Raw genomic sequence first — 115,343 nt, forward strand, 5'->3', positions numbered from 1 at the left:
AAAATACTACCCCGACAAATGATAAAAAATGGAGCACGTACTAATGAACTTGAAGCACTCATTAAAAAGTCTCAAAAAGATGGCAACATCATCATTAATCTAGTAATTAAAGTTTCGGTTTTAAGTTCTGCAATATCTTTAATGCTTAATTTTTGATACTTTTCAAATAAAGTGTTTCTTAAATGGTTTGAACTAAGCTCGCCAGCATAAGTAGTAATTAGCACGCTACCAATTGATGTAATCAACCAAAAACAATCATTAAAATAACAATAATAATTAGTTTGGTAATTGCCTGGGCTTGCGTATTTGAAGGGAATAAATTAACCTTGTTAAATAGCACTATGTAATAAGTTTGACTAGCTTCATTTGAGCTAGGAGCAATCAATGAAAGAAACTGACTAAGCAAAATTGGCAAAAACATCGTAATAACAACGTTAATTAAAATCAAAATAATACCTATTAAAAATAGAGTTTTTTACTTTTTTTGGCAAGAGTTTAAATACCTTTATCATAATAAACCTCCTTTGGTATTTATTTGATTTATTTTGCTTTTAGATAGCATAATTAACCTTATACATTAATAATTTTTAAATTATAACACTTTAAAATTAAAGATTCAATAATTCTAAATTTTAGAGCAGAAAGCAAAAAGTTACGCACCTTTTGCACGCAACTTAAAGCTAGCTATTTGTTAAATTTAGCTATAACAAATAAAATTCCACCAATGATTAATGAAGCTAGATACGAAACTAAAACAATAGTATTTTCAACACTTCAGGAATGACCTACAATCATTGGGAATAGGTAAATAACAATTAAGCTAATAAGCAAAATCATCACTAAATAATAGATGATTTTTTCATATCAAGGAATTGTAATTACCTTATTTTTGCGTTCTAAAATTAGCGCTGTGATGAAAGTGAGCACATATTGAACTAAAAATGAAATCGTTCCTATCTCGATAACTGAAAGGAAGAAGTTTTTAAGATTTAAAAACTCAGGAAGAGCCCAAAACACTATTAATGAAAAAATAGTAAGTCCAAGCGAAAAATAAATAGCATTGCGATATTCACCACGTGAATTAGTTTTGATTAAGAATTTAGGCAAATATCCATCTTCTGCAAGCGGAATTAATTGCCTTGAATTAACTAAGACAGTTGAAATTTTTGATGAAATTTGATTAAAAATAGTCCCAATTACAAAAATAACAAGTCCAGTAATTGATCAGGTTTTAAGGAAAATATTACTAAATTGCCCATTTAAAACGCTTGAGTTTATCCCTAAAAGTACTAAGTAAAATACCAAGTAAAACCCAACAATAAATCCGAAAGATAAAAAGAGCACTTTTTTAATTTTATTAGTTTGCGCATCCTTAGTCATTGCAGCAATACTTTCAAAACCACCAAAAGCATACATAAATGAAATTACTGAGCTTGAAATTAAATAAGCATATTCACTTTTAGGTTTATCAATTAACCCGCTAAAATTGGTTGAGTAACTTGGGTTTTTAAAAGCTAAATAAACTGACAGTAGAAGTGCTAAAAAGATAATGGTTCATTTAATAATTGCTGAAAGATAGATAACTTTTGTGCTTAATTTGAGGCCCAAATGTGGAAATAAACATAAGCAAAATATAAAATAAAAATGAAATTCCTCTAACAATTGAAATTACCATTTGATTATCAGTAACTACCGAAATTGCAGTAGCTAAAAATAATGGTCCAGCTGCTGAAAGAATTGGCCCTTGGCATAAATTGACTTCAACCAACTCAAAAAGCAAATAATTTCTTAGCTTTAGAATCCCCTATCTTTTGGCATAGTAATATGATCCGCCATATTCTTCGCTATATACTGCTGCTAATCTTGAAAAAACTAGAACAATTCCTAAGGTAATAAATGAAGTTAATAAAATAGTTAATAAACCTAGAGCTTTTAAATTAGTAATAGTCAAAATGGTGCTAACAAAACCAAATCCCACTATGAAGTTAATTGTGAAGAAAATGAAGTTTTTCTCACTGAAAGCTTTTATGCTTGATTGTGTGTTCATGGATATAATTTTAATGCAAAAAGTTTAAAAAAGAAATGAAAAGTAAGCTTTTTTGTTATTTTTGGTTTATAAACTTTTTTCACCTAGCTATTAAAAAGCCTAATTTTTATAAATGCTAATGCCTAAATAAGATATAAAAAAATCGTTTCTAAAACTTTTAATTTTACTTAAGAAAATGTCGATAATTTAAGTATGTTTTTTAGCAGTGGATTCAAAACTTTTTAAGAGCAAAATTGTTGGATAAAATGATTATCGATTTTTTACATTTTGGTAAAATTCAATCTATGAAAAATATGGTAAGACGTAATATTCATTTAGCAATTAAATGGATATTGATTAATTTTTGCGATATTCACTACCCTGCGCTTGAAAAATTTGTAGAAGAATATTGCGAAAATATCTATGATTGTGCCTCCCAGTTGAATAATTAATTATTCAATTTAAAATAAAGGAGGAAAATAATATGCAAAGTGTTAAAACAAACACAAAAAAGAATAATTATGTTATTGAATTAGTTGAAGTTACCAAAGAATTTGGTAATAAGACTGTTTTAGATGAAGTTAATTTAAACATTAATCGTGGAGAGTTTGTAACTCTTCTTGGACCTAGTGGTAGTGGTAAAACTACTATCTTAAGATTACTTGGTGGTTTTGAATGAGCTACCCGTGGTGAAATTAAATTTAATGGACTGGATATTAAAGATCTTGCTCCATACAAAAGAAACGTTTCTACAATTTTCAAGATTATGCCCTTTTCCCTCACTTAAATGTTGAAGGAAACATTATGTATGGACTTAAATTAAAAAGAGTTCCAAAAGATAAAGACAAAATTAGTCAAAAAACAATCGATAGATACCAAAAGAAACTTGTGCAATGAGAAGCTAAAGCAGCTGCTAAAATTTCTAAATTACAAGAAAAACAAGACCAATACGAAAAAGAGCTTGAAGCCTTAAATGAAGAGACAAAAGAATACAAAAAACGTCTTACTTGACTTGATGATTCAGATTTGAATATTCATATTGAGAAAATTATGTAAGCGAAAAATCAAAAGCTTTTGAAAACCGTCACTTTAAACGTAAATTAACTAACGAAGAAACACAAGAAGCTATTAACAAAATCATTGAAATTGTTGGTCTTAAAGGAAATGAAAAAAGAAGCATCAACGAACTTTCAGGAGGGATGAAGCAGCGTGTTGCTCTTGCTCGTAGCTTAGTTATTGAGCCTGAAATTTACTTTTAGACGAGCCGCTTAGTGCTCTTGATGCTAAAATCCGTAAAAAAATGCAAATTCTTCTTAGAACCGTGCAACAAGAACTTGGTCTTACATTTATTTTTGTTACTCACGACCAAAACGAAGCTTTAGAACTTTCAGATCGCATTGCTGTTATGCGTGATGGAAAAATTGAGCAATATGATACACCTAAAAACATTTATGATTTCCCAGTTAATATTTGAGTTGCTAAATTCATTGGTGATTCAAACATTTTTGATGCTAAATTCTTAGAAAATGGAAATGTAAAACTTCTTGGTAAAGAATTTAAAACAGTTCATGAAGGTGATGAATTTGCAAAAGGTCAAATTGTTGATGCATTAATTAGACCTGAAGATATCGATATTATTGCAGAGCCTAAATCAACTGAAGGAAAAATTAAAGGTACAGTTTCAGATATTTCATATCGTGGAAGCTACTACTATATTAAAGTAGATATTTCTGAAACTCAATCAATTTTCGTAGAAACTGCGAAAAAATTTGAAGAAGGTGAAACTGTATACTTAAGCTGAACAATCGATTCAATTCATTTAATGAAAAAAGACGCTAAGTGAGATTATTCTAACGATGCTTTCCAAAATTAAACAATTAAACTTTAATCGTCGTTTAGCTTTAGCCATTCCTTATTTTTTAATCGCAATTCTTTTAATTGTTTTGCCAATTATTTTAATTTTTACTAACGCTGTTGTTGGGCATGAAGAAGGGTTTGACAACTGAATTTTAGTAAAAGAATCAAACACTTGAAACATCATTGGACGGAGCTTAAAAATTGGAGTCATTTCTTCATTTTTATGTCTTATTATTGCTCTTCCATATTCATATTTTATTTCAACATCTAAATCTAAAATTTTCCGGATTTACGCACTTAGCTTAATTATTAGTCCAATGGCAATTTTCACTATTGCGAAAATTTACGCTATTAAAGGATTATTTTTAGCTATGGTAGCTGACCCTAAATCATTAAATGCTGAATGATTTATTATTTTAGGGCTTACTTTCTTAAATATCCCACTTATGGTTATGCCGCTTTATACAGTGTTTAAAGATATGCCTAAAAACATTGTTGAAGCTAGTTATGACCTTGGGTATAACTCATTCCAAACAATGTACAAAGTGATCATTCCATATGCAACTAAAGCAATTTTAAGTGGTATTGGTATGATTTTCCTAGCTAGTGCTACTACCTTTGTTATTAGTAAAAAATTACTTCCAGACGGGTCACAAAAACAATTAATAGGGGACTTAATTAACTCAAAAATTAACCCAGGTAATAAATTTGACTTAAGTTCAGGTAGTGCCTTAGTTGTTGTTGTTAGTGCTATTTTCATTGGAATTTACTCACTTACATTAATTGCTCCAAAAGTAATTTTCTTCTTCAAGAAAGGAGCACACTATGAGTAAAATTGTTGAAATTTTAAAAAGAAGCTACATTTACATCATTTTAACTTTAGTGTATGTACCTTTAATTTTTGGTTTTGTATTTTCATTTAACCAACAAACTAAAAAAGGTGAATTCAACACCACTTGAACAGTAGGGACTACTGATAACTGAGCTAATTTATTTAAAGATGGACGTGATTTAGCTCTTGTAAATACTATCTTACTTGCATTAATTGTTAGTTTTTTAGTTATTTCACTTTCACTTATCACTGTTTATGCACTTTATAGACAAAAAAATAAATTAGTGCGTTCTTCAGTTATTTCTAGTTCAAATATTCCATTAATTAACCCAGATAACATCACCGCTATTGGTCTTGTGCTTGTATTTGGAATTTTCTTTGGAATCATCTCAACAGATAGCGAAGGGTTTGGGAGATTAATTATTGGACATACAGTTATGGCTCTTCCATACGGAATTTCACTTATGCTACCTAGAAGTGAGAAATTTAATAACAACCTTTTTGAAGCAAGCCAAGATTTAGGGTATTCAAAAATTGCTTCATGATTTAAAACATATTTTATTTACATGATTCCTTCAATTATTATGGTTGCTATTGTAAGTACATTCTTAAGTTTTGACGATTTCATTATCGCTAGAACTGTATCAAATACATCAACACTTGGAACTAAACTTTATGAAGGTTCATTCCAAGCTTGAGGACTTGTTTTTGGTTCAATTGTGTTATTTATGACAATTATTGGAAACATTATTTATACAGTTGCTAAAAGCAAAAGTCAAAAATAATGTTTAATAAATTTAAAAAATATCGCAACATTTTAATAGCAACCACAACAGTAGCCGCAGTTACTGCTGGTGTTTCTGTTACTTTACACCAAAAACTCAAAAAACCTTTTTTACCTAGTTTTTACAACTTTAAAGCGTATATGTCAGAAGAAAACAAAGGGATTATTTCTAAAACTTTTGACTATAAGCAATTTTCAGAAATTAACGAATTTTACAATGCTATTTTAAATAATAAAGCAGCAGCTGGAATTGGAACCGACTTTTTAGCTACTCAATTAATTCGCAAACACTTAATTGCTAAAATTGATTATTCAGTGCTTTTTGATATGCCGATTCTTAAAGATAACTATGAACTTACCAAACAAATGGTGAAATTAACTTTAAGAAAAGACATTTGAGACCATCTTGAACAATACGATAAGTACTTAGAAAAAGATGAATTTGGAAGAGATTTAAATGCTCATTTATGAGAGTATTTCTATCCTTATTTTTCACAAGATGCAGTTCTTGCTTACAACACAAACAAAGTAACTCCAAGTGATAAAGAGCATCTAAATGAAGAAGGTGAAATTGATTTTGAATCATATCACAACGTTTATGGTGATGATTTATATCACATGGTAAATTTACTTAAAATAATTAGCGAAAATGGTTACAAAAACTGAATCATTACTGACGCAATAAGAGATAACCTTTTATATGGTTCATCATACTGACTAATTCCAGATGAAAAAAGACGTACTTCAGAGCATTTTACTGGTGAAGTTGAAAATAATACCTACTCACAACTTATTGATTCATTTATTTCCTTAATTAAAGATGGAACTGGATTTGATGTTAAAAACAGTGAGCACATTACTTTTGAAGGAGATGGGCTTCAAATTGTAAATAACTTAATTAACCACCAAAGACCTGATATTAATGCAGCTATTATGTATAATGGTGATGCTATAGACTCATATTATGGTGAAGATAACTTCCCTGGTGAGGTTGGAGAAGGTGAAATTAGAGTGGTTAAACCTAAATTTAATATTCTTTTAATTGATGGACTTGTTCTTTCGAGTAAAAACACCCAAAAACAAAACTTTGAGTATCTAAATGTATTTAAAAATTCATTTTATGATAAATTACCTTCAATTAAATCGCTTTATGAGCAATTTAAAGAACAAGGAATTAATATTTTTGATAGCTCAATCCTTCAAAAAACTTTTTATGAAAAAGCTTTATTAGATATTTGAAGCAACCTTAAAGCTTCAGAATTTGAGGAAATTTTCACCAATGAAGAAAGTCAAACTTTAGTAAACAAACTTAGCCAAATCCTTAGCTGAAGCAACTTAGATAATCAAGAAATTATTCAGCATTTTAAAGAGAGCAATCAGTTACATAAAGCCTTTTTAGATGGTGAAAGCTCTGAAGATGCTGATCTTGAAGATTGAACTACTTTTTATCCTCAAGTAATTCGAAAATACTTACAAGATAATGGTATTGATAGGTTGCTTGAACAAATTGTAAGTGTTCAAAACAAAGAAAAATCACTTCAATTATTTGATGATGCAATTAATGCTTCTCAAGATCAAGCATACAAACTTACTTTAAAATACTTATCAAAAGGATTTGAAGAAGATTTTGAAGACTTAGAAGAAGCTTTAAAAGAAAAAGAAGCTCTTTTAGCATATTTTGCTAGAAAAATTGCTTTAATCAACTTTGCAAATGAAACAATTGAAGCTAAAATTGCTGAAAAATATCTTTCTTTAGATAATTTTCACTTTATTAACTATAACCCTACTCAAGAAATTGATTATGACTTTGTGCTTAGAAATTACTTTGCAACACCAATTAACGGGTATGATGCTAAAGTTATTTCAATTTACGAAATTGTTGAAAGTAAAAACAATATTCATAAAGGTATCTTGCCAGTAGATGAAAAACTTCAAAGTTTAATTACAACTACATATTTCCAAAGAACTAAATCTTAGATAACTTAAAATGCTTTATGAAGCTTAATAACTAAACAAATAACCTTTGTTTTGGTGCTCTAAAAATTACCTTATTAATTATTAGCACTTATTAAATGAAGTGTTTTTAAAGTAAAGTTAAAAAACACTTGAAAAATAGTCACATTCATAAAGCAAATCCGCTGGTTCATCCTAAAAAATAGGATGAACTTTTATTTTATCTCGAACAAATTTTGCTTAAGCAATCCTGAGTTTCCAAGTTGAGCCTATTTTTTAGGCTCATTTTTTTATACATATATCAAAGATATATGAGCTAAAGAAAAAAATATTTTTTTACTTACATTACATACATAAAATGATATAATAAGAGCATGAGTTACAGTTTATGCAAGAAAAAACAAAATGGAAAATATTATTTAGTTTTAGCTATTTCTAAAGGTTTTAAAAAAGGTTATGGAAATCAGATTGGTCTAGGATACTGAGAAGATATCAAAGAAAAGTATGGATTATCTTCAATTGAAGATATGAAAGAAATAGCAAAAAAAGTAGATACATCTTTAGATAAAGCTGTTGCAAAAGAAGAATTTTTTAAATTATTAAAACCCACTTCTGTAAAAACAAGTATCCAAAATATTGGAGTTGATTTAATTTATAAAGTTATTAAAGAATTAAATTTATTTTCAGCATTACCAAAAAGTAAACATAAATCGTTAGAAGAGGTTTTGGAATTTTTCATAGCAACTAGAATTATCCTTCCAAGAAGCTATATGTCACAATATAAAAATAAAAGTGATTTTATAAATGATATTAATGTTAAAAAATCATCAATATATAACTATCTTGATGTTATTTTCGAAAATAAGAATTCTGTTTTAGTCAATTTATTTCAAAAAATAAATGAATTTACAAATCGTAACAATAAAGTTTTTCACTTCGATAACACAACAGTTTATTTTGAAAGCTTTACAAGAGAAGGAATAAGAAAAAACGGTTTTTCAAAAGACGGAAAACACAATGAAGATCAAGTAGTCATAGCAATGGCTGTAGACGAAAACGGAATACCAATACACTATAAAGTTTTCCCAGGTAACACGGCTGATGGTAAAACAATGTTATCCTTCGTTTTAGAACTTCAATCAATCTATAAAATAAAGGATATTACAATAGTTGCAGATCGTGGAATAAATAACAACGCAAACTTACGTTTCCTAGAACAAAAAGGAATTAAATATATATTCCAAAAAAGATTAGATACATTAAGTATTGGGATGAAAAAATTCATTCTTGAAGACAAACATTATGTTTTTAGAGATGAAATGTTTTGAAAAGAACAAATTGTTGAATCTGTTTGAAATAAAAATAGATTTAATGGTAAATACAGAAAATGATGTGTGTTTTTCAGTCCTGGGAAAAAGACTTTAGATAAATTAAAAAGAAATAATTTTATTGATAAATTGAATAAGAAAACTGTAAATGGAGAACTGCCACTTAGTTCTTTAGTTCCAGAATATAAAAAGAAATATATGGACATTGATGGCAAAACAGTGGGTAAATTAAATTGAGAGAAAATTAAGAAAAAAGAATCTGAAGATGGTTTTTACATTATTGAAACCAATATTCTAGATTTAACACCAGAAAAAGCTAATGAAATTTACAGAAAACAATGAAAAGTAGAAGAAAATTTCAGAACATTAAAATCTTCTTTACAAGTTAGACCTGTTTTTGTTCATAATGAACAGCATATACTTGCACATCTTTTATTATGTTTCATTGCTCTTGTTGTTTTAAAATACTGTCTTTATAAATTAAAGAAATATTATGAAATCAATGGAGAAATACAAAAAGTGACGTTAGATTTATTTGTGGATTCATTAAGAATGATGACTATAACAAAAAAAGAAGTAAATGGAAAAGTGGTACAAGAAATAATTAATGATTTGGATGAAAACCACAAAGAAAATATAAAAATTTATAAAGATTTCATCGCATGTATGAGTTAATTCTATGTGTGTAATTTTAAATGTAAAAAAACGAATACACCTTATTTATAGCTGTATTCGTTTTTTATAGTGTCTCAACTTGGAAACTCAGGAAAAATAGTCACATTCATAAAGCAAATCCGCTGGTTCATCCTAAAAAATAGGATGAACTTTTATTTTATCTCGAACAAATTTTGCTTAAGCAATCCTGAGTTTCCAAGTTGAGCCTATTTTTTAGGCTCATTTTTTTATACATATATCAAAGATATATGACCTAAAGAAAAAAATGTTTTTTTACTTACATTACATACATAAAATGATATAATAAGAGCATGAGTTACAGTTTATGCAAGAAAAAACAAAATGGAAAATATTATTTAGTTTTAGCTATTTCTAAAGGTTTTAAAAAAGGTTATGGAAATCAGATTGGTCTAGGATACTGAGAAGATATCAAAGAAAAGTATGGATTATCTTCAATTGAAGATATGAAAGAAATAGCAAAAAAAGTAGATACATCTTTAGATAAAGCTGTTGCAAAAGAAGAATTTTTTAAATTATTAAAACCCACTTCTGTAAAAACAAGTATCCAAAATATTGGAGTTGATTTAATTTATAAAGTTATTAAAGAATTAAATTTATTTTCAGCATTACCAAAAAGTAAACATAAATCGTTAGAAGAGGTTTTGGAATTTTTCATAGCAACTAGAATTATCCTTCCAAGAAGCTATATGTCACAATATAAAAATAAAAGTGATTTTATAAATGATATTAATGTTAAAAAATCATCAATATATAACTATCTTGATGTTATTTTCGAAAATAAGAATTCTGTTTTAGTCAATTTATTTCAAAAAATAAATGAATTTACAAATCGTAACAATAAAGTTTTTCACTTCGATAACACAACAGTTTATTTTGAAAGCTTTACAAGAGAAGGAATAAGAAAAAACGGTTTTTCAAAAGACGGAAAACACAATGAAGATCAAGTAGTCATAGCAATGGCTGTAGATGAAAACGGAATACCAATACACTATAAAGTTTTTCCAGGTAAAACAGCTGATGGTAAAACAATGTTATCCTTCGTTTTAGAACTTCAATCAATCTATAAAATAAAGGATATTACAATAGTTGCAGATCGTGGAATAAATAACAACGCAAACTTACGTTTCCTAGAACAAAAAGGAATTAAATATATATTTCAAAAAAGATTAGATACATTAAGTATTGGGATGAAAAAATTCATTCTTGAAGACAAATATTATGTTTTTAGAGATGAAATGTTTTGAAAAGAACAAATTGTTGAATCTATTTGAAATAAAAATAGATTTAACGGTAAATACAGAAAATGATGTGTGTTTTTCAGTCCTGGAAAAAATACTTTAGATAAATTAAGAAGAAATAATTTTATTGATAAATTGAATAAGAAAACTGTAAATGGAGAACTACCACTTAGTTCTTTAGTTCCAGAATATAAAAAGAAATACATGGACATTGATGGCAAAACAGTGGGTAAATTAAATTGAGAGAAAATTAAGAAAAAAGAATCTGAAGATGGTTTTTACATTATTGAAACCAATATTCTAGATTTAACACCAGAAAAAGCTAATGAAATTTACAGAAAACAATGAAAAGTAGAAGAAAATTTCAGAACATTAAAATCTTCTTTACAAGTTAGACCTGTTTTTGTTCATAATGAACAGCATATACTTGCGCATCTTTTGTTATGTTTCATTGCTCTTGTTGTTTTAAAATACTGTCTTTACAAATTAAAGAAATATTATGAAATCAATGGAGAAGTACAAAAAGTGACGTTAGATTTATTTGTGGATTCATTAAGAATGATGACTATAACAAAAAAAGAAGTAAATGGAAAAGTGGTACAAGAAATAATTAATGATTTGGATGAAAACCATAAAGAAAATATAAAAATTTATAAAGATTTTATCGCATGTATGAGTTAATTCTATGTGTGTAATTTTAAATATAAAAAACGAATACACCTTATTTATAGATGTATTCGTTTTTTATAGTGTATCAACTTGGAAACTCAGGAAGTGTTTTTAAAGTAAAGTTAAAAAACACTTGAAAAATAGTCACATTCATAAAGCAAATCCGCTGGTTCATCCTAAAAAATAGGATGAACTTTTATTTTATCTCGAACAAATTTTGCTTAAGCAATTATTGCAAAAAGCACTATTTTTCTTTATAATTCTTATTATGAATCAGAAAAAAGCACATAAGATAGGTTTCTTTGCCTCGCTTGCAATTAGTGTTTCAAGTGTTATTGGGATTGGGATCTTCTTTAAAAACATTAGTATTTTTAAAAATCAAGCAATTGAAAATTCAAACGATTTTAGTTTGTATAGTTTTTTAGTTGTTTGAATTTTAGGCGCGCTAATTTCGCTTTTAACTGCTTATTGTTTTCTGCAAGTGTCTAAATCAGGTCATTCTAAAAGTGGTTTATCCGGTTGAATTGCTAATTTATCCACTCCAAAGCAAGGGTATATTGCAAAGCTTTATCAATCATTTTTATACTATGGACTTTTAAGCACAATTTTACCTATTTTTTCAACTGAAATGATTTTTAATGCAATTGCTTCAATTAAAGGAATTAATGTAACTAGCATCCATTTTGGTTATGTTGTATTAACTAGTTTATTTGTTGCGATTTTCTTAATTGGGCTTAATTTTTTGAAATTAAAAGCTTCGGTGCGATTGCAACAATTTTCATTTTTCTTCAAAATAATTCCTTTAATTATTGCAATTATCATAGCGTTTATTGGTAGTCATAACTCACCAAATGTAGATACGGGAACTTTAAACGATGGAGCAAATGGAGTTGCAAGCACCAAGCAGTTTAGTTTTAGTGGACTTGCGCTTTCGCTTCCAATAGTGCTTTTTGCTTTTGATGCTTTTTTAATGATTGGAAATCTTGCTGATGATATGAAAAAACCCAAGCAAATTCCAATTGTATCTATTTTAACTATTATAATTTCAGGTGTTATTTACTTTTTTATTTCACTCGGAGTTGCTTTAACTGGTTATGCAAACGTAGTTGATATTTTTAAAAGTATTTTTAAGGATCCTTCGCAAAAAGACACCAAACAAGTAATTGAAATCATTATTTACTTTATGCTTGGTTTTAGTGGCTTTTTTGTATGTAATTCAATCTATTTAGGAACATTAAGGGGTTTTCAAGCTCTTGTAGAAGAAAGAAGCGTTATTGGACATAAATTCTTTACTAAGCTTGAGTTAACAAAGCAAGGACTTGGCGGATTTAGTTTATATTTGATTGTTTTTGCTATTTATTTTGCGTTTCTAACTGTTCCCTCAGTTGTTTTAAATTCAGATTCATTAATTGATACTTTTTCAAATATACCAATTAACATTTTCTTTTTAGTTTATGCTTACACAATCTTTTTGGCGCTAAAAAGAAATATCCAAACCAAAGAACCAGCTATTAGATTTTTCAAAACAATTTCAGTGCTTTGCATCATTAGCATTGTTGTTATAATGGGATTTGATATAATTTATCGTGATATTTATCTCGCTTTTATTGTTGGTGGTAAAAGTAATAGCGGACTTTTTTATAGCTCTAGTTCATGAAAATACATTTATGATGGAATTTCATATTGAGGATTTTTATTAATTACATCTTCTTTTGTGTTTCTCAATTACAAATTTAATTACCATAAGGTTCATTTAACTCCACAATCATAAAACACATTTTGAAAGAAACTATAACAATTTTTAACATTTAATCCTGAGTTTCCAAGTTGAGCCTATTTTTTAGGCTCATTTTTTTATACATATATCAAAGATATATGAGCTAAAGAAAAAAATATTTTTTTACTTACATTACATACATAAAATGATATAATAAGAGCATGAGTTACAGTTTATGCAAGAAAAAACAAAATGGAAAATATTATTTAGTTTTAGCTATTTCTAAAGGTTTTAAAAAAGGTTATGGAAATCAGATTGGTCTAGGATACTGAGAAGATATCAAAGAAAAGTATGGATTATCTTCAATTGAAGATATGAAAGAAATAGCAAAAAAAGTAGATACATCTTTAGATAAAGCTGTTGCAAAAGAAGAATTTTTTAAATTATTAAAACCCACTTCTGTAAAAACAAGTATCCAAAATATTGGAGTTGATTTAATTTATAAAGTTATTAAAGAATTAAATTTATTTTCAGCATTACCAAAAAGTAAACATAAATCGTTAGAAGAGGTTTTGGAATTTTTCATAGCAACTAGAATTATCCTTCCAAGAAGCTATATGTCACAATATAAAAATAAAAGTGATTTTATAAATGATATTAATGTTAAAAAATCATCAATATATAACTATCTTGATGTTATTTTCGAAAATAAGAATTCTGTTTTAGTCAATTTATTTCAAAAAATAAATGAATTTACAAATCGTAACAATAAAGTTTTTCACTTCGATAACACAACAGTTTATTTTGAAAGCTTTACAAGAGAAGGAATAAGAAAAAACGGTTTTTCAAAAGACGGAAAACACAATGAAGATCAAGTAGTCATAGCAATGGCTGTAGATGAAAACGGAATACCAATACACTATAAAGTTTTTCCAGGTAACACAGCTGATGGTAAAACAATGTTATCCTTCGTTTTAGAACTTCAATCAATCTATAAAATAAAGGATATTACAATAGTTGCAGATCGTGGAATAAATAACAACGCAAACTTACGTTTCCTAGAACAAAAAGGAATTAAATATATATTTCAAAAAAGATTAGATACATTAAGTATTGGGATGAAAAAATTCATTCTTGAAGACAAACATTATGTTTTTAGAGATGAAATGTTTTGAAAAGAACAAATTGTTGAATCTATTTGAAATAAAAATAGATTTAACGGTAAATACAGAAAATGATGTGTGTTTTTCAGTCCTGGAAAAAAGACTTTAGATAAATTAAGAAGAAATAATTTTATTGATAAATTGAATAAGAAAACTGTAAATGGAGAACTACCACTTAGTTCTTTAGTTCCAGAATATAAAAAGAAATACATGGACATTGATGGCAAAACAGTGGGTAAATTAAATTGAGAGAAAATTAAGAAAAAAGAATCTGAAGATGGTTTTTACATTATTGAAACCAATATTCTAGATTTAACACCAGAAAAAGCTAATGAAATTTACAGAAAACAATGAAAAGTAGAAGAAAATTTCAGAACATTAAAATCTTCTTTACAAGTTAGACCTGTTTTTGTTCATAATGAACAGCATATACTTGCGCATCTTTTGTTATGTTTCATTGCTCTTGTTGTTTTAAAATACTGTCTTTACAAATTAAAGAAATATTATGAAATCAATGGAGAAGTACAAAAAGTGACGTTAGATTTATTTGTGGATTCATTAAGAATGATGACTATAACAAAAAAAGAAGTAAATGGAAAAGTGGAACAAGAAATAATTAATGATTTGGATGAAAACCATAAAGAAAATATAAAAATTTATAAAGATTTTATCGCATGTATGAGTTAATTCTATGTGTGTAATTTTAAATATAAAAAACGAATACACCTTATTTATAGATGTATTCGTTTTTTATAGTGTATCAACTTGGAAACTCAGGACTTTTTTATAGCTCTAGTTCATGAAAATACATTTATGATGGAATTTCATATTGAGGATTTTTATTAATTACATCTTCTTTTGTGTTTCTCAATTACAAATTTAATTACCATAAGGTTCATTTAACTCCACAATCATAAAACACATTTTGAAAGAAACTATAACAATTTTTAACATTTAATAGAGCATTTTAAACATTTTTTTGACAGTTTAGCAAAAGTATCAAAAAGAGTGTTGAAAAAGTTGTATTATTTTAATATAAAAAAATTTGTAGGAGAAAAAATGGTGGTGAAATGAACCCTTCAAAGGGCTATAATTGAGGTTTCTCTTTTGGAAGAAAAACAAGATAATTTAAGAAAACAAATTAGTTCTTTTGTTATCCCTGTTCCTTTCAATTCAAAAGATACTCCAAATCCAGTTATGAGAAAAAAACAAAAGAAAGTGCTTGATCAATTTTTAGTTGTCTCACGCAATATTCTTGAAATTAAAAAAGCAATTAACAAAGCAAATCAAAAACACGGAATCATTGATATGATTCAACAAAATAAAATTTTGCGCGACAATTCTAATTTCTTAAGATTTGTACTAAGATCAGAAAAGATAAATGTAGAACATATGGGGATTATTTCTTATCAAACACTTATTCAGGAAGAAATTGAAAAAGTTCTTCGTGATAATGATGAGAAAATCGCAAATAACACTAAAGCAATTGAATTGAAAAATTCAAAAGTTAATATCACAATTAACATTAAATAGATTATTTTAGTCGTTATGGCTATTTTCTGAATGTTCCAATTTTTAATATCACTTATTACGTTTACAGTTTATTTATAAGACTATACAACGACTGATTTTACAATTTACATTTAACACTTTATAAACTGCATAATATTCGTTTTTAGTAGGAAAATAGCAAAAACTGCATTTGCGGAGTTATATTTAGGCTTTTGATAACTAAAACAACACCTTAATAAGGTGTTGTTTTTATTTACATATTTGATAATACTGGGTTAATTTATCAATGAAATATTTATCATTAATAGGAATTTGTTCTTTTGATAAAGCTCAAGTCACAATAAAGAAGTAAGCAATGAATTTTTGATTAATGTAAACTTGTTTTTGATCTGATTTTAAGTTGTAAAAGTTTAAAAATGCTTCTTCTTGCTCATCAGATAAATCAGTAGCCGCTACAAAAAGAGCTAAATCAAAAAGTCTATTCCCCATTGAAGCATACTCTCAATCTACAAAATAGAGTTTTTCATCCGTTTTTAGAATATTTGAAAAATATAAATCATTATGAATTGGATAATTATTTTGATTATCACTAGCAAAAATTTGCTTTACAAGATTAAAAGAATTAGTAATTAACTTACTACTTCTACCTCATTTTTCAATAAAACTCAGGAATGATTCAAGTCTTTTTATCATAAAGTTATCTTGAAATTTTACTGAGGAAGAGTGCAAATGTTTTAAGTTAGCAGCTATTTTCTCTAAATTTTCATTTGTAGGAGCAAACTTTTGATTTTCAATAAATTCTCAATAGACAAATTTATCATCTTGTTTAATGAATTTTGGTACAAAATCAAATTGATTAAGTAATTTGTAATCAATGTTATGATTAAATCCGTTTAGGATTTTTTCTTGGCAGAAAATTTCGCCGTCTTTATAAGAAATATTGGTATATCCTTTTTTTATTAATTCCATCTTTAATCCTTAAAATTTACTAATGCTTGTTTCTAAATATTCAAGTGCAGGTTTTACTATTTTAAAATGTTTTAAGTATTTAAGCTTAAAGAAAAACTTGATAAATACTTGTGTAGTTGATAGATTTTGAACCATCAAAAAAGTATCTTCATCTGATTTGAATTCAAAAATATTAATATTTTTTTGAAAGTTAACAACTTGCTTGAGACTAATGTAGGTTCTTTTATCAAATCCTAAAAGTTCATTTCTTAAAATAATTAATTTTTTCATATATTTATTTATATGACTTTCAAATTTAATGCCTTTTATAAGATGTTTAATTGGCAGCTTTCTATATTTAAATAAAAATGTATAGCCAACGTTTTTATTTGTCATAACGATAAATTTAAGCAATTGCTGCAATTGTTCAAATTGAAGAGTGTGAGAAATTTCTTTTCGATTTAAAAATTTCAAACTATCTAAAATAAAGAAATCTACTCCGTTATATAAATTAATATTTCGAATGAATTTATCAGTTTCTGAGTTTAAATGCACTATTTTATAGTCAAAAACGTCTAATTTCATTCTGCAAATTTGTGTTCAAGTGTCATTATTTTCAACTAATCCAAAGTCAATTCTTTGAGTAATTTTAATTTTTGAAATAATGTCAATTAACTTTTTAGCAAGGTCGCTTTTTTCTTTATTTTTAACTATTTTATATGAAGATTGAATTAAGTTTGTAATTACAAATTCGTTTATTTCAAAGGTTTTTTTGTACTTATTAATAACATTAATAAATTGATTAGTTAAATTCTTTTCATCATTGTCATTTTCCAAGTTAATTGTCTTAGTTAAATAATTATTATTTGAAATGCTAAAGGTATTGGTGTTAAAAAACACCTTTCCTTTTTGTTCTGGGCTATCTTCATCTTTAATTTCAATATTGAAGTTGTAAAATACTTTACTAAGTGAAACTACATTGCTATAATCAATTGTCAAAGCAACTTCTACACCTATTTTTTTGAGCAATTGGCATAATTTTTTAATATTACTAATCTTAATTTCAACAAAATATTTATCAGAATTATCCCCAAAAAATACTTCATTTAAAAGTGAAAATAAATCGGGAATAACCACTTTTACTTTTATGTAATCAATACTTTTTATATATTCATATAGTGAAGAAAGATATTGATTGAATTCTTCTAAAGAAGTGTTACTAACGGTGTTAGAATCCATTGAAATTAGATAAATTGCATCTTTAGAATTTCTTAAAATCTTTGCAGAAAACTTATTAAAAAGACTCATTTTTGCTCCTAGTTAATATCTTGCAAAGTTTTTGATAAGAAAACTTTCAAAGATTTCATTATTTTGATCAGTAAATGTTTTTAAGTGCTTATCTAATATATCTAAATCCTTAAGTATTTTTTTAATTTCAATAATTGAGTATTTATTTAAAAATGCGAAAGCTTTTTTAACTCTATATTCATGAACGTTAAGTTCTTTACTAATTTGAGCAGCACTTAAATTTAGCTTCTTTAAATTATAAACTTGGTGCGCCAAAATGAAAATAGAAGATATTTGTGCAATAACTAAAGGTAAAACATCTCCTTCTTTCATTTTTTCACGATATTTACTATAGATGAACTTAAAGTTTTTAGTTTCAATTGCATTTGAGATGCCAAAAGGATCATTTAAAATGTAATCTGAAACACTTTTATCAATGAAATTACGTGAAATAACTCCTTTAAATGAAATTAATTTATCACATTCTTGCATAATAATGTTTAAATCATCAGGCATTTTACTTAAAAAATAAGCTACATCTTCTCTGTTAATTTTTACCTTATTTTCATTTAAATATGTATAAACTTGTGATGTTAAATCTTTTTGTGCGATCTTTTCACACTTTATTTGCTTTGTATTTGAAAGTAGAAAATCACTAAAAAGGTTTTTAGTAATTTTATCTGATCTATGAACAAAAACAATTTGATTAATATCTTCATTAGATAAAGCACTAATTAAACTTTGAAATTTTTGCTCATCTTTTTTATTGATTTTTTCACTTAAACCATTAAAATTTTCAACAATTATTAATCTAGCAGGTGAAAAGAGAGATTTAAATGAAATAGTTTCAGTAAGTTCTGAAACATCTACATTTTCTTCGAATTTAATAATGTCATTTTCACTAAATTTTTCTTTTATTTCATTGACATTTTGCTTTATTAAAAAACTTTCAGTCCCATATATTAAAAACATATTTTAATTATATAAAATTGTTTTAACTTTTTTAGTTTTAAAAAGAAAGCATTGATAAGCAAAAGTTAAGAGAGCAAGCAGAATTTGGTTAATTCAATTTATTTCTATTTTTCATACAATTGTGAAAAACAGCAGATTATTAACAATAAGTTTTAAAGAATTTGCAATGAAAAACGCCAGGGGTCATATTGGTCAAAAAATAAATAGTGAAATGATGAAAAACTCATAAAATAGGTTAAAAAAGAGTGAATATAAAAAGGAAAATACATTAAATTGAGAGCTAAAAAATACAACTAATAAAATTGATAGGATTCATATTTTAAAATACTCAAAAATAATAGATTTTTTTAGCTGCGGCTTTTGCATTCCGTAAAGTGAAAAACAAAGAAGATACGATAATCAAAATCCATTATTTAAAACTTGAGTTGGGTTGATAAAAGAAGTAATTAAGAAAGTAAAAAAGAGAATTTTAAATTTATTTATTTGCTCTTTTTCTGGTGTTATTAGTTTATAAATTCAATAAATCAAAAGAAATATAAATGCTCTGTTTGAAGATGGTGATTTATTGATAATAAGATAATAAAGCATCATTAAAGTTATAGAAATAATGCTTTTAGGATCGATCTTTCTAAAGATTTTATTTAAAGAGTTGAAAATAATATTAAAGTGAAGTCCACTAATTACAACTAGATGAATAATCCCTAATTTCTTTACATCGAAGATAAAATTATTTTTCTTTTGAGATATAAATCCAAAGACAATTGGAAAAACTATTTCTTCATATACATCACTTTTAGATATGTAAAAATTGTAAATTTTGAATTTTCAATTCCACAAGTTATTTTCTTGGATTTGATCAAATTTTATTTGATAATAAATTGCCTTAGCTCATAAATTCATATCTTTTGTTTTAAAAAGCGTTCCACTAACATCGTAATGACTAAGTAATTTAAGATCATTTTTTTCAATAAAAAACTTTCTTCCATATCAGTTTTGTAAAACACTTCCTTTTGAATAAAAAGAAATGCATTCTAAGTTCGAATTTACCGTATTTTTAGAACTAAAAAACGTTAGTCAGATTCCAAATCCTAATATAAAAATAGCTCAAATAACAATTATTATTCAAGTTTTGCTTAGTTTTTCTTTATTTAAAATAAAAGTTAATATAACTGAAAGAATGCCACTGAAAATAAATAAAAGATTAAAGGTAAACACAAATAAGCAAAAACTACAAAGTGCATAAAAAAGCAATAAATACACTATTCCAGGATTAAGAAACTTTTTAATTTTTCAATTGTTTTTAAACCAATTCCTTGTATTTGCAAAATTTCATTTCATGATGATACAACCTCGTGTTTTAATCTGTAATTAAAAATCGTAGTAGCGTATTTTTTAGATATATCTGCAATTTGTAAGTCTGCAATGCTTTTAATATCACTTCATCTAAGCTTGTAATTGCGAAACGGAACATATATTTCTGTATTTTGTGGTGCAAACTTTTTAAGATCAAAATTATCAATATTAGAATTTTCAGTTATTCCTGCTTTAAAAAACAATTCTTGATAACTTTGTGGTTTGTCAAAGTACAAAACTCCTTTATTTAAAACTGCTCCAGAGATAATGTAGCGATAGTGACTAGTGTCTTTTTGCTTTATATTCGGAGTATTAATTCATTTTGGTATGAAGCAAATGATTAAAAAGGCAATTATTAAAATTGCAATGAAAATTAAAATTTTGTAATTTAACTTTTTCTTCATCTGCAATTAATATAAAAAAATAGTGCAAAAGAACTCAAAATGAACTTTCACACTATTTTTTAAAACGTTCTAGAGAATCATTAAAAATATCATCAATTTCTTCTTCATCTGCTAAGTCTTCATCGAACGAATATTCATTATAACTATAATATTGCTTATTTTGATTTTGCTCTCAAAAAGCAATTTCATATAAACCACCATTATTGTGTACTGAATAGTAAATACCTTCGCTATCAAGTAAATTTTCTAAGCTAGTTTTTAATGCTCCAGTACCTTTACCAGTTATAAAATGAATTTTTTGAACTTTTTCAAGCTTAAATTCATAAATAACATTAGAAACTACTTTAATTAAGTCTTCAACTTCTAAGCCATGTAGATCAATAACTTTCATTAAACAACCTCAATTCCAGCATTTTTCATTAATTCTAAGGCGTTATTATGCATTTTTTCTCGATTGTGAGTTGGAGAATCAAATGTATCTACAAGATCGCTATAAACAATGATTTTGATATCATCACCAAGTTTATTAAAAAATGTTTTAAGGGTTAAGCAAAATTGTAAAATGCAAATATCAGTGCAGCAACCAACTACTTCAATAGCATCATATTTTTGTAATTTTTTGACTGGAAAATCTCAAAAACCATTAGTAGTAGTTTTATAAACAATATTTTGTTCTAAAACAAATTCTTGAAGCTGATTGTCAATTTCACTTTCGTAAGTTCCTTTTAAGCAGTGAATTGGATAAACTTGCATTTCTAAATCATATTCAGAATGGGCATCACAAACAAAGAAAATGTCTTTATTATCTGGTTTTTTGGCAAGAAAATTAGCAATTTTCGGTGTTAAATTTTCGATGTTTGGATCATATAAAGCACCCTGATGGGTAAAACCATTAATCATATCAATTACTATCGTTGCCTTTTTAATCATTTTGTTCCTTTTGACAATTTGGACAGTAACTAGTTCCTCTTCCGTTTGGTTTAAAATCTAATTTCACCTTGATAATAGCAGTCTTTTTGCATCTTGAGCAAAGCTGATCTGCTTTTCCATATACTTTAAGCAACTCTTGATATGAACCGCTTGTCCCATTAACTGAAGCATAAGTTCTAACGCTACTTCCACCCAATTTTAAGGAAGTGTCCATAATTTCATGAGCATTAGTAAGCAACTCTTTTAACTTCTCAAGTGAGATAGTGTTGCATTTTTGCATTGGATAAATTTTTGAAGCAAAAAGAGCTTCATCAGCATAAATATTACCAATTCCAAGCACTAGGCTTTGATCGAGCAAGATTGACTTGATGCTTTTATTACGTTTTTGAAGTTTTCTATGCAATTCTTCAACATCTACTTCTCCTGGTAATTTAGCTAAATTTTTAATTTCTTCAAGCGGTCTTTGATCTTCTTTTGGAATAATTTCAAATGATCCAAACATTCTTGTGTCGTTGTAAGCAAGAACTGAATTATCATCTAAGAAAAAGTAAATATAATCATGCTTGTAGTATCGATTTTCAATCACTTTTAAATCTCGAACGTAGTATTTCCCTTCCATTCTTAAATGCGAAATCATTCTTGAATTATCATCAAAAGAAAATACAATAAACTTACCAATATTGTCAATATTGGTAATTTTTTTACCTGTAAGAAACTTCTTAAATTCTTCTTCAGTAGCGTTTTTAATAAATTTATCTTTAACTACTTCTACTTTAATAATTTTTTTATTTTCAATAAGATTTTGTAGTGATTTTCTCACTACTGTAACTTCTGGAAATTCTGGCATAGAATAAATTATAATAAAATGTTTATAAACTAAAATTTATTTTCTTTTTTATTCATTTTATTGGTATAGTTTATAATTTTTTAAGAGGTAAAAAATGGATAACTACGGTAAAAAAATTAAAGAAAATATAAAGGAATGAAAGGCTAATTTATTAGACTTAACCCTTAGAAATAAAGCTTTAAATTTTAAAGGTAATAAACAAGGAATTGAGTTTAAATATGAAGATTTAAATTTAATTTTAGACGTGCTTTTTGATGATAAAAAGCTTAAATTAAATCCAACTCGAAAACAAGAAAAAAATTGAATTGAAACTTTTGATAATCTTCTTGAAATGGATAACAGTCAATCTACTGCAGGTAGCAAAGGAACTACAATTGATGTTGATTTAACAAAAAGCGATTTAAATGTAACTTTTTCTTCAATGTATAGAAAGCAAGAGCTTTTTAACACTGAATACTCAATTGATATTTCATATTTAACAGTTGGTATGCTTTCGTGAAAGCCAGATCAAGAAGATGATAGACTTCTTGATTCTCCACTTGTTTTTATCCCTGTTAAATTTGATAAAAACAAAAACAAAGATTGCTTTGTATCGCTTAAAGATAGTGATTTAATGCTTAATGATAGTTTAATTCAAAAAATCCTTTTTGAAAAAGGAGTAGATTTAAGCTATGAATTTGATTCTGAAGAATCAATTAATGAAAGAATTGAAAAGTACTTTGCTTTTGTGCAAGAAAAACTTCCTAGTTATACTATTAAAAGAGAACTTTGAATTAGTTTGTTCCAATTCTCAAACATTTTCATTTATAAAGACTTAGAAACAAATGAAGAAAAATTAATTCAAGATCAGCTTGTTGCTTCACTTTTTGATGATGAAAAACTTGATATGTCACCAGTTGAAGTTTCAAAAGAAGAATTAGACCTTAAAATTGGTGAAGATGGATATTACCATCTTCTTGAAAGTGATAGCTCACAAGAAAAAGCTATTCACATTGCGTTAAAAGGTAAAAGTTTCGTGCTTCAAGGTCCTCCAGGAACTGGTAAAAGTCAAATTATTGTTAACATTTTAACTGAGTTTATTTCTCGTGGTAAATCTGTGCTTTTTGTAGCTGAGAAAAAAGCTGCTCTTGATGTTGTATACAACAAATTAGAAGAATTAAACTTAGCTAACTGAGTTGCAAGGCTTCATTCAATTGAAAAAACAAATAAAAAAGAATTCTTGCAACAATTAAGTGACAACCTTACATTAAGAGAAAAAAATCAAAAAGTAGTTTCGGAAAGATATACAGATAAACAAAAAGAAAATTACAAAGAAAACCTTAAAAAGCTTAATTCTTACTTTAAGAAAATTAGTTACCTTCTTTGAGAAGAAAAAACTTTATATGACATTTTAAATTGCTACATTTTATTAAAAGAAACTCCAATAATTGAATGACCTTGAAATTATGACTTTTCTCTTCTTGAAAATGCTAGCTATCAAAAAATTCTCGAGCAATTAAATCACCTTGAAAAGCTTGTGAAAATTGGTTACGACTACACTATTTTTAACAACTTAAAAATCACAGAGCTCCTTCCAGTTGAACAAATTAAATTTAAAAACTTAATATCCGAGTTTCTTGAAGTAACTAAAACTTACCCAGAGACATACTTAGAAAAATTGCTTAACACTTTCTTATTTGAGCAAAAAATTTATCATAAAAATCCAAATTACTTGCAAATTAATAACCCAAATAACTTAGCATTTTTAAAAACTATTTCTGAAAATATAAAAATCTTTATTGATAATCAAGATATTTTAGAAAAATTCAGCGATCCTTCAAGTTTATTGAAATTTAACTTAGAAGAATTTAACTATTTTTATGAAAATAAAGGGTTTAAAAAATGATTCTGCTTTGGAAAACTGGGTCAAACTAAGAAAAAAATAATTTCGCTTTTAAAAGATAAAAAAGAATTCAAAATTATTGCTGAAAAAGCTCATAAAGCGATTAATTCATTTAATAAATTTATTACCTTGCACAATGAATGAGGAATGGATCAATTTGTCTTTTTCCAAAATAATGTAGATGCTTTAATTAATAAATTAGATAACTATTTATCTAATTCAATGGACTTAAATGGAACTAGAGACGAAAAACTTTTCAACTTATTATTAGAGCTTCAAAATTACTTTATTTATGAATCACCAATTAATGTTTCTACATTTATGTCCAAAATTAGTGCCCAATTTAACAATATTGACAACATTGATACATATATTGAATACAACCAATTACGTAAAGAAATTACTCAAAGTGAAATTGATCAATTCGTTAAACGTGTTCATATTACTAATTTAAATCATAGCTCGCTTATTGATTTATTTAACAAGTCAATTTACCATTTAATCCTTAAAAATGAGTTCTATAAATTAAATAATGAAATTCCAGATTTAAATTACATTCAAAATCAATTTAGAGAAAATTTTGAAAGAATTAAAGAACTTGCTTCTGAATTAATTAACGATAATTTACTTCAAAAATTACCTTCTAGTGGTTCAATTTACGAAAATAACGTTGAATTCCAGTTCCTTAAAAAGGAAATTAATAAAAAAACTAGACATTCTTCAATCAAGCAAATGTTTGAGAAGATGCCAAATTTAATTTACAACTTAAAACCAATTTTAATGATGTCACCACTTTCTGTTGCTGCTTTTTTCAAAAACAATGACAAAAAATTTGATTTAGTTATTTTCGATGAGGCATCTCAAATTAAAGTAGAAACTGCTATTTCTTCAATTTTAAGAGGTAAACAAGCTATTTTAGTTGGCGATCGTGAGCAACTTCCACCTACTAACTTCTTTAATAAATCGATGGATAATGCTGAAAATGAAGAAGATGAAGAACAAGAATTAGAACACGAAAGCTCAAGTAGAGATTATGAGTCAATTTTAGACTTTGTTTCTACCAAATGATTTGATCTTTCACTTGAATGACACTACCGTTCTAAATTTGATGAATTAATTCTTCCTTCAAATAAAGAAATTTATCAAGATAAGCTTATTGCTTTCCCAAATAATACCTTGCCTCAAAAATACCAAGGAATTACGCTTGTAAAAATCGATGATGGAATTTATACAAATTCTAAAAATGAAAAAGAAGCTCAAAAAGTTATCGAAGTTTTAGATGATCTTTTAAGAAGTAATCCTAATGCAAATTCAGTTGGAATTATTGCTTTTAATAGTCAGCAACAATCCCTTATTGAGAAAAAAATTAATGTTTATTTAAATGAAAACCCTGCATTTTTAGATAGATTAGTATTTAACGCTAAGGAAAAACTATTTGTTAAAAACATCGAAAATGTTCAAGGAGACGAAAGAGACTTTATTATCATCAGCTCCGTAATTGGTCCAAACGAAAGAGGAACTGTAGCAAGAAATATTGGTGCAGTTAGCTTAAAAGGTGGTTATAGAAGGTTAAATGTTTGCTTTACCAGAGCAAAGGTTGGGTCAATTTTAATTACTTCTGTTAACCCTGAAGATATTGATGTTTCAAATGCTTCCAACCCAAGAGGATGATTATTCTTCAAAGATTACTTAAATTTTGCTAAAAACAAACACATTCAAAATGATTTTTCTTCATTAGATGAAAAAAGCAAAGAATTTAAAATTTCATTTGTAAAAGAACTTAGTGAACTTATTAATTCTTGAGGATTTGAAACCAAAATTAAAGTAGGTATTTCAAACTTCAAAGTTGATATCGGGGTATTTAGTAAAAAAGATCCTAATAAATTTATTTGCGCTATCGAATGTGACGGAGATAGCTATAAATACTCAAAATCAACTAAAGATAGGGAGTATGTACGTAAGAAAGTTTTAGAATCAAAAGGATGAAATGTTTACCGTATTTGAGCATCTAATTGATTTAGAAACAAAAAAGACGAAACTAAAAAACTTCATGATGCAATTTTAAGATTCGAAAATAATCAACCTGCTCCCGAAGTGCAATACCAAGTTTCAAAAGAAGAAAAATTCGAACCAAAAATTGCAAAATATCAAACTAAAATTGAAAATAATAATATTGACATTTTTCCTAAAATGCTCACAAATAAAGAAATTATTGATCGTTTAGTCCTTGAAAATGGAAAAAATATTTTATATCAAACGTTTAATGCTAATTTAGTTGATAAATTAGTTGAGTACCTTCAACCAGTAAAAAGCAGCACCATTTCAAACATTTTAAATTACAAAAAAACTTCTGTTGATCGTTATTTAAATGATAAATATAATGCTCGCAAAATTAATCGTGATTATGAAGATTTCTTCTTCTTTGATTTTAACAGCATTTTCTTTAAAGATCGTAGATATAACATTGATTGAGCTAAATTTACTATTGCACAGATTTCTTACTTAGAAGTAGCTCAAATGCTTTATAAATTAATTAAAGACATTACTTTAGTTGATCATAATCGTTTATTTAAGCTTTACCTTGAATTTCTAGGGTTTAAAAATGCCGGCGAAAAGATTAAAGCTAAATTTGATGAAGCTATTGAATTACTTATTAAAACTCGCAAAATTGAAAAAGTTCATCAAGATGATGTTGTAATGTACAAAATACCTTAATTAGAAAGAGCTTGCACATTTAGTGCAAGTTTTTTCGCTTAATTAGTGTGCATTGTAGGCGCAAAAGCAAAAAGAAAACGCAGAAAAATAATTTCTGCGTGATATTAATAAGCATTGATTTTGTTTTTAGCTATGTATCTGTTATATAAGTATGTCATTGGGAAAATTAATGAACCTAAAATTATAGAGTAAATAGGTATAACTATTAGCCCTTTAATAATAATTGGGAGCATTATTGTGACATATCTATCTCAAAGATTGATAAGAGGATCTTTTAATCAAAATTGTTTGTATTGAATGTAAGCATATGGACCTCATAATCATCTTCCAATAACGACTACAATTGTTACTATAATAAAAGCAATAGCAAAGTAAGAAAGTCTAGGTTTATTTTTTCAAATTGAGTATATTGAAACAAAAATTGTTCCAATTACAATCACAATTGCTAATGCTATTAAAATATATAAAGTAGTGACATCAATTGTTTTAAATGAGAAAATACTACTAATTTTTAGTGGACTTCCACCTTTTTTGGCAATTTGTTTGAAAACTACTGTAATAATTGCACTAAATGAAGCGATAACAAAGATATTTCCAAGTATTAATGCGTGTTTTTTATTAATTCTAACTAAATCAAAGAATAAAGAACTTACAATAACAATTAATACTGGAACAATTGCATAAACTCAGTGTCATGACGCAATCCCAGCTCCTTGAAACATAAGTGAAATAAAATCACCTATAAAAGCTAAGAAAGCTCCTTTGAAATATCTAAAGAAAAAGGCAAAAATTATGTAAAAAATGTATTCAAAATTAAGGCCAATTTTCCCTAAATATGTGTAATGAGTAATTACGGAAACGATTAAAAAAATACCAAGCAGTATACCACTTAATGCAATTTCAAAAGTATTCAATCTTAATAAATTACTATTTAAAATTCTTTTAATAAATGATGTTTTGTTTGGTAAATTTTTTTCACTTGTTTCTTCTATATCTTTTATTTCGCTTCGGCTGTTCCTCGATGTTTCGTCTTTATCATCGTTTTCTAAATCAGCTTCAGCTTCTTTTTCGTTAACCGAATCGCCTTCAGGTGCATGATCTGCAACTGTTGGAATTAAATAGATAACGTGATAAATAATACTTAAAAGAAAAACAGGGCTTGTAAGATATCCGAAAATAAAGCTTTTTTTGTATTGTGCATTACTTTCGACCTTACTTAAGTACATTCTCAATTTGTATGTTGTAAAAATACTTAAACCAACTGAAAATAAATAAAGAACCACCATTGATGTAATTAATGAACCTAATGTTGCATAATGGTGTCAAGTTAATTCTTTCCCTCCTTCAAAAAATGAAACTCATACCAAGTAAATTGGTAATGCGAAAATCATAGATGTAAATGCAAATCCAATCATAGCGAAGAGTCTAAAATAACTTCACTTTTTAATGTGTTTGCTTGTATATTTTTGTTGATTTTTCATAGTTAAATTATAAACTATTTGCTTTTATTCAATAGTATATAAATTTAGCAAATTAACTAGAAAAAACAGCTGTTTTTACCTTGTTATATTCAGGATTTAAACTGATTTTGTATATATCAATATTTTGACCAAAAGTATTGAGAATCTTGGTCAAGGTTTTTAAAATTTTAATTTCGTTATATTCGGATAAATTTTTTCCAATTTTTTCACCCTGAAAATCTGATGAGTTATCTTTTAGAATTTTCTCATCAATAATAAAGAACTTATCAATTGCAAGTTTATAGAAAAGAAGTGATGAATCAGTATAAAGATCCAAAATGTGCTCTTTGCTAAATTTTTTACAATTTGAATTTTTATAAGCAAGACCTATCACAATTTCGTCATCAATCTTGCTAAGGGGTAAAATTAGCTCGAATTTTTTATCAATAACATTTTCAATTGAGCTTTTTAATTCTTGATTTGGTGTTAATAAATTAAATAAAATTTTGTTTTTTGTTATTTTTTCTTCCATTTTGACCTCACTATTAATATAAATAAATTAATTTTTTCTTAAAAAAGTGAACTTTTTTTATTAAAAAAACCAAAATAGTTTAAAATAACTTCACTATGAGAAAAAACAATTTATTAACAACATCTGCTAAAGATGCTGCTAAAGTTCTTAAAAAAGGTAATGTGTTCATGCTTGCAATCGGGCTTTTACTTGGAACAGTATTTAATGCTGTTGTAGCCTCATTTGCAAACGACATTTTAATGAATGCAATCAAAACACATTTCATGCCTAATGCAACATTAGACACTTGAGAAGTTTCAGGAATGCTTTTAGGAAAATTCCTTGGAACATTAATCCAATTTGCTATTGTTACAATTTTCTTATTTGTAGTGCTTGTTGGATACTTCATGATTTCTAATGCTTACAAGGCACACAAAGCTAAAAATCAACCAGTTGTTGAACCAGCTCCTGCTGTTCCAACAACAGAACAACTTATCTTAGAAGAACTTAAAAACCTTAATAAAAACCTTGAAAATAAGTAAAAAATAACAAAAATTCATCTTAAAAGGGGGTGAATTTTTCTTTTAAATAGCGATGGTAAAATGCTTATTTAAAATCGATTTAATTGTATAATTAAAATACTTTATAAGGTTTATGAAAAAAGGGATAAAAATGTTAAAAATAATTAATCACCCACTCATTGATATCAAATTAACTAAAATGAGAGATAAAAACACTAATCACGTAGATTTTAGACAGAATCTTAAAGAAATTGGTTCACTAATGGTGTATGAAATTATGCGTGATTACCAAAGTAAAAAAGTCAAAGTTACCACGCCACTTGAACAAGAATTTAGTGGATTTGACTTTGATTCAGAAATTGTGATTGTCCCAATTTTAAGAGCTGGTTTAGGTATGGTTGATGGACTTTTAGAACTTATTCCACAAGCTAGAGTGGGGCACATTGGTTTATACCGTGATGAAACTACTTTAAAACCAGTTGAATATTTTTACAAAATGCCTAATGTTTCAAAAGATTCAAAAATTATTGTGGTCGACCCTATGCTCGCTACAGGTAATTCAGCAGCTGATGCAATTGCTTCACTCCAAAAAAATGGATTTAATGACATCGATTTAGTTTGTCTTGTTGGGGTAAGAGAAGGCGTTGACAATATTGAAAATAAATTTGGAAAAGATTTTAGAATTTTTCTTGCTTCACTTGATGAAAAATTAAATAGTCATGGTTACATTGAACCTGGTTTAGGGGATGCAGGTGACCGTATTTTTGGAACAAAATAATGACTAATACAAATCAAAAAAATGTTTCAAATATAATTGCAAAAATTACATATGCAGCTATAACTTTAGCAATTGCATTGATTTTTAATTTTATAAGCTCATATTTAAATATTTTTAATTTTCTTCAGATCAATTTAACACTAATCCCTATTTTCATTGCTTCATATATTCTTTCATGAAGATGGGCACTTCTTGTTTCAGCAATTAGATTTTTAATTTCACCTTTACTTTTCAATTATTCAAATATGCTTGCAGTTGAATACCTAGGAAATTTGATCATTTTTTTGAGTCATACGTTTTTTATAAGTTTTTATTATTTATGCTATAAGTTAATTTGCAAAAGAAAGTGAGATCCACATCTTAAATTTCTACTTTCATCTCTTTTTTCAGTTCCATTAACAATTATTTTGCTTACTTTCTTAAATACATACATATTTAACGTTATATACTTTTTCATGCTTGGATTTTTAGATAAACTTAGCCTTACTGATTTAATTAGAGATTATCCAATGAAATTTAAAGCATTCTTTTTTAACATTAGTACCTACCAAGCGGGTTCTTGAAGCCTTTATAGTGCTTTTAACATTATCAACTTATCCATTAATGTTTTTGTAATCTCACTTTTTGTGCTACTAGATCGGAAAACAAAAATTTTCTCAAACATTAAATACAGAATACATGAATTACAATATTAGGAGATTTCATATGTCAAAAGATTTTGATTTTCAACAAATAGATAAAAAATGACAAGAAAATTGATCTAATTCAAATTACTTTGAACCTAAAAATGATTACTCATTGCCTAAAAAATACATTTTAAGTATGTTCCCTTATCCAAGCGGAAGAATTCATATGGGTCATGTAAGAAACTACTCAATTGGTGATGCTATTGCTAGATATTACCGCCGAAGAGGATTTAATGTTTTCCACCCATTTGGTTGAGATGCATTTGGACTTCCAGCTGAAAATGCAGCAATTAAAAACCAAATTCACCCTGGTGAATGAACTTACAAAAATATTGAGAGCATGGATCAAGAAATTAAAAAATTAGGTCTTTCGTTTGCTTGAAATTACGAACTTATTACAGCTGATTCAAGTTACACTAAATGAGAGCAATTTATTTTCATCAAAATGTGAGAAAAAGGCTTAATTTACAAGAAAAAAAGCTCTTTAAATTTCTGTGAATTTGATAATACTGTTTTAGCTAATGAACAAGTAATTGATAATAAATGTTGAAGATGTGATAATGAAATTGTTCAAAAAGAAATGGACACTTACTACCTTAAAATCACTGATTATGCTAATGAATTAGTTCAAGATTTAGAAATTTTAAAAAATCACTGACCAAATCAAGTTTTAACAATGCAAAAAAACTGAATTGGAATGAAAAATTATTTTGTACTTGATTTTAATTTAGAACTCAGTCATTCTATAAAATTTGAATTAAATGTTCTTGAAAGTAATTTTGAAAACATTCAAAATGCTGCAATGATTGCTATTAGCACTAAGCACCCACTTGTAGAACATCTTAGGGATAAAAATCTTTTAACTGAAGAGCAAATTCAAACAATTGAAAAAATTAATATCAATGTTAATGCAAAAGATTTTTCAGAAAAATTATGCGTAGACCTTAAATTGGAAGCTTTTAATGTTAAGTTAGAAAAAAACCTTCCAATTTACATAACTGATTTTGCAAGTAATAACCCTAACAAATTAGCTATGCTTGTTTCTCTTAAAAACAAATCTCATGCTGCATTTGTTGAAAAAAATCAAATCAAAGTTAATACAGATTTCTTTCACTATGTTGAACCAAGAGATTTTAACAATGAGACACATTATAATTTAAGAGACTGAGGTATTTCGCGTCAAAGATATTGAGGAACGCCAATTCCACTTATTAAGTGTGATACTTGTGGTATTGTACCTGAAGAAATTAAATCGCTTCCAGTTCTTTTACCTAAAGATGTTACTTTTGATGGAAAAGGAAATCCACTTGATAAATCTGAGCAATGAAAAAAAGTTGCTTGTCCTAAATGTAAAAAAGAAGCTACAAGAGAAACTGATACACTTGATACCTTCTTTGAATCAAGTTGATACTTTTTAAGATACACTACACCAACTTCAATGCGTGATGATGTTCTTTTTGATAAAAAAGCGCTTAAATACTGAGGTAGAGTTGATGAATATATCGGTGGAATTGAGCATGCTATTTTACACCTTCTTTACTCTCGTTTCTTTACTAAAGCTCTTAGGGATTTAGGTCTTTGTGATATTAGCGAACCATTTGAAAACCTTCTTACTCAAGGAATGGTGCTTAAAGATGGTGCTAAAATGTCAAAATCAAAAGGAAATGTAGTAGAACCAAGTGAAATGATTGCTAAATTTGGAGCAGATACAACTAGATTATTTATCCTTTTTGCAGCCCCTCCTCAAAAAGAGCTTGAATGAAGTGATTCAGGAGTTAATGGTTGCTTTAAATTCATTTCAAGACTTTACAGTAAAACAGATTTAATTTTAAAAGACTTTAAAGTCAAAGAACACAGCTTTGAAAATCTTAGTTCTGAAGAAAAAAATGCACGTTATAAACTTTATTTAGGAATGAAAAAATCAATCGATACTTTTGAAGATCGAAGAAATGAATATGCTTTTAACACTATTATTTCATGAGCTATGGAAACTTTAAATGCTTATGAAAATATTGATAATCCAGTGTTAATTAGCGAGATGTTCTATGTACTTTTAAACATCCTTGAACCATTTATCCCGCATTTTGCTTGAGAAATTTCTAATAAATACTTTAACTTAGAAAACTTAACAGATTTTAGCATTGATCAAAAAGCCTTAGAGCTTGATGAAGTTAAATACGGAGTTAGTGTTAATGGTAAATTTAGAGCTGAAATTTCAGTAAGTAAAAACGCTACTAAAGAGCAAGTTCTTGAAATTGCTAAAAAAGAAGTTGCAAAATGACTTCAAGATAGCACAATTGTCAAAGAAATTTTTGTTCCAAACAAATTGATAAATATTGTTATTAAATAATAAAAGAAAGGAATTTTATGACAAAGAAAAATGAACAAATATTAAATGAAGGAATTTTAGCTGATTTTGTTACAGTAAAAAGTAAATTTGTTGCGTTTCCTTCAGGAATACACCAAGTATTTGTTGAAGATGATGAAGTAAATGATATGGAGCTAATACTTAAATCATTTAAAGAAAAAGAAAACTATAGATTATTATTAGGTTATGAAGAAGAATCAGATTTTAGAATAGATGAATTAGAAAATATTAATATTAACACCAAAGCTTTATTAATTAAACCACTCGAAATTAAAAAAGTTAAAAATAGTAACTTATACAAAATGGTATACCGTATCATTAGTAGTGTAAATATTACTCATCTTAGCGAAATGGTGTTTGAATTACCTAAAAAACTTTTTAAAGACTTAGTTAAAAAATGAGATATGGAGCGTCTTCTTGCTTTTGATATTGACCAAGATGAAGAAAACAATGTAGCTCTTGCTTTCAAAGATACTTGACTTGATTTAATCATTGAAGATTCAAAACCTCTTTTTGAATCATTTGATTTAGATAGCTTTTTAACTATCGTAACTCAAGTTTTAACAACTACAAATCGAAACTTTGAGTTTTCAGGGGTTGGAAAAGATATTTTAAATATTTTCCAAGAAAACCTTGAAACTAAAAAACCTTATACATACCATGAAATTAACAACTTAATTAGAAAATACATTCAAGAAATTGATATATTTGTTGAAAGTAAGCAAAATAAACTTAACCAAGTTATTTCAATTTTAAACTTCATTGATACAAATGTTATTCGTGATAAAAGTAAAGCTGCTTTTAACCCTTCACTTGAATCAATTAATGCAACTATTTTTTCAATTGGAGATTTTCTTCAAACTAATCTTGAGCTTGATAACGAGCTTACTGAAAAAATGAACGAAAAGCTTTCAAAACAACAAAAAGAGTTCATGCTTAGAGAAAAAATGAAAAGCATCCAAGAAACTCTTGAAAGTATGGGTTCTTCAGCAAATGAAGATGATGAGTATGCTAAAGATTTAAAAGATCCGCTTCGTGCGCTTATTTACCCTTCATCAGTACAAAAAATTATCGCAGATGAAACTAAAAGATTTTCAGAAATGATGCAAACTTCACCAGAAGCAAACATTTCAAAAACATATGTTGAACTTCTTAAAAAATTACCTTGAAGAAAGGTTCAAAAAGAACTTCTTGACATCAATAGAGTAAGAAAAGTTCTTGATCACTATCACTATGGTCTTGATGAAGTTAAAGAAAGAATTGTTGAATATATTGCTGTTATGATTAATAGCAAAAGCAAAACTAAAGATCTGAAATTTGACTTAGATGAAAACGATGAACAAGTAGATTGAAGTCTTTTCAAAGGTGATGAAAAAGTTCATTTTTTAGATGCAGATGATAAAACAGACTTCAATAATGTACCAATTATTACACTTGTTGGTCCTCCAGGAACAGGTAAAACTTCACTTGCTAAAGCAATTGCTGAATCATTAAACCGTAAGTTTGTAAAAATTTCTCTTGGCGGAGTTCATGATGAAAGTGAAATTAGAGGGCACAGAAGAACTTATGTTGGAGCTATGCCAGGAAAAATCATCAAAGGAATTAAGCAAGCAGGTGTATCTAACCCAGTTGTGCTTCTTGATGAAATTGACAAAATGGCTTCAGATATTAAAGGAGATCCAGCTTCAGCAATGCTTGAAGTTCTTGATCCAGAACAAAATACAAAATTCCAAGATCACTATGTTGAGCATGAATATGACCTTTCGAAAGTTGTTTTCATTGCTACAGCAAACTATTACGAAAATATCCCTCACGCCTTAATTGACCGTGTTGAAATTATTGAACTTAGTCCATATACACTTAATGAAAAACTTCATATTGCTAAAAATCACTTAATCCCTAAAGTTATTAAGCAAAGTTACTTAAAACCAGCTCAATTCAAAATTGATGATGAGACTTTAAAATACATAATTAAACACTATACATCAGAAGCTGGTGTAAGGGGACTTAAAAGAATTTTAGACAAAATTGCCCGTAAAATAGTGGTAAAAGTAATTGATGATAAAAAACTTAAAGAATTTGTTGTTTCAATTGATAAATTAGAAGATTTAATTGGTGTAATTAAATACAAAGAAGATGAAAAAGAAACTGAACTTGAACCAGGTACAACAAATGGACTTGCTTACACTTCAGTAGGTGGTTCAGCACTTCAAATTGAGGTAAATGTTTATCCTGGAAAAGGTGAAATTAAACTTACCGGTTCACTTAAAGAAGTTATGCAAGAATCAGCTCAAATTGCCCTTACATACGTAAGAAGTAATGCTGAAAAATTCGGAATTAAAGACTTTGATTTTGAAAATTCAACAATTCATATTCACGTTCCTGAAGGTGCAGTGCCTAAAGACGGTCCTAGTGCCGGTGTAACTTTCACAACTGCTATTATTTCAGCACTTAGTCAAAGAGCTGTTTCAGCTGAATATGCTATGACTGGTGAAATTACTTTAAGAGGAAAAGTATTAGAAATTGGTGGACTTAAAGAAAAATCATTTGGTGCTATCCAAAAAGGAATCAAATACATCTTTATTCCTGAAACAAACGTTAAAAACCTTAGAGATATCCCTGGTGAAATCAAAGCTGAATTAACATACATTCCAGTTAAAAAATATGACCAAATTTATGATGTTTTATTCATGCACAAAAAACCAGAAGTTCTAATCACTGAAGAGAAAAAAGATAAATAATAAAAGCAGGCTATGTGCCTGCTTTTTGCATAAAAAAAGCACCAATATCCTTGGTGCATAGGGCTAAAAGTCGCCAAATACCTACAAAAAAGGTATAAAAAAATGGCGGAACAGAGAGGATTTGAACCTCCGCGGGAGTTGCCTCCCCTACAGTCTTAGCAGGACCGCCTCTTCAGCCTCTTGAGTACTGTTCCACGTTGCTTTATTATTATAACAAAAAAGAAAGAAAACACAAAAAATTATTACTAAAAAATATATAATATAAAAATTAATAATACTAAGTATTATTAATTAATCGGAGGTGTTATGAAACAAAGACTTATTAGCGGAATAAAACCTACTGGCGATCTTACATTAGGTAACTATATTGGAGCTATTAGAAACTTTTTAAAACTACAAGATCAATATGATTCATATTTTTTTGTTGCTGATTTACACGCTTTAACAACTGGAAGCGTAGATCCAAAAGAACTTTTGAAAGCTAGAAAAGCAACTATTGCTTTATACATAGCTTGTGGTCTGGATCCAGAAAAAGCAACTATTTTCTTTCAATCACAAGTAATGGAACACGGAATGATGCAATGACTTTGCACTAGTGAAACTACTCTTGGTGAATTACAAAGAATGACACAATTTAAAGATAAATCAAGTAAATTAGTCCAAAGTAACGGAACAAGTAAAGTTCCATCAGGTCTTTTAATGTACCCAACATTAATGGCTGGAGATATTCTTTTATACGATGCAGATATTGTCCCTGTCGGTGAAGACCAAACGCAACACCTCGAACTTACGCGTAATATTGCAGAAAGATTTAATAATAGATATAAAACTAATTTCAAAATTCCTAAAGGTTATGTACCTGAAGTGGGGGCTAGAATCAAATCACTTACAGATCCTAGTGTAAAAATGAGTAAAAGTGAAAAAGGAGATAAATCAACCATTTATCTTTTAGAAGATCCAGAATCAGCTTATAAAAAAATTCTTAAAGCAGTTACTGATTCTGAAGGAAAAGTATATATTTCTGAAGAGAAAAAAGGAGTTGTAAACCTTTTAAATATTTACGCTTCTTTAACAAACATTTCACTTGAAGAAGCTGCTAAACATTTTGAAAACCATAATTACAAAGATTTCAAAATTGAAGTAGCAAATGAAGTTAAAAAGCTACTTGAAAACATTCAAAAAAATTATCAAAGTGCTTTAGAAATTGTTGACAAAATCGCTGATGAAGGTGCTAAAAGAGCATCAGCAATTGCTAAAGTCCACCTTAATAAACTAATGAATAATATTGGATTATACGGAGAAAAAAATGAAAGCAAATAAACCACTTAACCACACAACAAGTCACTTACTTGCTGCTGCTATTGAAAAACTTTATCCAAACGTTAAATTAGGTTTTGGTCCAGCTACAGAAGAAGGATTCTATTATGATTTTGAATTTGAATCACCTTTTAGTGATACAGAATTACCTAAAGTTGAAAAATTAATGAAAAAACTTGCTTCACGTAATTTAGTAATGAAACAAGTTCCTGTTAGTGAATATGATTTTACTAATAAACCATACAAAAAAGAACTTTATGATGAATTTGTATCTCAAGGAAAAGAAGTTACTTTTTATGCATTGGTAGACCCTCTTAACAACGAAACTGTTTTTATTGATCTTTGTGCAGGAGGACACGTTGAATCAACAAAACACATTAAAAACTTTAAACTTCTTTCGCTTGCTGGTGCATATTGAAGAGGAAATAGTGATAACATTCAACTTACAAGAATTTATGGAACTTCTTGAGATACTAAAGAAGAACTTGAAGAGTTTTTAGCTATTTTAAAAGACCGTAAAGAAAGAGACCATCGTAAAATTGGTAAGGAAATGAAACTTTTTACCTTCAATCCACTTGGAGGACAAGGACTTCCTTTCTGACTTGAAGATGGAATGTACATTCATAACGAGATTCGTAAATTAATCTTAAAAATGGATCGTAAATATGGATTTACAGAAGTTTTAACACCACATTTTGGGGAAGAAAAACTTTATTGAACATCTGGACACCTTCCAATGTATCAAGAAGATATGTTTAAACCAATTGTAGTTGAAAACGAAAGATTAATTCCTCGTCCAATGACATGTCCACACCACATTTTATGCTACAACACAGAAAAACGTTCATATCGTGATTTACCTATTAGATATAGCGAACAATCACAGCTTTATCGTTATGAAAAATCAGGAGCTTTAACAGGACTTGAAAGAGTTAGAGGAATGCTTTTAACTGAAGGTCACTTATTCGTGCGTCCTGATCAAATTGCTGATGAATTCAAAAGAATGTATCAACTAATTAAAGAAACACTTGAGATTTTCAAAATTAAAATTAGTTATGTTTCTTTAAGTTTAAGAGATCCTGAAGAAAAAGATAAATTCTTTGATGATGATAAAATGTGAAATGATGCTGAAAACGAACTTAGAAAAGTGCTTAATGAACTTGGTGTAGAATATGAAGAAAAAGTTGGTGAAGCTGCTTTCTATGGGCCAAAAATGGATATTCAAATTTACACAGCACTTGGACATGAAGTAACTGTTTCAACATTACAACTTGATTTCTTACTTCCAAAACGTTTTGACATTAGCTACACAAATAGCGAAGGAAAAGAAGAACGCCCAGTTATGATTCACCGTGGTTTAATTGGTACATACGAAAGATTTGTTGCTATTTTAATCGAACAAACTAAAGGTGTGCTTCCATTTTGACTTGCGCCAAAACAAATTACAGTTATTCCGGTTAATGAAGAAAAACACCTTGAGTATGCTAAAGAAATTAATGATATGCTTTTTGATTTAGACTTTAGATCTAAGTTAGATGCTCGTAATGAACGTTTATCTAAAAAAATGCGTGAAGCACAAATGTCTAAATCTAAATTCCAAGTTATTCTTGGTGATAATGAAGTTGAAAACGGAACAATTTCATACCGTAAATATGGTGAAGAAAAAACTACAACAGTTTCAAAAGATGAATTTATTAAAATGCTTTTTGACCTTAAATTAAGATATGAATAAAAGCGAAAAAAGATACGGGAAAATAAAGAAAAATACTTTTTATATTTTTCTTTTTTCTTTTGGAATATTATTTGCACTCCTTAGCGGCAGAGTTATTCCTTGGATTCAAATAACAGGGTTTGAACTTCCTTTATATGGACGGATTTTATCATTAGTAATTTATCCTGCAATTTTTCTTTCAGTTGCTGTTTACTTAAATTATTTTTATTCAGAAACATATGCAAAACTTCCTTCATATACAGTATTAACAATTGGGATAGTTTCAACCGTAATGATGCTCCCTTACTTACAAGTAAGTCCTAAAAACATCATTTGAAATATTTTTCCTTTTGATACTATTGTTGTTTTTACATTCTATGTTATTCTATATTTTATAACCCTTACTTTTATTAATGATTGAAGCTACAAACGCAAGCAAAGCTTACCTAAAGGAAAAATTATTTAATTAGATTGTCGCTCTTAATAAGAGCGACTTTTAATATTAATTTAGCTTGCTTATAGGCCTAATGGTTGCAAAAAAACGTGCCTAAGCACGCTTATATTACTATTATTGATCTGAGTTTTTAATAACTTCAGCTGCAACAATTTCATCATTATCTTTAAGTGAAATAATTTTAACACCTTTGGTATTTCTTGATGTAAGAGCAATGTCTTTAACGTTAATTCTAATTGTAATACCGTTTGTTGTAATAATTAACACTTCATCACTTAATTCAACAAAACGAGCAAATACAAGGTTTCCTGCTTTTTCAGCGTTAATTCCAGAAACTCCTTTAGAACCACGGTGAGTAATTCTATATTCTTCACTCTTTGTTAATTTTCCAAATCCTTTTGAACCAATTGAAAGAATAAATTCACCATCACGGTTAGATGAAGCTGAAATAACTTCTTGACCATTATCAAGTTTCATTCCTCTAGTTCCAACTGAATTTCTTCCAGTTGCACGCACTTCTTCACCTTTAAAGTTAATAATGTTTTTATCGTTATTTGCAATTAAAACAATGTCATCATCACCTAAAATAAAGGCTCTAACAAGTTCATCATCTTCTTGCAATTTAAATGCATTAAGTCCATTTCTACGAATGTTTTGGTATTCGCTCAATGGAGTACGTTTCATAATACCTTTTTTAGTTACAGTAGCTAAATAAGTATTTTCATCATAGCTTGGCACATCTAACATAGAAACAATTTTTTCACCATTATTAGTATCTAGCGACTCAATAATATTAATGAATGGAATTCCTTTACTTTGTTTAGATGCTTCAGGGATTTGGTGAGCTCTAATTGAGTATGCTTTACCTTTATTTGAGAACAATAAAAGATCAGTGTGAGTGTTAGTTTTAATGATATTAGAAATATCATCATCATTGTAAGTTTTCATGCTGATTGTACCTACACCACCACGTCTTTGTGTATTGTATTCTTCAAGGTTAATTCTTTTTACATAACCATTGGTGCTGCTTGTAATAACAATATCTTTTTCAGCAATTAAATCTTCATCAGAAATTTGGCCAATTGCAGAAGCATCAATTACAGTTCTTCTTGCATCATTAAATTTAGCTTTAATTTGGTTTAATTCATCAATAATTAAGTCTCTTAATTTTTCTTCAGAAGCTAAAATTGATTGTAAGTATTCAATCTCTTTTTTAAGCTCAAGGATTTCTTGATCCATTTTTTCAATGTTAAGACCTGTTAAACGACGAAGGTTCATATCTAAAATAGCTTTAGTTTGTCTTTCACTTAAGTTAAATCTATTTGCAAGTTTATCTTGAGCTTCTTGGTCAGTTTTAGATGTTTTAATCATTTGCACAACTTCATCAATGTTTGAAACAGCAATTTTTAATCCATCTAAAATATGAGCTTTTTCTTCAGCTTTATTTAAGTCAAATTTTAATCTTCTAGTTACAACATCTTTTTGGTGGTCTCAATAAACGCTAAGAGCTGTTTTTAAGTTAATTAACTTAGGTTCTTTATTTACAAGAGCAACCATATTAACGTTGAAATTAGTTTGTAAGTATGATTTTTGGAACAATTTGTTTAATAAAATGTGAGGGTTGTAACCTTTTTTGACATCAATAACAATCCTAATTCCATCTCTGTTTGATTCATCTCTTAAATCAGAAATACCTTCAATTACTTTATCTTTGTGAAGCTCAGCAATTTTTTGAACAATAGTAGTTTTTCTAATTGCATAAGGAATTTCCTTAACAATAATTTTTGATTTACCATTGGTATGTTCAATAATTTCAGTTTTTGATCTAACTGGAATTTTTCCTTTTCCAGTTTCATATGCATCATAAATTCCTTTAGTTCCTAAGATAATTCCACCAGTTGGAAAATCAGGCCCTTTAAGGTGTTGCATAAGCTCTTTAGTTGTAATTTCAGGATTTAAAGCAAGTGCAATAGTAGCATCAATTGCTTCACCTAAATTATGTGGTGGAATTTCTGTTGCCATTCCAACAGCAATACCTGATGATCCTGAAACAAGTAAGTTAGGAAATCTTGAAGGTAAAATTGAAGGCTCTTGCTCTGATCCATCATAGTTATCAACAAAATCAACAGTTTCTTTTTTGATACTTTCAAGCATTTCTGCAGCTACTTTAGACATTCTAGCTTCAGTATAACGCATAGCAGCAGCTTCATCACCATCAATTGATCCAAAGTTACCGTGTCCATCAACAAGTGGGTAACGCATTGAGAAATCTTGTGCCATTCTCACCATAGCTTCATAAACTGAAGAATCACCATGTGGGTGGTATTTCCCAAGCACATCCCCTACAATACGAGCACTTTTACGATGTGGAGTTCCTGGGTTAAGCCCAAGTTCTGACATATCGTATAAAATTCTTCTATGAACTGGTTTTAAACCATCACGAGCATCAGGAAGAGCACGAGATACAATAACACTCATTGAATAATCAAGAAATGATTCACTCATTTCTTTATCAATTAAAATTGGGAAAATTCCATCCTGTGGATTTTCGATAATTTGTGAGCTTACTCTATATTCTTCTTTATTTTGAGGGATTTCTTCTTCCTCTTCTTCGACTAATTGCTTAGTTTTGTTTTTGTTTCCAAAAACCATTCTTTTATCTTCTTCATATTCATATTCTTCATCTTGAATTTTTAAAGAATCTAAATCTGAATCATCTAATGGATTTAAATTGTCTTTTTTGTCACCAATCATAACAAATCCCCCTTTTTTATATAAATTATGTAATAATTTATATCTATTATACCATTTTTTGATTTTTAACCTAATTTGCGGGCTTTTTCAGCTGCAAATTCACCCTAAAAAATCATTTTATTTTGTGCATTTTTAACCAAAATTAAGGAATTTAAAACAAAAAAAGAGCTCGGGGGTGAGCTCTTTTAAAATGAAATCTAGCAATTATTATTTTTGACTTGAACATGAACAAGTTGCGCAGTTACATGTTTGGCATGAGCAAGTTGCACATATGCAAACTAATTTATCTTTATTTGACATAAATATTGCCTCCTTATTGTTTCATTCGTAATTATTCCTGAGTTTCCAAGTTACAACCTGTAAAAAAACGAATACATCTACTATATAGACGTATTCGTTTTTTTGTCTTAAAAATTACTAGAACTATTTATCTAGTATGTTGTAAAAATCACTATATATTTTGTTTAACTCTTTGTGTGATGGATCTAAATTATTTGTAATTTCCGATACTACTTCATCATTTACTATTTTTTGAGTTATAGTTATAAGTTTTAAAGCATCTATAAATTTGTTAATTGTAATTTTCTGAATTTCTCCATTTGTTTCATAGAATTTTTTCAGTTTAAAGATTGAATATTTTAGAACAACAAGAGATAAGAAACATAAAAATACATGCGCTAGAATATGCTCTTCTTTATGAACAAAAATAGGTCTAATTTCAAGTGATGATTTTAAAATACGAAAACCTTCTTCTATTTTTCATTGTTGTCTATAAATTTCATTTGCTTTTTCTGCTGATAAATCAAGGATATTTGTTTCTATCATATAAAATCCATCTTGATCAGCTATTTTCTTTATTTTGTCATAGTTTAATCTTCCAACTGTGACACCATCTACATCCATATATTTTCTTTTGTATTCTGGAACCAAATCGCTTAAGCATATTGTTCCGCCAATTGATTTTTTATTAATTCTATCTATAAGGTTTTTTCTTTTTACTTTATCTAATGTTTCTTTTGAAGGACTAAAATAAACAATTTGTTTTCTGTAATTACCATTAAATCTTTTCTTATTTCAAGAAGATTCAATAATTCTTTCTTTAGAAAATATATTATTTATGCACATATAATCTTTATCTTGAACTATAAAGTTTCTTGATTCAGCATTTAAATTATCAATTCGTTTTTGAAATATAAATTTATAACCTTTTTGTTCTAAAAATCTAATGTTTGCACTTTGACTTAACCCTCTATCAGCAATTACAACAACATCTTTTATGTTATAAATTTTCTTCATTTCAACTAAAAATGTTATTAAAGTTTGCGAATCAGCTGTGTTTCCTGGAAAAACTTTGTAGTGAAAGGGAATTCCATTGTTATCTGTGGCCATTGCTATTACGATTTGATCTTCATTGTGTTTTCCATCTTTTGAAAAACCTTTATTTCTTATTCCGCTTCTTGAAAAGCTCTCAAAATAAACTGTTGTATTATCAAAATGTATAACTTTTTCATTTCTATCAGTTAACTTTTTCAATTTATCATAAAGATTTAATAGTATAGTGTTTTTGTTTTCTAAAAAAATATCTAAGTAATTATAAATAGATGACTTTTTAATGTTTAAACCTTGGATAAAGTCATTTTTATTTTTGTATTGACAAATATAACTTCTAGGGAAAATTATTCTTGTTCCTATTATAAATTCGAGCACTTCTTGAAGAGATTTGTGTTTTGAATTTGGTAAAAAACTAAACAATTCTAATTCTTTTATAACTTTATAAATTAAATCGATACCAATGTTTTTAACATTGGTTCGTACTGACATTGGTTCCAATAGTTCAAAAAATTTAGATTTTACAGCTTTTTTATCTGAACTCACTTCTATAAGTTTGGCTAGTGGTTTTATATCTTCCAAACTAGAAAGAGAATATTTTTCTTTAATTTCTTCTCAGTATCCTACACCAACCATTTGACTAATACCTTTACCATAACCATTAGAAACTGCTAAACCAAGATAAGTTCCTTTTGACTTTTTTGTTTTGCATAAAATGTAATTACTCATAATTAAATTATATCATATAGTTTGAGTAGTTTTAGTAAAAAAGATATTTTTTATTAAAAAATACTCATATACTTTAGTATATGAGTATAAATTTTTCCTGATTGCAAAGTTGCTCTTAACTTGGAAACTCAGGAATTATTATTTTTGACTTGAACATGAACAAGTTGCGCAGTTACATGTTTGGCATGAGCAAGTTGCACATATGCAAACTAATTTATCTTTATTTGACATAAATATTGCCTCCTTATTGTTTCATTCGTAATTATTATAACAAAAAGTGGATTTTTCAGTTAAAAAACAGACAAAAATGCACTTTTTGTTTTTTTTGAAAGTTTTTTAGAGCATCCTTAAATGGAATTTTTGCAAGAAAAACCCTGCCCTGAGTTTCCAAGTTGAGACACTATAAAAAACGAATACAGCTATAAATAAGGTGTATTCGTTTTTTTACATTTAAAATTACACACATAGAATTAACTCATACATGCGATGAAATCTTTATAAATTTTTATATTTTCTTTGTGGTTTTCATCCAAATCATTAATTATTTCTTGTACCACTTTTCCATTTACTTCTTTTTTTGTTATAGTCATCATTCTTAATGAATCCACAAATAAATCTAACGTCACTTTTTGTATTTCTCCATTGATTTCATAATATTTCTTTAATTTATAAAGACAGTATTTTAAAACAACAAGAGCAATGAAACATAATAAAAGATGTGCAAGTATATGCTGTTCATTATGAACAAAAACAGGTCTAACTTGTAAAGAAGATTTTAATGTTCTGAAATTTTCTTCTACTTTTCATTGTTTTCTGTAAATTTCATTAGCTTTTTCTGGTGTTAAATCTAGAATATTGGTTTCAATAATGTAAAAACCATCTTCAGATTCTTTTTTCTTAATTTTCTCTCAATTTAATTTACCCACTGTTTTGCCATCAATGTCCATATATTTCTTTTTATATTCTGGAACTAAAGAACTAAGTGGCAGTTCTCCATTTACAGTTTTCTTATTCAATTTATCAATAAAATTATTTCTTTTTAATTTATCTAAAGTCTTTTTCCCAGGACTGAAAAACACACATCATTTTCTGTATTTACCATTAAATCTATTTTTATTTCAAACAGATTCAACAATTTGTTCTTTTCAAAACATTTCATCTCTAAAAACATAATGTTTGTCTTCAAGAATGAATTTTTTCATCCCAATACTTAATGTATCTAATCTTTTTTGGAATATATATTTAATTCCTTTTTGTTCTAGGAAACGTAAGTTTGCGTTGTTATTTATTCCACGATCTGCAACTATTGTAATATCCTTTATTTTATAGATTGATTGAAGTTCTAAAACGAAGGATAACATTGTTTTACCATCAGCCGTGTTACCTGGGAAAACTTTATAGTGTATTGGTATTCCGTTTTCGTCTACAGCCATTGCTATGACTACTTGATCTTCATTGTGTTTTCCGTCTTTTGAAAAACCGTTTTTTCTCATCCCTTCTCTTGTAAAGCTTTCAAAATAAACTGTTGTGTTATCGAAGTGAATAACTTTATTATTGCGATTTGTAAATTCATTTATTTTTTGAAATAAATTGACTAAAACAGAGTTCTTATTTTCAAAAATAACATCAAGATAGTTATATATTGATGATTTTTTAACATTAATATCATTTATAAAATCGCTTTTATTTTTATATTGTGACATATAGCTTCTTGGAAGGATAATTCTAGTTGCTATGAAAAATTCCAAAACCTCTTCTAACGATTTATGTTTACTTTTTGGCAATACTGAAAATAAATCTAATTCTTTAATAACTTTATAAATTAAATCAACTCCAATATTTTGGATACTTGTTTTTACAGAAGTGGGTTTTAATAATTTAAAAAATTCTTCTTTTGCAATAGCTTTATCTAAAGATGTATCTACTTTTTTTGCTATTTCTTTCATATCTTCAATTGAAGATAATCCATACTTTTCTTTGATATCTTCTCAGTATCCTAGACCAACCTGATTTCCATAACCTTTTTTAAAACCTTTAGAAATAGCTAAAACTAAATAATATTTTCCATTTTGTTTTTTCTTGCATAAACTGTAACTCATGCTCTTATTATATCATTTTATGTGTGTAATGTAAGTAAAAAAACATTTTTTTCTTTAGGTCATATATCTTTGATATATGTATAAAAAATAAGCCTAAAAAATAGGCTCAACTTGGAAACTCAGGATGTAATTACTCATAATTAAATTATATCATATAGTTTGAGTAGTTTTAGTAAAAAAGATATTTTTTATTAAAAAATACTCATATACTTTAGTATATGAGTATAAATTTTTCCTGATTGCAAAGTTGCTCTTAACTTGGAAACTCAGGAATTATTATTTTTGACTTGAACATGAACAAGTTGCGCAGTTACATGTTTGGCATGAGCAAGTTGCACATATGCAAACTAATTTATCTTTATTTGACATAAATATTGCCTCCTTATTGTTTCATTCGTAATTATTATAACAAAAAGTGGATTTTTCAGTTAAAAAACAGACAAAAATGCACTTTTTGTTCCTGAGTTTCCAAGTTACAACCTGTAAAAAAACGAATACATCTACTATATAGACGTATTCGTTTTTTTGTCTTAAAAATTACTAGAACTATTTATCTAGTATGTTGTAAAAATCACTATATATTTTGTTTAACTCTTTGTGTGATGGATCTAAATTATTTGTAATTTCCGATACTACTTCATCATTTACTATTTTTTGAGTTATAGTTATAAGTTTTAAAGCATCTATAAATTTGTTAATTGTAATTTTCTGAATTTCTCCATTTGTTTCATAGAATTTTTTCAGTTTAAAGATTGAATATTTTAGAACAACAAGAGATAAGAAACATAAAAATACATGCGCTAGAATATGCTCTTCTTTATGAACAAAAATAGGTCTAATTTCAAGTGATGATTTTAAAATACGAAAACCTTCTTCTATTTTTCATTGTTGTCTATAAATTTCATTTGCTTTTTCTGCTGATAAATCAAGGATATTTGTTTCTATCATATAAAATCCATCTTGATCAGCTATTTTCTTTATTTTGTCATAGTTTAATCTTCCAACTGTGACACCATCTACATCCATATATTTTCTTTTGTATTCTGGAACCAAATCGCTTAAGCATATTGTTCCGCCAATTGATTTTTTATTAATTCTATCTATAAGGTTTTTTCTTTTTACTTTATCTAATGTTTCTTTTGAAGGACTAAAATAAACAATTTGTTTTCTGTAATTACCATTAAATCTTTTCTTATTTCAAGAAGATTCAATAATTCTTTCTTTAGAAAATATATTATTTATGCACATATAATCTTTATCTTGAACTATAAAGTTTCTTGATTCAGCATTTAAATTATCAATTCGTTTTTGAAATATAAATTTATAACCTTTTTGTTCTAAAAATCTAATGTTTGCACTTTGACTTAACCCTCTATCAGCAATTACAACAACATCTTTTATGTTATAAATTTTCTTCATTTCAACTAAAAATGTTATTAAAGTTTGCGAATCAGCTGTGTTTCCTGGAAAAACTTTGTAGTGAAAGGGAATTCCATTGTTATCTGTGGCCATTGCTATTACGATTTGATCTTCATTGTGTTTTCCATCTTTTGAAAAACCTTTATTTCTTATTCCGCTTCTTGAAAAGCTCTCAAAATAAACTGTTGTATTATCAAAATGTATAACTTTTTCATTTCTATCAGTTAACTTTTTCAATTTATCATAAAGATTTAATAGTATAGTGTTTTTGTTTTCTAAAAAAATATCTAAGTAATTATAAATAGATGACTTTTTAATGTTTAAACCTTGGATAAAGTCATTTTTATTTTTGTATTGACAAATATAACTTCTAGGGAAAATTATTCTTGTTCCTATTATAAATTCGAGCACTTCTTGAAGAGATTTGTGTTTTGAATTTGGTAAAAAACTAAACAATTCTAATTCTTTTATAACTTTATAAATTAAATCGATACCAATGTTTTTAACATTGGTTCGTACTGACATTGGTTCCAATAGTTCAAAAAATTTAGATTTTACAGCTTTTTTATCTGAACTCACTTCTATAAGTTTGGCTAGTGGTTTTATATCTTCCAAACTAGAAAGAGAATATTTTTCTTTAATTTCTTCTCAGTATCCTACACCAACCATTTGACTAATACCTTTACCATAACCATTAGAAACTGCTAAACCAAGATAAGTTCCTTTTGACTTTTTTGTTTTGCATAAAATGTAATTACTCATAATTAAATTATATCATATAGTTTGAGTAGTTTTAGTAAAAAAGATATTTTTTATTAAAAAATACTCATATACTTTAGTATATGAGTATAAATTTTTCCTGATTGCAAAGTTGCTCTTAACTTGGAAACTCAGGGTGGGTTTTAATAATTTAAAAAATTCTTCTTTTGCAATAGCTTTATCTAAAGATGTATCTACTTTTTTTGCTATTTCTTTCATATCTTCAATTGAAGATAATCCATACTTTTCTTTGATATCTTCTCAGTATCCTAGACCAACCTGATTTCCATAACCTTTTTTAAAACCTTTAGAAATAGCTAAAACTAAATAATATTTTCCATTTTGTTTTTTCTTGCATAAACTGTAACTCATGCTCTTATTATATCATTTTATGTGTGTAATGTAAGTAAAAAAACATTTTTTTCTTTAGGTCATATATCTTTGATATATGTATAAAAAATAAGCCTAAAAAATAGGCTCAACTTGGAAACTCAGGATGTAATTACTCATAATTAAATTATATCATATAGTTTGAGTAGTTTTAGTAAAAAAGATATTTTTTATTAAAAAATACTCATATACTTTAGTATATGAGTATAAATTTTTCCTGATTGCAAAGTTGCTCTTAACTTGGAAACTCAGGAATTATTATTTTTGACTTGAACATGAACAAGTTGCGCAGTTACATGTTTGGCATGAGCAAGTTGCACATATGCAAACTAATTTATCTTTATTTGACATAAATATTGCCTCCTTATTGTTTCATTCGTAATTATTATAACAAAAAGTGGATTTTTCAGTTAAAAAACAGACAAAAATGCACTTTTTGTTTTTTTTGAAAGTTTTTTAGAGCATCCTTAAATGGAATTTTTGCAAGAAAAACCCTGCCTAGTGGCAGGATTTAATTATTTAAGAGCACCAAGGTATCCTTTTTCAAGAGAATCTATAATTACATCGGTTTTTGATTTAGAACGGTTGTGTCTATCTATAGGGTTTTTGATTCTATAGTAAACATATGCAAGAAGTTGATCGGCTCAGTAGTTTGAATTATTTGTTCCATTTGATCTATTTCCTACAACAAATTCTGAATCATAACCACCTCTAGAAGCGCTTTTAGCTCCCATAATTTGCATTTTTCTTTTGTTTGAATTAAGATATCTTACATATTGATTCATTTTCATGCTATCTCACGCTCTTTCGTAAGCATTATAAAGCCCGAAGTTAAATGTTCCTTCAGCAGTTGAGTTGGTAGCATTTCAGAATAAGAAATCGCTAATACCAGCTTTTTCTTTTAAGAATCAAAGTGCTACAGCTGAAAGACGATACATTGCCTTATAACCTGGAAGTGTTTTGAAATATTGTGGGTTAGCATTTCGATCAATTGCTACGCTCATAAGTTGTTTGTACATTGGTTCAAATAAAATACCAAGGAAGTTTTTAACTTCATCTACAAGGTTGAAAATACTAAGTCCTAATTCGAAACCATAATTTGGCTCTTTAGGATCTTTAGGTTGCGCATTTGATCCACCTGAAGATGAACCTGTATTTGAAGATTCAATTGTTTTAAATTGGAATACACCATTAAGAATTGAGTACATTCCAGTTGTTTTACTTTTGTTGCTTCTTTCAAAAAGAAGGTTGATAAATTTAACGTAATCGTTATATCCAATAGCTTCAATAATTCCGGAAATAAGTTTTTTACGCTCCATAATTTTCTTAAGCGATATGTTTGTTTTAGCATCATTTAAGAAAATAGACATAATTCCTTTTTTCACTTCTCTAATTAAAGCATTGAAAATATTAACTTCATTTTCAAAGTTATTAGTTTTAATGTTGTTGAAGATATTATCGAAAATAATGTTAAATTCACTATATTTATCACTAACAATTTCTTTTAAGGTTGATTTAAGCACTCTTCTTAATACATCAGAATCGTCTCCATTATTAAATTCAATTCCGTTTTCACGAAGCATTTTCACAACAATTGCGACAATTCCATTGATAAAGCGATTATCTTCACGTTTAAATACTTCTTTAATTCAGTTTTTAACTTTACCTTTAACTTCATCGCTTCTTGAGCTATTTAAGAATGCTGAAAAGGCACTAATTCAGTTAGTTTTCTTATTATAAACAGTATTTGCATTATCAACTATATCTTCAACTAAAATAACAAGCACTTCTCTAATATTTCTATTTTGAAGTGCAATTGTAAGCATATCATTAACTGATTCAGTATCGCTTGCTCCAAGGAGAGCACCAATATTTAAGTCTCTAAGAACTTGACCAATTTTTTCTTCAGTGCTTAAAAGAGCGTTTATTATATCACCAGCAAGAGCTTTAATGTTTGTTTTATTGTTTTGAATTAATGGGTCAGTAATAATTTGTTTGAAGAAACTATAATTAGTAATATCCATTCCTTCAAAAATATCACGCTTAATATTTTCTACAAGCTCATCAAGGCTTTGATTATTTTTAAGTGTCATTGCTACTGAATTTGCAAATCGATCTAACACACCAATTCTTTCGGCAAAATTACCAAAATCTTCAACAATGCTATTAATCATTGCGTTTGCATTAGCATTATTATTAATTTCTAAGAAGGCAAAGAACTTATTAACCATTTTCTTAACAACTTCTTTAGTTGTAGCATTTGTTAAAGCATCTTTAACAAATGCTTTTAAGTTCACTTTAAATGTTGCTTCATTATTTGAAACTTTAAGGTAGTTTTGAAGCATTTCCATAATTGAACTTGATTGGTTAATTACTTCAGGGTTATTGATAATAAATTTAACTACATTTGAAATGATTTCTTTTAAGTTGTTGTTTCGAATTGTTGCATTTACAACTGAAATAAAGTCACTACTTGGCAAAATTTTACTACTTAAAAACTCTCTAGTTTCATTTCCTAAGACATCTCAAAGAATTTGACCAAAGTTAAGCTCTTCAAATCCATAGTCAATTAAGTTTTTAATGAAAGTAATTAAATCATTTTTATTTGAGCTATATAAATTAGTTCTTGTTAAATCTTTAAGCAGATCAATAGCTCTTGCTTCTCATTTTTCACCACTTGCAAAGGCTTTAAATTTCTCAATTAATGGAGTTAATAAATCATTTATGTTAAGGTTTGTTCCATTTTGACCTAATTTATCAAAAAGATTTTTCATTAAATCTTGAGTAAATTGAACTTTATTTTCAGTTGAAGTGTAAATTTCAAATAAGTTTTTAATTAAACTTTCTTTGTCAGTTACGTTATTTAAAATTCTTGAATATGGAGTTTTGATAATTTCAGTAGTTGCTATTTTAGCTACTACATTTTTAAATGTTTCATTATTTGCAATATCTAAAATAACTTTTTTAGTTGCTAAAGCTAAGTTATTGTTTTGGTTTGTATTTGCAAAAAGAGCTTTAAGAAGTTCTTCATAACTATTTGCATTTTTAATAGTTTCAAAATTAAGGTGCACTGATTTAAATAATTCATTTAAAAGACCTCTAGCATTTTCGCTACCTAAAATTGTGGTAATTAGGTTTTTAATTTGGTCATTTGTAATTGAATATTTATCTAAAAGAGTTTTTAAGATTGGGAAATTGTTAATTAAATTGAAAGTAAATTCAGCATCATTTCCAAGTTTTGCAAAAAGTGCCTTAATTGCTTCAAAGAACACTTCGCGATGTTCAGTTCCAAGTTTTGAATTAACAATTGATTTAACGATTTGGTAGTTGTTAAAGTCAAATAAACCAAGAATTGCAGGAGCTAAGCCACCAGTAAATTCACTAAGGTTATTTGAAGCTAAAATCTTATCGTAAATTGTATTGAATAAACTATCTCAAAGATTAGCTTGTTTAAGAATTGGAATAATTTCACTTACAATTGCTTTACCAAGACGTGGAACATCAACATTTTCAAGCTCAATTCCATAATCAGTTGCAAATTTAGTAAGAATATCGCTTCCAATAATACCTACTTGTTCATTTTGAACAAAGCTTTCAAGAAGGTTTTTAACGTCAGCTTTAAGTGATCTTAAAACATCTTTTTTACTTAAAATTCAGTTAATTAAATCATTTGGACTTTTAATGTAATCAATTCATCTTGTATCATCAATAATTAAAGCAATTGCTTTTTTAACAATGTTATTAAGTGAATCTTGAACTAATAATTCTCTTGCTGCATTAGCAAGGTTAACTCTATTTGTGTAAGCTAAAATTGGTGATGAAGAATCGATTCTTTGGATTGCTCCAGTAACAAGATTTGCGATGACCCCTTCTTTATTTAGACCTACAAATAAGTCTTGAAGGATTTTGATAAAGGCAGCTTTATTATTTTTAATAAAACTAAGTTCAAGTAGTTTATCAACTAAAGCTCTTGGATTTTTGGTTACTTTATCTACAAAAATATCTTTAATTGCACTTGGAATTTGAGTAATGATTGAAAAGGCATTTGTTTTATTAGCTTTTGCCTCATTAGTGATTTGCACAATTTTATCTAAAATTGGGTTAATTAAGTCGATTTGATTTAAAACAGTATGCAAGTTATTTGAAATATCTCTAAGCAAGCGATCAACATTAGCATTAGTTACATCAACGTGATATGTAGTAAGTGTGGTTTTTAAGAAACTGTAAATTTTTGAAGTAACTTGAGTTTGTGTAGTTAAGTCATTGATTAATTTCTTTAAATCTTCTGCTATTGAATTAATATTAATAATTTCAAATAATTTATTTGAAATGTCATTATATGAAGTTACATTGGCAAATTGATCAGCTTTTAAAAGCACTGATTTAATAGTTTTATTAATGATATTTTTAACATTAGCGTTATTTAAAATGTAAACAAGTAATTCTTTTGTTTCATTTTCAGGAAGATATTTAGCGATTGTATCTTTAGTATCTTGCCCAAGTGAGTTAAAGATTTTTTCAACAAGTTCTTCTTTATTGCTGTTATTAATGAAGATATTTTCAACAATTTTAACTAAATCATTTTTATTTTCACTAATTAATCTACTTGTAGCTAAATCTTTTACAAGAGCAACTACTTTAGATTCAGTTTGTCCAGCTTGCACAAAGATGTTTTGAAGTCCATTTAATAAACCAGATACTAATGAAGAAGCATTAAAGCTAAGTCCATTTGAACGAATTGAAGCAACAATTGTTTCAAAAGCAAGATCTGAAATACCAATGTGTTTATCTAAAATGTCATATAAACCAATTAAGTTAGTAATTAGACCATCAATATTCGATACTCCAGCAAGGTATGGACGCACGTTTGAATTATTAAGGAAGTTTTTGATAATGTTCTTAATAATTTCTTTTACATCTGATTTTTGGAGAAGTAAGTTGAAAATTTGCTTAATATCAGTTTTAATTAAAGCTATAAAATCATTATCAGAAACAATTGCTTTAGCTAATTCACCGTATGAATAAGTGTTTTTGTAATTATCAACATTGTTAATGATTCTAGTAGCAGCTTTTTTAAGAAGCAATTTAACTTGAGAGCTTTGAAGAAGTTCTCTAACTACATTTTTAAGCTTGTTTCCATCAGTTGAAAGTTGCTCAGCTATTGAAGCAAAATTAATTGCTTCAAGAATTTTCTCAATATTTTCGTTAATGTAGTATTTATCAATTAACTTATTTGCAATATTGCTAAGTTCAGTTTTGTTAATTTCGCTTCAGATATTTGAATTTAAAATAGCACGCACAATTGAGTAATCTTTAAAGTCGATAATTTGACCAAAGATTTCTTTTGATAAGTGAATTAAGGCACCAAAGTTTCGAATCTCACTCTTTCTAGCATTTAAAGCAGCCATGAATTTTTTAATAAGTGAGTTAGATTTATCTACATAAATAATGTTTTTAACAACATCCACAAGGCCATTACCTAAAGAAGATGAAATTGTGAAGTTAAATCCATTGTCACTAAGAAGTTTATTGGCTGTTTTAAGAATTGTTGCACTTAGGTTATCGCTTGTTAAGATTGCTTTAACTAATTTATCAACTTCACTTGATAAATTAAGTAAATCACTATCACGTAAAATGGTTGCAATTAATTCTTTTGGCTCATTAATTAACGGAATTCATGAATTATTTCTAAATCCAAAGTTAATAATTGATTCAATAATTACATTTGTATTTTCATTTGAAAGAGCTTGATTCACTAATGATTTAGCATTAGTTTTATCAAGGTAGCTTCAAATTTGAGAATTATCACTAACAATTGCATCATTTAAAATTTGAGCTAAGCTTCCGTTTTTAATTGCTTTATTTAAGTAGAATTTAAGAATTTTCTTAAGGTATTCGCGGTTTGAAGTAACAATTTGTGAATTGAAGATTTTTTCAATAAAACTTGCAGGGTTTGCATTGAATTTTTCAAGAAGCTTTTCTTTAATTACACCAGGAAGTTTTTTGAATTCTTCTGAAGGGGTGCTGCTTGCTTTTGCTTTTTCAAGGACGTTAAAGAGAGTGTCAAATAAAGCATCATAAATTCCTAACTGCTTAGCAAGTGGAATGATGTTATCAACTACTGAAGAAACTAAGTTATATGAACTTCCATTTTCATAAACTTCAAATAATTGTGATTGGAAGACCTTATTAGCAACATTTTTGATAATGTTTTTAATTTTGCTATCCCCAAAAACACTTTCAACAATAGCTTTGGCTTTTTGTTTGTATTCTAAAGGGGCGGCATTATTAACTAATGCTTTAATAATTTCTTCAAAACTTGTAGCATTTGCTATTGAGTCAAAGTTATTGATAGTTTTAGTAACTACATCAAAAACAATATCTTTAAATGAAGCATTATTAAGCACAAATTGACTTAAAATTACAGCTTCTTCTTTAGTTGCATACTTGCTAATTTCTTCTTTAAGAGAAACTGGGAGAAGATCATAAATTTTCTCAACTTCTTCAGTTGTATCTAAAAAGTGGTTGTAAATATTTTTAACAATTTGAATTAAATCATTTTTGTTTCTTGAAACAAAGCTATTGTTAAGCAATTTAAACATTTTAAGCATTGTAGCTTCGGTTTGGTTATTGTCAAATAAATCATTAAAGGCAAGTTTAATTTTGGCAACTAAATCATCTAAAGTATTTGCTCTACTATCATTTGCAAATGTAACAAGGGAGCTAAAAACACGGTTAACAATGTCAAATTCTTCTTCAGATTGAATAATTAAGCTAATTAAATCTGAAATAACTTGCTCTTTGTTAGTTGTATTTTCAAATACTCATGAGTAGCCATTATTTAAGGTATTTATAGCGATTCCTTTAATTAATTTTGTTGTAAATGGATCTTTTAATTTTTCCTTAATTAATGGTTTTAAGTTAGCTTTAAGTAAGTTAATTAAGTCTGCATTTTTAACAACTTTTAAAAGAAGTTCCTGGTAGCTATTTGCGCTTGCAAGATCAGCGGCATTATCAGTTGCAAATTCAACTACTTTTAAAAGAACTGTTTTAGTTTTAGGATCCTTAATTAAATTAAGTACAAATTGATTAAGTTCAGAAACATCTACATTTAAGCTGCTTGCAGTGCCATTTAAAAGACCGTTATTAATTCAGGATTCAAGTTTTGGATGAGCAATAGTTTGATTTACTAAAGCACTTAAAAGTAACTTAGCATCTTCTTTATTTGCGCTGAAAAATTCTGAACTTAAAATGCTTTTCATTAGTGAATAATCACCAAAATTAATAATTGTTCCAAGTTGATTTTTAACTTCATTTAATGAAGCAGTTAAATCACTACTTTCTTGTAATTTGTTAAAGAAAATATCAATAGCTGAATTAATAATTCCTTTTTCATTAGCAATTCTAATTAATGAAGCAGAAAGTTTTAATAAACCATCATCATATTTTTGATCTTCAAAGTTGTATCCATAATCGCTTGCAATTGTTTTAAGTAATTTAACAAAGCTACGGTTAAAGGTTCCGTTATTTAAAATCTTAGCTACAAGTGGTTGTCCATGTGCAACAACAGCATCTAAAACACCTTCGGTTCTTAATATTGCAACAATTAATTCGTTTGTGTTATTAATTGAGCTAGCTCAATTAGTATTTAAAATAAGTGGACGGATGATATCTTTAATTAAAGCGTGGAAATCTGGGTCAAAAACAGCATCACCAACTAAAAGAAGTAATTCGTATCTATCAACATATTTGTTTATTGATGGGGTATCAATAAGGCTTGGAAGTTTATCTCTTAAGAAATTAGAAATAGTTCCTGTATCGATTAAACGTTCATAAACTGAAATTGCAATGTTAGCAAATGCTTCTTTATTATTAGCAAACACTGGACGCTTAATGAATTTAACAAAAAGATCAATTGGATTATTTGAAAGTTTACTTTGCACAATCTCAGCAATTCCGTTTGTTAATTCACTAAGATGATCAACTGGACTATTTTGTGCATGCACTTGTTTAAGGTTTTGTACTAATTTGTCAATTACTGGATCAAGAATGCCTATTTCCTTAACAATTGGGTTAATTTGACTGCTAAGCTCAAATGCAAGCTTTTGATAAATTGGAAGTTCTGCATCAAGTCCAATCGAAGTTATTGATGAAAGAATGATTTGGCGGTAAATTTCATTAGCATTATTATCGTTTAAAATTGAATGAATTAATGGTTTTAATTTACTTGTAACAAAGTTAATATCTACTGCCTTAATTAATTTGTTAGCTAAATCTTTGGTGTCTGTGAAGTTTTTAAATACGTCAAAATTATCAATTAAAGTGTGAGCTAAGTTTTTAACAATATCACGAGCTTCATTTTTAGTAAAGATAAAATCTACAAAACTAGCAAGTGATTCAGGAGATACAAAACGCCCAATAACTGATTTAATGTTTTCAGGCAGAATTGATAAAGCTAAATTACCAATTGGAAGAGCATCAGTTTTGTTCATTAAGTTAGTTACAAGTTGTTTTAGTGTAGTTTTATTATTTTGAATAATATTACTTGCAGCAAATCTACGAAGCATATCTCAAAGTTTTTCTTGATCAATTTCACCTTTGAGACCAAATGATTTCATAAGCCCTTCAATGGCTGAATCGCTAAAAAGTTGATTTACCCTTTCAATACCATAGTATTGAACATTATTAAGAAGGCTTTCAAGGATATTTGGAATTACATTTAAGTTTTTAATATCTTGAAGAACAAAATCTTTTAGTGGGTTATATAAATTTGTAATTTGCGCTTTACTAATATTTGTATGTAACTGATTTGTGACTAATCATTCATAAATAAAATCAATTAATAATGAATTAATTTTTGGATTTGAAAGAACAGTGATAGCAAAAGAAGAAATTAAACTTGATAATTCTTTATTAGCTTCAGGATCTTGAGTAAAGGCAGTTAAAAGTTCGTTATATGTTCTTGCTTGAGCAAATCTTTCGTTGTTATTAACAAAGTTAGAAATTAAATTATTAACAATTTTTGGAAGATTTTCATTACTTAATACTTCAGTAATGAATTTTGTAATAAATTCACGCTCAATTCCATATTTTGAAACAATTGGTTCAAGTTTATCACTAATGTAACTGGTAAGTTGGTTTTTATAAATTCTTAATCCATTTTGGAAAATTTCATTAATTGCTTGAATTACATCAGTTTTATTTTCAGATACAAGTGGACTACCTGCAATTGCAGCTACAAGTCCAATAATATTTTCCTCATTAATTGCAGAGCTTATAAGAAGTCCAGGGAGCTTAGAAACTTGAATTTTCCCATCTTCTCTGATGAATTTTTCAAGTCCACTTTGGAAGTTAAATAAAGTATTTTTTAAAAACCCGCTTTCTTTAATAGCTTGGACAAAGTGCTCTACTCCGCTAATTCCGTTTGGATATTGCTTTTTAAGAATGTTTTTAAATAATCCATTTGGATCAAGTTGACGGTAGTAATCTGAACTTGTAATAAATTCAATAACTTCTTGAGATAATTGTCTAAAAAGATTTGAAAGACGAGCAATTCTATCACCATAGTTGTGATTATCTCTAAATGAATCGACGTATCTTTCGTATTTACTTTCATTATCTAAGTATGCTTGGGAGCTTGCTCCGATAATATTAGTTGGAGTATCGCTAGGTTCAATTTGATAACGAGCATATTGAGCATCATCACTTAAAAAAGCTTGAGTAAATCCAAAGCCTCCACTTTCATAATCTGCTATTTTAAAACTTGGGTTAGTAATTTTTAAATAAATATCCATTGCCATTTTTTTGTACCCACGTGTGTTGGTGTGGATATCAAAATAAATGTTTGAAAAATCAAGTGATCTTGGGTTTCAATATTCTTGGTTGTATGAATCAATGTAATTTACACCTGCATTCCGCGCAATGTTTTTAAGTCCGCTATTTAAAAATTCTAAAAAGAAATCTAAAGGACTAAATTCAATCATTCCACCAAGAAGATCAGCAACAAGGTCATCAATCATTTGTTTTAAACCAAGGAATGGCATTGGATAACCAATGATGTTGATATTTGCTTTAGGAGCAAGTGCTTTAAGGTTTGCAATAAGTGTTGAAAGACGCTTTTTAGCTTCAGGTAAGCTTGTTTTAAAGATAGAGTTAACAAACTCTAAAACACTTCCATAAGAAGGGTTTTTTGATGTTAAATTTGCAAACACTTCTTTAAGGTTGCTTTTTGATGCAGCCTTAAAAATTAAATAGAATAAATCGTTAGCACCAATTGAAAGAGTAACTAAGTTTGCATTTTTTAGTTGCTTTTTCATTTCATTAACTTTTTCTAATCCATTTTCTCCAAATTTTCCAATCACTCTTGAATTATTTGCTAAATGATCTTCATAATCCATTCCAAGAATATTGATTCAATCTATTGCAGTAGCTCCAGAAAAAGAATAGTTTTTATAAAATTCCACTCTTGAATTTTGGTTAAGTAAACGAGCTAAAAAAGATGAATAAGATACACCTGTAATTTCGCCATTAACAAGTTCTCCTTGGTAATCTTTTGGTAATGAACCATCAAATCCTGCAGCAATTGAATCACCAAGAGCCACATATCTAATTTTTTGATTCTTTGAAATAAATAAATTAGACTTTTCTTTTTCAATGTTTTCATTTTCAAAAGAAATTACTGGATCTGGTACAGAATTTGCGTTATTTTCTTTTTTGAAAACTGGTTCATCACTAGGAGCATCATATGCTTTGTGTGTTTCTCCTCAAGTAATTCCAGGAATCTTTGTATCTTCACCACCTTTTGGAATTGGTTTAGAAGAACCTGGAGCATTACATGAAACTAAAAACGAAGTAGTCCCTAGTAAAGCTATAAGTGTCGAAAAGATGTACTTTCTTTTTGCTTTTTTTGCCATAATTTCCTCCTCTATATATTTTTATAAAAATATATAGGACTTAAAAATAATATTACTATTATATAGTAATATTGAGCAAAAGAAACTTTGCAACCCTTTTTGAAAATTATTTAAAAAAATACTTTTATACCTATAAGCAACGCATAAAAGTATAAAAAGCACACCACTAAGGTGTGCAGGTAAGTAAAAAGTTAAAGGTTTTTATATGGTACTTTTATCTTTTTGAGTAAAAATTTAAACTCTGGTAATTTAGCTTGAAGAAGCTCTAAAAGGTGATAAGCAAACACTTCCTCATCAAGATGAGGAATTTCTAAAATAGGAATTTTGTTTTGATTGAAGACAATTCAATCGCTTCATTTAAAATCGCTACTAACAATTAAATCAATCCCTTTTTTAGCTATTTGAGTAATTTCTCCAATGTATCCACTTCCACTTAAAAAAGCAATTTTTTCAATTGGTTTATCAAAGTTTTGGGCTTCAACATTGGTTCCAAACTCGCTTAAATTAAGGTTGTTTTGAAGCCTAGCAACCACATCATTGAAGCTTGTTTTAACAGTTGCTAAAGCGCTATATGATGGTGATCCATAGTTATAAAAATGCTCTCAACCAAGATATCTTAATATTTGATACGAAGTTCCATAAATGTCAATATCGTAATTAGTATGCATTGCAAATCCACTAATTCAATTTTGCAGCATTTTGCTTGCTAGTTCTTTTTTATATGGCGCTTTAATTCATTCTAATTCCCTTGTTTTTTCAAAGAAAAAAGGATGGTGAGTTAAAATTACATTGCACTTATTTTCAATAGCAAAATCCACCACTTCATTAGTGATGTCAATTGCAAGAACAGCTCCAGTAAATTTTTTGTTTTGGTTGGCTTTAACACTAAGGCCAGAGGGGTCTCAAACCTCTTTTCTTTCAAGTGGATAAAGCTTATTTAAGAAAGCTAAAAATTCTCTAACACGCATAATTATGGACGGTAAAGATCTTTAAGTTCTTTACTGTGTTTTCCATTTTTAAGCTTTCTTAAAATTTTGTTTTCGATTTGACGAATACGTTCTTTTGAAACACCATTTCTTTCTTTAGCAAGTTCTTCAAGTGAATGCACACGGTATTTTTCACCATTTTCATCAAATCCAACCCCATAACGCTTACAAATAAGCTCACGTTCATCTTTTTCTAAATCAGCTTCTAAAATACGTTCTAAAGCGCTTTGAAGCTCTTCTTGAGCAGCGTGATCGGTTGGAGAAATTACGTTATCATCTTTAACAAAATCGCTAAATGATGAATCGTTTTCTTTACCTACTTGTTTATCAAGAGAAATTGGGTCAATGTTGATTTTTCTAATGTAACGAACTTTTTCAGCAGTAAAGTTTTTGTCGTATCTTTCTGCAATTTGCTCATCAGTTGGTTCATGTCCAAGCTCTTGTTGAAGCTCACGTTCAATTTTAGAAATTTTGTTAATTGTTTCTACCATATGTACTGGCACACGAATTGTTCTAGCTTGGTCAGCCACAGCTCTAGTAATTGCTTGACGAATTCATCAAGTAGCATATGTTGAAAATTTAAACCCTTTTTGAACATTATATTTAGAAACAGCTTTCATAATTCCGGCGTTTCCTTCTGAAATAAGGTCGATAAAACTAAGTCCACGGTTTTTGTACTTTTTAGCATTATTAATAACTAAACGTAAGTTTCTTTGGATAAGCTTATCTCTAGCTCTTTTACCTCTAAATCCACCTTTTTCCATTTGTTCGGCTAATTGACGCTCTTCATCAATTGTTAAAAGTTCCCCATATTTACCAATTAAACGCATGTATCATTTAACAATGTCATTTGTTTCGGTAAGTTTATTTGAAAGGTTTTTCTTTTGTTGAGTTTCTTCTTCAAGATGCACCCCACCTTCGTGAGTATCAAAAGTAAGCGAACTAAGATCTAAGTCTAAATCTGAATCATCACCGTGAAAATCTAAAATGTCTTCCTCATCTTCTTCTTTTTCTTCCTCATCTTCATCTTCAGAAGATTCTTCTTCATTGTAATCTTCAGGAGAATAATCTATGTTGTCATCTTCATCACTAAAATCGTCTTCAAAATCTTCATCATCAAAATCTTCGCTAAAATCTTTATCATCTAATTCGTCTAACTTGTCTTTATCATCTGAATCACTAAAAATTCCAGCATTTTTCTTAAAATCATCAAGATCTGTATCATCGAAATCACCTTCATCAAATTCGTTTTTAACAATGTCTTCAGAAATTAATCTTTCTAAAAAATCATCATTATCTTCAGTAATTTCCATTTGGTTTTTTAAAAGAAAATCAAACACTTCTTCTTGCGAAAGGTGTTTCTTCTTCTTTTTCTTAAGTTGATCTTTTAATAAATCAACAACTAAATCATAATTTTTATCCATTTTATTCTCCTTTTTTCTCATCGCTTTTCATTACGGAAATTGCTTGGTACAATCTTTTACCTATGAATTTAGTGTTCATATTAATTTGAGTCAATTTCTCATTTTTGATTTCAAAAGCTTTAATGCTATCTTTTAAAATTAAGTTTAATTTATTTTTGATGTGATTTCTAAGCACATTTAAATCAGTAACGGTTTTAACTTCTTCACTAAGTGAGTTCTTGATTTTGATTTTTAAATTAGAAGTTTGCTCAAAGAAATCAATGTTTTCATAAATTCTTTCAAAGTTAGGATTATTAAGCTTAAATTCACTAATTTTTCTTTCTAAAAGTTGCTCCACGCTTTGAAAAAGTTGATGAATTATATTTTCATATTCAGGTGAAAAATTAGCATCTAATTTGAACTTACAAAACATTAATAAGTTTTTATATGTTTGCTTAAGCAGTTCATCAGTTGCAAGTTGATCATCTCACATAAAAGCTTCCTCATAAATTTCTTTAGATTGAAGCTCATTTATAAAAAGTTGCAAGTATGCATCATTACTTAAACATCTAATTAATAAAGTAAGGCGATTGTCCATAACGATAAAATCTTCAAGCTCATTAATGACTTTTTCAGTATCTCAATTATCATTTATTCTTCCATGAAATTGGGGCTCAAATTCACCAGGGACATATTCAGGAATATACCCAAGATGTTGATCTTGATCATAACTAATTGGATCATCAATGTAAAGATCTTTTTCTTTATAATCTGAAAAGTTATTTGAAGCTTGGATTTGATTTTTCTTTTCAAAGTCAAATTCAATATCATAATTAAAATCTTTTTTAACTAAGTTAATTAAGTATTTAATTTGATCGCTTTGAGCATTAGCAAAAATTCGCATAAGCCCGCTGGCAAATAATTTAATGTTTGAATATTCGGGTGAAACATCTAAATTGTGCAAGATTTGCAACTTACGATACACAAAATCAATTGCAGAGCAGCGGTTATTGAAAATTAAGTTAATCAAATCATCTCTTCCATTTTGATGATGATGAAGAATTTCATCTGCATCTTTTTCAAAGTTGTTTTCAATAACAAAAACTTCCATTCCTTCTTGAAGAATTAATTCAACTGAGCGAATGGTAGCTTTTAAACCAGCTGTGTCATTATCAAAGAAAAGAACAATTTTGTTATTTTTAAGCACGTTAAGATGTTGCTTAGTTAAAGCAGTTCCCATAACAGCTACAACATTTTCAATTCCGGATTTATAACAAGCAATAGCATCCATAAATCCTTCAACAATAATTACTTCTTTAAGTTGCTGGATTTTGTTTTTAGCATTATGGTAGTTATAAAGAATTTGTGATTTGTTAAATAATCTAGTCTCAGGTGAATTAATGTATTTGGCATTTTCGCTTTTAGCAAGCGCACGAGCGCTAAAACCAACTAAATCACCATTATTATTTCTAATTCCAAAGGTAATCCGGTTTTTGAAAATTTCATATAACTGTGGGTTAATAAGCCCAGCTTTAACAAGATCTTCTTCAGAGTAGTTAAATTCTTTAGCTTTATTGATAAGCTGATTTTCTGGTGCATATCCAATGTCAAATTTATTTAAAATAATTTGATTATCTAAATGTCTATTTTTTAAAAAGTTTTTAATGTTTGGATCGACGCTTTTAATAAGCTCAAATTTATAAAAAGTATTAATTGAATTTAAAAGTTCAATAATTTCGGCATCTCCAGGATTGTATGAATAACCTTGTTTGTTAAATTGTTTTAAATTAAGCTCAATTCCTTGCATATTTGCAAGTTTTTCTAATGCTTCATAAAAAGTTATTCCTAACTTTTTCATCAAGAAGGTGGCGCTATTTCCACCTTCATTGCAGGCAAAACATTTGTAAATTCCTTTTTGTTCATTGACGGTAAAACTTGGACTTGAATCGCTGTGGAATGGACAAAGTCCAAGGTAGTTATTTCCTTTTTTGGTTAAACTAAGAAATTCGCCGACTACGTCGACGATTCTTGCATTTTTAATAACAGAATCAATGATTTCTTTATTTACGTTTTGCACTATATTTTCCTTTTAAAAATTAAAAATAGTTTTTTAAATCACTAATGTTGATTCTAATTTGTTCCATTGAATCACGATCACGAATTGTGATTTGGTTATCTTCTAAAGTATCATAATCAATTGTTAGACAGTAAAATGTACCAATAGCATCTTGACGACGGTATCTTTTACCAATTGAACCAGCTTCATCATAAGTTACTGAAATTCCTGCTTCAACTAATTGATTAAAAATTTCTTTAGCTTTTTCATTTAATTTTTTAACAAGTGGTAAAACTGCAAATTTATATGGAGCAATTTGTTTTGGGAATTTCATTACAACACGAGTATCATTTTCTGAAAGAGTTTCGATATATGTTACATCACAAATAACTGCAAGCATTAAACGATCAAGTCCAATACTTGGTTCAATAACGTATGGAATGATTTTTTCATTACTTTGAGGATCTAAATAATCAAGTGATTCTCCAGTTGCTTCCATATGTGATTTTAAATCGTAATTAGTACGGTTAGCAACTCCTAAAAGTTCTCCTTGACCAAATGGGAACTTAAATTCGATATCAGTAGTTCCTGCTGAATAGTGAGAAAGTTCTTCAGCTTCGTGTGGTCTAATTGCAATGTTTTCTTTTGAAATCCCTAATTTTTGCACAAAGTTGTAAGCTTTTTGAACATAATAATCAAATCAGTAAGATGCTTCTTCGGGTTTAGTGAAAAATTCTAATTCCATTTGCTCAAATTCTCTAGTTCTAAAAATAAAGTTTCCTGGAGTTACTTCATTTCTAAAACTTTTTCCGACTTGACCAACTCCAAATGGTAATTTAGCACGCATTGTTCTTTGTACATTTTTAAAATTAACAAAGATTCCTTGTGCAGTTTCAGGACGAAGAAAAATTCTAGATTTACTATCTTCAGTTACTCCTTGGAAAGTTTCAAACATTAAATTAAATTTCTTAATATCTGTTCAATTAGTTTTAGCACCTTCGTATTCATGCACATTTGTAACTAAAAAATCTCTCATTTGCTCAAAAGTCATTTTTTCAGGAATTAAACTTGGATCAACTTCTTGAATTAATTTATCTGCTCTATAACGTTTTCCATTAACTTTGTTTTCAATAAGCGGATCACTAAAATTTGAAACGTGTCCACTAGTTACTCAAACATTTGGATTCATTAAGATTTTTGAATCAATTAAATAATTAGCAGCTTCTTTTGTTATAAATTCACTTTTTCATTGAGCTAAGATGTTGTCTTTAAGTAAAGTTCCAACAGGCCCATAATCTCATGTATTAGAAAGACCACCATAAATTTCGCTTCCTTGGAAGACAAATCCAGTAGTTTTTAGGTGGTTAACAAGGTCTTGCATATTAAATTTATTCATAGTTATCTAATTTTACCACTTTTAATAAAATTTATTTTATTAAATAAAAAGCAAAATAACCAGCTTTTTGCGAGTTATTAAATGAATTTGCTTATTAAATTGTGTTTCCTGTGAAAAGTAAGATTAAGATAACAACTATTAAAATTAAGTAACCAATACCTAAAAGCATAAATGCGAATCAATCTCAAATTCATGATCCTGATTTTACAACTACTTTTTCACCTTCTTTTTCCACAACTTTCTCTACAACAACTGGTTTTTCTACTTCTACAACTTTTTCAACTTCAACGATTTTTTCTACAACTTTTGCAGGTGCATTATTTTCAAAAATTACTAAGTTTGTTGAGTATTTAGGTGCTTCTTTAACAAACACTGCGTATGGATAATCTTTTTCTTCAACAAATCCAACATGGTGTTTTCCGTAAAGAACGTATGATGTTGATTGTGAAAGTTTTAAATTTGTTTTTGAGCAACATTTTTCTTCAAAGTAAAGTGATGTAGCAGGTGAATAAGTAATAGAATCATCTTCTTGAACATTGCTTAAAATTGTTTGCATTGATTTTTTAAGTGATTTTTGAACAAGTTCATAAACGTGTTTGTGTTCTGTGTTTTCAAATTCACTTTCAAGTTTGTCAAATTCTTTTGCAGCAGCTTCTAAGTTAGCTTCAATGTCTTTAAAATCTTCTGATGAAGTTTTAACTGGTGATGAGTATTTTTGAGCTACTGATTCTAATTTTTTAGAGTATAAAGCAAAAGCTTTTAATTGTCCCACTTTACATAATTCAGCTGAATATGTATATTTAACTTCTTCAACAGTTGGTTCTTTAGCTTCGACAACTTTAACAACTGGAACTTCAACTCTTTCAACAACAACTTCTTTTTCTACCTTAACGATTGTTTCAGGTTCAACTTTTTTAGTTCTTCTTACTTTAACAACATCATCTTTTGGGAAGTATGTTTCGTGATTTTTAATGATTTTAAAATCATTTAAAGTTGATAAGTATTTTTCAGCTTCATTTTGATTTCTTTTTTCTGTTTCAAGGTTTACAAATAATTCTTGAGCAGCATCATTTAATTTAACACCACCATCGTATTTGTCAACGTTAATTTCAAAAACTTGCTCTTGTTGATTTTCTAATTTTTCAGCAAGAACGCTTCCACCTCAAATCCCTTCTTCTGTATGGAATCATGTAACACAATCATATCCAAGTGCTAAAAATCAGTTCATTGCATCTTGACGAGTTTTAAAAAGTGCAAGTGGTGAATCAACTTTTGGATGTTTCAATGCTCAAGGATAATTTTTATCCTTGGTTGGTTTGTATAAACATTGTAAACGTTTCATTTTGGCTCCTTTGAAATTTACAATTAAAATAAAGATTTAAATCATAAAATTTTATATATTTTTTATTCTTGTTCTATATAAAAAGAATTATAGATTATTTTTACTAAAATTCCCATAATACAAGCAAAAAAGTTATTTTTTTACATTTTTAGAGTGTTTTTTTGAAACAAAAACAAATAGTTCTATTTTCAAGGCTTAAAAGTTTTGAAAATGAAGCGAAGCATAGCTTCTGCATTTGAATTCTTTTTTAAAAAAATGTAAAAACATTATAATTAAAATTATGAAATATAGTAAAAATGAAATAATTACAGGCAAAGTGAAAAAAGTTTTTCCTAACAATATAATTGTGGTGGATAAAAATGAATTAGAATACAACATCGTTAAAAAAGAAATTTCTGATAAAAAGCAAATTAATGTCAAAAGCACTTTTAAAGTGGGTGAAGTTATCAATTTCGTGTTTCTTTTTTACAATAAAGAAAAAAATATGAGATATGGTAGCTTTAAGAAAAATCATCCTAATTTTGGAAAAAATAATAATAACTTTATGTTAAAAGCCACAAAAAATGGGTTTAAAAATTTAGAAGCTTTCAATAAAGCTACATTTAAAAAGGTAAAAAATGATAAAAATTAAATCGAAAAATCTTTCTTTTGAAAATGAATTTTTCAAAGAAGATAAATTCAAGCAATCTAATTCTTTAATTGAAAAATTGCAATCGCTTGATTTTAAAGGGTCTGAATATTTAGCTTTCAACGACATTGCTTTAAATTTCGCAGTTACTGGAATTGATAAAATTATTAATTTCTGTAATTACTTATATGACCAAAAAATAGAACAATTAATCATTTTAACCACTTACGAAATTCGTCTTTCAGTGGAAGCTGCTTTAGAATTTCTTTATTCTAAAAATGATATTAATAAAGAACATAAAATCAAGTTAATTTTTATTAATGAATTTGAATCTTATGAATCAGTTAATGAAAAAATTAACCATTTCTTTAATAATATTTCAAAAAGAAAAATTCGGCTTTTATTCATTGATAATTTCAATAAAAACCAAAAACTTAGACAAATTAGTTCCTTTATTTTGAATCGTTTAGCTACTATTGCTAGTGATTTCCTTGTTAAAAAGTATATTTACTATATTGGTAAAAAAAGTTCTTATAAGATTTTTGAAAACTACAACCTTCCGATTCAGAATGTATTAATTGCTTCTGAAGATACAAATAATAATTATCCGCTTTTTTCTGAAGTTTCATTAGTACTACTAGCCACTCAAGGAGTTAATGTAGCTAAACTAATTCAAGGTTATAAAAACATTACTGATAATTTATTTAAAGATCAAATTTATGACAAAATAGCTATTGATATGTCAATTTACTATAGCGTTATTACCGATTTAAGTTCCAAGTCATATTGCCCGGATTTAAACTTGTTTATCGGTTATGATTCAAATCTAACCAAAAGCGTTAAATTAGCAGCTCATTTATTTAATAAAAGCACTCTTTCTAAAAACTTATATAATGATGCAGTTACTCTTTCAGAGCAACTTCCGATTTTAGGACAAAGTATCATCGCTGGTGAAAATAACAAAAGCATTATTTATTTTAGGTTTAAAGAGAAAAAATACAACTATCAGCTCTCTTCAATTGTTAATGATTTTGAATTCCCAATTAAATACGAAAGATTCACAATTGAAGAAATTAATGAACAATCTTTCAATGTTTTTAACAATTACCTAACTTCTTTTAATGATTTAGTCCAAACAATTGAACTTGAAATTGATATTAATGATGAAGTTAATTTAGGTGAGTTTTTTGGTCTGCTTTACTGATGCAAAATCTTATATTGCATTCAGCAAGACATTGATCCATTTAAATAAAAATCCTCTTGGTATTAAGAGGATTTTTATTTAAACATAAGTATCAAGAAGTTCATTGACCAAAGTTTCATTAACTTCTTTACTTTCTTCAATTTTGTTTTTAAGTTCAGTTGTTTTTTCAACAATTTGCTCAATTTTATTTTTACTTTCAGTGATGTTAAAGAATGATTGGATGGTTACTAAAAAAGTGATAACTGAAGAAATAACTGCAATAGCCACAAATAAACTCATTGTTTGAGCAGGTAAAACGTTGTATCTAATTGCATAAAGGTTTAAGATAATTGATGAAGCCGAAATGATTATTGAAAAGAGACTCATGCTTATAAATAAAAAACGGCTTCGGTTTCTTTTGCGCTTAATTTTCTTAAGTATTGTGAAAATTCTATCCTTGTTTTGTTGTGTCATATTCTACCCTTAATTCATTTAAATAATCGGTGCTAAAGCGGTCATAAGAAACTATATTTGTGACTCTTTTGTATAAAATGTAATCACGAGTTTTTTTATCAACGTCAGAATAATAAATTTCTTTACCTTTATATAAGGTATATTCAATGTGAATTTTTTGAATTCTATTTTTAGCATCATTAAATCTTTTGTTAATTAAGAAAAATGAAAGCATCCCTGAAATTAAAGCTACAACTGAGTTGATAATGGTTGTGGAAATTACATAGTTAGTTCCATCATTAAATCAACTTCTGTATGGATTTACCATATTATTAGGATACTTTACAGTTCCGGCAATAAAAACAGTAGCAATAATTGCGATTGCAAGTGCTGAAACAATTGTTATTAAGTTTAATAAATAATAAAAAAATCCATAAATGTAAACCCTGCGTCAAACTTTTAAATAAAGTTTTTTATATTGGCGAAAAGCATTAAATTCTTTCATTATTTAATTGGTCCTTTTTCAAGTTGATTTTGCACAATTTGCTTAATAATAATTTTTCTTTTGGTGCTTGCTTTTTCTCAAAGAGCATCAATAGTTATGATCAGTTCTTCTTCGCTAATAAGCCCTTGAGCTTCTTTAACAAGTAAATGTTCCATTGTGTTATAGATTTTTTTGTATTCTTGATAACGTGAATTATTTTTATAAACTTCAAGGGCAATAGTTAAAATAAAAGAACAAATGATGAAAATTACAAAAACTAAAATTAAATAAAATGAAAACTTAATATCTTTCATATTATCAGCTTCAGTTGTATTAATTCTCACAAGTTTGATTAAAGCATAAATAGCTATGAAAAGTACTGAGAGATTTAAAATCGTGATAATAAGTGAAATTAAGCGATCAAGAAGCTTGTAAATTCGTAATTTGGTTTGGTCTTTTTTAAGCTTTTTATTAATCATTTTTAATATTGTATTCATAGCTAATAAATTATAATAATAATTATGAATAACAAAAATATTAAAATCAATTTTAAGACTTTTTTTAGGGTTTTTACAGATAACCCTGCTTTAATTTGAATTAAAGGAAACTTTGCAGAGCGCCTTGAAAATGGCGAATATTCAAAAAAATGACCACTTGATAAAAGTGGTGTTAAATACTTTGCAAATTATAAAGAGCATCTTGAGGAAGAAGGGGAAGATGAAGATGATGAAGATATTTTCCTTGGTGACTTTATGGATAATGATGAAGGTGAAAACCTTTCAATAGTCAACAAAGTTGAAAGCGATTCGTTCCAAAAATATGTTGCTTTAGCTAGAGAATTCTACATTAAAAAATACGGATATAAAATAAATGAAATTACTGATATTTCATCTAAAAATAATGCTGAAGCTAAATGAGCTCAAACTAAAGCTGCTATGGAAAATGATGCAATTAAGTTAATTTCTAACCCACTTTTTACTTATCAAAAAGCAGTTAATGGAGAGATTTTCGACACTAATGCAGATGCATTTTTTTATGATAAACAGGAGCAAAAAATTGTCTTTTTAAACTACACTTCTTTTGCTAAACCTAAATTCTTTTACAAAGGATTTTTTACCTATAATGTACTTAGAAAATTAAATTACAATGTAAAACAAATTAGTGTAATTAACATCAATTTCTTTGATAACAATATCACTAAAAATACTACTAAAGATACATGTACTTTTTATGAATCATTTTCAACTTGAAATTCAGCTGCTAAAGTAGCTAAGGCTAAACCAAGAAAAAAAGCCACCGCTGCTACTACTTTAGAAGATGAAGAACTTTTTTATGCACTTAAAAACACTGGTGAATTAAGACTTTTTACTGAAACTGGATCATATTATGAAGGTAATAAAGCTCAAGGTTCATTTTTCCAAAGTGCACGCTTTGGAAAAATTTCTCCAAACCCTAAAGAACCAACCGTTATTAAGACAGATTATAATAAAATTGATTACACTAATTATCAAGAAACAATTATTAATCAGCTTGGTGAAGAAGTTAAAATTAAATTTAAGGATCCAAATTCTACAAATATAGATAAAGATGAAAATATATATTTAGATACTTTTGATAAATATTTAGATTGCATTATTAATTCATATTTTGAATTTGGTGATAATTTTAATTATGATGCTATTGCTTACTTTTTCTCAGTAAAAGAAAGTGTTGAACATCTTCCTTATGCAATTGCAGATTTAAGCTATCAAAAGCAAATTAGTGCCCCAAATAACATTGTGCTTCCTAAAAAACTTTTCCTTGATAATCAACTTGAAGTTAACGCAATTAGAAAATACATTTGAGGACCTGATTTTGAGCAAATAAGCTCTAAATTCTTCAAAGCTAAATCTTTACAAAACCTTGAATTGTATAAAAACAATAAAGAGTTTTTTGAAAGTGTTCCTAATTACTTTAATATCCACTTTTTAAATTACATCCGTAATTTACACATTAAAGATAAAAGAGTGATTTGATACGATTATGAAGGGTTTTCAAATGTTTTTCCAATTTTAGACCAAAGTGCTTCATATGGTCAAATTGTTAACCAAGTATCAGTTATTGAAACCGTTAACGGAATAGAGAAAAAAATTGAAAATGTGGTAGTTGATACCAAAAACATTACATTAAAAGATTTAGTAATGCTTATTCAAACTATTTACAGTAATAAAGCTGATTATTATGTAGTATTTAACAAAACATACGAAAATACGCGGAATAAAGAAATTAAAGAGCTTGTAAGGCGTGCCTTTAAAGATAATAAAGACCTTGAGTTTATTAATTGATTTAACTCACAATATATAGATGTTAGTGAATTTGCTTCTCACGTGGATTACATTAACAATAACACAATTGACTTAGCTGATTGCTTTAGCCATAATAAACTTGAAAAAAAAGCAATCTTCCACGAATTTCATATTGGAAATGAAGAGGGGTACTTTTTCTTTAAAACCAACGAAAATCATCAAATTGAATTACTTTCAGAATCATACTATGCAATGATCGAAAAAACTGATTTTTTAAAGACAACTTTAATTCATATAAACTTTTTAAAGCACTTTTTCTCAATTAAAAAGATTGAAAAATATATTACTAAAAATCAGTTTCCTTTAAAAACATTAATTACTCCTTATTCGGAACTTGTTATTCAAAAAGGTACTATGGCAATGGAAGAAGCTATTTTAAGACATGCTCAAATCACTGGTGATAATGTTTGAAAAATGGAAAAAGAACCTGAGCTTAAAAGATACTGTGAAAATGACGTTAGAGCTATGATTATGGTATATGAATTTTTAATGATGCTAATTCGCAGCGCGGCTCCTGAAATTGATAAATTCGAATATCAAATTGAAAGTGAAAATTTCGAATACATCTACCAAGACGGTAAATTAGATATCATATCTAAATAAAGATAAGAAAAAAACCACCTTTAAAGGTGGTTTTTTTGCAAAGCAAAGAAAGGTAAATAAAATAATAAATATTTTATAAAAACAAAAAGGAGTAAATACATCTAGAAGAAGATCATAATAGATCACAAAGTAAATAAGCATTGGACTTTTTGTAAAAATTATGTCATTGATAAATTATAGAAACTGCTTTGCATGAGTGTAAAAATGTAAATAAATAAAAGGATAAAAGTAACAATGACTATAATATTTGATTTGTAGATAACTAAGAGATTATTATTTGATAAAACAAATCAAGGAGTATGATTACATAGATGTACAAATTAAAAGTTTATATGATATTAATATATAAAATAAAAATAATAAGAGAAATTAAATAAAGTGATTTTATCAATATTTAATGAATGTTTGAGAACATAAATAGATTTTAAATTTTGTAAATGTAAATGAAAATAAGTTATAAATATAAATATTATATAAATAGATTGAAAAATTTTTTTGAAAAGAAAAGATTAAGAATAGTTTTGAATTTATTTGAAATCTGGAGGTTTTTACCTCCAATTTAATTTTAATACTTTTTGCGTTTAATTTTTCAATTTTTTCAAAATTTAAGCACTTTTTGCCAAAAATAGAGATTATTCGAAAAATATTATTTTTTGGTTTAATTATTTGCTTTAGCTAAAATTTCTTTCTTATTTCTTTGCTTTTTAAGATAAATCAAAGTGAAAATAATAATGTGAATAATTACAAAGGTAAAAAGCGAAATTCAGTTAGATACTTTTCAAGGTCCATCTGCTAAAAATGGGAATAGACGGACTAAAATCATTGATACAAGGACAAAAATTGCTACAAAATAAAACATTTTTTCAATTAAAGCAATTTTGCGCACTTTCTTTTGCTGTTCTAAAATTAAAAGGGTTATAAAAGCTCCAATGTACTGGGTTAAATAAGTCATTGTTCCTAAATCAAGGAAGCTATTGAAATAATCTTTTTCAATTTTAACTCCGAGTGCTTTTAAAATTTCAGGAAGCAGCACAAAGAAAGTCATAAAAGTCAAGATAATAACGGTATTAAGTCAAATAGCATTTTTATGCTCGCCATTTTCGTTTTCTAAAGCTATTTTCTTTGGAAGATATCCTTGCTTGGCAAAGTAAGATAAAGTTCTTGAGTAAGCAAGTTGGCTAGTTAATGTGTCTGAAACATTGTAAAAAACTAAGAAGATGATAAATAAAATTGAACCATAGTGATGAACTTGAGTGTAAATATTGACAAACTTACCATCAAAAATTGAAATTTTTGTACCTAAAAAGAGCACATATCCGATAAAGTAGATAAATAGAACTGTACCAAATAAGATGATAAATACTTTCTTGTAGTTTCTAACTTTAGATTCTTTAGCAAAGCTTGGCATAATTTCAATTCCAGAAAAAGCAAACATAAAGCTAAGTGAATTAGAAAGAATTAAGTAGGTATTTACATCTTGATAATGAGTAAAGTTATAGCTGTAATAATTAAATTTAGTTGCTAAATAAAGCAGAATTGCAAAACCGATAAAAAGAATAATTCATTTAACAATTGCTGCTCCAAAAATTATGAATTTACTTGTTTAAGTTTCGATGTAGAAACAAAAGCAAGGAAAATGAAAAACATAATTGAAAAAATCCGAACGATTCATAAAACAATATTATTAGATGTTAATGTTTCAGCAGCGGTCACTAAAAAAAGTGGTCCTGATGCTGAAAAAAGGGGATATTGCGCATATTGGTTAAATCCAATGTAAAAAGCGAAGCTTTCCTTGCCAGTCTGCTTGGCAAAATACATTGAACCACCATCTTCTTCGTGGAAATTATTAGATAACCTAGTAAAAACTAAAGCTGTAGCTATAGCTACAAATAATGTTAATGAAATAACTAAAATTCCTCATGGTCCTAAATTAACAATTTTCATAATTGTGGCTATAAAACCAAAACCGACCATGTAGTTAACTAATAACGCCGCAAGAGATATGGAGTTAAATTTCTTCTTCATAGATCCTTTCTGGGCTTAGCAATAAAAAAGCGAGCATTTAGCTAGCGATTTTATTTTAAATTTTGTTGATCTCAACAATGGTATCATTTGGTTTACCTTGGAAAGTCTCAACAACTTTAAATGAAACAATATCATTTAAGTTAAAACGAGTGTTTTTATAAATTCTTTTTGAATTAGTCTTTTTAAGAAGGTATTGACGAACCGTCATTTCTTCTTCATCTTCACTAAGAAGTTCTAAATCGATTTCCAGTTGTTTGAATACATCATAAATATAGGCACTAACAACTACTCTTGATTTTTGAAGTGAAATTTCGTAAATTTCTTCTTCATCATCATATTCATCGTAAATTTCACCAATGATTTCTTCAATAATATCTTCCATTGTGATAATTCCAATGGTATCAACTTTGTTATTACTTTGCGTAACAAAAGCCATTTGAGCTCGAGCTAAACGCATTTTTTCTAAAGCTGAAGAAGGAATTGAGTTAGCTGAAATTAAAGGTACTGTTTTTAAGTAATTAATTACTTTTCCTTTTTGAAGATGGAAAATATCTTTAATAAGAACAATCCCAATTAATTGTCCATTTTTCATCACCGGAAGACGAGAATAATTGGTTTCTTTAAATACTTCTAAGGCTTTTGATATATTATCTTTATAATCTAAATACACAACATCTTTTAAACGGATGTAGTGTTGTGAGACTTTAGTTGAATCAAGATCAAGTGCTTTTTGAGCTAAAATGCTCTCTCCAGTTTGAAGCACCCCTTCACTTTGAGCTAAATCTAAAATACTTTTAAGTTGATCTTCAGAGTGAGTTACATAAACTTTTTTACCAAGCTTACTAATTGGGTAAGTTAGAACATAAAAAAGTCAAAATGTCCCTTCAATAAAATAACAAAAGATTTTTAAGAAACGAATTGGATTATTTTTTGCAAGTAATTTTGGTGCAATTTCACCAAAGATCACTAAAATAGGAGTTACTACTGCAGTAGAAATAATAACAATTAACACTTCATTTTGAGATAAAATGCTTCCAAGAAGTGCACTAGTTAAGGTAGCTGAAGCCACATTAACAATATTATTTCCAATTAAAATAGCACTTAAAAGTTGGTTGTATCTTTCAAGTTGTTTATAAATAAGTTTAGCTCCACGTTCTTTGTTTTGAACCATTTCACGAACATGTGCTTTTGAAACTGAGGTATACGCTGTTTCGCTTCCACTATAAATACTACTTAAAACAAATAAAATTAAAAGTGCTACTAAGAGAATAATTTGAATAGTCAGGGACATTATTTTTTACCTCTCAGTTTGATATTTATTGTGAAAGTATAACTGGGATAACAATCCATTATAAACTCCTTTTATTTAATTAGTTTTCAGGTTCTGGGTCTTGGAATTTAACATAATTACCAAAATAATAAAGGCTAGCAATTCCAGGTTGCCCATTTCTGTTTTTAGCAACAGTTAAATTAGTTTTAATAACATTTTGACTATTGTCATTTTCATTGTTTTTATTTGCATCTTTTTTCATTTTTGGTCTACTTAAGAAAATAACAATGTCAGCATCTTGCTCAATAGCTCCAGATTCACGCAAGTCATGAAGCTGCGGACGATTATCATCACGGCTTTCAACGTTCCGTGAAAGCTGACTAAGTGCCATAATTGGAACTTTTAATTCTAAAGCTAAGGTTTTTAAGGTTCTTGAAATAGTTGCAATTTCGTTTTGTCTATTTCCAGATGCATCTGGCGCTGAAATAAGTTGAAGATAGTCAATTACAATAAAATCAAGCTCACCTTTTAAGTTTTTATATAGGTGCTTAATTTTTCACACAATATCGTTGATTTTTGATGTAGCAGCATCATCGATATAAATGTTCATATTGTCTAAATATTCAACTTTAGCTTTTTGAAGCGTAGAAAGTTCAACTTCTTGCATATATTTTGGGTTTTGAATTTTCTTAAGATCTACCATTGTTTCAGTTGAACTAATTCTAGCTACAAGCTCACTAGTAGGCATCTCTAAAGAAATAAAAATGACGTTTCTTTTTCTTTCAAGTGATGAATTAAGTGAAATATTTCTTGCAATATTTAAAGCTAAAGCTGTTTTTCCAATCCCTGGACGAGCAGCTAAAATGATTAATTGTCCTGGTTTGAAGCCATTAACATAATTATCAATGCCCCTAAATCCTGAAAGAACACTATCTTCAACAATGTTTGTGTTATTTTTAATTTCAATAATTTTTTCAATAAATTCCGTTGAAGCTTCTTCAAGGGTTAAAAAGTTATTACGGTTTAAACTATTAGTATTGTTTTTGATGAAAAAGTTTTCAAAATCGGTTGTTAATTGCTCGGGTAATAAATCTTTTTCTGAGTGTAATTTTTTTGAATAAGCTAAGATAAATGCTTCTGCTTTTCTCATTTTTTGCAAATCAAGTAAGCGATCTGCATAAGTTAGGAAGTTATTATCATTAGCAAGCCCGCTTGATAAAACAACGTTTAAATAATACTGGCTAAGCTCAGGATATTCATTAATTGTTTCTTCACGATTGACAAAGTGTGAAATATCTTCATAGTTAAAAGTAACGTTTTTGTTTTTAGTTTTTTGGTGTTCGCTTTTAATTAAACTAAAAAGCTGGCGGTTTTTAATGTTAAAGAAAGTATCTTCATTAAAATAATCAATTCCTAAAAGTTGACGATCATCGTTAGTGATCATAATGTTAAGCACTTTTCTTTCAAGTTTTTCATCAACATAAATACTGCTAGGATTAGTAACTAAATTGTCATAATCTAGCTCATTAATAGGAACATTTTTTGGCGAATTTGCTTTCATAATAAACCTCCTTTCTTTAAAATTATGATTAATTTGGATCTTTATTTTTTAATTTGGTGAATTTTAATATCTACAAAAATTTTAGCCACGATATCTTTGTAAAGTTCTGCTTTAACTTCGTGAAGTCCTTCAGCTACAAAATCCACTTTTTGAATTGCATGTTTAGGTAATTTGTACCCTTTTTCTACAAGAGTTTTTTCAATATCTTTTCTTGAAACTGATCCATGCACATTTAAGTGTCCGTTTTTATCAATAGTAGCTTCTAAAGTAAAGCTTAATCTTTCTTGCTCAAGTCTTTCTTTTAATTCTCTAGCTTCACTTCTGTGTTCGTGCTCATTAGCACTAAGTTCATCTAATCTTTTTTCTAAAAGTTTTAAGTTAGTTGGGTTGTAAGCAACTGCAAAACCTTTTTTGATTAAAAAGTTTGTTCCATATCCTGCAGCTACATCAATAATTGTGTTAGCTTTTCCATCTTTACAATCTTTAATTAAAATTACTTTCATTTTGTTTTCTCCCTATATCGATAATTGCTGTTCGTATGTTATCTACAAATTGCTCAAGTTCTTCATCACTAGTAGCAGCAGCAGTTCCAAAGTGACCACCACCACCAACAGCTTCACAAATAATTTGAACGTTGGTATTAACACCACGAGCACTTAATTTGTAGGTTTTAGTTCCTTTAAGTTTTGCAACCACGAAACTAGCAACTCTACCTCTAATTTTTAAAATTTCATTAGCAGCAATGGAAATAACATCATTACTTGCTTCTTGTTCAGTATAAGTTAAAAAGTAACCTTTTTTCACTTCAACTACGTTTTTAAGAATTTGATCAATTAATGCTTGGGTTTCTTCATCAATTTTAAGCATCTCACCACTAATCGAACCTTTAGCTCCATGTTTTTCTAAAAAAGCAGCAGCTTCAAAAGCTCTTGTGGTAACTGATTTAGAAAATTGATTGGTATCTAAATAAATTCCATTAAGAAGCACCTGCGCAATTTCATGACTAAGATTTACTCTATAATCAAGGAACATTGCAATTTCAGTAACAATTTCAGCTGCACTAGATGCTGATGTATCAACGTAAATATTGCTATATGAAGCAAAGTCAATGCTTTTACCAAGACGGTGATGATCAAAAACAAAAACATTATTTGGATGCACATTTGTTAAAGCTTCTTTATTATCAGTTCTAAATGGATCCGAATTATCTACAAGCACAACTAAGGTAGATGAATCCGTCATTTTATTAGCTTGATTTACATTTCGAATGAAAATATCTTTTGGAAGCTTATTATTTTTTTCTTCAAAAAGTTTTTTAACTGTATCATCAAAGGTGTTGTTGCAAATATAAGCATTTTTACCATAAGCTTTAGCTATTTCATAAATTCCATAACTTGCACCAATTGAGTCAAGGTCAGCATTAGCATGTCCATAAATCATTACTTTGCTTATTGAAGTAGATAATAATTTTTTCTCAAGCTCTAAAGCAATATTTTTAATCTTAGTTCTACTACTATCAGTTAAAATCTCAGTATTTGAACCATAATAAATTGGTTGTGAATTATTTGAATAAATCGTTACTTGATCTCCACCACGACTTTGTGATTGCACCAAAGCTTTTTTAGCTTGTTCAAGTTTTTCTTTTAATGAGCTCCATCCACGAGCAAAACCTAAACTAAGCGATAATTTGCTAATATCTAAATTATCAACTCTTTCACTAATTCTGGTAAAGATTTCAAAATTAGTTTTTTCAAAATCTTTTAGCGTGACTTCGTTTGTAAAAATAATAAATTTACCGTTAGTATATTGACGATAAATGAAGTTGTATTTATTTGAACATTCTTTAAAAACATCAATAACGATTTTGTTAATGTTAAAAAGTTGCTCTTCAGATAAAATTGATTGATAAAGTTGTAAGTTATCAATTTCAATTTCTCCAATGACTGCTTTTTGTTCTCAAGCTTCGTTTTTAAAAGTTTGCTCTGTAGTAATGTCATGAATAACAATAGTACTACTTAAAGGCCAGAACTGAGCTTCATATAAGTTTTTCTTATACTTAAATTGCAACTTAGTTAAATTTAAATTAAACTTATCATTTTTACTTGGATCAATTTTTTGGAAAAAGTCACTAATGAAAAATCCAATGTAGTTATCTCCAAATTTATTTTTAATAAAGTTAGAAACTCAAATAATCCGGTACTCAATATCATAAATAATAATTCCGATATTGTTATTTGTCATGATTTCTTCAATGAAACCATTAAAACTTTTTTTAACTAGTTCTCTTGTACGAGCAAAATTATAGATAAGGAAATAAAGCATCACACCAGTTAGGAAGAAAAATAGAAGAATTCCAATTGCAACTAAAATTCTTACTCAAATGATTTCTGTGTTAAAAATAAATACAAAAAGAAGGAGTAAAAGCGTCACAAAACAAGAAAAAGCTGCTAGTGAATACACTCATACTTTTTGTTTCGAGTTCATAAATTCTCCTATTTTAGTTTATTTATAAATTAATTGTTTATATTTTAACATATTCAACACCAGATTTACTTTTTTAGATACGAAGAGAATAAGAAAAATAAGGTTTTTTAATTAGAAATTATTTAAGTCAATTTTTACATTTTTAGCCCTTTAGATAAGTGGTTTTTATTTTTTTCATCACCTTATACCTAATAAAAAGTTATCAAAATGTCACTTAATAGAAAATATAGATATCAAAAATAAAAATTCTTCTTTAAATGATTCTTCGTTTATAAATTCAAATCTACATTGTTATTTTATTGAAGAAAAAGATATTGAAAACTTGCTTCATGTTTTATTAAAACAAACAAATTTCAAAGGTGAAATTGACAAAACTACCTAAATGCATCATCATTTATGTCTCTTTATAACTCTATAAATGAGTTTAGAACCATAGAATTTGGATTAAACGCTCAAGAAATAAAAATTAGTAAATATCTTAGTCAACTAATTTGCGCAAAAGATTCTAAGTTAAACTCTAAAATTAAAAGAAAACATAAAAAAGAAAAATAAACAAAAAATAGTATGAAAATTAAAAATAAAAATTAAACAAGTTCCTAAATTCTTATAAAATTAATGTATAAGAGAAAATTAGAAATATAGGGGTCAAAATGAAAGATAAAAAGCAAATTGTTCATAGTTTTTCAAAAAAATTAAACTACCTTTCAATGGAACAAATTTATGATATTTTTGAAAATTTAAGTAATATTTTTGAATTTACTGAAAATCATACAGAAAATGATCACGCACACAATAAAGAAGTATATGTTGAAGATTTTAAAAATATGAAAAAAGTAAGGTTAACTCATCCATTTAACAGCTTTGTTTTATTAAATAAAAATGCTGAATGAGTAGATAGATTTGAAGGTTTATCTCATGAAGAACGAGAAAGTAATAGATTACCTTTCCTTATTCCTAACGGATTTAAAATCGATAGAACTTTAGGTATTGATCCACAAATTCGCTATTACACAGATGTTTTACTTTCAACAGATCAATTCCAAGAAATGACAAATAGATGAAATTCAAAAAAACATAAGCATGAATCACAAGGAATTTATAAATTAAGATTTGAAAGTAAAGAACCAATTCAAATTGATGAAAATATAATTAAAAATCTTGAATGTTTACATTATTCAGAAGAGCACTTTTGTTACCCAACATGTGCTGATGATTTTGAAGCAATTTATTCTGAAGAACAATTAATCGGAATTGGGCACCCACAACATTTTTCTGGTTTCCTTTTAAATTTAGGTATTAAACCTTCAATGTTTGTTTGTTTAAAAGAACATAGCGATAACAATATTTATCACCGAACTCCAATTGATAAAGAGGAAACAATTGAAGCTATTGAGAAAATGCTTGATAACATCTATCTTGAAAATGAAGATTCTGAAACTTTATCATTACTTGATAAAAATTTAAACAGCATTATTGAAATAATTCAAAAAGAAAAGCAATAGGCTTAAAGCTATCTGAAATAGATATTAAAAACGAATAACCCTAGAAAATTTAGGCTATTCGTTTTTTTATTGTGCTGTTTTAATGCAAGCTAATCCTGAGTTTCCAAGTTGGAAACTCTTTTTTATACCTTTTACCTTATTACTTATATACATAGTATATAAGTACAATTTTTAATTATTTTAATTTTTTACAATGATTACAATGATAATAATGTATAATATAAATATGAGTAACTACATTCTGTATAAAAGAAAAAACCCAAAAGGGATTTACATTGCATTAGGAATATCAAAAGGATATGGTAAAGGGATTGGTAATTTAGTTGGATTAGGTTATTGAGAAGAAATTAAAGAAAAATATTCTCTGCAAAACATCGATGATTTAAAACCAATTGCTAGATTGGTTCCTGTTGGAGAAGATAAAATTGAAGTTAAAACCAAATTTTTTCAATTGCTTAACCCAACATCTGTCGAAACAAATGTAAAAAACGTTGGTATTGAATTGATTTATAAAGTAATTAAAGAACTAGATTTATTTAAAGGATTACCAAAAACTAAATACAAATCTTTAGAAGAAGTATTGGAATTTATTGTTGCAACAAGAATAATTCAACCAAGAAGTTATATTTGTCAATACAAAAACAAAAATGACTTTTTACATGAGATAGATATAAAAAAATCTTCGATTTATAACTATTTTGATACTTTTTTAGAATATAAAAATGCAATTTTAGTCAATATTTATAACAAAATGCAAGAATTGACAACTAGAAACACAAAATTAATGCATTTTGATAATACAACTGTTTATTTTCAAAGTTTTTCAAGAGATGGTTTGAGACAAAGAGGTTTTTCTAAAGATGGAAAGCATGATGAAGATCAAATTGTTGTGGCTATGGCAGTTGATAATAATGGTATTCCTTTTCACTATAAAGTTTTCGAAGGAAATACTGCAGATTCTAAAACTCTTGTGAAATTTTTAGTCGAAATGCAAAAAATTTACAAAACAAAAGACACAGTAATAGTTGCTGATAAGGGTATTAGTCAAAATGCAAATTTAAGATATTTAGAACAAAAAGGATATAAATATATAGTTCAGAAACGTATTGATATTCTTGGAAAAGAAGATAAAGCATTTATAGTAAATGATCAAGGGTTTGTTCAAGAAAATGATTATTTTACTAAATCTAGATTCGTCCAATCTGTTTGAGCTAAAAATAAAAATAAAAAAAGATATAGCGATACCTTTAGAAAACAATTTGTCTATTTTAGCCCTTCAAAACAAACTTTAGACAAAATAAAAAGACAAAATCTTATTAATAAATTGGAGAAAAAGTCTATTAACGGTGAATTGCCATTAAGTGCTTTGGTTCCTGAATATAAGAAAAAGTATATGGATGTAGATGGTAAAACAGTCGGAAGATTAAATATCGAAAAAATTAAAAAAGTGGCTAATGAAGATGGTTTTTATATGATTGAAACCAACATAACAAACATAGATTCAAAAGAAGCGAATGAAATATATAAGGGACAATGAAAAGTGGAAGAAGGTTTTAGAACTTTAAAATCAGCAATCGAAGTTAGACCGATGTACGTCTATAAAGACGAACATATTCAATCTCATGTGTTTTTATGCTTTTTGTCTCTAATTGTTTTGAAATATTGCATTTATAAATTAAAGAAATTTTATAAAGATAATGGAGAGATTCAAAGGCTCACAATGAATATGTTTATAGATGCATTGAAGCTTATAACAATCACAACAAAGACTGTGAATGGTAAAGTTGTAAGTGAAATCAAGAATAATTTAGACCCAGAACATAAGGAATTAAACAAAATATATAGTGATTTTCAATATGCGGTTAATGGTCTATCATTGTAATTTAAAAGCACAAAAAACGAATACGCCTTATTTATAGGTGTATTCGTTTTTTTCATCATTACAACTTGGAAACGCATGCGAATAACCCTAGAAAATTTAGGCTATTCGTTTTTTTATTGTGCTGTTTTAATGCAAGCTAATTAGTAAGTGATTCTAACATCTGCATAATTTATAATACCATCTTCAAAAGAAGGAAGCTCTAAGTAGTTTTGAATCAAGATTTTTTCGAATGTTTTCTCGCTAAGAGCGTTGTTTAAAATAACTGGAATATTGAAGTAATTATTAAAGGTATTAATTATTTTAATTTGCTCATAGGTAGTTTTGGTATTTAGGTAATTCAAAAATTCATCTAAAGTTTTCAAGTTGATAAATTTTTGAATCGCTTCATCATTTGATAAATCTAAAAAATAACTAAAGCTTTGCACTGAGCGAAAATCATCTCAAAGGACTTTGAAAAAGCTCTCAAGTGAATTGTTTAAATAAGAAATATGGGTTTTTTTGAAAAAGTATGTTTTATTTGAATCATATTCTTCGATTTGAACATTTAAGTCAAAATTGTCATTTAAAAGATTTTTGTACCTTTCAAGAAGCAGTTTTTCCTTTTCTGAAAAGGTATCTAAAACCGGAATAATAAAACTAATATTAGCATTAGTATGAACTTGTTTAAATTTACTTATCATTGAAGCGATAATCTCTTTTAAAGCCTTAAAATTAGCGCTTTTAAGCTGTTTATTTAAATCAAGAATGTTTTCTTTTTGATAATATACTTCTTTTTCAATAAAATAATTGCTTTGAAGGTTTTCAAAACTAGTTAAAGTTGATAAATAATAAGCTGCTGAAAGTGAATCAAAATTATTGTTTTCTTGATCAATTCCTTGAAGTTGCACACTTGCAAGTGGCGCAACATTTCAGTAGTAATTACTATCGCTTAACTTAGCGATTGTGTATGGATTTAAAAGCATTGCAAGGGCTTTTTCAAAGGAAAATAATTCCTTTTTAGATAAAGAGTGTATGAAGTTTGCAAAATCATTATTAAAAGCATTATTAGACTTATTAGCCTTAATATTGTGGTTATAAGTTCATTTAAAAATTGCATCTTTGCTGTTATATGAAACAACTTCATTGTATCCGTAAATATCTGAATATTTGAGTACATTTTCTTGCTGTTTTGAATTTAAAGTGCTGTAATTAAGCATTGAAATTAAATTTTGACGGTAGGCTCTAAGTGACTGGATTCTAAATGTTTCTTCATCAAGTGACACTGGGTTATAATTAAAAATTATTTTTTCAAGCGAATCACTTGCATTATTAAAACTTTCATTAGCTGAATGGTCATTTTTTAAAAGAATTAACTTGTTAATTTCATTTTCACTAACAACATATGTACCTAAAAATAAGTCTTTTTGTCCCTGTGCCTGAGGTTGAAAAATAAAATTGTTCATTACTTCATTTTGCACAAATAAATCAAGTTTTGCTTCTTTTTCCGCATTAGCAGCGCTAAAAATCAATTTATTATTTTGCATCATAAAAGTTACATTATATAAATTCTTAATTTTTTCCAAGTAAGCTTGATTATTTAATAAATTATCAGCGATGTCGTTTGCTTTAAAATTAATTTTAGTTTGATTTACTTGTTTATCCACGTAAAAAAGATTATCTTTTAAATTAAATTCCACCTTGTTTGCTTGTTTAAGCTTATTTCAAAAATCAGGATTATTAATGGAAGTTTGGTTAGGCGAGCTAACCGTTAAAATAGGTTTGCTATACCCGCTTCCTTTATCTGGTTTTGTTAAATTAAGACTATAATCACTATCAATAAAGCTAAATTGAGTTAAGTTTCCGTTATTATCAGGTAAATAAATGACAATGCTATCTGCTAAATAAAAATTTAAAATCTTTTTGGTAATGCTATCAAAATTATTGTTAATTTTATCTTCGTGCACTTTTCCTTGGTAAGAATATGTGATAAGTGGTGCAAAAATAGTGCGAACTATTTCGTTATTAATGTAGCTATCACTAGGCTTTAGAGTTTGATTTTGATAAAGCATATTGGCTTGATTTTCATTTTTAATAAAGACATTATTAGCATGAATATTATCAAAATCAACACAAGAATTAGCCACAAAAGGAGTGCTAGAAGCAGCTATTAAACTTAAAAAAGTTAATGTTTTTTTCATATTCTACCTTAGATTTTTGGATAAAGTGCCATATTTAAACTTGCACCAATAATTTTAAAAATAACAATTAAAGCAATCGAAATAACAATTGTGCTAATGCTTAAGTAATAATTGCTAAAATCTTCAATAATTTGTTTGTATAAATTCCCAATATTAATGTGTGAATTAATATTTTCAACATTAAAAAAACTTAATGCTGCTAGAGAAAGAAAACTTAATGAAAGTTGGTCGCTAAAAAATGAAAGATTGTAAAAAACAATTTGCTTAAAAATAACTCTTAAAATAATTCTAGAATCTGAATAACCAATTGTTTTATAACCGTCAATATATGAAAGAATCTTAATTTCTTGACATTTGTGATAGCTAGTATAAAAAATGCTAAAAAACCCAACAATAATTAAAAAGCAAATTGCTTTAGCTAACGAATAACCAAAAAGCAAGAACAAGCTAATTGTTAAAAATAAATAAGGAACCACAATTACTGCACTTAAAATAAAGTAACTACTTTTATAGAGCGCTTTATTAGAATAAAACCCAACTAAGCTACCAATTAAACTTCCAAAAAAGAGCTGAATTAAACCAGAAACAAAGGTAATTAAGAGAGTAATTAAAATTGAATCGGTCATTAAGGTGAAATTATCAATCCCAACTGAATTAGTTCCAAAGTAAGTTTTAAGTTCATCTTTAGGGCTTAAAAAACTTAAAACTTGATAAGGATTATATTTGATTATATAAAAAGATTTGTAGTTTGTAATTGACTCAAAATCAACAATTCCTTTCTTATTTAAATTCATTAAATAATCTGTATCAGGTCCATTTTCAAAAGTTCGGCTAATAATCGGATTATTAAGTGGTGGAAGGTTATATACCAAAGAAGAATCATAAATAGCTTTATCACTTTGATATGGAGAAAGAAAGTGATTAAGGACTAGTAAAAGTAAAAGTATAAGCAAGGCAAAAAGAGCAACAATCACGCTTTTGCTTTTAAAAAAGCGTTTTCAATAAAGTTTTTGCTGCGAAATTAGCACTTTTGCGCTTGCAAAAGTTTGACTTTTGCTTGCAAAATTAAATTGATTAGCTTGCATTGCTTACTCCTTTACTTAAATAGCTTTCAAAATCAAGGCGTGCTTTGCTTGCTTTAACCAAAAACACTCTTTCAAAAGGATTGATAATTTTTAAAATCACTTCAATTATAAGTTGTAAAAGCAAAATTAAAAGCGACATAGCGATTAAATAAATAAAAAATAAGTTTCCATTATTTTTTAAAGCGCTCATTAAAATAACACTAGTTCCTGGGATTTGAAAAATTCTTTCGACGATTAAATCAAAAGATAAAATGGTAGTAAAAATAATAAGTGTTGCTGGTAAAAAGCTAATAAAAGTATTTTTAAAAACGGATTTAAAGTAAATTTCAACCTTACCAAACCCTTGAGCTTTTAAAAACTTATTATATTCATTACTTAGTTCAACAATTACAGAATTACGCACAAAAATAGCAAATACGCTTGCACAAATGACAATAATAAGTAAATTCGGAATAATTAAAGATAAAAAAGAAACGTAGCTATTAGCTATTTGTGTTTCAACATAAATGGAAGGAAGATCAATTTGCTCGGCAAAAACTACTAAAATTGGTGCAATTACAAAAACTGGCAATGCACTAAAAATATAAATAATTAAGTTAGAATATTGCGTAATTTTTGATTTATAAAAATATCCTGAAATAGTTCCGATGATAAAACCTAAAATTAAAGACATTCCAAAGGAAGGTAGAATAACTTTCATTGAATTATTAAAATAAAGCCCAAAGATGCTCGTTTCGCTAGCTAAAAAGATTTTGAAAGAGAATAATTTGAAGGTAAATATAGCGAAATTATAAGAAAGATTTAAACTATTGATGTTAATTAATAAAAATGCTAATAAAGTGATTGTTATAATGCTTAAAACACCTAAAAGTAGGTCTTTTAAAAATAATTGATAGAAGTACCTAATCATAACAGCCTAAAATAATAAAAAGTTGCTTAAAAAAGCAACTTAGGTTTTAATCGATTAAATTGTTTGATTTTAATGCTTCTTGAAGAGCAGCCATAGCAGCTTCTTCATCTTCACCACTAATTTTGATTGTAACTTCAGCACCGCTTTTAACACCAAGAGCCATGATGTTCATAATTGATTTTAAGTTTCCTTCTTTTCCACCTGATGATAATTTAGCATCTGATTTGAATTTTGATGCTGTGCTAACAATTAAAGTAGCAGGACGTGCGTGTAATCCAATTGGATCAATAATTTTACATGTAAATTCTTTCATATTTTATCCTTTCTATTTTAATACCTAACTTTAGTATTTATTTTAGATTAATCAACAATGTAATAACATTATACCATATTTCGTGTGTAATTAATATTATATCAACGGTTTAGTTAAATCAAAGATGAATTTTTCGATAACGTTATATTCTCCAGTAAGGTTTCCGAGGTTTGAAATCTCAACGCAATTCTTACGGTATATTTCAAAAATTTGATTAATTTGCCTAGTAGCTTCACCAGCGATAATATCCATTGTTTCATATTGAGAAAACATGCTTCGGCTATCCATATTATTTGTACCCATTCAGGCAATTTCGTTATCCACTAACCCCATTTTGGAATGGAGAAAATGATCTTTATAAATTCAAATTTTAAGACCATATTTTCGAAGTTCATTGAGTTGATTTAGAGTAATTTTATAAACCATTTTTTTATCCGGAAGGCCTGGAATGAAAATTTCCACATCAACTCCACTTTTTAAAGCTAAAATGATTTGTTTGGTAAGTGCACTTGTAATTGAAAAATAAGGAGTAGCAATCTTGATTGATTTTTTAGCCATTGCAAACATTTTAAGTCAATAAAATTCAGCTTCAGATTCTTCAAATGAAGGTGAATCTGAAACAAATAAAAGATCATTTTTGAAATTATTTAAGTTATAACCATGTTTGTAATATAAATAATTTTCCAGCTCCATATCTTTGTGCGTAATTGACTTTCACATCTTAACAAAATGAAGATTGTAATTATTGACGTATGGGCCTACAATTCGGTAGTTAATATCAATTCAATGTCCATATTTTTTTGAAAGAGATGCATATTCATCAGAGATGTTATTTCCACCTGAAAATACTATTGAAGAATCAATTAAAATGAATTTTTGGTGGTTTCTTGAAAAGCTTGAGCTATTGATAAAAGGGTAGTAAATTTTACCAATATAACCAATTTGCACTCCTAATTTTTTTAATTTCCGAATTTTATGTTTTTGTGAAAACATAGCTCCAAAATCATCAATGAGCCACTTAATTTCAACCCCCTCAAGGGCTTTTTCTTTTAAAAGTTCAATAAATTCAGTAGCTATTTCACTTTTTTTGATAATGTAAGTAATAATGAAAATTGACTTTTTAGCTTTTTTGATTTGATCAAGCAACACTTCATAAAAACGATAACCATCAGAATAAATATCAATTGCACCTGGAAGCGAACTTTTTTCACGAATTCTTTCATAAGGGTGAATTATTTCATTATGACGGTTAGCATTTTCAATAATACCTTTAGATTCGTAATATCTTAATTTATATTTTGGATCATTTTCAAGTTTTAATTCAATTTTGTTTCTTGTCATAAAACCGAATGCTAAAAATAGAAAATGTCCAATGACAGGAATGAATAAAATCAAGTAAATTCAGCTCATTTTAGCTTCAATTTGGCGATTTTGCTTAATGATAATTAAAGCGAAAGCACAATTTAAAATATATAAAACGAAAATTAAAACTGAAATATAACTTTCGTTTACAACTGTAATTAAAACACTTATCCCAAAGACAACAAGTGCAAAAATAATTGATTGTAGGATAAAAATTAAAATCCTACTGATATTGATTTTCTTCATCTTTATTTATCAAGTTCTTCAATTCTTTGAATGTGTCTTCCACCTTCAAATTCTGTTTTGATGTATTCATCAACAATTTGCTCTGCAAGTTCTGGAGCAATTTGTCTTCCACCAAAAACAAGAACATTAGCATCATTGTGTTGTTTTGCTAAATGAGCATCTTCAAGCGAAGTAACTCTTGCGGCTCTAATTCCTTTATGTCTATTTAAAGCATAAGAAATTCCAAGACCTGTTCCACAAACACCAATTCCAAAAGCAGGTTTGTTTTGATAAACATATTCTGCAAGTTCTTTCCCTTTTTCAGCGTAACTTACTGATTTTTGATCAGTTTCAGGACCTAAGTCAACAACTTCATATCCTAATTTTTGAACATATTTAGCAAGTTCATCTTTAAGTAAAAATCCAGCATGATCACTTGCTAAAGCAACAACTTTTTTCATAATAAACTCCTTTAAAAAATGTTAATTAAATTATAACTTATTTGCTTTATTTTGCTTAAAACTAAGATGTAAAATCTTATTAAGCAGCAAACAGAATCTAACTATGTGCACTATTTAAAGTGGAAAATACAAAAATTGAAAAACTAGAAAATTAATTTAGTAATTATGAGACTTTTTAACAAACAAATTAGGGCTATAAAATAATTATTAGTATAATTTTATTAATGTAATTTCATAATAAGAGAGGTCAAATATGCAACAGTATAAAAAAATTATGCAAGATAGCGAAAAAACAGTTGTTGCTGATGTTTTAGAATTGCAACTCCCAAAAAGAGAAACTAAATATCAAACAGAAGCTGATCTTGAAAAAGAATTTATTCAACTTTTAATTAATCAAGGTTATGAATATAAAGAAATCAAAAACAATGATGATTTAAAAGCTAACTTTAGAAAATGCATTGAAAAATTAAATGATTATCAGTTCAAAAGTGAAAAAGAATGAAGAAACTTTTATGACCAAGTAATTAATTCAAAAGCTGGTGTTGAAGAAAAAACTCAAATGATTCAAAAAGATAGAGTTTTTTCAGTTGATTTAGATAATGGAGAAAAGAAAAACATCTGAATTTTAGATACAAAACACATTCACAAAAATCACCTTCAAGTAATTCATCAATATCAAGCTAATGCTGTGAATGTCAAAAATCGTTATGACGTAACTATTTTAGTTAACGGTCTTCCGCTTGTGCATTTAGAACTTAAAAGAAGGGGTGTTTCAATTAAGGAAGCTTTTGGTCAAATTCAAAGATACCAAAAAGAAAGCTTTGATAGTGAAGATGGATTTTTTGACTTTATTCAAATTTTCGTTATTTCAAATGGTTTTGAAACTAAATATTATTCAAATACTACTAGAAAATTAGCTATAAAAGGCTCAAATCACCGTAAAGCTAAAGACAATGAAACTGTTAGAAAAGACATTAAATCTTTTGAATACACTTCATATTGAACTGATGAGAAAAACAATAAAATTTCTGATTTAATGGCTTTTGGTCGTTCATTTTTTAGCAAAATTACTATTTTAAACTTACTTGTTAAATATTGTGTATTTGACGAAAACAAAATTCTTTTAGTTATGCGTCCATATCAAATTACAGCTGTTGAAAAAATCATTCAAAAAATTAAAACTTCAACTTTTGAAGGAACCCAAGGAACTAATAGAGCTGGTGGTTATATTTGACACACCACAGGGAGTGGGAAAACTTTAACTTCATTTAAAACCGCAGAACGCGTAAAAGAAGAACTTACTGACATTAAAAAAGTTGTTTTTGTTGTTGATAGAAGAGATTTAGATTACCAAACAATTCGTGAATATCAACGTTTTGATGGTGAATTTGCTACCGGAGTTAATAAATCAAATGATTTAAAACAACTTCTTGAATCAGATAAAAATGCAGTTATTGTTGTAACTATTCAAAAACTTACTAACTTTGTTAAAAATAATTCAAATTCAATTGCATATAAAGAAAATGTGGTATTTATTTTTGATGAATGCCACCGTTCTCAATTTGGAAAAATGCACAAAATCATTACAAATAAATTTAAAAAATACCACCTTTTTGGATTTACCGGAACTCCTATTTTTGAAAACAATTCAACCTTTAAGGACTTAAAGAAAAACTTAATTACTACTGATACCCTTTTTGGTGACAGATTGCATACTTACACTATTGTTAATGCTATTGATGATGGTACTGTTTTACCATTTAAAATTGATTATGTTAAAACTGTTGTTGCTAAAAATGAAAATGAAATTGAATCCAAATTAGTTCGCGAAATTGATACAAAAGCAGTTAGGCTTGCTCCAAAAAGAATATCTAAGATTGTAGGATATATTTTAAATCACTTTGACCAAAAAACAATGAGTGGTGAAAATGATAAAGCTTATGAATTTAATGTTGTCACTAACACTGAGCAAATTGCTAAAAATAGAAAAAGCAAAGTGGTAAAGCAACTTGAAAGAATCAAAGGATTTAACTCAATTTTTGCAGTTGAAAGCATTGAGTTTGCCCGTAAATACTACTTAGAATTCAGAAAACAGCTCCAAGAAGCTAATAATGAAAAATTTAAAATAGCAACTATTTTTACCTATGATCCTAACCAAGAAAATGATGGAACATTCGGAAGCATTGATGATGAAGATTTTTCACATTTCCAAACCCTTTCAGCTAATGATAAAGAGTTTTTAAGCGAAGCGATTAATGATTATAATAAGCAATTTGCTTCTTCATTTAACATCGATTCGCAAGAAGGATTTATGAACTATTACAAAGACGTTTCACTTAGAATGAAAAACAAGCAAATCGATCTTTTAATTGTTGTTAATATGTTTTTAACTGGGTTTGATTCAACTACTTTAAATACTTTATGACTTGATAAAAATTTAAGACAACACGGACTTATTCAAGCATTTTCAAGAACTAACAGGATTTTAAACTCAATTAAAACCTTCGGAAATATTGTTACATTTAGAAACATTGCAGCTGAAACTGAAGAAGCAATTCGCCTTTTCGGAGATGAAAGCAATAAAAACATTATCTTATTAAAAGATTATAAAGATTACATTGATGGTTATCACGATCCAAATAAAGATGAAATAGTTAAAGGTTATCGTGAATTAACTGATAAGCTCAAAAAAGATTTCCCTCTTTCTAATGATCACCAAAGCAAAATTGAGTTATTACACCTTGTTAGTTCATCAGATCAGAGCAAAAAAGAATTTGTTCAAACTTTTAATGAAATACTTAAAATGAGAAATGTTCTTAAAACATTTGATGAATTTTCTAAGGAAGCAAATACCTTTTTAGACGAACGTTTGATTCAAGATTATGAATCGCTTTATCTTGGAATCGAGCAAGAAGCTCGTAAAAATAGAGAAGCTCAAAAAGAAAGCATTTTAGATGAAGTGGAGTTTGTTGTCGAACTTATTAAACAAGACGAAATTAACATCGATTACATTTTGGCAGTTATTTCTAAAGACATTGAATTAAAAAGAAAAATTGATGATCAAATTAAAAATGATATCGCATCTAAAGTTGAGGCTAGCCCTACTCTTAGAAATAAAAAAGAACTTATTTTAAAATTCATTGACAAAATTAGTTTACTTAAAGATGTTGATCAGTTAGATTTAGAAGAAATTTTAGATCAAATCAACAACAAGTGAGGGGATCACGCTAAAACTGAATATGAAAAAGAATTAAACATTGCTATTGAGGAATTAAATCTTAAAAAATATGAAACTGAAGAATATATGAAAGATTCATTCCTCAATGGTGAAATGAAATATGAAGGTCCAGGCCTTGGAAGAGTAATTCAAAGTACTGGATGACTTCAAGTTAATGATTCTGCTAAAGAAAATCGTTGACATAAAAAAGAAAAAGCATACCTTAGACTTTCTGAAATTTTCAGAAAATATTATGGTCTTGTAGATGGTGAATAATTAATAAATTAAGAAATTTTGACTTATATTTTTAAGAAATTATTATGAAATAAAAGTAATTATTTGTTATTTCTATTTCGTAATAATTTTTCTTTTATTTAATAAAATTTAATAAATATTTACTGGAAGAATGATAATTAGCAACAATCACAGAGAAACTCAAAAAATGCCTATTGAAAAAATCTCATACAACAATACAAAAGATCAAATTATCAAAATATATCACAAAAACCTACAAAAAGAAATTGATTCTCAGTTTGATCAAATATTTCATAAAAAATAGCTTATAAAAACGAATAACCTTTACTTTTAGGGTTATTCGTTTTATTTAAGGATTTTGTAACTTAATAAGGAGCAATCTTTCCTAAAATTGCCGGTCTTTTAGCACCTGTTGCACTTGGTACATTTGAAGACTTCTTGCTATATGTAAGATATCCAAGAATAGCAAATGCCATTGCTTCTTTAGCATCAGAATTAATTCCAAGTTCATCAATTAAATTAACTTTTACATCAGGAATAAGGTCTTGTAAATGTTTCATTAATACTTTGTTATGACCTCCACCTCCCGAGATAAATACTTGGTATTTTTTGTCTTTCTTAAACACAAAATCTTTGTATGAATTAGCAATTGCTAAAGCAGTAAAGTAAGTTAAAGAACGAATTAGATCATACTTATTATAATTAGGAAAATCTGCAATTAATTTTTTGATAAATGCTTTAGTATACTTTTCTCTTCCAGTGCTTTTAGGAGGCTTAATTTTATAATATGGATCATTAAGGAGGTAATTTATTATCTCGTTTTGCACTGTTCCACTAGAGGCAAATTCACCACCAGCATCATATGGTTTGTTAAATAAAATTTGAGCAGTATAATCAATTAAAACATTTCCTGGACCATTATCAAAAGCAAAAACATCCTGAGTTTCCAAGTTGAGACACTATAAAAAACGAATACAGCTATAAATAAGGTGTATTCGTTTTTTTACATTTAAAATTACACACATAGAATTAACTCATACATGCGATGAAATCTTTATAAATTTTTATATTTTCTTTGTGGTTTTCATCCAAATCATTAATTATTTCTTGTACCACTTTTCCATTTACTTCTTTTTTTGTTATAGTCATCATTCTTAATGAATCCACAAATAAATCTAACGTCACTTTTTGTATTTCTCCATTGATTTCATAATATTTCTTTAATTTATAAAGACAGTATTTTAAAACAACAAGAGCAATGAAACATAATAAAAGATGTGCAAGTATATGCTGTTCATTATGAACAAAAACAGGTCTAACTTGTAAAGAAGATTTTAATGTTCTGAAATTTTCTTCTACTTTTCATTGTTTTCTGTAAATTTCATTAGCTTTTTCTGGTGTTAAATCTAGAATATTGGTTTCAATAATGTAAAAACCATCTTCAGATTCTTTTTTCTTAATTTTCTCTCAATTTAATTTACCCACTGTTTTGCCATCAATGTCCATATATTTCTTTTTATATTCTGGAACTAAAGAACTAAGTGGCAGTTCTCCATTTACAGTTTTCTTATTCAATTTATCAATAAAATTATTTCTTTTTAATTTATCTAAAGTCTTTTTCCCAGGACTGAAAAACACACATCATTTTCTGTATTTACCATTAAATCTATTTTTATTTCAAACAGATTCAACAATTTGTTCTTTTCAAAACATTTCATCTCTAAAAACATAATGTTTGTCTTCAAGAATGAATTTTTTCATCCCAATACTTAATGTATCTAATCTTTTTTGGAATATATATTTAATTCCTTTTTGTTCTAGGAAACGTAAGTTTGCGTTGTTATTTATTCCACGATCTGCAACTATTGTAATATCCTTTATTTTATAGATTGATTGAAGTTCTAAAACGAAGGATAACATTGTTTTACCATCAGCCGTGTTACCTGGGAAAACTTTATAGTGTATTGGTATTCCGTTTTCGTCTACAGCCATTGCTATGACTACTTGATCTTCATTGTGTTTTCCGTCTTTTGAAAAACCGTTTTTTCTCATCCCTTCTCTTGTAAAGCTTTCAAAATAAACTGTTGTGTTATCGAAGTGAATAACTTTATTATTGCGATTTGTAAATTCATTTATTTTTTGAAATAAATTGACTAAAACAGAGTTCTTATTTTCAAAAATAACATCAAGATAGTTATATATTGATGATTTTTTAACATTAATATCATTTATAAAATCGCTTTTATTTTTATATTGTGACATATAGCTTCTTGGAAGGATAATTCTAGTTGCTATGAAAAATTCCAAAACCTCTTCTAACGATTTATGTTTACTTTTTGGCAATACTGAAAATAAATCTAATTCTTTAATAACTTTATAAATTAAATCAACTCCAATATTTTGGATACTTGTTTTTACAGAAGTGGGTTTTAATAATTTAAAAAATTCTTCTTTTGCAATAGCTTTATCTAAAGATGTATCTACTTTTTTTGCTATTTCTTTCATATCTTCAATTGAAGATAATCCATACTTTTCTTTGATATCTTCTCAGTATCCTAGACCAACCTGATTTCCATAACCTTTTTTAAAACCTTTAGAAATAGCTAAAACTAAATAATATTTTCCATTTTGTTTTTTCTTGCATAAACTGTAACTCATGCTCTTATTATATCATTTTATGTGTGTAATGTAAGTAAAAAAACATTTTTTTCTTTAGGTCATATATCTTTGATATATGTATAAAAAATAAGCCTAAAAAATAGGCTCAACTTGGAAACTCAGGATCAAAAGCAAAAACATCTTCAAAATTGTGATTTAAAACAGTAACATTAGAAATTCCACCAATGTTTTGAAGTAAGTTAACTTTATTAAGATCTTTGCAAATTTCTCAATCAAAAATAGTTACAAGCGGAGCACCTTGACCGCCATTAGCCATATCAGCGGGTCTAAAATCACCAATTGTAGTAATTTGTGTTTTTTGAGCAATTACGCTGATATCACCAAGTTGCATTGTTGATTTAGTTTCGCTTTCACTTGGGTCAATTAAATGGTAAATCGTTTGTCCGTGAGAAGCTATGAAATTAACATCTTTTTTATCTATTTTGTGTTTTTTAATAAACTGGTTAATGCATTTAGCATAAAAATTAGCTATTTCAAAATTCAGCGAACATAAAAATCTGGATGAAATATCATCTTTAAATGATTTGAAAATTTTCTCCCTTAAACTCGTTTCAATTGGGAACATTTCAAAGTTATTAAGCTCTATTTTGATTTGCCCATCAAAGCTTCAAATACTTACATAAGCTACATCCAGAGCATCAACACTAGTTCCGCACATTAAACCAATTGCATTAATTTTTCTTGCCAAAAGTAAACCTTCCAAATGGTTTGATATGATCAATTAAAAATAAATCATCTTCATCAATTCTAGCTACTACATTTTTACCTAAAAGCACATTTTCTTGGTCTTTTAAGATGATTTGAAGCTCACCTTTATATTGTTTATAGTTTTCATTACAAATAACAACATCACCTTTTCTAAGCGCTTTTTGCTCGGTATTTTGCTTAATTTGTTCCTTTTTATATTTAACTCTACTTTGAGTTGATCTAATACTATAATCATTAGTATCACCTCTTCTAAAGTGTTCATTTTCAAGCAAGATTATATTTTCGATTTCTAAGTTATTTTCATTTAAATGAACCTTAAAATTCACAATTCCTTTTTGAAGCTCTGAAAGTTCTTTCAGCTCTTTTTCACTTGCAAATGAATCACCAATGATAATATCATCAATATAACCTAGGTTCATTAGAAACTTAGCTTGACTAGCTACATTTTTACCTCTTAAAAGTTCAAGTGAACAAAGTCCGTGACTTAATTCTCAAGGACCAACAGTTGCATTTTGTGAAGAAACAAAAGCAGCTGTTCTAATGTTATGTGCTTTGAATTTTTTAGTAATGCGTTCAAAAAATTCAAATGAAAGACCAGTGTATTTTTGTGGGTAGAAATTATGTGAAGCAATTAAATTATCTAAATTAGGTAAGTAAGCTAAAATGTTTTCTAAATAACTATTATCATTTGAGATATTAATTTCGATTTTTAAATTTTCTTTATTGTAAGTCATAGCAGCTTCTTTTTTGCCATCAAACCCAAGATCTAACCTAATTCCGGTAGCTCCCATCTGCTTAAATAAAGCTAAATTATCATAAGATACACCTAATTTATCAAAGACCCTAGGATTAACATCTAAAATAACTTCCATTCCTTTGCTTGTTGCAAAATCATTAATTTCCTTAAAGCTTTTAACAACTTCTTCTTTGGTGGCATTAACCGATAAAAGACACGAAAAGACACGTTTAAAGCCATAATTGGCAGCTTTTTCAAGATAATCTAAAATCTCTTTTTTATCCTGCTTTTCTGGGTAAATTGAAACTCCTAACATATTAACCTTTCTATTTGCGTTTGTTTTGGTACTGATTAGCTTTAGCAAGTTTTTGCTCTCTTCAAATGTTATATCTTTCTAAAAATAGTGCTGTAGAAAATCCAAGGCAAAGCACAAATGGAATTCCTGCTGCATAAAAAGTGATATTAAAATCAACATTTGCAATTATAAGCGGCACACCAACTAGAATAAATACAATAAAGGGAAAAGGGAGAACATATCACATTTTAAGTTTTTTAAGAACTTGATAGCTCGTGTTGATTTTATTAGTTATTAAATATGCAAAGGCGGCACAAGCAATCAAAATCAGGAAAACTCATCATTGCATAAAAATCCTTTTTAATTAAAATTTATTGTTTTCTTTTTCAAAATTTTCTTTTGAAAATAGTTCTAGAATGAAATTCTTTAGAAATTTCTTCTCTAAGTTTATCTACATCTAAGGTAATGTTTTGTTTTTTAGCTTCAGCGACTCTAGTTTCAATTTCCATTTCAATTTCTTCTTTAAGAAGTTTTTTATCATAAGCAATTGCAAATGGGTATCAAATAAGGCATGAAATAAAAATTAAAACAAAGGTAAGCACACCAGCTTTTCAATCAAGACCTGTTGAAAGAAGTGCTCCAAAGAAAGTAGGAAGAGTTCAACCAACAGTTTGCACTGGAATTGCAATTAAATTAAGTTTCATTAAGATAAATGTAACAGTTCCCATTACAATTGGTGAAAGAATAGCAGGAAGAGCTAAAAATGGGTTAAGAACAAGTGGGTATCCAAAGATAATTGGTTCATTGATATTGAAAATCCCCGGAAGTACTGATGGATAAGTAACTGAACGAATGTATTTTGATTTAGCAAAAAGGAGCATTACAATAATAAGTCCTAAGGTAGCTCCAGCTCCCCCGATTCATACGAATCATTGGAAAAATGGTTCAACTAAAATGTTAGCACCATCTTTTGCATAAAGCATACTTACTTTTAAGTTAGTTAAAAGTTCACTGTTTTGATCGATTGCAATCAATCAAAATGGACGAGCAAGAGCTCCGATAATTGACATTCCATGAATACCTGCGATTCAAAGAATCATAACAAATAACACTACAATTAAGAATCCAAAGTAATTACTTTTTCCAAATAAAGTTTGAAGTGGAGAAAGGATGAAGTTAACATATGAGTGAATATTGAATTTTAAAAAGTAGAATAAGAAAGTAGCGGGTAAAATAACAAAAATCATAGGGATTAATGCATTAAAAGGTTTTGCTACTGATTGTGGAACTGATTTAGGCATTTTAATTATGATGTTGTATTTAACACATAATCTAAAGATTTCAATTGAAAGAATTGAAACTACAATTCCACCAAAAATTGTGGCTGATCCAAAAGAAGCAGTTGAAATAGTTGGGTTACCAATTCCAGTATATGTTGGTCCGATAATTGAAATTAAATAACCAATAAGTGCAATTAAAACACCTTGTTGATCATCTAATTTGTAGCTTTTGCTAAGAGAACGAGCAATTCCAAGAACTGCAAAAAATCCTAACATTGGGTATGTTAATCTATATGGAAGCATTAAAAATGATGCTCATTTTTTTCCAGCTTCGGTTTTCATTAAAACAGCTTGCCCGAAAGTTTGTCCACTTTCTTTACCAATTGGGAAAAAGAAAAGGATTAAGAATAATGAACCTATTAATAAAATAGGAATAATTGAGATCATTCCATTGCGAATTGCATCGATATAACGATTTTCACCTAATTTGGAAATAATAGGCATAAATGTTCTTTCGACTCATTTCATAAATGAAAGACCATAACTTTTTTTGGTTTTTTCCATTTTATGACTCCATTGTTTTTAAAATATTTTGAATTAATTTGGATGCACCAATTGGTGAATATTCAGTGATTTGAATTTGGTAAATCTTTTTGTTTTTTGCAGCTGCAAATTCTTCGATTTGGCTATATTTGTGTTTAATTTGCGGAGCGACTAAAACAATGTCAAAATCACCTTCAAATTCTTCAATTTCATTAGTCCCAATGGCTTTGGCACTAAAATTGTCCAAATTTAATTTACTTGCTTCTCTTTCGAGTGAAGAAATTAAAATTTGAGTTGACATTCCTCCTGAACAAATAAGTAATACTTTCATCTTACACCTCTTTTAATTTTTTGCTTGCTATTGCTTTTTTAGCAAATACATAAACTAAATATACTAAAATGTTGGCAGCTTGTACAAAAACAAGACTAAGAAGAGTATATTTAATGGCATTATTTTGAGCCATTGCTACATCATAAGCTTCACCTCTAAAAACAGTATTATTTGCTGATAATTGCATAAGGTCATCATTAAATACTGAATAAGCAATTGATGTATGTAAAAGTAAAGCAAATGAGATAATAAATGTTGTTAAGGTGAAAATATATTTAATTGGGTTATCACCAAGTAATTTTTGTCCATTTTTACGTTTTTGGTAAAAATCTTTTGCCAATAAAACAATGGAAACAAAAATAAGAATTGACATTAATAAAACTGTCATTATAAAATTAATGTCAGAATAGTTAAGGCTAACTGTTGCAATTTCAGATTTGCTTTTTTGCATTATCTTTGGTATAAATGCAAGTGTTTCAATAATTGAAAGAATTGCAACTAGAATACTTAGACCTATAACAGAGCTAACTCTAGTTTTTTTCATTTTTACCTTCTTTGTATTTGTCAGTTAATTTTTCAACTAATTTGATCATTTTTTCAGCCATTACTAAAGCATTTTCAGCTGACATAAATTGATCTTCAGAGTGCATAATTAAAACTGACTCGTTTTGAATTTGCCCATTTAAACTAGCTGTAAGTAAATTTGAATGAGCATTGTGAGTATTTTTGAGAAACTTTTTTCCTTCCTTGACTTTTTCTTTAGCTTGCTCAAGTTTTTCATCGAAAGCTAAATCAATAGCTTCTAAGAAACAATTTTTAGCTTCACCGCTAAAAGAAATAAGTTCAAAGCATAACTGTTCAATATTATTTTCCATATTTTTCCTCGTATTTTTTTCTTGCATCAGATAATGAAAGACTATCTTCTAACATATAAAGTGCCATTTGAACATTTTTGGTTTGACTAAATACCTCTTCAATTTCTTCGTTAGAAGCATTTGTAATTTCTTGAATCATATTTTTACATCTTTGCTCTAGCTTTTGATTTGAAGGAATTACATTAATCATATAATTGCCACGCACATATCCAAGCTTAGTCATTACTGCAGTTGATAAAATATTGCAAATCATTTTTTGTGATGTTCCGGCTTTCATTCGTGTTGAACCTGTAATAACTTCAGCTCCAGTATTTAGGAAAATTAAATGATCAACATCTAATTTATTTTCTTTTGAAAGCGAATTACAAATTAAAGCATTTTTGCATCCAATTTGCTTAGCATAATCAAGAGCTGCAATTACATAAGGGGTTCTACCAGAAGCTGTTAGCCCTACTAAAATGTCATTTTTGTTTAAATTAACTGCTTTTAGATCTTCTCTAGCTTGCTCTTTATTATCTTCAGCACCTTCAATTGGTTCATAAAAAGCTTGTTTTCCTCCAGCAATTAATGCAATAATTTTACCTTTTACTCCGTAAGTTGGATAAATTTCTGATGCATCAAGCATCCCAATTCTTCCGCTAGTTCCAGCTCCAATATAAACGATTCTTCCACCATTTTTTAAAGCTTTGTAAGCAGAATTAATTAATTTAGCAATTTTTACCTTATTTTTTTGCACTTCAGTTAGAATGATTGAATCTTCTAATGCAATTGTTTCAACCATTGAGATAGTATCTAACTTGGAAAAATTGAAAGTTCGTTTGTTGCGCTGCTCAGTTTTTAAGCTTGCAATTTTGTTCATTTTCATAACTAATTGTTTCTTTCTAAGGTTCTATAAAGTAAGATACCTGGCACTTTTGGTACATCGTATGGTTTATTATTTTTTGTATCAAAGTTTCGATCTGTAAGATATTCAACAAGTGGAGTATCAACAACTTTCATATTAACTTTTGCACTTGAAGCGTTTCTGTAGTATGCTTTTTTAACTCCATTTTCTTCTTTAAAGATTAAATATCCACAGTGAGTTACGTCTAATCAGCTATTTAAGTTAGCAGGCGCTGCAAGCATAATTAAATCACCATCTTTAAAGTATTTAGCTAAAAATTCATCACTAACAGCTTTAACATCTAAATATTTAACTGTTCTATTTTCTTGTTCAACTCCAACAAGTACTGAATCTCTTTGAGCAGGATTTTCTTTATTTGGCTTACCATTTTTAACAAAATCAATAGTGATAATTTTGTCTGCATTTTCAGTACCTAAAACTTGTTCAGTAACTAAGTTTTTCACAATTGGATTTCCATGTTCCCAATCAGTGAAAAAGTGTTTTCTATTTGCATAAGTTACTTCTGAATTATTGTATCTAGTGCTTACTAAAGCATCTAAGAAACTACTATAATCAGTAGCATATAAAAGTGCATTAACATAATCTAAATATGTAAAGCAATCTAGACCTGTAAAATCAGCTACTAATACTTCTTTATTCTCGTTATTTCCAATTAGCCGATCAGCTACATATGGATCATTTAAGAACTTGTCACTAATAAATGAAACAAGTTCATTAACTGATTTATCGCTAGCTTGATTGAAAGTATTTCTAGCAGCAATGATTTTATTAACTTTTGAAATGGTTGCTGCATTAGTTAAAAGTGGATTTTCAGTTTTTAAAAAGCCACTAAAATATGCAAGAGTTGAATCTTTTGATTTAATCTGTTTATTTAAATCTTCATTTACTTTTTCTACTTTAGTTTTTTCAGCAGAGATATCCTTAAGATTTAAATTTTCAGTTTCTAGTTTTTCAATTAGAGCTTTTTCATTAGTTTTACTATTACAACTAATTATGGATAAAGCAGGAATGACACTAGCTCCTAAAAGCAAGAATTTACCGATTTTCATCTTTTCTCCTTAATTAAAATATCCGGGATTTTTATTATTTCCCTACTTTAATTTTATTTTTTGGTTATCAAAAATTTCAAAAAAATTTGTGTTATATTTAATATTTTGTGAAATATTTTATAATTTTGATATGGTAAAGCGAAGTAAAACTACAAATTTTGAGATCTTTTATGACAAACTTATTGATCAAAGTAATCAAAAGGAAACAATTAACAAACACATTGCATGTAAGATCTTAAAATACATTAAAGATTTAAAACCAATTGAAAAAGCAATTGATTTTTGCGATAAAAACGGAATTAGCCCTTCTACTTTTACGGCTTTTTGTAAAAAAATGGGGTTTTCAAATGTTAAAGAGCTCATTTTTATGCATGAGCAAATTTTAGAAAACTACAAAAAGAAAAAGCTATCTAAAAAAGATAGTGATAACAAAATTAAACTAGCAGCTAGAATTATTGATAATAGTCGTAAAATTCTATTTATCGGTGTTTCTGGGGCTTTAAGCACTAATATCGACTTTCAACTTAAGTTGCTAAGAATGGACAAAAACGCTATAGTTGTTTGAAATAAATATGAGCAAATCGGTCTTTCAAAACTACTTACTGAAAAAGATGTTATTATTGTTAATTCTGTATCGTTTCAACACAAATGAATGATCGATATTGTAAAGCATACTAAAGCCGCAGTTATTGTGGTTTCTTCATGAATGCCTCCCGAAGTAAAAGATAAGGTAAAATTCTTTTTCCATATTAAAACTAATGAAAGACAAGATGCTCTTAGGGTATTTACAATGCAATCTAAAATTTTTGCTGTCGAAATTTATTACAAAATTTTTATCGAACTTCAAAAGAACCAAAAAAACCAAGAAAATCTTGAACTTTCCTCATACCGTTAATACCTATAAAATAGGTTAATAAGTCTAAATTAGGCCTTAATAATTCACTTAATTTAACACCATAAAATAAAAGCAAGATACAATACATCTTGCTCTTTTTGTTATTTAATTATTGTGTTTGATTTAATTAAATTAGCTAAGTCATTTCTTGTGGAATCATCTGTTTTATCATAATTTTCAATTAATCATTTTATATCAATTAAAATTGCATGAACTTGCTCATAAGGTTTAGAACTTTCGAAATCTTTTATACCTGATTTTCCTATATAAAAGAAATTATCGTTTGAATTAAAACATTCATTTCGTGAATCAAAAGGAATTAAAAAAGCATTAAAAACATTTTTGGCATCTAATTTCTTTTTGTGACAAATATATTCCCCATAAGCTATTTGCTTGACAATATCACTTGTTTGCGGAAGAGCATTTGACCTTTTACTTGGATCAATTCCATATTTGTAGTACTTTGCATCTAAAATATATCATTTACCTTCAGAAGACATTATCGAATCAGGTATTAAAGAGCTTGCTAATTCTCGTTTTTCCTCAGGTTTTTCTATTGTTCAAAGTGATTTGGGTTTTAATTCTTCTTTTGTGGATTCTTCATAATTATCAAAAGCACTTTGAATCATTCTTTCTCAAATGTATTCAAATTCTTTTGTTCCGTAAACTCAATGAGATTTGTTTTCTTCATCATAGTTTTCGATTATATTAAGCATGCATTTTAATAAAACAATTTCATTATCTTTTTGTGTTTTCGAAAGCTTTTGTTGTAAGCAAGATTTGAATAAAGATTTGTGAAATTTCACATTGGGTTTTTCTATAACTGATAAAGAAACATTGTAAAATCAACCAAGGTTTCTAATTGCTTCATAAACACAATATTTATGAATCTTTGTAATTAATTCTTTATGATTTTTCACGTTTTTTCGATGCAAAAGATTTAAATAGATTAAATTGTTACCAGAAATAACTGGTCTTTCAATTTGAATTGTCTTTTTAAAATCAATTTTTCCGCCATTATAATGTGTAATGATAATATCTTCTTCATGTAGATATTTCTTGTTGCTTATCAAAAATTGTTCTAAAACATATAAAAAAGAACTTAATGGGAAAAATAAATTTTTAGATGAATTTTCTTGATCTTTGGAAAGCGTTTGTTCTTGCGCTCTGTTTAAAAATTTAAGACATTTTAACAACTTTTTAATTTCTATTATTTTAGATTCTTCACCTTTTAAATTTATGTCTTTAAGATTGTAACCAATAGGAAATGAAACTGTGAGAGTGTTATCTTTTTTTCATAGACCTACAAAACCATTTAATTCATTACTATTTACCACTTGAATTTCAAGCTCTTTTTGACTTGTTGTATCTTGACTCATTATTTATTATCTTATTTAGAACTTAATTTATTTTGAACTTCGACATTGAAAATACTCTTAAATCTTTCTTTACCTGAGTTCTTATCGTCTACAAATGTCTTTATAACTGAATCTAAGCTCTTAAATTCATCTTTAAACACACTTTCTCTACTTAATTTAAAAGCATCATCTCATAAATATTTAAGAACTTTATGAGCAAAGTAATGAATTCTTTTCTTATTTAAATCGTTTTTGTTTATGAAGTATTTACCAATTCTTTTATCTTCTAAAGAACTCATATGGCTTGAATTATCTAAAATGTAACCATTAATCACTTCTAGAAAATCACCTCAAGAAACATCTGTATCAAATATTTGAGAATTTTTAAGCTCTTCTTCCTTTTCCTCTTTTGTAAATTCATTAGAAATATGCTTCATTTCCCAACGTCTTTGAAAGGCAGTATCTAAAGTATAAACATTTTGATCAGAAGTATTCATTGTGGCAATAATAGTAAGATTAGAAGGTATTTTAATCTTCTGATTTTTGTCTTGATACACTTCCTTAGCAATATCTGTATTTGTTATTTCATATTCACTTTCTCCACTTTCATCTCTATCTAAAAGTTGGAAAAGATCACCAAAAATAGAATGTGCATTCCCGCGATTAATTTCTTCAATAATTAAGTAGTGGTGATTTTCTTGATCTTCAATTGCTTTTTTTAGAATTTTAGTAAAAGGACCAGATTCAAATTTATATGTAATTAAGTGATTTCCATTTTCTTCTTTAATATCAGGTTTGATTTGACCTACAAAATCTCCATAGCTATATTCCGGGTGAAAAACAACTCTTTCAAAACTAACTTGCTTATCTTTGTTATCTAAATCATATTCTTTTTGAACTTTGTACGATTTACCAACACCAGGTGCACCATAGTAGATGATATTTACACCTGTTTTATTTGTGTTATTTTTATTTTCTTTGGTTTGTGCCATATTTTCTTTACCCTTTTTATTTACATATACATAATTTTTCTCTTTTTCATTATCCATATTAGATATGCAATAAATAAATTCATAATTTTTTAAATTAAATTCACTTTTGATTTTATTGGTTATTAGTATTGAATTAACCATAAAACTGATTTCTTCTTTCTCTTCTTTACTAAATTTCTCTTGCTCTTGTCATTTATTTGCTTCATCACCAAAGAGAATATCTAAAATGTATTTTGACCAGTTATCATTGTAATATGGAGAAAATATATTAGGAAACATAACGTGGATATATTTTCTAAATCAAACTCTTTCGAATAGACTAAATGGTCATCCATTTTCATTAAATTTTCAAGTTTTATGTTCTTTTATAGAATTGTAAATTTGCTTTGTAAATTCAATGCATTCATCAATGTTGTTTAAATTGTAATTATTATAGTTGCTACTTTTCTCATAAACTTTCTTAAGAAACAAATGAACATCATTTGTTATTTGTATAGCTTCTTCTTTAGTAATTTCTTTTTTAAAACGAGTGAAAATAATTTCTTTTTTATCTTTACTTTTGATTATTTGTAAAGGCTGTGCTTTGTCAGCAAAGCTTCCTTTTATACTGCCAAAAAATTCATTCATATAATCTATAGGTTTTTTATTAATGGGTTTTTTATATATTTCACCATAATACTCTAGAAAGTACATTAAATTTTCTTTTCTTCCCTTGGTTTCATGAAAGAGTTTATACAATAACTCTTCACTTGACATTTTCTCTAATTTGTGTGGTTTAAAATTAGATTGAATTTTTTCATAAAATGATTTCACATTTTCTCAATCTATTTCAGTTATTTTACGAATTGCATCTTCTTCTATTTTCGATTTTTGAGATAAATAATCTTTTATTTTATTAATTTGGATTATTTCTTTCTTACTACTCATTTTTTACCTCTTACTTTTTAGGAATCAAGATTTAAAAAAGTTATTTTTATCTCTTTATTTAATTTTATCAGCATCGATTTATTGTCAAATAATATTTGTCTTTTTAATAATATTTTTTCACTTATACTACTTGTTTTTAGTAAAAAACAAGTATTTATTGAATGTTTTTACACTCCAAAAAAACAGATATAAAAGCTAATTCTTTTTAAATCTAATATAATTTAAGAAGCATATTAAAGGAGGATTAAAATGCAAAAAGATTTAAACACTTCAATGTTTAATGAAAACATAGAAAAATCACTTAAAGAACAATATTTAGAAAAGATAGATAGTCTATCTACAAGTATATTTAACGAAGATCAAAAAGAACTTTGTAAAACAATTATTGAAAACGCAAAAGAAGATGATGTTCAAAACATTTATCAATTATTAATTCAAAGAATTAAAATTGGATTTGCTTTTGATGTTGCCCCAACACCAACAACTACAAACAAATTCATTACTTTACTTAAAGAAAACAAAGAACTTTCTTTTGGAACTGAAAAACTTGAGCTTAACAGTTCAAAAGAAAAAGACATTTTAATCATCGGTGAAAACTTCGATGTTTTAAATAATTTAAGAGCAATAGAGAGAGAGAGAGAGAGAGAGAGAGCGGGCCTTGAATTTAACTACGATGTAATCTACCTTGATCCTCCTTACAATACTGAAGCTACACAAAAAGATGGTAACAACCTAGCTAATGACAAAGATGATATGTCTGCTTCAAAATTTATTTACCGTGACAAATTTTCTCGCAACGGTTGACTTAATATGATTAGAGAAAGATTTGTGAAATCTAGAACTATTCTCAAAGAGGATGGTGTAATTTTTGTATCAATTGATGATGCAGAACAAGCATACTTAAAAGTTCTAATGGATGAAATTTTCGGAGAAGAGAATTTTGTAACTATATTTTTATGACAAACAAATAATAGTGCTATGAAGCGTTTTAAGTATGTAAGAAATGATTTAGAGTACATTTTATGTTATGCTAAAAACAAGGAAAAATTAAAAGAATTTTCAAAAAAAGAAAATGAAATTATTACTTTTGAAAACATCGACAATGATCCAAAAGGCCCTTGAATTAGCACTAATGCTACTTATAAATTGAATGAAAATAATGAAAATACATTCGATTTACAATTACCAAATGGAAACACAATAAGAAGAACTTGAAGATTTTCAAAAGAAGAATTTTTAAAAGGTGAAGTCCCTTTATTTTTTAGTGGAAATAACGTTCCAAGAATAAAAGTGTATGAAAATGAATATGATAAAAATAAAGTATTTTCAAATTTAGCAATGTCTTTTGAAAAACCTAGTATAAACGATTTTGAAAAATCTTCATCTTTTATAGATTATTTTAACTATGTAGATAGTTTTTCTAAAGCAAGAAAACAATTAGAACAAATATTAAATAATGATACTTTTTCAACACCAAAACCTACTTCTTTAATAAAATTCTTAATTAAATTAGTTAATAACAAAAATGCTCGTGTTCTTGATTTTTTTGCAGGTTCTGGAACAACTGCTCATGCTGTTTGAGATTTAAATAGAGAAGATGGCGGGAATAGAAGTGTGACACTAGTTACTAATAATGAAAATGGTATTGGCAAAAATGTTACTTATGAAAGATTACATAGAATTTCATTAGGAAAAAGCACTGATGGAAACGTAAACTTCAAATGATTAGATAAAAACGAGCCTTATCAAGTGCCTTTAAAAGTTTATGAAACTAAACAATTCTCAATTGATATAAACAATAACTTAGAGGAAAAAACTGAATTATTTATTAAAGAAATGCAAGAGTTAGCTAATGTTAATTTAGATGAAAAAGATGATAATGAAAGAATTCTTTATTATTTAAAACAACTTTATTCATTAAAAAATGATGAGGATCAAAATGAAACTAACTAATGTTCAAGAAAGAGCTGTAAATGAAATTGCTAATTCTTTTGATCTTTCATCCAAAAACAAAGTAATATTTAAAGCACCAACTGGTGCTGGTAAAACTTTTATGATTTCTAATGTAATTGACAGAATAATTAGTGAAAGCAATGGTAAAAAGTTAATTTTTGTGCTAGCAACTATTTCTGACGCTTCGCTTCCACAACAATTAGAAACACATATAACCAAGTATTTACCTTACTTAAATAACAATTTTGAAATCAAGCACGTTGTTTCTCCTTCATCCTCAAAAATAGGAATAAAAGTAAAAGATTATTCAGCAAATATCCCAGTTATGCATAATGGTGGTCTTTTGATTTTTGGGCTTGCTTCTTTTGGGAAAGGTAGAATTTTTACCGAAGAAGGAATTTTAGATACTTTTTTAGATAATATTAAAAACTCAATAGATACTGAACTTATTTACATTCGTGATGAAGCACATCGAGCTAATGAAACTAAATCATTAATTAATGATATTGAAAAAGCTAATGATAAATTAAAAGAAGCAGCTCGTTTTTACATTGAAATGACTGCTACTCCTAAAAATATTGACAATTCAATTATTGTAGAAATTACGGAAGATGAATTGAAGCAAGATACCACAAAATTATTAAAAGAAAATCTTATTTACAACAAAGGAATAGACGAATTAGAAGAAGAGGAAATTGAAAATAATCAATTACTTGAAAAAGCTTGTGAAAAATTCAAAGAAATCAAGAAAGCTTATGTAGATAAAGATAACAAATATGGGCTTAAAGGTATTAATCCAGCAATGCTAATTCAAGTCGAAAATAAAACCAAAGAAAACCAGGAAGAGTTTGAAAAAAGAATTCAAGAAATTAAAACAATTCTTAATAAATATCACTTAAACTGAGTTACATATTTTTCTGATGATAAAAAAGATTCCAGTGGTAGAGAAGAAGTTTCACTTGAAAAAATCTCAAGAAATAGTTCTGATGTTGATGTAATTATTTTTAAAGTTGGTCCTTCAGTGGGTTGAGATATCCCTAGAGCTTGTATGCTTGTGCAACTTAGAAATGTTTCTTCGGAAACATTAAGCATTCAAACTGTTGGAAGAATCAAAAGAAATCCCGCGGTAAAAGATACTAACATTGAAAATTGGGACTTGAAAAACCCTGTTTTTTCTTACTATATTTATTCTTATTCTAAAGTTCCTTCAATTGAGCTTTATGCTTCTTTTTCACTTAAAAAAGAGTATAAAAATACTGAATTTATATCAGGTATTATTGATAAAAATCAATATTATGATTTTAAAAGATCAGTGGAATTTCAAAACAAAATATTAGAACTTGTAAGTAAAACCCAACTTGAAGAAAAATGCGACTTACTTATGCAAGAATATGAAACAAAAGGCAAAATTATTTATGAAAGTGAAAAGCTTTTAAATACCAATAAAAAAATTATTGATAAAGCTATTTTCAATATAATCGATCTTGCTTTAGCTAATGAAGATTTAATTGACAAGCAAAAAAATTACTGAAACGAAAAAGTTAAAGCTGCAGTTTTAGATAAATTAAAACAGATCTCAAAAGAACTTAACTTTAGTTACGAATTAGTTGCTTATGCATTTTTCACTCTAAAAAGCAGCGAAATTAGAAAAGTATACTGAAGTTTCCAAGAAGATAAATATAAAGCTAATATTGGAGTTGATTATAAAATCATCAAATCAAAACTACCTGATTTTTTCTCAATAGAAAAAGATGATTATAAATCAAATAAAGGTATATTTAAACTTCAACTTCAAGAAGCTTTAAACCTTAAATCCGCATATGAAAGTTCACATTTATCAAAAAATGAAAAGCATAATGGAAATGTGAATAAAGAAGATAAGTTTCTTATTTATACTTCAGATAATGAAAAAAACTTCTTAAATAAATTTAAAAAGTTTTTAGATAAAAGAGTGATTGAATCAGAGTCAATTGTAACATGAGCTATCAACCCAGTGCATACTGGAATCTACTTTGAATATATCGATGGCTCAACAAAAGATATCAGAAAATCATTCCCGGATTATATTCTCAAAATCAAAGACCATTTTGTTGCAATTGAAGTAAAAGGTGCTAACGATGATTATGACATTAAGAAAACAGAAAAGATAATCGAGGGGTATAAACAATTCTTATACGAAAAAGAATTAAAACTTATCAAAGATTCTTTTACATTAGTTGTCTTTAAACCTGAGGGAGATGAATTTAATGGAATGTCGACAATTAAAGCAATTAATGATAAAATTGATCAATATGATTCTCTTAGCAGCTTTTTAAATGATATTATCAAAAATGTAAGCTTAGATCAATAACAAATTAATTAAAGAAAATACCTTTCCAAGTTAAGTGGAATGGTATTTTTGATTTTATAAATTTTGTTAAAGTGTTTTTTGAAATAAATAATTATCTATTAGCAAAAAGAAAAGGTATTTCATTTTTACTGAAATCAAATATTTCTATTAATTTTCGCATATCTTCTCTTTTATCTGATTTATAGTATTGAATATTCAATAAGGTAATTTATTCAAATGTGGTTCATTCAAATTTAGTTTTATCTTTTTTACAAAGAAGGCTAGTTTGTTAATATCTTTTTTAGTTATCCTGTTTTCGCCAAGTGCTTTTATTGCTTGAATTATTAATAAAACATCTTCAGAAAAAATCAATTCAATACTTTTTGCGTGTTTAAATATAATTTTTATCCCATTATAATTATATTCTCTATACGGACCACTAGATACATAAATTAAAACACCCGGAACTTGCGTAGATAGACCAGTATAATTTAATGCCGCTTCTTCTGTTGGTGCAGTTTTTCAAGAAAATTTTTCCGCTATTTTATCCGCAACTTCTTCAACATGAGGATATATGTTTTCTTGTAAAAGTTGACTAAAATGTGGCTTAGTGTATAAACCGTCCATAACTCTAAAAATTTTATTTTGTTTTTCTAACCTATAAAATATTGATTTTATAGTGTTTTTATTACCCAAGTGATAAAAATCATTTAATGAATAAATAGTTCCTCTATTTTCTTCTAAAATTTTTTCTATTTCTTTAGTTTTTATTTCATTCATTTTAACCTTTCTATGCACCCAAAATTATACACTTTTGGGTTCAAAAAATATAAATTAAGCTATAAATTAGAAAAGTCACACGCAAATTCAATGCATGTGACTGCTTGAGTGTAATCTCCAGTGCAAGAATTATAAATTCTTGTTTTATTACAATAATGCACTAAGAGCAAAATTCAACTGATTTAAAAAATGACCTCGCATCAGCTGAAGCTAAATAATTTAAATAGTAATTGAAACATTACTCAAAGTGTGGTTAGACTATATTTTGAGTTTTTCGCCCCTTTATATTGGTCTTTTGGGTTTTTAAAATCCCTAATGGAGCCCTTAATAAAACTTAATTAGGCTACTTGAAGCACTCAGGAGAGTAATAAAAAGTACCAAGATAACTTGGCACTTATATATTTTAATAATTGTAATTATTAATCTTTAATTTTGAATTTGAATTCTCGAATAGTACTTTGGTATGGGATAGATAAGATGTTATAAATAGTATCTGTACCTAATGCTACTATTCGATTGTCAGGTCTTGTAACTTGTATTTGTTCATTGTAAACTCAACTGATTGATTTTAAATCTTGAACACTTCTAGCCACTCCGTTAACTATTAATTTTCCACCTAAACGATCTAAACCGAAGAAGAAATATGATTTGTCATCACTATTTCTAAATGAACTTGTAAAAATTGGATCTTGACCATTAACTATGTATTTAATAGCATTTTGACCATTATGTGTTATATAGAAACTATTAATAGAATTCATACTAAAATTGCTTGGTAATTTAAAATCAAATTTTTGAACAGTATATATACCATTTGAATCGTTTGAAACATTTTTATCAAAAATTAAATCATTATCATATACAAATTTAGCAAAATTATCTGCTGTTCATATTTCTGGGCTATTACCAATTGAATTATATGAAGAATCTTGGAAATTTCTAACCTTTGTGTAATTTCTAGATTCAAGACCATTAATATATGATTTAACTTCTTTTGTAGAATTATCTATTTCAAATTTAAATGATCATTTAAACACCTCTACTTGTGGCATTGAACGAGTGATGTCATTATTATTAAAAACATCACCATATTTCGAAGTTAAAGTTGTATTTGTTTCCAATGATATAGGCTTACTTGGGTAAATACCAAAAACAATCATTTCATGTGTAGAATCATTTAAATAAACTTTATATCATCCATTATTAGAACTAATAATATTAGTTCAGCTTCCTGAAAATGCATTTGATACTGGTGCAGAAATTTTTAGCCCTAATTTTCCCTCTTTAATAAGCTTTGCAACTTTATTATCATCACCTGTTAATTGATCTGGGCTTGAAGCTTTAGCTGCTTTTTCATAATCTAAATTAGAAATTGATAAAACACCTTGGGTAGATCCTGGATAAAACACTTGCTCTTTTAAACCGCTTCAGAATTTATTCAATAATTCTTCATCACTTGTTTGAGCATTATATCAACCGGTATCTTTAATTTTAATAACTGTTTGTTTGTTTTCTGAACCAAATTTATCTGTTCCATTTTGATTTGAAACAAAAACGCTTCTTCCTGATTGAATTTCGAATGTTGATGTTGTTTTAAATTTAATAAGTAATTTATCACTTTTAAATTCTGTAATTGTAAAGTTATCGAAGTTTTGAACATTTCTTGGTGTAAATCTATACACAACATCAAAAAGAACTTTAGTACTTGAATAATCTGTGCTTTGATCTTCTAATTTGTATCATGAAGCATCGCTTCTTCTTTTAATAATTACTCTTAAATTATCCGAGTTAAATTGGTTTTGTAAATCTTTAGATGTGAATTTAAACTGACTAAATAAATTCATTAATTCTCTTGAATTTGTAATGTCAATTTCTGTTACAGAAGAATCGTTACCTAATGAATCAATTCTAGTTGTAAAGTCATTATATCTAATTGAATCTTCAGGTGTAATTTCAGTAAATTTATTAACTACGTCATTTAAAAGAAGCAATTTACGTGGTTTATTAACAAAAACATCTGATTTATCTCTGTTAAATTTAGTAGTGTCTGTTTCTTCTTTTAATTTATTTAATTCTGCATCAGTAAGGTTATCTTCTAATCATGTAAAGAATTTTTTACTTTGATTAATTGTATCAACAATTTTTTTAGCTTCAGTTTTAGCATATTCATTTTGTCTTGATTTTAACTGATCTAAAGTTTCATCTGGATTTGCTTCAAGTTTAGAGCTTAAGTTAACAAAATCTGGCTTAATATCATCAACATTTTGTTTGTATGAGTTATATGCATCACTGTATAACGTGTTAATAGCTCAGTAAGCTGTATCAATTTTGTTTGATGAACTAAGATCGGTAATAATTTCATTTAAGTTAGCTCTAGATGAATAAAGACCTTTAAAGTCCTTTTGAATTTGCTCAACAAGTTCTTTCATTAAACCTTTTAAGTCATATAAAGAACCAGCTTTATTCATCATTACTAATGGATCTGTAGTTGAAACTAATGTATTGTAATTAGTTTCCTCAGTTGAAGCACCTTCTATACCTAAAAACGCATTGTAAGCCACATTAAATTTGTTATTGAAAATATTGATAATTTCGGTCATTCCGAGTTGTTTAAATAAACTTGCTTGTTGCTCATCTTCTGAAGCAATAAATGGTGAAATTGTATCTCTAAAGTCTCTAATAATTCCTTTAGAAGAATCTTCTTTACCAATGTATTTCTTCATATTATCTGAGTAAATTTGGTTAAATTTATTAATTGCAGCTTTAATTTGTGTTTTTGATTCACCTAAAATTACTTTAACTTCTTGGGTAAATAATGATTCTGAAGCATCAACTGAATTACTTGGATATTGTTCTTTAAATGCTTCTGTAGTTAATTTTGATAATTCTGAATATGTAAGTGCGCTTCTGCTTACAAGTTTATTTTTTACAGAAATTAAGGCGTTGTATTCTTCATCTTTAATATCAATACTGCTTCTGATGTTTGAACTTGAAAAAGCATCGATTAATTTATCAAGTTTTTTAATTTCTTCAGCTAAAGTTGCTTGCT

80 protein-coding genes, 1 tRNA gene and 2 pseudogenes (1 of these 83 running past the window's edge) are annotated in these 115,343 nt (G+C 27.6%); 29 read left to right on the forward strand and 54 right to left on the reverse strand.

The features are described 5' to 3' along the window. The 3 genes and pseudogenes from EXC51_RS00005 to EXC51_RS00015 form a co-directional block, all read right to left on the reverse strand. A pseudogene (locus tag EXC51_RS00005) lies at nt 1-245 on the reverse strand (ABC transporter ATP-binding protein); the annotation flags it as partial. A 439-nt stretch (nt 246-684) separates the two neighbouring features. Then, complete coding sequence (locus EXC51_RS00010) at nt 685-1,608, reverse strand: amino acid permease (RefSeq protein ID WP_165001799.1); 924 nt, start codon at nt 1,606-1,608, stop codon at nt 685-687. 196 nt (nt 1,609-1,804) lie between these two features. Beyond that, nucleotides 1,805-2,047 (reverse strand): hypothetical protein, encoded by a 243-nt coding sequence (locus tag EXC51_RS00015; protein WP_129619945.1) that lies wholly within the window; start codon nt 2,045-2,047, stop codon nt 1,805-1,807. 463 nt (nt 2,048-2,510) lie between these two features. On the opposite strand from EXC51_RS00015, the pseudogene EXC51_RS04330 reads away from it, so the two are divergent. The 10 genes and pseudogenes from EXC51_RS04330 to EXC51_RS00065 all read left to right on the forward strand — a co-directional run bounded on the left by EXC51_RS04330 (nt 2,511) and on the right by EXC51_RS00065 (nt 15,796). Continuing rightward, a pseudogene (locus tag EXC51_RS04330) lies at nt 2,511-3,899 on the forward strand (ABC transporter ATP-binding protein). After that, the gene (locus EXC51_RS00025; protein WP_129619946.1) at nt 3,883-4,716 is read left to right on the forward strand and encodes an ABC transporter permease; all 834 of its coding nucleotides are present in this window, start codon (nt 3,883-3,885) and stop codon (nt 4,714-4,716) included. Before EXC51_RS04330 ends, EXC51_RS00025 begins: the two are co-directional and overlap by 17 nt. Beyond that, nucleotides 4,709-5,500 (forward strand): ABC transporter permease, encoded by a 792-nt coding sequence (locus tag EXC51_RS00030; RefSeq protein ID WP_129619947.1) that lies wholly within the window; start codon nt 4,709-4,711, stop codon nt 5,498-5,500. Before EXC51_RS00025 ends, EXC51_RS00030 begins: the two co-directional genes overlap by 8 nt. Beyond that, nucleotides 5,500-7,476, forward strand: a complete 1,977-nt coding sequence (locus EXC51_RS00035) for a hypothetical protein (protein ID WP_129619948.1) — start codon at nt 5,500-5,502, stop codon at nt 7,474-7,476. The genes EXC51_RS00030 and EXC51_RS00035 overlap by 1 nt, the downstream gene beginning before the upstream one ends. 350 nt (nt 7,477-7,826) lie before the next feature. Beyond that, nucleotides 7,827-9,455, forward strand: a complete 1,629-nt coding sequence (locus tag EXC51_RS00040; protein WP_129619949.1) for an IS1634 family transposase — start codon at nt 7,827-7,829, stop codon at nt 9,453-9,455. A 311-nt stretch (nt 9,456-9,766) separates the two neighbouring features. Further along, nucleotides 9,767-11,395, forward strand: coding sequence for an IS1634 family transposase (locus tag EXC51_RS00045; protein ID WP_129619950.1), 1,629 nt, complete (start codon nt 9,767-9,769; stop codon nt 11,393-11,395). Between the two features lie 256 nt (nt 11,396-11,651). Continuing rightward, on the forward strand, nt 11,652-13,154 hold the full coding sequence (locus tag EXC51_RS00050; RefSeq protein WP_129619951.1) for an amino acid permease: 1,503 nt from the start codon (nt 11,652-11,654) through the stop codon (nt 13,152-13,154). A gap of 167 nt (nt 13,155-13,321) precedes the next feature. Beyond that, nucleotides 13,322-14,950: an IS1634 family transposase gene (locus EXC51_RS00055; protein WP_129619952.1), complete on the forward strand. Its 1,629-nt coding sequence runs from the start codon at nt 13,322-13,324 to the stop codon at nt 14,948-14,950. Nucleotides 14,951-15,000: 50 nt separating this feature from the next. After that, nucleotides 15,001-15,180, forward strand: coding sequence for a hypothetical protein (locus EXC51_RS00060; protein ID WP_129619953.1), 180 nt, complete (start codon nt 15,001-15,003; stop codon nt 15,178-15,180). A gap of 142 nt (nt 15,181-15,322) precedes the next feature. Further along, a complete protein-coding gene (locus tag EXC51_RS00065; protein ID WP_129619954.1) occupies nt 15,323-15,796 on the forward strand; it encodes a hypothetical protein in 474 nt (157 codons plus the stop codon). A gap of 228 nt (nt 15,797-16,024) precedes the next feature. Here EXC51_RS00065 and EXC51_RS00070 read toward each other — a convergent pair whose 3' ends face one another. The 8 genes from EXC51_RS00070 to mutM form a co-directional block, all read right to left on the reverse strand. Beyond that, entirely contained in the window at nt 16,025-16,744 is a 720-nt protein-coding gene (locus EXC51_RS00070) for a phosphotransferase family protein (RefSeq protein ID WP_129619955.1), read from the reverse strand. Between the two features lie 9 nt (nt 16,745-16,753). Then, nucleotides 16,754-18,031, reverse strand: coding sequence for a hypothetical protein (locus EXC51_RS00075; RefSeq protein ID WP_129619956.1), 1,278 nt, complete (start codon nt 18,029-18,031; stop codon nt 16,754-16,756). A gap of 12 nt (nt 18,032-18,043) precedes the next feature. Next, on the reverse strand, nt 18,044-18,982 hold the full coding sequence (holA, locus tag EXC51_RS00080) for a DNA polymerase III subunit delta (protein WP_129619957.1): 939 nt from the start codon (nt 18,980-18,982) through the stop codon (nt 18,044-18,046). Nucleotides 18,983-18,985: 3 nt separating this feature from the next. Then, nucleotides 18,986-19,882 carry a ComEC/Rec2 family competence protein gene (locus EXC51_RS00085; protein WP_165001800.1) on the reverse strand — a complete coding sequence of 299 codons (897 nt, stop codon included), beginning with the start codon at nt 19,880-19,882 and terminating at the stop codon, nt 18,986-18,988. 359 nt (nt 19,883-20,241) lie between these two features. After that, complete coding sequence (locus EXC51_RS00090) at nt 20,242-20,739, reverse strand: MAG0490 family ComEA-like DNA-binding protein (RefSeq protein ID WP_129619959.1); 498 nt, start codon at nt 20,737-20,739, stop codon at nt 20,242-20,244. Between the two features lie 52 nt (nt 20,740-20,791). After that, the gene (locus tag EXC51_RS00095; RefSeq protein WP_129619960.1) at nt 20,792-21,130 is read right to left on the reverse strand and encodes a Smr/MutS family protein; all 339 of its coding nucleotides are present in this window, start codon (nt 21,128-21,130) and stop codon (nt 20,792-20,794) included. After that, nucleotides 21,130-21,669, reverse strand: coding sequence for a cysteine hydrolase family protein (locus tag EXC51_RS00100; protein ID WP_129619961.1), 540 nt, complete (start codon nt 21,667-21,669; stop codon nt 21,130-21,132). Before EXC51_RS00100 ends, EXC51_RS00095 begins: the two co-directional genes overlap by 1 nt. Then, complete coding sequence (mutM, locus tag EXC51_RS00105) at nt 21,662-22,516, reverse strand: DNA-formamidopyrimidine glycosylase (protein WP_129619962.1); 855 nt, start codon at nt 22,514-22,516, stop codon at nt 21,662-21,664. The genes EXC51_RS00100 and mutM overlap by 8 nt, the downstream gene beginning before the upstream one ends. Before the next feature lie 94 nt (nt 22,517-22,610). Here mutM and EXC51_RS00110 point away from each other — a divergent pair, with 94 nt between their 5' ends. Then, nucleotides 22,611-27,113 carry a DUF4011 domain-containing protein gene (locus EXC51_RS00110; protein WP_129619963.1) on the forward strand — a complete coding sequence of 1,501 codons (4,503 nt, stop codon included), beginning with the start codon at nt 22,611-22,613 and terminating at the stop codon, nt 27,111-27,113. A 104-nt stretch (nt 27,114-27,217) separates the two neighbouring features. Here EXC51_RS00110 and EXC51_RS00115 read toward each other — a convergent pair whose 3' ends face one another. Together EXC51_RS00115 and EXC51_RS00120 are read right to left on the reverse strand one after the other, a co-directional pair. After that, nucleotides 27,218-28,528 (reverse strand): ECF transporter S component, encoded by a 1,311-nt coding sequence (locus EXC51_RS00115; RefSeq protein ID WP_129619964.1) that lies wholly within the window; start codon nt 28,526-28,528, stop codon nt 27,218-27,220. A gap of 118 nt (nt 28,529-28,646) precedes the next feature. Next, nucleotides 28,647-29,105 (reverse strand): hypothetical protein, encoded by a 459-nt coding sequence (locus EXC51_RS00120; RefSeq protein ID WP_129619965.1) that lies wholly within the window; start codon nt 29,103-29,105, stop codon nt 28,647-28,649. A gap of 95 nt (nt 29,106-29,200) precedes the next feature. Between EXC51_RS00120 and EXC51_RS00125 the strand changes: the two genes are divergently transcribed. The 5 genes from EXC51_RS00125 to lon all read left to right on the forward strand — a co-directional run bounded on the left by EXC51_RS00125 (nt 29,201) and on the right by lon (nt 36,178). Next, the gene (locus EXC51_RS00125; RefSeq protein ID WP_129619966.1) at nt 29,201-29,626 is read left to right on the forward strand and encodes a large conductance mechanosensitive channel protein MscL; all 426 of its coding nucleotides are present in this window, start codon (nt 29,201-29,203) and stop codon (nt 29,624-29,626) included. A gap of 130 nt (nt 29,627-29,756) precedes the next feature. After that, entirely contained in the window at nt 29,757-30,383 is a 627-nt protein-coding gene (upp, locus tag EXC51_RS00130; RefSeq protein ID WP_129619967.1) for a uracil phosphoribosyltransferase, read from the forward strand. After that, nucleotides 30,383-31,078 carry an MPN527 family putative ECF transporter permease subunit gene (locus EXC51_RS04360; RefSeq protein WP_408634090.1) on the forward strand — a complete coding sequence of 232 codons (696 nt, stop codon included), beginning with the start codon at nt 30,383-30,385 and terminating at the stop codon, nt 31,076-31,078. The genes upp and EXC51_RS04360 overlap by 1 nt, the downstream gene beginning before the upstream one ends. Nucleotides 31,079-31,088: 10 nt before the next feature. Next, nucleotides 31,089-33,419: a class I tRNA ligase family protein gene (locus EXC51_RS00140; RefSeq protein ID WP_129619969.1), complete on the forward strand. Its 2,331-nt coding sequence runs from the start codon at nt 31,089-31,091 to the stop codon at nt 33,417-33,419. 17 nt (nt 33,420-33,436) lie between these two features. Further along, nucleotides 33,437-36,178 carry an endopeptidase La gene (gene lon, locus EXC51_RS00145; RefSeq protein ID WP_187468992.1) on the forward strand — a complete coding sequence of 914 codons (2,742 nt, stop codon included), beginning with the start codon at nt 33,437-33,439 and terminating at the stop codon, nt 36,176-36,178. 103 nt (nt 36,179-36,281) lie between these two features. Here the strand turns inward: lon and EXC51_RS00150 are convergent. Continuing rightward, nucleotides 36,282-36,372: transfer RNA gene (locus EXC51_RS00150), tRNA-Ser, on the reverse strand. Nucleotides 36,373-36,484: 112 nt separating this feature from the next. On the opposite strand from EXC51_RS00150, the gene trpS reads away from it, so the two are divergent. From trpS to EXC51_RS00165, 3 genes are read left to right on the forward strand one after another with little or no spacing between them, the layout of a single operon-like run. Continuing rightward, nucleotides 36,485-37,498: a tryptophan--tRNA ligase gene (trpS, locus tag EXC51_RS00155; protein ID WP_129619970.1), complete on the forward strand. Its 1,014-nt coding sequence runs from the start codon at nt 36,485-36,487 to the stop codon at nt 37,496-37,498. Continuing rightward, nucleotides 37,485-39,227 carry a threonine--tRNA ligase gene (thrS, locus tag EXC51_RS00160; RefSeq protein WP_129619971.1) on the forward strand — a complete coding sequence of 581 codons (1,743 nt, stop codon included), beginning with the start codon at nt 37,485-37,487 and terminating at the stop codon, nt 39,225-39,227. The genes trpS and thrS overlap by 14 nt, the downstream gene beginning before the upstream one ends. Continuing rightward, nucleotides 39,220-39,672, forward strand: a complete 453-nt coding sequence (locus tag EXC51_RS00165; protein WP_129619972.1) for a hypothetical protein — start codon at nt 39,220-39,222, stop codon at nt 39,670-39,672. The genes thrS and EXC51_RS00165 overlap by 8 nt, the downstream gene beginning before the upstream one ends. A 102-nt stretch (nt 39,673-39,774) precedes the next feature. Here EXC51_RS00165 and gyrA read toward each other — a convergent pair whose 3' ends face one another. From gyrA to EXC51_RS04180, 10 genes are all read right to left on the reverse strand, one after another. Next, on the reverse strand, nt 39,775-42,414 hold the full coding sequence (gyrA, locus tag EXC51_RS00170; RefSeq protein ID WP_129619973.1) for a DNA gyrase subunit A: 2,640 nt from the start codon (nt 42,412-42,414) through the stop codon (nt 39,775-39,777). Between the two features lie 423 nt (nt 42,415-42,837). After that, nucleotides 42,838-44,472 (reverse strand): IS1634 family transposase, encoded by a 1,635-nt coding sequence (locus tag EXC51_RS00175; protein ID WP_129619974.1) that lies wholly within the window; start codon nt 44,470-44,472, stop codon nt 42,838-42,840. A gap of 470 nt (nt 44,473-44,942) precedes the next feature. Further along, nucleotides 44,943-46,571: an IS1634 family transposase gene (locus EXC51_RS00180; RefSeq protein WP_129619975.1), complete on the reverse strand. Its 1,629-nt coding sequence runs from the start codon at nt 46,569-46,571 to the stop codon at nt 44,943-44,945. A gap of 546 nt (nt 46,572-47,117) precedes the next feature. Continuing rightward, nucleotides 47,118-48,752 (reverse strand): IS1634 family transposase, encoded by a 1,635-nt coding sequence (locus tag EXC51_RS00185; RefSeq protein WP_129619974.1) that lies wholly within the window; start codon nt 48,750-48,752, stop codon nt 47,118-47,120. A gap of 902 nt (nt 48,753-49,654) precedes the next feature. Beyond that, a complete protein-coding gene (locus tag EXC51_RS00190; RefSeq protein ID WP_129619976.1) occupies nt 49,655-60,052 on the reverse strand; it encodes an SGNH/GDSL hydrolase family protein in 10,398 nt (3,465 codons plus the stop codon). Between the two features lie 191 nt (nt 60,053-60,243). Then, nucleotides 60,244-61,020: a Nif3-like dinuclear metal center hexameric protein gene (locus EXC51_RS00195; RefSeq protein ID WP_129619977.1), complete on the reverse strand. Its 777-nt coding sequence runs from the start codon at nt 61,018-61,020 to the stop codon at nt 60,244-60,246. Nucleotides 61,021-61,022: 2 nt separating this feature from the next. After that, nucleotides 61,023-62,462 carry an RNA polymerase sigma factor gene (locus EXC51_RS00200; RefSeq protein WP_129619978.1) on the reverse strand — a complete coding sequence of 480 codons (1,440 nt, stop codon included), beginning with the start codon at nt 62,460-62,462 and terminating at the stop codon, nt 61,023-61,025. 1 nt (nt 62,463) lies between these two features. After that, entirely contained in the window at nt 62,464-64,518 is a 2,055-nt protein-coding gene (dnaG, locus tag EXC51_RS00205; protein ID WP_165001801.1) for a DNA primase, read from the reverse strand. 19 nt (nt 64,519-64,537) lie between these two features. Beyond that, nucleotides 64,538-65,878, reverse strand: coding sequence for a glycine--tRNA ligase (locus EXC51_RS00210; protein ID WP_129620649.1), 1,341 nt, complete (start codon nt 65,876-65,878; stop codon nt 64,538-64,540). Nucleotides 65,879-65,987: 109 nt separating this feature from the next. After that, nucleotides 65,988-67,235, reverse strand: a complete 1,248-nt coding sequence (locus EXC51_RS04180; protein WP_187468993.1) for an MAG3090 family protein — start codon at nt 67,233-67,235, stop codon at nt 65,988-65,990. 280 nt (nt 67,236-67,515) lie between these two features. On the opposite strand from EXC51_RS04180, the gene EXC51_RS00220 reads away from it, so the two are divergent. After that, the gene (locus tag EXC51_RS00220) at nt 67,516-67,866 is read left to right on the forward strand and encodes a S1 domain-containing protein (protein ID WP_129619980.1); all 351 of its coding nucleotides are present in this window, start codon (nt 67,516-67,518) and stop codon (nt 67,864-67,866) included. Continuing rightward, a complete protein-coding gene (locus tag EXC51_RS00225) occupies nt 67,853-69,115 on the forward strand; it encodes a hypothetical protein (protein ID WP_129619981.1) in 1,263 nt (420 codons plus the stop codon). Before EXC51_RS00220 ends, EXC51_RS00225 begins: the two co-directional genes overlap by 14 nt. A gap of 30 nt (nt 69,116-69,145) precedes the next feature. Here the strand turns inward: EXC51_RS00225 and EXC51_RS00230 are convergent, their stop codons facing one another. The 3 genes from EXC51_RS00230 to EXC51_RS00240 all read right to left on the reverse strand — a co-directional run bounded on the left by EXC51_RS00230 (nt 69,146) and on the right by EXC51_RS00240 (nt 70,480). Then, entirely contained in the window at nt 69,146-69,433 is a 288-nt protein-coding gene (locus EXC51_RS00230; RefSeq protein ID WP_129619982.1) for a hypothetical protein, read from the reverse strand. Nucleotides 69,434-69,497: 64 nt separating this feature from the next. Next, nucleotides 69,498-70,004 (reverse strand): DUF4231 domain-containing protein, encoded by a 507-nt coding sequence (locus tag EXC51_RS00235; RefSeq protein WP_129619983.1) that lies wholly within the window; start codon nt 70,002-70,004, stop codon nt 69,498-69,500. Then, nucleotides 70,004-70,480 (reverse strand): hypothetical protein, encoded by a 477-nt coding sequence (locus EXC51_RS00240; RefSeq protein ID WP_129619984.1) that lies wholly within the window; start codon nt 70,478-70,480, stop codon nt 70,004-70,006. The genes EXC51_RS00235 and EXC51_RS00240 overlap by 1 nt, the downstream gene beginning before the upstream one ends. 24 nt (nt 70,481-70,504) lie before the next feature. Between EXC51_RS00240 and EXC51_RS00245 the strand changes: the two genes are divergently transcribed. Next, nucleotides 70,505-72,931 (forward strand): UU173 family protein, encoded by a 2,427-nt coding sequence (locus EXC51_RS00245; protein WP_129619985.1) that lies wholly within the window; start codon nt 70,505-70,507, stop codon nt 72,929-72,931. Between the two features lie 658 nt (nt 72,932-73,589). Here EXC51_RS00245 and EXC51_RS00250 read toward each other — a convergent pair. From EXC51_RS00250 to EXC51_RS00275, 6 genes are all read right to left on the reverse strand, one after another. Then, nucleotides 73,590-74,522, reverse strand: coding sequence for an amino acid permease (locus tag EXC51_RS00250; protein ID WP_129619986.1), 933 nt, complete (start codon nt 74,520-74,522; stop codon nt 73,590-73,592). Beyond that, nucleotides 74,519-74,956 carry an APC family permease gene (locus EXC51_RS00255; protein ID WP_129619987.1) on the reverse strand — a complete coding sequence of 146 codons (438 nt, stop codon included), beginning with the start codon at nt 74,954-74,956 and terminating at the stop codon, nt 74,519-74,521. The genes EXC51_RS00250 and EXC51_RS00255 overlap by 4 nt, the downstream gene beginning before the upstream one ends. Nucleotides 74,957-75,011: 55 nt before the next feature. After that, a complete protein-coding gene (locus tag EXC51_RS00260) occupies nt 75,012-76,247 on the reverse strand; it encodes a CNNM domain-containing protein (protein ID WP_129619988.1) in 1,236 nt (411 codons plus the stop codon). A gap of 79 nt (nt 76,248-76,326) precedes the next feature. After that, entirely contained in the window at nt 76,327-77,787 is a 1,461-nt protein-coding gene (locus EXC51_RS00265) for a DnaB-like helicase C-terminal domain-containing protein (RefSeq protein WP_129619989.1), read from the reverse strand. 41 nt (nt 77,788-77,828) lie between these two features. Beyond that, nucleotides 77,829-78,290, reverse strand: a complete 462-nt coding sequence (rplI, locus tag EXC51_RS00270; RefSeq protein WP_129619990.1) for a 50S ribosomal protein L9 — start codon at nt 78,288-78,290, stop codon at nt 77,829-77,831. Continuing rightward, nucleotides 78,271-80,271 (reverse strand): GGDEF domain-containing protein, encoded by a 2,001-nt coding sequence (locus EXC51_RS00275; protein WP_129619991.1) that lies wholly within the window; start codon nt 80,269-80,271, stop codon nt 78,271-78,273. Before EXC51_RS00275 ends, rplI begins: the two co-directional genes overlap by 20 nt. A 650-nt stretch (nt 80,272-80,921) precedes the next feature. On the opposite strand from EXC51_RS00275, the gene EXC51_RS00280 reads away from it, so the two are divergent. Together EXC51_RS00280 and EXC51_RS00285 are read left to right on the forward strand one after the other, a co-directional pair. Continuing rightward, nucleotides 80,922-81,773, forward strand: a complete 852-nt coding sequence (locus EXC51_RS00280) for a hypothetical protein (protein ID WP_129619992.1) — start codon at nt 80,922-80,924, stop codon at nt 81,771-81,773. Nucleotides 81,774-81,966: 193 nt separating this feature from the next. Beyond that, nucleotides 81,967-83,655, forward strand: a complete 1,689-nt coding sequence (locus EXC51_RS00285) for an IS1634 family transposase (RefSeq protein ID WP_129619993.1) — start codon at nt 81,967-81,969, stop codon at nt 83,653-83,655. Between the two features lie 140 nt (nt 83,656-83,795). Here the strand turns inward: EXC51_RS00285 and EXC51_RS00290 are convergent, their stop codons facing one another. The 6 genes from EXC51_RS00290 to EXC51_RS00315 form a co-directional block, all read right to left on the reverse strand. Beyond that, a complete protein-coding gene (locus EXC51_RS00290; RefSeq protein WP_129619994.1) occupies nt 83,796-85,832 on the reverse strand; it encodes an OppA family ABC transporter substrate-binding lipoprotein in 2,037 nt (678 codons plus the stop codon). A gap of 8 nt (nt 85,833-85,840) precedes the next feature. After that, complete coding sequence (locus EXC51_RS00295) at nt 85,841-86,917, reverse strand: ABC transporter permease (protein ID WP_129619995.1); 1,077 nt, start codon at nt 86,915-86,917, stop codon at nt 85,841-85,843. Then, nucleotides 86,907-87,827 (reverse strand): ABC transporter permease subunit, encoded by a 921-nt coding sequence (locus EXC51_RS00300; protein ID WP_129619996.1) that lies wholly within the window; start codon nt 87,825-87,827, stop codon nt 86,907-86,909. The genes EXC51_RS00295 and EXC51_RS00300 overlap by 11 nt, the downstream gene beginning before the upstream one ends. A gap of 46 nt (nt 87,828-87,873) precedes the next feature. Continuing rightward, entirely contained in the window at nt 87,874-88,140 is a 267-nt protein-coding gene (locus tag EXC51_RS00305; RefSeq protein ID WP_129619997.1) for an HPr family phosphocarrier protein, read from the reverse strand. A gap of 96 nt (nt 88,141-88,236) precedes the next feature. Next, entirely contained in the window at nt 88,237-89,748 is a 1,512-nt protein-coding gene (locus EXC51_RS00310; RefSeq protein WP_129619998.1) for a phospholipase D-like domain-containing protein, read from the reverse strand. A gap of 2 nt (nt 89,749-89,750) precedes the next feature. After that, nucleotides 89,751-90,188 carry an RpiB/LacA/LacB family sugar-phosphate isomerase gene (locus EXC51_RS00315; protein WP_129619999.1) on the reverse strand — a complete coding sequence of 146 codons (438 nt, stop codon included), beginning with the start codon at nt 90,186-90,188 and terminating at the stop codon, nt 89,751-89,753. Between the two features lie 253 nt (nt 90,189-90,441). Here EXC51_RS00315 and EXC51_RS00320 point away from each other — a divergent pair, with 253 nt between their 5' ends. Both EXC51_RS00320 and EXC51_RS04150 read left to right on the forward strand, forming a co-directional pair. Then, nucleotides 90,442-93,681, forward strand: coding sequence for a type I restriction endonuclease subunit R (locus EXC51_RS00320; RefSeq protein WP_197722254.1), 3,240 nt, complete (start codon nt 90,442-90,444; stop codon nt 93,679-93,681). A 130-nt stretch (nt 93,682-93,811) separates the two neighbouring features. Next, nucleotides 93,812-93,964 carry a hypothetical protein gene (locus EXC51_RS04150; protein WP_165001803.1) on the forward strand — a complete coding sequence of 51 codons (153 nt, stop codon included), beginning with the start codon at nt 93,812-93,814 and terminating at the stop codon, nt 93,962-93,964. A gap of 61 nt (nt 93,965-94,025) precedes the next feature. Here the strand turns inward: EXC51_RS04150 and EXC51_RS00325 are convergent, their stop codons facing one another. The 11 genes from EXC51_RS00325 to EXC51_RS00375 all read right to left on the reverse strand — a co-directional run bounded on the left by EXC51_RS00325 (nt 94,026) and on the right by EXC51_RS00375 (nt 103,060). Beyond that, nucleotides 94,026-94,610, reverse strand: a complete 585-nt coding sequence (locus EXC51_RS00325) for an anhydro-N-acetylmuramic acid kinase (protein WP_129620000.1) — start codon at nt 94,608-94,610, stop codon at nt 94,026-94,028. Nucleotides 94,611-94,689: 79 nt separating this feature from the next. Continuing rightward, on the reverse strand, nt 94,690-96,318 hold the full coding sequence (locus EXC51_RS00330) for an IS1634 family transposase (RefSeq protein WP_129619975.1): 1,629 nt from the start codon (nt 96,316-96,318) through the stop codon (nt 94,690-94,692). 7 nt (nt 96,319-96,325) lie between these two features. Then, a complete protein-coding gene (locus EXC51_RS00335) occupies nt 96,326-97,027 on the reverse strand; it encodes an anhydro-N-acetylmuramic acid kinase (RefSeq protein ID WP_129620001.1) in 702 nt (233 codons plus the stop codon). Next, the gene (locus EXC51_RS00340; protein WP_129620002.1) at nt 97,011-98,099 is read right to left on the reverse strand and encodes a DUF871 domain-containing protein; all 1,089 of its coding nucleotides are present in this window, start codon (nt 98,097-98,099) and stop codon (nt 97,011-97,013) included. The genes EXC51_RS00335 and EXC51_RS00340 overlap by 17 nt, the downstream gene beginning before the upstream one ends. A gap of 10 nt (nt 98,100-98,109) precedes the next feature. Continuing rightward, nucleotides 98,110-98,427: a hypothetical protein gene (locus EXC51_RS00345; RefSeq protein WP_129620003.1), complete on the reverse strand. Its 318-nt coding sequence runs from the start codon at nt 98,425-98,427 to the stop codon at nt 98,110-98,112. A gap of 22 nt (nt 98,428-98,449) precedes the next feature. Further along, nucleotides 98,450-99,922: a PTS sugar transporter subunit IIC gene (locus tag EXC51_RS00350; protein ID WP_129620004.1), complete on the reverse strand. Its 1,473-nt coding sequence runs from the start codon at nt 99,920-99,922 to the stop codon at nt 98,450-98,452. A gap of 1 nt (nt 99,923) precedes the next feature. Beyond that, entirely contained in the window at nt 99,924-100,232 is a 309-nt protein-coding gene (locus tag EXC51_RS00355; protein WP_129620005.1) for a PTS sugar transporter subunit IIB, read from the reverse strand. Between the two features lies 1 nt (nt 100,233). Next, entirely contained in the window at nt 100,234-100,776 is a 543-nt protein-coding gene (locus tag EXC51_RS00360) for a hypothetical protein (protein ID WP_129620006.1), read from the reverse strand. After that, a complete protein-coding gene (locus EXC51_RS00365; RefSeq protein ID WP_165001804.1) occupies nt 100,763-101,107 on the reverse strand; it encodes a PTS lactose/cellobiose transporter subunit IIA in 345 nt (114 codons plus the stop codon). The genes EXC51_RS00360 and EXC51_RS00365 overlap by 14 nt, the downstream gene beginning before the upstream one ends. Continuing rightward, nucleotides 101,097-101,972, reverse strand: a complete 876-nt coding sequence (locus tag EXC51_RS00370; protein ID WP_129620008.1) for an N-acetylmuramic acid 6-phosphate etherase — start codon at nt 101,970-101,972, stop codon at nt 101,097-101,099. The genes EXC51_RS00365 and EXC51_RS00370 overlap by 11 nt, the downstream gene beginning before the upstream one ends. 2 nt (nt 101,973-101,974) lie before the next feature. Continuing rightward, nucleotides 101,975-103,060: an N-acetylmuramoyl-L-alanine amidase-like domain-containing protein gene (locus EXC51_RS00375; RefSeq protein ID WP_129620009.1), complete on the reverse strand. Its 1,086-nt coding sequence runs from the start codon at nt 103,058-103,060 to the stop codon at nt 101,975-101,977. A gap of 130 nt (nt 103,061-103,190) precedes the next feature. Between EXC51_RS00375 and EXC51_RS00380 the strand changes: the two genes are divergently transcribed. Then, entirely contained in the window at nt 103,191-103,955 is a 765-nt protein-coding gene (locus EXC51_RS00380) for a MurR/RpiR family transcriptional regulator (RefSeq protein WP_129620010.1), read from the forward strand. Between the two features lie 101 nt (nt 103,956-104,056). Here the strand turns inward: EXC51_RS00380 and EXC51_RS00385 are convergent, their stop codons facing one another. Both EXC51_RS00385 and EXC51_RS00390 read right to left on the reverse strand, forming a co-directional pair. Next, nucleotides 104,057-105,334, reverse strand: a complete 1,278-nt coding sequence (locus EXC51_RS00385; RefSeq protein WP_129620011.1) for an LlaJI family restriction endonuclease — start codon at nt 105,332-105,334, stop codon at nt 104,057-104,059. A gap of 11 nt (nt 105,335-105,345) precedes the next feature. Continuing rightward, a complete protein-coding gene (locus EXC51_RS00390) occupies nt 105,346-107,232 on the reverse strand; it encodes an McrB family protein (protein ID WP_129620012.1) in 1,887 nt (628 codons plus the stop codon). A 249-nt stretch (nt 107,233-107,481) separates the two neighbouring features. On the opposite strand from EXC51_RS00390, the gene EXC51_RS00395 reads away from it, so the two are divergent. Then, entirely contained in the window at nt 107,482-109,185 is a 1,704-nt protein-coding gene (locus EXC51_RS00395) for a site-specific DNA-methyltransferase (RefSeq protein WP_223211639.1), read from the forward strand. Then, nucleotides 109,172-111,535, forward strand: coding sequence for a DEAD/DEAH box helicase (locus EXC51_RS00400; protein ID WP_165001805.1), 2,364 nt, complete (start codon nt 109,172-109,174; stop codon nt 111,533-111,535). Before EXC51_RS00395 ends, EXC51_RS00400 begins: the two co-directional genes overlap by 14 nt. A gap of 147 nt (nt 111,536-111,682) precedes the next feature. Here the strand turns inward: EXC51_RS00400 and EXC51_RS00405 are convergent, their stop codons facing one another. Together EXC51_RS00405 and EXC51_RS00410 are read right to left on the reverse strand one after the other, a co-directional pair. Further along, on the reverse strand, nt 111,683-112,294 hold the full coding sequence (locus EXC51_RS00405; RefSeq protein ID WP_129620014.1) for a DUF6088 family protein: 612 nt from the start codon (nt 112,292-112,294) through the stop codon (nt 111,683-111,685). 419 nt (nt 112,295-112,713) lie between these two features. Further along, a protein-coding gene (locus EXC51_RS00410) for a hypothetical protein (protein WP_129620015.1) crosses the window boundary here: on the reverse strand, nt 112,714-115,343 show its end. Its footprint extends 5,956 nt past the window's final position; 2,630 of the gene's 8,586 nt are visible here — the last part of the coding sequence; its start codon lies beyond the right edge, outside the window; it ends in the stop codon at nt 112,714-112,716.

This window comes from Mycoplasmopsis gallinacea (assembly GCF_900660495.1).
GTDB classification, from domain to species: Bacteria; Bacillota_I; Bacilli_A; order Mycoplasmatales; family Metamycoplasmataceae; genus Mycoplasmopsis; species Mycoplasmopsis gallinacea.